We start from the raw sequence: 115,343 nt of genomic DNA on the forward strand, positions 1-115,343 counted from the left end.
ACGTCTTCCTGAAACCAAAATTAAATTTTTTATGGCCTTTGATGTTTGAGCTGTGTTTGACACTCATTTGGTCATATTTGATGCTTATTATGGCTGTGATCTGGTTATTGCATTTTATTCTGGCAATACCGGCATTGGCGATCGTCAGCTCACCATTTTTACCGTATGGTAGTGGAATTTTATTGGGGGCAACCTGTTTAATTCAGTTTGCTTTAAGCAAATGGATGGATAGTCGTTATGAACCAAACCTAGGGAAAAATTATTATTGGATGATTTGGTACCCATTTGTGTTTTGGTTAATCACGATTACTGCTACAATCGTCGCCTTTCCAAAGGTCCTGTTGCGTAATGATGAAAAGCGTGCCCGTTGGATTAGCCCAGATCGTGGAATTCGTTGAATCGCAAAGATTCATTTTTGCTGAGAAAAAGCAATGAAAGCAGACAGTTTGATTATTGATGTACGTCGCCAGCTCCCATGGCACAAACGTTATTTTTCGACAACAACAACCGCAATGATGTGGGCAGCCTGGTTATTATTATGGCGTCCATTTATTTTGGTGTGGGTGTTGGTTGAATTACAAAAGACCCATATTGCCCAGCGTTTGATGTCGGCATTTAGTGATGGTCTTGAGCATGGTGTAACTGCCTTATTTATGTGTGCAGTTGCGTTATTGCTTTGGGGATTGTTGCCTGCCAAGCGTGTGCATCAAAAACATGTGGTGGAAAAGACACTGCCTGACTATGCACGTTATTTTGAGCTCCCTGAGCAAGAAATTCAGGCTGGACGTCAGCAGAAGGTGAGTGTTGTTCATCATGATGAGAATGGTAAAATTATTCGGGTGGAATAATCTTTATTGTTTTATATCGAATGCCTGAGTCTTTTGCTCGGGCATTTTTATTTTGTAGTGTTAAATTTCAGGCATAAAAAAACCAGCTTACGCTGGATTTTTATTTGCACCATATTTCATTAGTTGAAAAATGGTGCCCGAGGCCAGACTCGAACTGGCACGCTTTGTGGGCGGGGGATTTTAAATCCCCTGTGTCTACCGATTTCACCACTCGGGCATGTGCGCAATAATAGAGGACACTTTAAAACTTGGCAAGAGTAAAACTCACTATTTGCTTTCTTTTCAAGCGATTCATGCAGTTATCTGATAAAAAATAAACGGCAAAGGCTTCTTTTCATGATTATTTCATTAAACTGAGATCAAAGCTTCATGTTGGCAAATTAACTTTACTCATTTATTTAAACAAATAAAAGTAAAGGTAGCTATCACATGACAGCAAAAATTTCTCGGCGGGAACTCATTCAAAAAAGTTTATTCGGTTTCGGCGCGTTATCTTTATCGGTTGGCTTCACAGGGTGTAATGATAGCTCCGATCAGGAATCTTCAACTTTAAAAGTCAATTTTGAACATGGGGTTGCCAGTGGTGATCCGTTGAAAGATCGTGTGATCTTATGGACGCGTTTGACACCCAATGACAGCAGTGCACGTTTGCAAGTCACTTGGCAAATTGCACTGGATGACCAATTTAAGCAGATCGTAAAAACGGATAAAGTGACAACGGCTGCATCGCAAGATTTTACCGTGAAGGTCGATGCGACAGGGTTAATTCCAGATCAAAGTTATTTCTACCGTTTTATCTTTGGAGATAAAATTTCTCCAGTCGGACGAACCAAAACTTTGCCCACCAGCACCTCTAAAGTCAGTTTCGCAGTGTGTTCATGCTCGAATTATCCAGCAGGCTATTTTTATGTCTATCGTGAAATGGCCAAGCAAAATGTCGATGTGATCATCCATCTGGGGGACTATATTTATGAATATGGTGCCACTGGCTATGCCACGGAAGAAGCGAAGGAGCTGGGGCGGACATTACCCGCAGATAATGATAAGGAAATTATCAAGCTGGATGATTATCGCAAGCGTTATGCACTCTATCGTGAAGATCTGGATTTGCAGGCAGCACATCAACGTCATCCCTTTATTGTGATTTGGGATGACCATGAGTTAGCCAATGATACATGGCGAGAGGGTGCGGAAAATCATCAGCCAGATGAAGGGCCTTTCTTAGAGCGTAAACTTGCCGCATTACAGGCTTATTTCGAATGGATGCCGATTCGTCCAGTTGATGATCAACATACCAAGATTTACCGCCAGTTTGATTTTGGTAATCTGGTTCAATTAACGATGTTGGATACGCGAATTATCGCGCGTGATGAACAACTTGATTATGACGACTATCTGACAGCTACAGGACTGGATATTGCTAGGTTTCAGGCTGATTTAACCAATCCCGCACGTACTTTGATGGGTTATACCCAACTAGACTGGTTGCTTGGAAAATTGCAGCAATCAACAGCGACATGGAATGTCTTGGGGCAGCAAATTCTCATGACCAAAATGCTGGTACCTGCTGAGTTACTGTTTGCGTTGGCAGAAATTACTTCGGGAAATCCGAGTGATGAAACTTTGGAAAAAATGAATGCACAGATTGCTGAGCTGATTACCCTGAAAATCCGTTTGCAGAAAGGTGATCCGACGCTAACTGCACAAGAACAAGCACGTGTGTTAACTGTCGCGCCTTATAACCTTGATGCGTGGGATGGTTATTTTGCAGAACGTGAAATTTTGTATGGCACTTTGGCGCAATTAAAGAAAAAAGTCGTGGTGCTGGCAGGGGATACACACAATGCATGGTCTTCTAATCTATATAGTAAAGATGGTGCATTTGTCGGTGTAGAGCTTGCCACCAGTTCGGTGTCTTCACCGGGTTTGGAAAAGTACCTGAATATTCCTTTGGCGCAGTTACAGCAATTCGAATTTGCTTTTAATACATTGATTGATGAATTGAATTATTGCAATTTGAATCAGAGGGGGTATTTGATTGTTCAGTTTGATGAGACACAAGTCCAATCCCAATGGATTTATCTGGATTCAATCAAAAAACCTGTATATGCGATTGATCAAAGCCGTGGCTATCAGTTAAGTCTGGATAAAAATTTATTGCCAATGAAAACTGCTCAACAGGTGGCATAAATTTAAAAGTAGCAAAGGCCAAGTCATCATGCTTGGCTTTTTTTGTGACTCAAATTTCAGGCATAAAAAAACCAGCTTACGCTGGATTTTTTATTTGCACCAGATTTCATTAGCTGAAAAATGGTGCCCGAGGCCAGACTCGAACTGGCACGCTTTGTGGGCGGGGGATTTTAAATCCCCTGTGTCTACCGATTTCACCACTCGGGCTTTACCAATGGAGGCGGAGGTCGGAATCGAACCGGCGTACACGGAGTTGCAGTCCGCTGCATGACCACTCTGCCACCCCGCCATCTCTTGGTGATGCACATATTAGCAATCTTTAAAAAAAAAACAATAGTGTTTATCGCGAATATGCACATAAAAACAACATCTAAAAGAATATTGGTCAAATTATCATGTATTATTTACCCAATTCATTCATACCCACTTTGGAGATGCGCTGTGGCATTGGTTTTAGACGGTCGTGCATTAGCAAAACAAATTGAAACGGATTTGTTGGTACGTGTAGAAGCATTAAAAGCAAAATCGGGACGTACCCCAATCTTGGCCACCATTCTGGTTGGCGATGATGGTGCATCTGCAACTTATGTGCGTATGAAGGGAAATGCTTGCCGCCGTGTCGGTATGGATTCTCTTAAAGTTGAACTTCCAAAAGAAACCACAACTGAACAGCTTTTGGCTGAAATTGAAAAATTAAATGCCAATCCAGATGTTCACGGGATCTTGTTGCAACATCCAGTGCCTGAACAAATTGATGAAAGAGCGTGTTTTGATGCGATTTCATTAGAAAAAGATGTAGATGGTGTGACTTGTCTTGGTTTTGGTCGTATGGCAATGGGCGAAGCAGCATATGGTTCTGCAACACCAGCGGGCATCATGACGATTCTAAAAGAAAACAATATTGAAATCGCAGGTAAACATGCCGTAGTGGTGGGCCGTTCAGCGATTTTGGGTAAACCAATGGCAATGATGCTATTACAAGCCAATGCAACTGTGACCATTTGCCATTCACGTACACAAAATCTTTCTGATCATGTAAAACAGGCAGATATTATTGTGGGTGCAGTGGGTAAAGCTGAATTAATTCAAAAAGACTGGATCAAGCAAGGTGCAGTTGTTGTTGATGCTGGTTTCCACCCGCGTGATGGTGGCGGTGTAGGTGATATCCAGTTGATCGGCATCGAAGAAGTTGCGTCTGCTTATACACCAGTACCAGGCGGGGTCGGTCCAATGACCATTACCACATTAATTCGTCAAACCGTAGAAGCTGCTGAAAAAGCATTAGGATAAGCATCAACAACCCCTCGCTAAGAGGGGTTTTTTTAGAATTAAACAAATATGAGCTGTACTTTTCAATTTGCCAAAGCCCCTGAGCAATTGCTTAAAGCATTGCATGAAGTGATTCCAAACACGGATTTGCTGGCGCAGCAACTGCCTGAAACACCGATTTCACTCTGGTTAATTCCCCCGGTATTTCCAACAGATCGTTTAGATGATGAAGTGATCCGAAGAATCTGGAATGAAACACCGTACTGGATTTTTTGTTGGGCATCTGGTCTGGCAATGGCGCAATGGTTATTGGCAGAGCCGCACCATGTCAAAGATAAAGTGGTGCTGGACTTTGGCGCTGGATCTGGTGTGGTCGCCATTGCAGCAAAAATGGCGGGCGCAAAACGGGTGATTTGCTGTGATATTGATCCTGTCAGTTTGGCATCATGTCGTGAAAATGCATTATTGAATGATGTTGAACTGGAATATCTGGAGGATTTATATCAAGCAGAGCAAGTCGATGTGCTGCTAGCAGCCGATGTACTCTATGATCAATGTAATCGTTTCTTTTTAGATGAATTCTTGAAATTTGCACCTGAAGTGTGGGTGGCAGATAGTCGGGTGAAGAATTTTAGTCATCCTCAATATCTAAAAATTGACGAACGTAGTGCCACAACGTGGCCTGATCTGGATGAATCCAAAGAGTTTCGAAATGTGAGTTTTTATCGTACTAAATAAATGTGATTGTGGTTAAGGATGACCACGATTGCCTCATAAATAAATATAAAATTTTAACAAAGCAGGGTTAACGCCCATGTTAAAACATTGAAGTTAAAAAATGAAATTTTGCGACTGGATTGAATAACAAGATGAGGAGCGTACATGGGAATTGAACAAACTGATGATGGTAAACATGGCTCATTCAAGCTGTTGGAAGATGGCGTGCTAGCGGGAGAAATGGCGTATACATGGGCAGGAGATAGCATGTTAATTATTGACCACACGGATGTCAGCGATAAATTTCGTGGTCAAGGTGTTGGACACAAGCTTCTACATGAATTAATCGCATTCGTCAGGCAGCATCAGGTAAAAGTCATTCCTTTATGTCCTTTTGCAAAATCTGTATTTGATAAAGATCTCTCTATTCACGATGTTCTAAAATGATAAAAAAAGGACGTATTCTGAGCTGGATACGTCCTTTTTTTCACAATCAGCCTGATCAAGAACAGGTGTAACGTACAACTTTTAATGTAGTTGGACGTGTTTCAAGTGCCTGACGGGTCGCATAACCTTCGCTATTATTTAAGTCTGGTGAGTTCGATAGACCAAAAGTTGCGCGACTGTTACCAAGTTTGACGCCGTATTGTTCTTGCTGTGTCGGATTCATAATTTCATTAACGCTAAGCACTGAAATTTTGTAGTTTTTTTCTGCACCTAACACTTGCTTACAAGCGTGTTGTAACTTTTTCTCGTCAATATCACGATTGCTGTGAGCGGCAAGTGTATAAGCAATCGTCGCCGAAGTTGTTGTTTTATTTTCAATTTGATAGCCAGTCACACCATTATATTGATGTGGACTGCTTTGACAGGCTGCAATAAGAAGAGTACCGCTTACAAGAAAGAATAAATTCGTTTTTTTCATATCAATGGTCCTGTTATTTCTGCTTTTAGTATCGCATAAAAACAGTTTTTTATTGTGAGTTATCTTTAAAACACGGGCTATTCATCGTTTTTATGTTCAAAGTTAAAGAAAGAATTTTCGTTTTCGAACAATTTTGCATATAATCTGCCAAGTTTTTTATTTAATACAGAAGTCATTGCTTTTTTGCAGTATTTAGAGCCCGTTTTTTAACGGGCATTTAATTTATTGCACTATACACAAGCAAGTCTGGATAGGTATGTCATGATCTCTACAGATAGTCAAAAAAAATACGTGGTTGCATTTGACCAAGGTACAACGAGTTCACGTGCAATCGTATTGGATCACGATGCGAATGTCATCAGTATTGCTCAGCGTGAATTTACGCAAATTTACCCACAACCAGGTTGGGTTGAGCATGATCCTATGGAAATCTGGGCGACGCAAAGCGCAGTATGGGTAGAAGCTTTAGCGCAGGCAAGCATCTCAAGTGATCAGATTGCGGCGATTGGGATCACTAACCAACGCGAAACAACGGTCATCTGGGATAAGCAGACAGGTAAACCTATCTACAATGCAATTGTATGGCAAAGCCGTCAAAGCAATGAGATTTGTAATCAGCTTCGTCAGGATGGTTGGCAAGACTACGTACGTAAAGTGACGGGCTTGGTGATTGATCCATATTTCTCGGCAACAAAAATTAAGTGGATTCTTGATCGTGTTGAGGGAAGTCGTGAGCGCGCAGAACGTGGCGAACTGTTATTTGGTACCGTTGATACATGGTTGTTGTGGAAACTGACCAATGGTCAAGTCCATGTGACTGATTACACCAATGCATCACGCACCATGTTATTCAACATTGAAACATTGGAGTGGGATGACAAGCTACTTGAAGCATTAAATATTCCGAAAGCAATGTTGCCAGAAGTGCGTAGTTCTTCTGAAGTCTATGGCTATACTCACACCATTAGTGGTCAGGAAATTGGAATTCCAATTGCCGGGATCGCGGGGGATCAACAGGCAGCCTTGTTTGGTCAAATGTGTGTTGAAGTCGGTCAGGCAAAAAATACCTACGGTACGGGCTGTTTCTTGCTCATGAATACAGGTAAACGTATTGTTCAGTCAGATCACGGTTTGTTGACCACGATTGCATGTGGTGCGCGTGGTGAAGTGAACTATGCATTGGAAGGTGCGGTGTTCAATGGTGGCTCATGTGTACAGTGGTTACGTGACGAGCTGAAAGCCATTAATGACTCACATGATTCTGAATACTATGCAACCAAAGTAAAAGATAGCAATGGGGTCTATGTTGTGCCTGCCTTTACTGGTTTAGGTGCACCGTATTGGGATCCGACTGCACGTGGTGCGATTTTGGGTATTACCCGTGGTGTGAGTATTGAACACATTATCCGTGCAACCTTGGAATCGATTGCGTATCAGACACGTGATGTACTGGATGCCATGCAACAGGATTCGGGTGAAAAGTTACGTACCTTACGTGTGGATGGTGGTGTAACGGCAAATAACTTCTTGATGCAGTTCCAAGCAGACATTATGGGCACTTCGGTAGAACGTCCAGCGATGAAAGAGACAACGGGTATGGGCGCAGCCTTCCTTGCGGGTCTGGCAGTTGGTTTCTGGTCTGACTTGAACGAGTTAAAGAGCAGAATGACCATCGAAAATACCTTTACGCCAGAATGCGGTCAGGAAGTGACTGAAAAACTGTATAAAGGTTGGTTAAAAGCAGTCGGACGTACTCGTGATTGGGCGGAAGATTAAGCTAAAATAACCAGATTGAGTAAGACGTAAAAAATAATACAGGATGGATGAGCATGAGCTTGATATTGCGCCAACAGAAAACCCTCGAGTTAGTGAGAGAACGTGGCTATATCAGTATTGAGGAGCTTGCTCAACATTTTGATGTTACCCCGCAAACCATCCGTCGTGATATTAATCAATTGGCGGATGAAGGGTTATTACGTCGTTACCATGGTGGCGCAGCGCATGATTCAAGTGTAGAGAACACTGAATATACGATGCGTGTCGGCCATATGCTGGAAGAAAAAAGAACGATTGCAGCCGCTGTCGCTGCAGCCGTTCCAGATCATGCTTCATTATTCATTAATATTGGTACCACAACCGAAGCAATTGCGCATGCATTGTTAAATCATACTGGTTTGCGGATTATTACCAATAACCTTAATGTTGCGAAAATCCTCAGTACTAAAGAAGACTTTGAAGTCTTGATTGCTAGTGGTCGTGTTCGCCCAGATGGTGGGGTAATTGGACAAGCGACAGCGGACTTTTTTAAACAGTTCAAAGCCGATTATGCACTGGTCGGAATCAGTGGAATCGAAGAGGATGGGACTTTACTGGATTTCGATTTTCAGGAAGTTTGCGTTTCTCAAGAAATCGTTTCCAGTGCACGTCAGGTTTTTCTTGCTGCCGATAGCAGTAAATTTGGTCGTAATGCCATGATTCGCTTAGGTTCACTCAAGCAGGTGGATTGTATTTTTACGGATCAGCAACCGAATGATGCCTTTATGAAAACCATTCAGGAACTGGATGTTGGTTTGATTATTGCAACATAAATCTTCATTTTCGAAAAATTGTTACTTTTCTTGAGCTAAAGGCTTTTGGCTCAAGAGCACTTTATTAAAATAATCCTGATTCTCTTATAAACATTAGCTTTCCATCGTTTTCATCTTTGCATTGTCTTACTTTTCATTTTTGACCATTTATCTAAAAATGTTTATAAATTGGGTTTTTTGCGCTCATTTTTTATTGTTTATTTTCATTTAACATGTTTAAATGTTCGTAATTGAACAATAATGAACATTTGCGGTGATTTATGCAAACTTCTCCTCAGTTAAATGACAAAATTTATGATCTTGCTGTGATTGGTGGTGGTATCAACGGTGTTGGTATCGCAGCTGATGCATCAGGACGTGGTTTGTCTGTCTTCTTGTGCGAAAAAGATGATTTGGCGAGCCATACATCTTCAGCAAGTAGTAAGCTCATTCATGGTGGTCTACGCTATCTTGAACATAAAGAGTTTCGCTTGGTACGTGAAGCATTGGCTGAACGTGAGGTATTGCTAGCAAAAGCACCACATATTATTCGTCCTATGCGCTTTATCATGCCGCATCGTCCGCATTTGCGTCCAGCTTGGTTAATTCGTACAGGTTTATTCTTCTACGATCATCTTGGTAAGCGTGAAAAATTATTGGGTTCAAACAATGTCTATTTTAAAGAAGACAGCCCTTTAAATGCGGCGATTACCCGTGGTTTTGAGTATTCAGATTGTGCGGTTGATGACGCTCGTCTGGTTGTGCTCAATGCAATGCATGCCCGTGAAAAAGGTGCAGATATTGTGACACGTACCCGTTGTTTATCAGCACAACGTGAAGGGCAATATTGGGTCGTTGTTCTGGAAAATGAAAAAGGTCAATTCCAGATTAAAGCAAAAGCTTTGGTGAATGCTGCTGGTCCTTGGGTGGCGCAGTTTATCAAGCAGGATTTACAGCTTAAATCACCATACGGTATCCGTTTGATTCAGGGTAGTCACATCATTGTGCCGAAACTGTATGAAGGCGACAAAGCATTCATTATGCAAAATGATGACCGTCGTATCGTCTTTGCTATTCCATATCTGGATCAGTACACCATGATTGGAACGACAGACCGTGAGTATCAAGGTGATCCTGCACAAGTGAAAATTACACAGGAAGAGACCGACTATTTGATTAAAGTGAGCAATGCACACTTTAAAAATCAGTTAACGCAAGCTGACATTGTGTCGACTTTTGCGGGTGTTCGTCCATTGTGTGATGATGAGTCTGATAATCCATCTGCAATTACCCGTGACTATACCTTAGCACTGTCTAAAGAGTCGGCTGATCAAGCACCATTACTTTCAGTATTTGGTGGTAAATTAACAACTTACCGTAAGTTGGCTGAGTCTGCTATGCAGCAGTTGAAACCATTCTTCCCTGAAATGAAGGGTAGCTGGACTGCAACAGAAGCTTTACCGGGTGGTGAAAATATGGAGTCGGCTGAACAGTTAGCAAAAGAAATTCGCGCACAAATTACAGATGCTTCTGAAGCATTAGCAAAACGTTGGGCATCTGCATACGGTTCGCGCATCTGGAATATTTTGGGTGATGCAACTTCGGTTGAGCAGCTTGGACAGCATTTTGGTCAAGGCTTGTATGCAAAAGAAGTTGACTACTTGTATGCTTTTGAGTGGGTAAGCAACAGTCAGGATGTTTTATGGAGACGTTCTAAACTTGGTCTGAACTTTGCGCAAAGCGAGATTGAAAGTTTAGATGCGTATTTGGCAAATAAACCACATACAATTGTTGCCGCTTAAGTCTTTTCATAAAAAAGCCCTCTGATTTAGAGGGCTTTTTTTATTAGTATTTAAATTTCAGGGCGACGGTGTAATTTGCTGGTTCTCCGTAGAATGCCTGCCCATCAGTGAAGCTGTTCAGGTATTTTTTATCGGTGACGTTATCGGCATTGGCCTGAATGCTAAAGTTTGGACTGACTTCATAACTCGCCATTAAGTTAAGCAAGGCGTAATCACTTTGTTTGAGATAAGTGTTGTAGCTTGGATCAAAGCGTGTGATTTTGCTTTGCCATTTTAGACCTGCACCAACTTTCAGTTTTGGTAGCTGAGTAGGCGAGTAAGTTGTTAACAGATTAAAGCTTTGGGTTGGATTGTAGGTTCGTGCTGCGCCACCATTTTTCAGATCTTGCAGGCTAAATTGGGTATAGCCGAGAGAAACATTGACTTGATCTGTTAATTGTCCAGCTAAGCCAACCTCTACACCTTGTGAACGTAAGTCGCTGATTGCTGACGTACGGTTGAGCGGATGGCTGTCTGTCGGTCTGAGAGGATAATTATTTTCTTCAGTTCTAAACACCGCAAGTGTGCCTGTTAGCTTATTGTCTAACCATGCACTTTTTACCCCGATTTCGTAGCTTTTACCTTCGATTGGATCGGCTACTTTTCCAGTTGTTTCATCCACTGAAGTTTGTGGGCGGAAAATTGAGGTATAACTCATATAACCTGTATATTCAGGGGTAAAGTTATAAGTAATACCCGCATATGGTGATACCTTGCTTTCATCATAATTCATTGGTGAGCTATAACTTGAGCCTTCACTCTTGGCTTGAACATAGTTCGCACCTAATGTGAGTTTGAGGTCATTGGTCAAATGTAGGCGTGTTGCAGCATAAACGGATTGGTTGCGTTGGGTGTAATCCGCAGCATCCGTTAAAGCACTCCATGTTACATTGTTTGGTGTCCAGCTTGCCCAGCCAGTTGTACATTGTGTTGGATAGCTATTTGGCGCTGTACCACGAGTACAAGTTCCGATATTACTGTCGAGGATTGTTCCAGATTTTTGCTTATCCTTTTGTTCGCTTTGAGAAAAAGTGTATCCCATAATTGCTTCGTGTTCGCGCCCTAAAAGATCGAATTTACCCTGTAGGTTAAAATCGGCAGTTTGCAATTTATTATGTTCTGTTCCGCCCCAAGCTGTCAGATCTACATCCGAGCCATCCGCTTTAGGATAGCCATAATAGTAGAGTAATTGGCTTTGACGCTCTTTTTCATTGTAGTTGTAGCTAAGATTAGCCGACCATGTTTCCAGAAACTTTTGTTTTAATTCAATGAAAGCATTTCTAGAGGTGTTGTCCCAATATGTCCAGTCTGGATTTGGGTTGTAAGAACGATCATAGCTGATCTGTTTCCCTGAAGAATCCATCAGGGGTAAAGCCCCCCAGTTGTTGGCATTTGGTTTATTTTTTTCTTGGCTGGCGCCCACTGTAAGTAGGGTGCTATCTGTAAGATCAGCCTCTAAAACGCCTGCAATTCCGTTTTTTTCGGAAGAATAGCGATCTAAATGTGAGTCACCTGTTTGTTCAAAGCCAGCAAGACGACCACGAATATTGCCACTTGGTGTAAGGCTACCAGAAGCATCTGCTTCGTAGCGTTGGGTGTCCCAAGAGCCATAGCTTAGTCCTGCATTGGCTTGAAACTCTTTAGTTGGGCGTTTGCGAATATAGTTAATGGTTGCGCTCGGGTCACCAAAGGCATTGGTTAATGCATCTGCACCTTTAATGACTTCAATGCGATCATAAAAGAAACTATCTGGATTGGTGTCATTATAATTCCATGCGCTTGCAGGAAAGCCGACGCCATCGACCAGAATGTTCGAAATCTCAAAACCACGTGCCATATACACAGAGCGTTCAGTTTCAGATGAATTGACGATAACGCCCGGCGTATTATTTAAAATGTCACGGGAACTGGTAAGGCCAAAATCATCCATTTGTTGGCGTGTGACAACATTAATGGTTTGAGGAACTTCTTTGGCTTCAATGTTGAGCTTGGTTGCACTTGAGCTATTTTTAATGGTGTAAGCTTTGGTTTTTTCGCTGGTACCATCATCCTGAGTAGCTTGAACTTTAATTGTTGGGAGTTGTTGCGATCCTTCATCAAGTGCATGGCTATATGAGCTGATACTGACTAATGTAGAGATTGCTAAAAAGAGAGGGGTGCGTTTGAACAGCGGAGAAGAACTCATGCCTACAACCATGTAAATGAGAAATATTATTATTACAATTATTGTTAATATTCGTTAACTTTGCAATTTATTTTGTCTAAAGCTTAATGGGAATAGTTAGAGCTAAGCAGGGGATTGATAGAAAATTTCGAAAAGCCATTAAAAAAGGCCGCCTAAGCGACCTTTTTATTCTCTTTGAATCCCCTTTTAAAGAGGGAAACGAAAGAAATTAAGCAGATTTAACAGCTGCTAATAATTCATTTTGACGATCTTTAAGTGCTTGAGGTAAGCGATCACCAAGTTTAGTAAATAGCTCGGTGTGGCTTTCAAGTTCTTTGATCCACTGGTCTTTATCTTGCGCTGTTACTGTGTTGAATTGTTCTTTAGAGAACTCAATACCAGTCCAGTTCAATTGTTCGTAAGTTGGAACATAACCGATTGGTGTCTCAGTCGCTTCAGCACGGCCTTCACAACGATCGATGATCCACTCAAGAACACGCATGTTTTGACCAAAACCAGGCCATACGAAGTTGCCTTCTGCGTCACGACGGAACCAGTTTACGTTGAAGATTTTTGGTAATTTGTTACCAGCAGCTTCAGCTTTCGCGCCAACTTCTTTACCTAGTTGTAACCAGTGACCGAAGTAATCAGCCATGTTATAACCCGCAAATGGAAGCATTGCGAATGGATCGCGACGAACGATACCTTGTTGACCAACAGCCGCAGCAGTTGTTTCAGAACCCATAGTTGCAGCTTTATAAACGCCATCAACCCAGTCAAATGCTTCAGATACTAAAGGCACTGTGTCTGCACGACGACCGCCGAAGATAAACGCAGAGATTGGTACACCCGCTGGATTTTCCCAGTCAGCATCAATCGAAGGGCATTGACCCGCAGAAACGGTAAAGCGTGAGTTTGGATGCGCAGCTTTTTCGCCTTCAACGTATGGCTGGCCTTTCCAAGTGATAAGATCAGCTGGAACTTCTTTAGTTAGACCTTCCCACCATACTTCGCCGTCTTTAGTCACTGCAACGTTGGTATAGATAACATCTTTATGCATCGTTGCGATACAGTTCGGGTTGGTTTTGGTATTTGTACCCGGCGCAACACCGAAGAAACCAGCTTCAGGGTTGATTGCATATAAGCGACCATCTTCACCTGGTTTGATCCAAGCAATATCGTCACCTACAGTCTCAATCTTCCAGCCTTCATAGCCAGCTGGTGGAATCAACATTGCAAAGTTGGTTTTACCACAAGCAGAAGGGAATGCAGCTGCGATGTAGTGTTTTTCACCTTGCGGATTGGTCACGCCTAAAATAAGCATGTGTTCAGCTAACCAGCCTTGCTCACGACCCATTGCAGAAGCAATACGTAATGCTAAGCACTTTTTACCAAGTAAAGCATTACCGCCGTAACCAGAACCGTAAGACCAGATTTCACGAGTTTCTGGATAGTGAACGATATATTTTTCGTTGTTACATGGCCAAGCAACATCTTTTTGACCATCTTTAAGCGGTGCAGCAACCGTGTGTACACATGGGATGAATTCGCCATCTGTGCCTAACACGTCATAAACTGCTTTGCCCATACGTGCCATTTTTGTCATGCTGACAGCAACGTAAGGAGAATCTGTTAATTCGATACCGATGTGAGCAATGTGGCTTCCTAAAGGACCCATCGAGAAGGGAACCACATACATGGTACGGCCTTCCATTGCGCCGTCAAATAATCCATTTAATTTTGCGCGCATTTCCGCAGGTGCAACCCAGTTATTTGTTGCGCCAGCATCTTCTTCATTTTGTGAACAGATATAAGTGCGGTCTTCAACACGAGCAACGTCAGAAGGATCAGAATTTGCAAGATAAGAACCAGGATGTTTTTCTTGGTTGAGCTTTTGCATGGTGCCGTTAGCGATCATCAAGTCCATTAGACGTTGATATTCCTCTTCGCTTCCGTCACACCATTCGATATTTGCTGGTTTGGTTAATTTTGCAATTTCTTCCACCCATGCAATTAGCTTAGGGTGACGAACGAATTCTGGTGCGTTCACTTGGGTCATGGTGATGCCTTTTTAAAGTGTGTACAACGTACAAGTTCTATCTACTGGATGACAGTAAGACAGATGAAGTAAAAAAAGTGGCTGTATTAAAGCATAAAATCATAAAAAATATAAGACTAAAGAATAGGGTAGGGTCTAAAGCATGGAATCCACTTTTGTTTTTAAGGTATTGTTTTTATTTAATTTAATCATTTTATATTTTGCTATTTTGTTTTTTTATATATGTTATTTTTGTTATAAATTTTTAATAAAAACAAATATTTAGTATATTTTAAAATTTCTTGAGAATTGTTATTGATTATATGAATGAAGCTCATTCAAAATTTACATAAACAAGCTATTATTTGTTGATTTTGTAAACAAAAATAAGCCTGTAATCTTCTTTAAGGTTGAAAATTATGGCCCCCGATGTAAAGCCTTTGTCTATTATTTATAATCAAAAATCAGGTTTTCATGCAGCACAACAAGATGAAGAATATGAGCGTCTGATGACCTTCTGGACGCAATATGGATTCGAAATTCAGGTTTTTGAGCTGAGTTCTCAAACTGATTTTGATGCCATGATGAGAACGGTGCTGGCTCGACATCAACAGACTGAGTCGCGTGGCGTTGTGGTGGCAGCGGGAGGAGATGGTACTTTAAATGCGGTGGCAAAAAAGTTGATGCATACCGATATTCCGATGGGCATTATTCCGTTGGGGACTTTTAATTATGTCGCACGTGTCTTGAATATCCCGCTAGATGTTTTTGAGGCGGCAGAAGTGATTGCAACTGGCGCGATTCAAAAAGTCCATATTGCCACGATTAATGATCAAATTTACTTAAATAATGCCAGTCTTGGGCTATATCCTTTATTTATTAAAAAACGGGAACGTTTTAATCAGCATTTTGGACGGCTTCCGTTAAATGCCTATACTTCTGCACTGGATGTATTACTGCGTGAGCATAAATCCCTAAAACTGTCCGTGAGTGTGGACGGGGAAAAATATCCAGTCGCAACGCCATTGATTTTCTTTGGCAATAATCAGTTGCAACTCAGCGACATGAAATTAAGAATTGCGGAATGTGCTGCCAATGGCAAACTGGCTGGCGTGGTGGTGGCTAAAAGTGACCGTTTCAGTTTATTAAAAATGTTATGGAAACTGATTCAGGGAAAAATCGATCAAGCTTCAGGGGTTTATTCATTCTGTGCTGAACATATACTGGTTGAGTGTAAAAAACCACAGTTAACAGTTGCGTTAGATGGAGAGTTAAAAGAGATGCAAACTCCATTAAAATTTGCAGTCGAAAAATCTGCGTTAAAAGTGATGGTTCCGAATGTTACTGCATCTGTCTGATCTGCATTTTGGAACAGAGCGTGAAGCTTGTATTGATGCGATCAAGGCGTTTTGTCAGCAGCATCGTCCAGAAGCTGTGGTGGTGAGTGGTGATCTGACGCAACGTGCGCGTATTAAGCAGTTTTATGCTTGCCGTCAATTTCTGGATGCACTGTCGATCCCTTATCTGGTGGTGCCTGGTAATCATGACATTCCGCTTTATCATGTCTGGAACCGTTTTTTTTCTCCTTTTGTGCGTTATCAGGCCTTTTTCGGTCGTATGGAAACCACTTTGGAAACTGAACATTTCTATCTGGTTGGTGTAAACAGTATTCGGCGGCGATATCACACCCGAGGACATGTTTCACTGGAGCAGATTCATGAAACTTATCAGCGGTTGAACAGTGCGCCAGCCAATAAAATAAAAATCGTGGTATTCCATCAACCTTTTTATACCTTTCCAAATGACCATGGCGATAAGGACTGTCCAGTATTAGGAAAAATTGCTTTAGAACAATGGGGCAAAACAGGTTTGTTCGGTCTTTTGCATGGTCATTTACATAAAGTGGCAGTACACGATCTCAATCAGATTTTTCATTTAGGATTTGACCATCCTATTCTGGATATTCATGCAGGAACAGCCACATCCAAGCGTTTACGTTTTGGATTATCAAATAGTTTTAATGTGATTTCGGATGACGGTCTGATAGAGCATTACTGGTTTGATGAATCCGTTAAAACATTTGTGAAATCACAAAATGTTGTTTAATTCGGCATAACTTCATTATTGTGCTCAAAAAAACATCTATAAGTAGAATTTTTTTTCATTTTCCCCTTGAAGCCATTTTTTTCATCCCCAAAAAAGTGGCATACCAAAATTTTATATGTGTTGCCACGAACTGGTGACACACATTAATCAATAAGACTAAGTCTGATGGAGTTAACTATGAGCAACATTCGTCCATTACATGATCGTGTTGTGATTCGTCGCGTAGAAGAAGAAACTAAAACGGCTGGTGGTATTTTACTTCCAGGTTCTGCTGCTGAAAAACCATCTCAAGGTGAAGTAATTGCAGTGGGTAATGGTCAGATCACTGACAACGGCGTTCGTGCTTTAGACGTTAAAGTTGGCGACAAAGTATTGTTCGGTACTTATGCAGGTACAACAGTAAAAGTAAGTGGTGAAGAACTCTTGATTATGAAAGAGTCAGATATCTTAGCTGTGCTTGAAGGCTAATCGACACATAACTCAAATTTATTATCAGATTCAGTATTTAAAAAGATTCGGAGTTTAACATGTCAGCTAAAGACGTAAAATTTGGTGATTCAGCTCGCTCAAAAATGATTGCAGGCGTTAACGTACTTGCAGATGCTGTAAAAGTAACTTTAGGTCCTAAAGGCCGTAACGTTGTAATCGACCGTTCTTTCGGTGCACCACACATCACTAAAGACGGTGTGACTGTTGCAAAAGAAATTTCTTTGAAAGACAAGTTTGAAAACATGGGTGCTCAACTTGTTCGTGAAGTTTCTTCTAAAACGAATGACATCGCGGGTGACGGTACAACAACTGCAACTGTACTTGCTCAAGCAATTTTAAATGAAGGGATCAAATCAGTGACTGCTGGTATGAACCCAATGGATTTAAAACGTGGTATCGACATCGCTGTAAAAACAGTTGTTGAAAATATCCGTACCAACGCAAAACCTGCTGATGATTTCAAAGCAATTGAACAAGTAGGTTCAATCTCTGCAAACTCTGATACAACTGTGGGTAAACTTATCGCTCAAGCGATGGAAAAAGTAGGCAAAGAAGGTGTTATCACTGTAGAAGAAGGTTCTGGCTTCGAAGACGCTTTAGACGTTGTAGAAGGTATGCAGTTCGACCGTGGTTATATCTCTCCATACTTCGCGAACAAGCAAGATACGCTTACTGCTGAACTTGAAAATCCATTCATCCTTCTTGTTGATAAAAAAATCAGCAATATCCGTGAATTGATTACGGTATTAGAAGCTGTTGCTAAAACAGGTAAACCACTTCTTATCATCGCTGAAGATGTGGAAGGCGAAGCGCTTGCTACACTTGTTGTGAACAACATGCGCGGTATTATCAAAGTATGTGCGGTTAAAGCACCTGGTTTTGGTGACCGTCGTAAAGCAATGCTTCAAGACATCGCGATCTTGACTGGCGCGACTGTTATTTCTGAAGAAGTAGGTATGTCTTTAGAGCAAGCTTCTCTTCAAGATTTGGGTACTGCACACAAAATCACGGTATCTAAAGAAAACACTGTGATCGTTGATGGCGCGGGTAATGCTGCACAAATCGCTGAACGTGTTCAACAGATCCGTGCGCAAATCGAAGAATCTACTTCTGAATATGACAAAGAAAAACTTCAAGAACGCGTTGCTAAATTAGCAGGCGGTGTTGCAGTCATCAAAATTGGTGCAGCAACTGAAGTTGAAATGAAAGAGAAGAAAGACCGTGTAGATGATGCACTTCACGCAACTCGCGCAGCGGTTGAAGAAGGTGTTGTTGCTGGTGGTGGTGTTGCATTAGTACGCGCTGTAAATGTGTTAGATGGCTTAAAAGGCGCTAACGAAGATCAAACAGCAGGTATCAACATTTTACGTCGTGCGATCGAAGCGCCACTTCGTCAAATCGTTTCAAACGCTGGTGATGAGCCTTCTGTTGTGATTAATGCAGTTAAAGCGGGTGAAGGTAACTTCGGTTATAACGCTGCAACTGGCGAATATGGCGACATGTTAGAAATGGGTATTCTTGATCCTGCTAAAGTAACGCGTTCTGCACTTGAACACGCAGCTTCTGTTGCTGGTTTGATGTTGACTACTGAATGCATGATCACTGACATCCCAGAAGATAAACCAGCTGCACCAGATATGGGCGGTATGGGTGGTATGGGCGGCATGATGTAAGCTGCTCATATGAGGTTTAAGTTATTGTAAATTAATATTATTTAAGCCATAAATTTTTAACTTACTCACGATGTTACTCACATATGAGTTTGTTACAAAAAAGGTCGCAAATTTTATTTGCGACCTTTTTTAATTTTATAGTTTGTAGTTAAGCATTCTTGAATTTTGTTGTATGAATCTATCACTATAACTAATAACAAAATTAATCTTATCCTTAAGTAATACATAGCTTAATTAAAAATCTATTTTTATGTTATATAGTGCTAGTTAAGAAATTCTGTGAGATACAGTATGGCTAAACGTCTTAATGATTCCAGTGGTGAAAATCGGAAAGTTCGTCCAGCCTTGGTGAGTCAAGTTCTCCCCATACAATTCAATAATGATGAGGCCACAAAGCGCATTGTGAGGCACACGGTCAAACGTGTAATTCTGCGGCATAAAGATGAACTTTATGCACTTGCTTATAAATGAGTCGAATTATAAAAAGCTTTGAAATTGTAGCCGATGATGAAATCGTAAAGGGGGACTGAAGTCGACGTATTGATAACTATGATAAACTTGAAGAAATACTAAGCCGATAGCTAGTTATACTATAACAATTAGAATAATTTACTTGAAATAGCTACTGAGCTCGATATTAACATAGATGGTTGGTCAGATACTTTAGTAATCCGTGCTTTCTTAAAAAAGTCTGGTTAAAAATAAAATTTTGATTATGTTATGAATGAATATATGGGAAAAATACGCCTGAGAAAAATCAGGCGCTTTTGACTTAGAACAATATCTATTTCATTCTGACGTAAGAATGTAGTTTTCCTCATTCAGAATACAGGTAAGGACATAACTATTCAGCCAGTAATTTTTACGACCATCTTTTATTGGTCTTTTCACACGACCATTTTTGATTCGATCATATAGCTCTTTTTCAGAGATATTCATTCTTAATGCGAATTCAGAAGTAGATACACGTCGTTCTGTATTTGTTAAGTCTATCGAAACAACCATTAAAGATCTCCATTAATATTTAGTTTCAAGAGAAAACCTCTTAAAATAAAGACTATCAAAATACTCAAAAAAAAGATGAGATATGTTTAAAAAATCAAAAAAAAGACATAATTTTTTGATTATGTCAGTAAATAATCTTTTGTTGATTGTTAGTATAACAATGTTGGCTACTTAGCTCATTTAAAATAAATGAGCTAAACGTATACTGCTTTATCTTTTAATTTTAGGTTGCTATTTAAAAGGATTTTTAGGATCAGATAAAATCGCGTTTTTCTTGTCGTTAAAGTTTCTACCTTGATCTGAAAATTTAAATTCGTCAATTTCTGATTTTATAAATAAATCTTTGCTAAAATAAGTTTTAGTTTGATAAAGCTCTATCATCTTAAGCGTAATATCAAGATAATTAGTTTCAATATCTTGTAATTTAAAGAGTGAGATAAGAACACTTCCAAGAAAAAATTTCTCATGATTTTCTTTCTTCTTGTCTTTAATCTTCTGATTTCTTTTTTTATAAGAATTATTTAAAGAGCTTTTAATTTCATCATGGGCCTGTTGTTTAATTTTATCAGGAATTTTTTTATTGTAATTTTTTAGCATCTTTAATGCTATTTTTAATCTTTCATCAGTTTGAGAGGAAGGGCGTTCATGTCCGCTAAAATCAACGATATCGTTTTCAATATCAGAGCGATCATTTTCTGCGATTGTGCAAATAGCGTCCATTAATTTTTCAAGTTTTTGTAATTCTAAAATTTTGTGATATTTATTGTTTAATCTTTTTGTATCTTCTTCGGTAAATTGATTTTCTGTTTTAGATTGAATTAATTGGAGTACCAACTCATCTGAATGGGTACGTCTTGCTATCTGTCTTAAGTGTTTTTCAACTCTTAAAGAAATTTCATTCACTGTTAATTTAACTCTAGCCATTTTGAAACCATCTGTATTTAAGAAAATGTTGGTATATCATAGAGTCCAAAAAAAAATCCTCATAAGTTGCGTTTTTCAAAAAATACTACTCTTCTGTTAATTTATGGCTGTTAATAGGGGGACAGATAAAAAATCTTTTTTGCGAATGCAAAAAAGATTTTTTATATCTCGTATCCGTGTCTTTTAAATTATCGCTTCGCTCTCATTTAAAAGGCACTTCTCCTCGTGCTGCGCAGCCCTGTTAATTATAAGTTACTGTTTATTAATGAGTAGGGAGTGTTACTCATGTATTTTATCGGCGTTACTCATGTGCTTTAAAGCCGTTACTTATGTGCTTCATAGCTGTTACTCATGTTTTATGTAACTGTTACACGATTTTTGGAATAATTTTATATGATTGTTTTTATTGAGAAAAATAAATATCTGTATTTTTTGTAGTCTGTTACTCATGTGATTTTATTTCAAGTATGTTTTTTGATCAATATTGCGATTTTTTTAATTTTTCTCCATAAAACTCATCATAAATTTTTAAAATTTTGTAGGATCTGATATTCCAATTTAATCAATATCGGAGATAAAAATGTATTATTTTCATTTAAGTCATAACGTAAAAGGTAATATTCAAATAAAATTAAGTGACGGTCATTCAAAGTATAGACTGTCAAAAAGTGCATATCACTATATTACTCGTACATTATATTTTTCTAAGCATAAAAGTGAGATTGAAGAACTGGAATATTGTAATTCATATAGTATGCCTGAATGGGCTCATAATCACCCTGATCTGTTTTGGGAGGCAGCAGATAAATATACAACTAAAACCAGACGAACCTCATCACATATTACAATTGCTTTACCAAAAGAATTAGATAAAAAGCATCGTATTGAACTATCTGAAAGATTAATGCATGAATTTTGCGGTCAATATAAAATGCCATCTACAATCGCAATTCATAATCATGTTGCTGCGCTTGATGGACAGTCAGAACAACCGCATTTACACTTATTATTTTCTGAAAAAAGTATGATGGATAATATTCAACGTTCTCCAGAAAAGTTCTTTAAACAACATCGGCCAAAAAATCCTAGTAAAGGAGGCGCATTAAAAATTACTGCTGACGTACTTGGGTGGGGTCGAAATATATTATTTCACTATCGAACAAAAACTGAAGAAATAATAAATGAATTTTTAGAAAAATATGCACCAAGAAAAATAGTAGTAATACATAATACTCAATTAGAAGTGAGTAGTGCAGTGTCGTGTTTATCAAATAAAGATTATAATAAAAAATATGGAACCAAATTAGAGGATGTTCCTCAAATTCCTAGGCACTTACTGTATAGCACCGATCCTGAAGATCAAGACAAGGTAGCAGAATGTAGAAAGGAGATTCGGGAAATTCGTCAAAATAACCTGTATGAACTCTATAAAAAAGAGTATGAGTTAGCGCTGGCTAAAAAAAGTGAACAGGAAAATTCGAAAACTCATCATCGTAATCAATCGAAAGATCTAGATTATGACTTTTAATATCCATAGATTAAAAAACCAAGGTCGGTTATCTCTGATGAGCCAATTCAATGGATTTAATCAGTCTTTATTCAACCTTTGATTTAATTAAATGATCCGTCTATGCACTTTCTGTAGACAGATCATTTGAAATTGATCTTCGTACGATTTGACCTACTTCTTTAAATAATTTTCCATTTGCAATTGCTCAAGTTGATGCCATTGGTAACGCTCATTTCCTGCAAGACTCTGTTTAATATAGGCAATATGCTGAAGAATCCGCTTTTGATATTTCAAGAGTTGTTGAATGCGTTGATCATCATAATCAATATCTACACGTTGCTGTCTGAGTGCTTGATAAAAGCAGCGGTAATTCATATCCATATTTTTTAACGTTTTCTTTGATGCAGCAGGATGGAGTGGTTGGTTTAATCCTTTTACTGAATAAGATTCATGTGTGACAAAGTCGGGGCGTAGACGGGATTCTTTTGCCACTTTTAATGTTGGTTCAAATGTATTTGATTTAACCTTGATATTTTGAAATGGCTGTTGAATTGAATTTATTAACATGGATGACTGGACGCCTTGAGCAGAATTCTCCAGAGAGGATGTGATTAGGACTGGATCAGGAGTTGGAACGATCTCGTTAGGCAGATTGTTTTGCCCATTATTCACTGTGATGAGTTGTTTTAACTTCTTATAGTTAATCGTATAGAAATTAGTTTGTAGCCATTTATTTTGTGCCAACTTTTCAATCAAAAGAACTCCAGCTTGTTTTAACTTTGCCACAATTCGTTTAATCGTTGATACGCTATAAACGCCAAGTGTCGTCTGCCATTGCTCATAGCTGTGAAACCAGTATTTTTTACCATTGTAGATTTTCCCCTCGTTATTTTCTAAGCAATAATGCAGTTTCTGGAGAAAATTAGCGGCGGCCACGCCATACGCTTTAGCAAGCGCAGGCGAAGCAATTAAAGGATAGTCTCCCGAAATTAGGAGATTGTTATTCTTCTTAGCCTTCGACATGACCAGCTCCAAACAGCACACGCTGTGCGCGCTCAATCAACTTGTGACGTTGATGCGTACGGAATGCCCATAGAGAGGAGAGGTTATTATTTTGGTTAAGTTTTGCGACTTTAAGAAGTTGTTTATCATTCATTTCATGCATACATTCACGAATGATTTGATGTGCTTGTTCAAGCTCTTTGAGCAAGGAATTTGCGGTGTCCACAGCAATATAAAGATTTGCCAACGTTTGACGCTGAGGATTTGAAATAGATTTACCGAGTTCAACAATCAGTTGAGAGGCTTGTTTTTTAGATGTGCAAGTGTTTGCACAATGAAGAATCGAGTTCATAGCAGTAGTCCTAGATAAGTTTTAACACCTACCATCATTACTTCTCACGGTAATGGTGGCAGCAAGACAGGGGTGAGAATACTGAATCTAGGATCAGCCAACCTTACGGTTGCCCTGCAAGCTGCCATAACGACTGCTAAACAGTAGACAAAAAAATAGCCGCTAGTGCGACATTAATTTGCACCTAGATTGTATCAGGTTCTCACGCCTGAACACAGATTTTGCTGTGTAATACTAGGTTAGCTGGGTATACCTTAACCTGTCAACGATCCAATTCAATATTTTTACATATCTTAACATTAAATAATTTATTGATTAACCTGAAGATATTTTAGGTTTCTGACGGCTAAGAAACTGATTGCCTACGTATTGAGGGACGGCTATCTTTGCTTGATATTTATGCGTTTGGGATTTTGATTAATCTACTCAATAGAGAGTAGAAGAGAGGAAATTATAAAATCGAGGGTGATTATTCAAAATAATGAGATGAATTGACTATCGATTCTTGATAGCTTCAACAATATTTAAGACTTTGACCAAGCCTTCTCTAGTTTGAATTTGTTGAACCGGGATATCACCTGAAGCTGTATTGAATGTATTCATAAAATTAGAAATCCATTCTGGATCATCGCTCATTTGTGCAGATAAACCTTGATAAAGACGTATCAACAATAACGCTGATTCACCTTGTGGAGAGGAAGGATCTAATTTAGCCGAGTTTTCCATTTGCTGGATTGTGTTGAGTTCCCAGCCGATTAAAGAGGTAAGCTGAGTTTTGCTTAGACCGAGTTGATCAGCAGCCTTGAATACAGCTTGAGCTAAAAAAGTTTTGGGATCGGGTTGTATAGCGATAGAACTCATTACATCTTCCCACAAAATTTTGAAGATATTTGATTCTATCCCATTTAGTTAGATTTAGTGAACGTTAAGATTCTTCAACTCAATCAATTTAAAAGCAGTTTAAACACAATATTGATCATCTGACTATTTGTACAGATTATCCTGACTAAATCAAACTAAAAGGGATGAATACGGAAAGGAGAGTTCTGAAGATTTATTATTTAATTTTATTGTTTCATTTTAATAAAGAAGAACAGTCCATTTTAGTCTCATCCATTAAACCAAAATGAGCTAATCGATTGGCTTAATTTGACCCTATGAGAAAAATCAACCACTTAATTCCAATACTTAATAGCAACCTGATTGTCTAGATTTTAGTGTAGTTAAAATTGACTAAAAACCTAGATGAAATTAATATGGGCTCGCTGGCCTACATTGCCAGTCGGTTTTGACAGACCGATTCATCTAGCACATGAGATTTATATTTTTGGATATAAATTGAGTGTGGGAATCTTCTCGTCCCCCTTTTTTTCTATGGTAGGACGGAAGGGGGACACCTTCGGGTGTGCTGATTCCTAGATGATCAGTCTGTCAACCCTCTTTCGTTCTGCCACCATTATTTGACAGTGATATGGCAGAACTTCTATAAACATCTAGGAGTTTCATATGCTGTACCCATCTTTTCTGATTTTTGTCTTACCCCATGTTCAATCTGGTTGTAGTTTTCAACGAGGTCTATACGGCTAATTCTTATTATTCGCCTGTATTAAAAAACTTTTTAACGAGAACAATCCAACAGTGGATGGCTAAATCACGCCTATAAAAAATAGACCTTTTTATATTTATATCTGCTGGTGATTGTGAATTACATTGAATATGCGGGAAACAACCATGTCTGAACTTACTAAACCTAAAATTATTCCAATCGAAAACCGTCCACACAAATCTAAGCTATTTTTAAAATGTGTGGTTTTGCCAATTGTGATCTTTCTGATTGTCGCCAAAATCTTTTCCTTTGGTGCTTTCGCCTATATCTTCTTTGGCTTTGACCTGTTCTGGTTTGTGATCATTTACTACCTCTATCAATATGGAAATACATATTTTGATGGAATGACTGAGCAACTGAAACGCCAAGGAGAAACTTTTAATTATCAAAACCGTGGTGTCTGGATTAATAGTCAGGATAAAACCATCATCCTGTTTGATCAGCCTGATCAACGCCTAGTGAAATATCCTTTTGACTACATTACTTCTGTGGGCCATTACAATCTAGTTGAAGACCGCTTCAGAACGACAACCACGGTGATCAGTAACCCAATGATGGGAACCCATGTTAATCAACAAGTCCATCGGACACCGATGAAACGTGAGTTCCAGGTCAATATTGGAACACGGGATCAATTTAAACCGAATTATAGTCTTAAAGTGCTGTTTCCTTGGCGTAGTCCCCAGATGGCCAGTGAAATCCGTCAACTCCTTTCCACTGATCATTATCAATAACAAAGAGTTAAATCCGTAAAATTTAATAACGGTTCTAAATAAGTGTTCTATACAGGATTAACGTGAATAACCCGTAGGAACACAAGGATAAGCAAAATGAAGTATCAACTTAAACAACTATTCATCACCAGTATTACGCTACTAGTGATGAGTAACTCAACGGCTCAACCTGTTTCTACATCACAATCATTCACTCTAGAGCAGGGCTTATCCTGTCTGGATTGGGCCAAGAAAGAACAATCGTTTATAAATCAGCTTGCTTTAGGTGATAGCGATATTAAATCATCAACTGCAATAAAAGCTTTACAGCAACAATTTCAACAACAGTACCGCAAACAAAAGCCTACCGTTATCACTGATTCGGATGATGAAAACTTTTGTGAGGATTGTCCTGAAACAGCCATCTATTTACCGAGCAATAAAAGTAACCCGATCCAACGGATTGAGACTTTAAAGCATGTGAGTGTTGCAGGAGCAAATACATCTGTTTATCGAAACGATGAAATCCTCCAAACCAAACAAAAGATTGAGGAGGGATTAAAGATTAAATTTAGTCACTACAGCGGACAACAATTCAAAAGCTTTAAACAGTAGTGGGATAAAGCTTCTCTACACGATGATCAAAATAGAAGCAAAACCCAAAAAATCTTTCAGCAATATCTACATTTAAAGGTCTTTGATGGTGAGGTCATCCAGAATGAGAAGGCCTATACACCTAAACAAATTTACATTTACAGCCAGCCTTATAAACGTAATTCTGCTAATACAAATAGCATGATTGCCTTTATCAGTCTTTATGACAATCCAGTCAAACCCTCACAGCACATCTTAAAGTGTGGCTTTATCGACAATGTGTTTTAACAACTGAATAAAAAGAGTCTTATCAAATGAAAAAATTAATATTCGCAGGATTATGTCTAAGTCTTTCAACGTTAGCCTGTGCAGGTGCAAAAGAAAGTCTTGTTGGGAAGCGTTTAGTCTTGGATTTACCTGATACTGAATGCGCTGGATTGTCTTTTGCTAAAAATGGTAAAGATGCTGCCACGTATGCTGAAATGGGACAATGCCAAGATCCTTTGCCCCTGAGAGTAAGATGGCTAGATGAGAAGACTTTTATTTTAATTGAAAAAGTACGAACGAATAATATCTCCCCACCACGTAGCTATCTATATAAAGTCCAAAGCGTTAATCCGCATTACGTAAAGATGACTGAAATCTGGACAGGATGGGGTGATTCAAAAGACGATACATTAGGTTATTTTATTAAATAGCTTGAGCTTAGATAGATTGAATAGATAAAGCTAAAAAAATAGCTGATCATAGGGTTAAAATATATGAATTACTACGCAGAGGACCCCTTCTAGGTAACTTAATCTAGGAGGCAATATGCGAAAGTTGAAATTTCAGTACCAACAATCTTTAAAAATCGATCCTAATGATGACATCCGAAGACGATATCCTCATCTGAGAAGTAGATATTTTAAAAAGTTCAGTACATATCAAGAGCGTAGTTTTTATTTTCTTCATTTGATTGAATATAAGGATTATCCATTAAAACTTCGTGTTGCACGAGGTTCTGGCTTGCCGGAAGAATGGGATGATCTTCCATCTTCAGTCTACAAGGTAGCTAAAAGCTGGAAGCATAATTCCAAAAGAAGATATCAGTATTATAAAGAGCGTGAGAAATACTGGATAGAAGAGTAGTAAACGGGGATAAGAGAATTTTGCGCTTTTATCTTTGTTTAAAATTGAAAAGTTAGGAATAAAAAATTATTCCTAACTTTGAATTTCTTAATTTTTAAGATGTTTTATTATATTTTGCTATGAATAAAATAAAGTTTCTATGCTTAGAGCTCTATTGTACAAAAACCTAAAATTTATTATAAACCTTCTAATTTCAAACGATTAGCATGCTGGCGATAAAGTGAGACAGGATCAGGCCCAAATAGCGCTCTTAGACCCAATATCTGATTGATTTCATCTAAGTGGGTTTGTTTGTAGTTATCTCTGATTACGTATCCAAAGTGTGTATTACAGCGGCTGACTAGACCATCATTATCCTTATTCTTGTAAGCCCTAGGCGCCATAGTTGAAATAGCAAGGTCAATAATATCTAATGGGTTTGTAGCCTGTGCAACGCCGGTCCAAGAATAATGATAAATACCATTTGATGTTATTTTTTGTCCATTCCCACAATCGTGAGGTATAGCTGCCGTTGGATATTTTGCATTGAACTCAGCTGATGCTTTTTCACTTAATGCTATTAATGATCGTTCGAAACTAACAGATAGATTAGTATTGCCCTGTAATAGGTTTGTTAAGGGGGCAACAATATATTCAGCGAAAGCAGTAAAAATGAATTTTTCAATGGGAAGTTCCATCATGTCATCGGCAACTTTTGATCCTTTAAATACTCCTCCGACAGCAGTTAATGAAGCTACTTTTTCTGGTGCAACAATTTCTATATAACGAATAGTGGGACCACCATGACTATGACCGATTAGATTAACCTTTGATTTACCTGTAAGTGCTAATACTTGATCTACTTGCTGTAAAAGTTCTTCACCGCGAACCTCTGTTGATTCTAAAGGGGAGACCTGTGTAGCGTATACTGTAGCGCCATTTCGAGCTAAATCTGGCAAAATTTGATAAAAATAATCCATACCAAAAGCGGAAGGACCTAAATGAGTGAATCCAAACATGCCATGATTAAATACAATTGGGTATTTAGTTTCTGCATAATTACTTATAACATATTTGCTCGTGACATGTTGCAAGCCAGAAGCAAAACTGTAGGTGCCAACCATACAGCTTAGAGCAATAAGACAGCTTGTAAATATTCTATATTTCATATATTTTCCTTTAGGACTTCTCAAAAAGAAGTTTAATTAATATCTAATAAGTACCTTTTATAGCCATGCGATATTTAATTTTTGCATGGATCATTCTATAAAGGGAAGTAATCTCAACTCATTAATTGCTGAATGGTAAATCTCCTCCTTGATCATGTACTTGTTCAAAAGTTTGTAAACGTATCTGTTCTCTGGGATTAGCAAACTGTTGATCACGTAATAGATTTATTGAATTTTTTTTTGCCAAATCACTCATTGAGCTTTTAAGAATGGTTTCGCGCTCATTTAGATAGTGGTTTACGCGCTTTTTCCAATTATTGTTTTGTATATCTAAATTTTCTAAGCGCTGAGTTGCTTCTGGGCCTACTAAATTGATCCGCATTTGATAAAGTTCTTCAGCTGAGTTACCGCGTGCTTTGATTTCGGCTGTTAAATTTTGAAGATCTTCTAGTTGTGAAAGCTGTTGTAAGTTTTCTTTCCAATCTTCAGGCAATTCATTAAATAATTCTTTTAGCTTTTGGGCTTTTTGGTTTGTTGGAATTTCTTTATTGTTCAATATTTTAATCCGTTTAATCGTATATTCATTATAAATATCTTCCTGCCCAAACAGCCCTTCAATTTCATAATTAGAAAAAAACTGTTTCTGCAAGTTTTTCATATTTGAAAAAATATGCTGATAGTAATCTGGACTATCGTGGTTGATATTGGGAGCTTGTAGATTTTCTAACTGTTGACTGTATTCTAGATAACGACTCCATAGATCATTTAATTGCGAGAGTAAAGGATTTTTATATGAAGTCTGAGTATAACTAAGGAAATCTTCTCTAATCTGTGCAATCGTTTTTTCGCCATATTGTGTAAGAAAATATTCGAAACAATTCTTTGTTTGTTCATTAACGATTATTTCATTTGAGCTATTAGCAGTAATCTGACAATTGATCTGTGTATCTTGCTGACTTATGCTACCAAAATTAGTTTGTAAACTGGGTTTATTATGATTTGTCACTATACTATTCTGTTTTTCTGTTTTTCTGTTTTTCTGTTTTTCTGTTTTTAAATTAGCTGAAATACTACTTTTTATTTTAGTGTTAGGTTTTAACCAGAAAATAGTTAAAATAATAATAAGACATACCAAAAATATAACCCAAATAATTTTATTGGATGTTAAATTTATAGCCATTTATATAAGAGCCTCCAAATTGATAATATGGGTTTTAATAGTTTGCCCTGCATTAGTTGCCAAACCAACTGGATCTTTTAAAAGATATGAGAGAAATTGTAATTGTGGAGATTACTGAACCAATGATAGAAATTGAGATATTCAATACTCTAAATGCATTCAGATAATCCCCTAAATCATTGTTTGGCGATTTAAATTTTAAGGATGTATCATGATATAAATTATATTCAGGATGAGTAAGTTTCTTAACATATTTAATTCTCTTTTCATGGTTACTCATCTAGGATTTTTCAAGCATCATTCTTATATTTGGCAGAGCCTATGAATTGCGAGAAACGTTCACACCATATTTGAACAGTCGTAAAATCATTAACATTGACGCTTTCAGGAATATTTTTTTTGAAATTTCCAAAATTTTTAAGTTCTCCTATCAAAACAGCTTCTTTTTTCATTTCTAAAAAAGAATTTTTGTCTACTGCCTGCTTTTTAGTAAGATAAATTTTATAGTCCGGCCCAGGGGCTACTTTGCCCTTGAAAGCAATTTCATTATCAGTAACAAAAAGTTCCCCTTCCACCCAGTGTAAAGGATCACTTCCTTGCTGATTAGGGACAAACTTACCCTCATATTTTGCCTGCTTCTGTACATTAGTAATCTCTGATAACGTCGCATTTTCCTGTGCAGTTAATATAGGTAGTAGATAGACTCCTAGGCCTACTCCTATAACAAAGATAACAAGATGTGAAGTTATTAAAAGCATCTTAACTTTAGTTCTCATTCATTTCTCCATGAATTAAAAGAATTTACTTTTACCCATCAATAGGCCTAAGTTTTTTTACGATTTTCCAAATCATAAGATTGCTTGGTAAAGAGTATTTTATTAACTATATATAAATATAGTTTTTTTAGTTAACTGGATAAAAATATAAAACAAGTTATATTTGTTTGGAAATTAAATTAATTATGCATATCAAGATGCTAGAAGGCAAATTTTGATATCATTTAATAATGGTGTTTGTGTCTTATGTTTAATACATATGATTATTAAAAAGACTATTTTAGATGGTGTTTTTTTTTGGCAGGTATAAAAGTTACACATCAATATGAATTAATTTAATTTTTTTTAAATAAAATTTATCAAAATTGATCGATTTAAGTCTATTTTATTAAGTGTTAATTTTTTGAATGTGTTTTAAATATAATGTTGTTTAATACTAAAAATATAATTTAAATTCTTTTAAAATTAGTATCTTATTGGTTGGTTTGATGTTTTTATTTATTTTCTTGTAAGGAGTTGTTATTGTTTTAAGCAGGAATTACCTTTAAATTTTTGGAACTATGAAGGTGTTAGAGTTTTTTTTTACATGTGAAAAAAATTATTTTTCAATAGGAGAGGTAAATTGTAAACTGCTCTTACTTTTAAGTAAGTATATTATAATATCTTTGTTATTCCTATTCTTTTTAATAAGCTTTGTTGGAGTTGGACATGCGAATACAGTGCAAAAAGTAAATGAAAGATTTATGCATTTAATTAAACCTTCTTCTGTTGATGAATTTAATAAAATAAATTTTAAAAAAATTAGTAGTTTTCAATTAAATAGTTCTTTATTTGAACAAAACTTTAATGATTATAACGATAGTTTGCTGGGTTCTAAAATTGAGATAAATGAAGCTATAAAATACGCACTCAATAGAAATCCTGATATCTCACAAGCCATTTCAGGTTTGGCTGGTCAAAATGCGAGTATTGACATTGCAAAAGCAGGTTATTATCCCCAAATTTCAGGTGGTATTATCACTGGTGATTTGAGTAGTGGTAATCGTGGGCAGCAGGTTATAACTTTAAGCGCCACCCAGATGCTTTTCGACTTTGGTAAAGTTAAATCAGCTGTGGAGATTGAACAAGCTAAAGTTCAGGTTGAACAGGCTAATGTTTTGGTCAAATTTGATGCTGTAGCTTCGGATGTTGCACAGACTATTGTAAAAATTCAACGTTATCGTCAACTCAATAAAATTGCTGAGCAGCAAATTGCAGGTATTCAGCGAATACAGGAAATTGCTAATTTACGTGCAAGAGCTGGTGTGACAAGTCAGGCAGATCCAATTCAAGCACAGTCCTATTTGCAAGCTGCGCAGTCTACTTTGATAGCTCAGCAATTATTATTAAATCAATACCAACTACATCTTCAAAATCTTTTGGGTTTTGATGTGTCTAAAAAGAATTGGATTATTTCTAGTGATTTGGCGAAATTGTCAGAATTATATAGAGATCCTGAGTTTAATACTATTCCAAAAATGATTGTTGCACAGCTCAGTGCTGAAGTAGCTAAAGCTTATAAAGAACAAGCTCGCTTAGCGCGTTATCCTACCTTGGCTTTGAAAGGTTCTATAAGTCAGGCCATCAACAATAGAAACCCAAATAATATGAAAGATGATGGTTTATATAGTTCAGTCATGCTTGAAGCAACTAGTCAATTTTATCAAGGAGGAGTCAATGCTTCACAAGTGAAAAGAGCTAGTTATGCCGAGGAAGCTGCAAAAGCACAGGTTAATTCAGTATATATGGATATTCTTGATCAAATTAGAACAAGTCGTGAACAGATTGAAAATAAAAAACATCAAATGCACTTGCTTACAAGTCGTCAACTAACAACTATTGCTACGCGTGAATTGTATCAAGAGCAATATAAGCTCGGTACTCGTTCATTGGTAGATTTATTAAACGCTGAACAGGCTATTCATAGCGCCAACTCAGAACTTGAATCGGCACGTTATGATATTTATAGCGGTATTGTTCAGTACATTGAAGCATCAGGGCGTTCTCGCCAAGTCTATGGCTTGAATAATATTTCAATTCAGGGGGTGGAAGTACAACCATGATAACAAAAAAAATTAATTATCAACCTTGGCTCCAAGCAGTTTTAATTATTGCCAAACACTACCGTATAGAATCTTCAGAAGAAAGAATTCGTTTACAATTAGATTGGAACCAAAATCAAAACTTAGATCACATCTTACAGCTAATTACACGTCAGGTTGGTTTAAATCTACGTAAAGTACCATTTTCAGTAGATTTGTTAAATTCATGGCGTTTACCAGTCATGATAGAGTTTAATGATGGTTTAGTTGGGGTAGTTGATAAGGCGGATACGCTAGGAAATGTAAGTATTCAGTTTAGTGGAGATCTGGGGCTTTCACAAAATTTATCATTAGATGATTTAAAAAACTCTCTTAAGAATGTTTATATCTTACGGCCTGAAAGATCTATTTCAGATGCTCGTATTGATGAATATATTAAACCCTATGAAGCCAACTGGTTTTGGTCAATTGTTTTAAGAGACTGGAAACGCTACTTTGACATTATGTTTGCTTCACTTGTTGCAAACGTATTAGCTTTGGCAACTATTATTTTCTCTATGCAGGTATATGATCGTGTGGTTCCATCCCAGTCAATTCCAACTTTATGGGTTTTGGCTGGTGGAGTATTAATCGCTGCCTTTTTTGAATTTATTTTACGTGTTTCGAGAGTTTATTTATCCGATATTATCGGTAAACGTGCTGACTTACGTGTTTCAGATCGTGTATTTGGTCATGCTTTAAGAATTAAAAATAAAGATCGTTCGAAATCTACTGGTAGTTTTATTTCCCAGATTCGTGAGCTTGAAGGTGTCCGTGAACTAGTTACTTCAACCACAATTAATGCGATTGCTGATTTTCCATTCTTTTTTCTTTTCTTGATTATTTTGGCCTTTATTGGAGGAAAGTTATTCTGGGTAATGCTATTTATCGTGCCTCTTATGATATTGCCAGGCATTCTAGTGCAGAGAAAGCTAGCTCAACTTGCACAAGAGGGTATGAGAGAGTCTTCAATTAGAAATGCCATATTGGTTGAAGCAGTACAGGGGATTGAAGATATAAAGCTCTTGCGTGCTGAATCACGTTTTCAAAATCAGTGGAACCATATGAATGAAGTATCAGCTGATATTGGTATGAGACAGCGTAAAATTGTTGGTACTTTAACTGCATGGACTCAGAAGATTCAAGGGCTAACTTATGCCATTGTTGTATTGGTTGGATGTTTTGCAGTAATGGAAGGTGAAATGACCACAGGGGCATTGGTTGCGTGTTCAATTTTATCTTCACGTATGTTAGGGCCAATTGCACAGATTACTGGAGTATTAGGGCGTTTACAGCAGGCTAAAGTTGCAAAACAAAGTTTAGATGAGCTTATGAAGCGCCCAATTGATCAGGCAGATCGCTCACATCTGATGCATAAAGTTGTTTTGAATGGGGATTATGAATTAAAAAACATTTTGTTTCATTATGGGGAAGAAGAACAGAAACCAAGTCTTGCAATTCGTGATTTGAAAATTTGTGCTGGAGAGAAAGTTGCAATTTTAGGACGTAATGGAGCAGGTAAGTCGACATTACTTCAAATTATGGCTGGCATGCAAATTCCAACTCAGGGGTCTATATATTTAGATGATCTCGATCTCTCTTTAATTGATCCATCAGATGTACGTCGAGATATGGGATTACTTAACCAAAATGCCTATTTATTCTATGGGACAATTCGTGAAAACCTAACATTAGGAGCACCGCTAGCAACCGATGATGATATCCTTCGAGTGTTAGATGTAACAGGTGCGCTATCTTTTATTCAAGAGAAAAAAGAAGGACTAGAATACTTGATTTTAGAAGGGGGGAAAGGTCTATCTGGCGGTCAAAGGCAAGCTATATTGCTTGCTCGTTTATTAATTCGTGAACCAAACATCTTATTACTTGATGAGCCAACGTCAGCTATTGATGATGTTGCCGAGAAACAATTAATTGAACATCTTAAAGGGTGGTTAGCACACCGGACCTTAATTGTAGCTACCCACCGCCGAGCTGTGCTTGAATTAGTTGACCGTATTATTGTTGTTAAAGAAGGCAAAATTGTAATGGATGGTCCAAAAGAGGAGATACTTAATAAAACTACTGCCCAACAAAAACAATTAAGTGAAGAGGGGGTTTAATGAGCGAACAACTACAAGAATCTACTCGTTCTATGAATACTTCACATAATGAGCCGCCTTTACCGCATGCCAGTTTAGTAATCGGTATAGTGGGGGCTAGTTTATTAATTTTCTTAATCTGGGCATGGCTGTTTAAGCTTGAGGAGGTTTCGACCGGTATTGGCAAAGTTATTCCATCATCTAAAGAACAAGTGATCCAATCTTTAGAAGGCGGTATTTTAACAAAGTTAAATGTACAGGAAGGTGATATTGTTCAAAAAGGACAAATACTAGCGCTGCTTGACTCTACTCGTTTTGCTTCAAGTGTGGGTGAGGCAAAATCAGTATTGATTGCAGCTCAGACCACAGCTGCACGGTTACGTGCTGAAGTAAATGATATGCCATTAGTTTTTTCCAAAAATGTTGCACAAGATACAAAACTTATTGCTGACGAAACTGCTTTATATAACTCACGTAGAGCTAATCTTCAACAAACTCTTTCAGGACTAAAACAAGCCTTAGAATTGGTTTCTCAGGAATTAGCAATGACAGAGCCTTTAGTTGCTAAAGGTGCTGCTAGTGAGGTTGAGGTTCTACGCTTACGACGTGAATCAAATGATTTGCAAAATAAGATTAATGATGCACGAAATCAATATTATGTAAAAGCACGGGAAGAGTTATCTAAAGCGAATACTAATATACAAACACAAGAACAAATAATAATGGGGCGTAATGATAGCTTAGAACGTGCTGTCTTGAAAGCACCTGTACGTGGTGTGGTAAAGGAAATTACAGTAACGACGCTTGGTGGTGTTATTCCACAAAATGGTAAGTTAATGACAATTGTCCCGATTGATGAACAACTATTAATAGAGGCACGTATTTTGCCACGGGATATTGCTTTTATTCATCCAAGACAAGAAGCATTGGTTAAGCTTACAGCTTATGACTACTCAATTTATGGTGGTTTAAAAGGTAAAGTCACAGTTATTTCTCCAGATACAATTAGAGATGAGGTTAAGCAAGATCAATTTTATTATCGTGTCTATATACGAACGGAATCTGATAAAATTTATAATAAAGAAGGTAAGATTTTTAGTATTACACCAGGTATGGTAGCAACAGTAGATATCAGAACTGGTGAGAAAAGTATAATAGATTACTTACTTAAGCCATTTAATAAGGCTAAAGAAGCCTTAAGAGAAAGATAAGGGAGCAGCCCAATAGTTTATTAATATGTATTTAATTTTTGTTATGTTTTAAATAGTAGTGATGTTTAAAATGTATAATTCTTAAGGTGGTTTTATAAAGTGTATGAGTTTTCATGGAGAGAAATAAAATTCTTGTATAGTTTGTTGATTTTTAAATGAAATTAATGGTTCTTTTGATTTGTTTTTTTTTGGAATTTAATAAACTAATATTTTTTATGTCTTAAATTGGCTTTAGTGTTGTGAGTAAGAAACGTATCTTTTAATTTTAAATTAATTTGGTTTTTTATTGTTTAAATAAAAGTGCCAAATTAATTATTTAATTTCATGATTTTCTAAATGTAGTGGAGTAGATATGTCTGAAAAAAAATTTTTGACTAAAGCTAAAGCTAAAGCCAGTCAGCAAACTTTAACAATTGAAAACCCAAATAGTAATATATTAGGTGCAGTACATACTAATGAAAATAGTAAATATACAGTAGATATTAAGAGTCCTTCAACCAACACTGAAGTACTTAATGTCACTGCAAAAGAAGCTATAGGTAATAAGACTGAACCTACACAGACAATAACACGAGATACAAAGGCGCCAGATGCCCCAACCGCTAATGTTGCTAAGGATGGAACGCAAGTCACGGGTATAGCAGAACCGGGTTCTAATGTTGAAATTAAGGATACAGTAGGAAAAGTGATTGGCTCAGGGGTTGCAGATGCTGCAGGTAATTACAAAGTTATATTAACCCCAGCTCAAAACGAAGGACAACCTTTGAGTGTAACGGCAACTGATAAAGCAGGAAATACTTCTACATCGACAAATATACTTGCTCCAAATCTAGACCGCGTTGAAGCATTTGATGTTTCAGGGCAGGCGAATATTTCTACTATAGAGCCAATTTCAAAACATACTGTCGATTCAAAAGGAGATGAAATTTCTTTTAATTCATTTGTAAATGCTTTGGACTTAGAAAAAATAGTAAACCTTCTTACAGGAACCATAGGCTCAGTTGTGCAGTTCGTTACTGGTGGAACTGATAATAGTAGTGGATATCCAGTTTTACCAACTAGTCAATCATATGATTTTGAAGTAAGAGAAAATCAAACTGCAGATGTTAAGATTGATTTTGGTACAAAATTAATAGGTGGTTTAACAAATGGAGTTTCATTATTAAGAAATATTGGTGGAGATAACTGGGAAGTCGTATCGAATAAAACTGCATTTGGTGTAGGAGTCAAAGTACCATTTACAAAATTTGGACTTGGTGGCCCATCTGGAAGCTTGCTGGTAAATGATCTCCCACCTGGTCAATATAAGGTTGTAATGTCTACAAAGGTAGGTATTGGTGTCACTAGTGAAAGTAAAGCAAATGTTTCTATAGACTACTCTAATTATTTGGTCAATGATAATGGCAACATTACACAAGTTGAATCAGATTACGGTAATATTTATAGAGATGGTCAAAAACCAAACATTTTTACGGATGATACTCAGCTTATGGTAAAAACTTCAGATGGAAGTTTTACGTTAGTATCTGACAAAACAGTAATAAATAGTAAATATGGAACATTCACAATTTATGAGAATGGCGATTATATTTATAAACCAAATTTAAATTTTAATAATGTTAATAAAACAGACTCAATTGAATATAAATTGCTAGATAAGTCCTCTGGTAATTCTTCATCAGCTAAAATCAAAGTAAAAATTGATCAAGGTGATTTTAATATCTCAAAAGAAGTATCAGAAGAATACAATGCTCTTGTCTCAGCAGTAGATCCTATATCATCAGAAGTTACTAATGGTTCAATAAACTTTTTAGCCCCAATTAATTTAATTGGTGCTGAAAGATTAGTGAATACACTTAGTGCATCTATTGGTAAAATTTTTGATTTTGCTGCAGGAACTGAAGGAAATGGACAATTACAATTACTGCCTGCTCAACAAACTTATCAGTTTGAAGTAGGTCATGGTAAAACGACTGATCTCTTGATGAAATACAATGCAAGTTCAGCTGTTTCTGTTCAAAGTAATCTTTCAACTGTTCTTTTGAAGCAAGTTGGTGATAAATGGGAGCTTGTTGCAAAGTCATCTGCTGGAGCGGGACCATCATTATTAATTTTAGGAGAAAAGCCTAGTGGGGAACTTAATGTAACTGGCCTGACGGAGGGGAAATATTTAATTCTTACATCTTTTGATAGTGGAGCAGGTATAGCGACGAGTGTTTCGGCAAGCATTACTACTACAGAACATTCATACTCTGTAGATAGTAATGGAGATTTTTTAAATACTTCAGCTGCTGTTGGGAATGTCTTTAAGAATATTTCTGACGCTAATCTATTGGATTCTGATTTAACAATTAAGATTAACGGTCAAAGTACTAAAGTAGAGCAGAAGACTACAATACACGGTGTTTCAGGAGATTTGATTATCAGTTCAGATGGATCATATGTGTATAAACCATATCCAAATAAGAACAATATTGGCACTTCAGAAGTTTTTGAGTTTACTTATAAAACAAGTGAAGGTGTGATTAATACAGAGTCATTAGGTATTAATATATTAAGTGGTAAGGATTATACGCAAGTTGCCGCAACTCCAAAAGAAGTTAGTGATAGCACTTACTCAATTGAAAATCTTCTAAATGATAGTACAGATACATTATTTAATACTGATCAGGAGCAAAAAAATTCTGATGACCTAAGTGCAGATGCATCAATCTTCCAAGTATTAAGTGTAAATGCAAAAAATGAAAATGACGATTTAGGAACTTATCTAGATACAAATACGGTTTACTCAGTTAACGATATCGATAAAGTGGATGTCTCAGATTTAATAGCTGATAAAAATGTTGATGAAACTATTGTTAGTGAGTTTGAAAATGTGGGAGATATCACTACTTCTACATCAACAGCGAACATACTTGAACATAATGAAAGAGGAGAGATATTTAATCCTAGTTCTTTATTAGTATTGAATAATCTAACAACAGAGATCGCTTCTGATAAGATGTTAGAAAGTAATCAAGTACTGTTTTAAGTTAAAATAATATTTAAAGGGAGTATGTAGTAAATATGAGGGCTAGGGCTGTATATTTTATATCTTAAATTAATATAAGCTCTAGCCCTTTATAATTAAAGATTATCTCTTAATAAAAGTTGAAGTTAAATATTAATTTGACGAGGAAAATTAATGATTAATAAGTTTTGTGCAGTGATAGGGTTAGGCCTGCTTTTGACCGCATGTAATCAACCAGAGAAATTATCTAATCTAAAAGATAATAGGGAAACAACTACTGTGATGCATGCGATTTTATTAGATCAACCGAAAATAGTAAATGAAGAAAGCAACCTGAAAATAGAACAAAAATTTAATAGTATAGAAAGACCAAGTGAAGCAAAAGTTTTAGTTGAACAGTCCCAATTAGATGATTCAGTAATTGGTGTTCGTACAGAATATAAATTAAAACGTAAACATAATGTATGGGTAATTACTAATAAGCAGCAAAGTTATAAATGCTCAAGAGGAAAAAATACAGAAAAATTTCAGTTTGATTTATGTCCTTAATCAAAAGTTAAGTAGTTAACTTAAAAATATATAATGTGAATAAATTTATTCACATTATTCTAGTATGTTCTTTATTTAAGTATCTTTCATATTTCAAAAGAAGTCTTGTCTTGCATTTTTTTCTAATAATCTTTGAATAACTGTTCTTGTGACAGAAAACTTTTTGGCTATTGAATAAACGCTATATCCTTTTTTGTATAGATCTATAACATGTTTTTTTTGTTCATTGTTTAAAATTTCTGGACGTCCAACCTTTCGTTTAACTTTTCGCTCTATATTTGAGTTTCTCTGTAAATTAATTTCAAATTCAGTAAATATTTTTAAAACATGTAGAAAAAAAACCTTTAAATCACCATTAATCTCATGATTAGAATAATCAAAACATATGATTTTTATTTTCATATGGTCGATTTTTTGTAGTAAATGTAGGATTTCTTGAAAATTACACCCAAGGCAGTCAATGCTTTTAATTAAAAGTAAATCATTTTCCTCTAAAGAGTAATTAATTAAATTTAAAATTTTATCTCTATAAATTATGGATTTATCAATAGAAACTTCCTCAATTATTAAACGGTTTTTTTGTATATTATAGCCTTTATCTGAAAAAAAAGAAGAAAACTTTGAAGTCTCAATATCGGTATTTGGATTAACTCTAATATAAGCATATGTACGCATCTTGAAACTCCAGTAGTAGTGCTTGTATTGTTAAATTTAACCAATCAAATATAATGAAAAACAACACTAAACAAAAAGTGTGTATCAAAGTTATTGGGGATATATGTGAGGCAGTTTTTGATTAAAAAATATAACATAATGTCTAAGTGATATTTTGAACTTCATAATTTCTAATAAAATGAAATTCTGTATATTATAAGACCGTTTTTTTGTCTGGTAATGGCGAAGTTAGAGATTTTAAAGGAAGGAAACTTTCTTTATGACTGCAGGCTTTTGAGTCAGTTGACCAGATTAAACCAGATCCATCTAAATAAAAACAATATGTATTTTTGGCTAAAGTGTATTCAATATTCTCACGATGTGAAAAGCTAACAACTTTATGTGGTTTACCTAATGTTTTTATAATTTCATTATAGTCAGTTTTTTGATCTTCAAATCCTAATATAGTAATATTTTCGCTCATTTTAGGCAGATCAAAATCATTGGCTTTATGGTTACATCCCATAAGGGAAAAGCATAAAAATGTCGAATAAATTAATTTCTTCATAAGATAGTTCCAGAAAAAAATTAAGATGCAATTAAGCACCTTTTGATGGGTTTGTGAATGGATTTAAAATAGTCTAAACAAAATAATTTAATATTTGACTATTATTTTAGGTCATTTTTGTTATAAAAAAGGACAGAAGTGCTTTGGTAGATAAATAATTTACAAGTGTATTTTAAGTGTGGGGTGTAGTTAAATTTTTTTAGTGAGAATGCATGGAATTAGTATAACTATATAGATTTTAAGTATAAATGTTAAGTTGTAAATTAATAATAGGGAAAAAGTTCAAAACTACTGTCGTGCTTGTCCTAAAATAAAAATATAGTGGCTCGAATAAGAAATTTAAAAATAAAATTGATGTGATAAGTTTGTAACTCCGATAACTGTTTAACATTTATGGTGTTTAAGATGAAAAGTATCACAAAAAATACATTAGCTATTTTATTGGTTTCTGGCTTTGCTGTACAAGCTCAAGCAGCTGTTACAGGTCAAGTCGACGTGAAATTAAATGTTTCAACCGGATGTACTGTGGGTGGTTCATCAATTGAAGGAAACATGAATAAATTTGGCACATTAGATTTTGGTAAAACTTCTGGTACCTGGAGTAACGTACTAACAGCTGACTTAGCTTCTAGTAAAACTGGTGGTGATTTACAAGTAGTTTGTGATGGTTCAGATCCTGTTGACTTTACTGTTTCTGTTGATGGTGGAGAACGTGCAGACCGTCAATTAAAAAATACAGTAACAGATGATTTGGTTGCTTACAACGTTTATCGAGATGCAGCTCGTAGTAATCTTTATGAGATCAATAAACCTCAACAATTTACAGCTGTAGGCGGAAAGGCAACTCCAGTACCACTATTCGGTGCCATCGCAGCAAATACTGGTGCAGCAAAAGCACAAGGTGACTATAAAGATACTTTGTTAGTAACTGTGAATTTCTAAGATATTTAAAATAGGCTATAGAGTAGGTTTGCCTGTAAAGCTGGCAAGCCTATTTAGGTATTTTGGAGAGGGGAATGCAAAGTCAAAGTGTCTTAATGGTGGTGGTACTAACTCTATTTATTCCAAAAGTATATGCAAATGATTTAGCTGTTAAGTTAAACACACAAATTGAGTTATTACCTTCTTGTACTATTAATAATAATATCGTTAGCAATAAAGATTCCGGATTAAATTTAGGTGAAATTAACTTTGGAGAAGTAAGAGCATCTTTTAATAAAGTCTTGGAGTCGAGTCTACTAAGTAATGGAGGAGCTGGGTTTAAAATAAAGTGCTCTGGAATTGAGTCAGTAAAAATATCATTTGGATCTGGGCTGAATGATGGAAACGTTCCATTAGAATACTCTGATAATTATTACCATGCTTTAACAAACGGTATTGATTATTTAGCTTACAACTTGCTTTACGGTATAGATAGAAAAGTTGTAAAAACAAATAAATTTTATATTTTGAATAATATTAGTCAAGAACAAACAGTAAATATTTTTGGCCGTGTTGTAAATAATGGTACTCCTAAATCTGTAGGAAGTTATAAAGATACTATTCCTGTTTCTATCGAGTTTTAAGATGAAGAATATATTTTTGATTACTGTAGGTTTTGTTTTTTTTAACCAAGTTTGTTTTTCTGCTATTCCTCAAACCAGAGTTAACTTGAAAATACAAGCAAAAATTGAAAAAGGTTGCAGTTTAACTAATAAAGAGTACCAGCTAGACTTTGGTCGTCATCCATCGGTATCTCAAGAAAAAGTTACAGCAAATGTTATAAATAATTCTTCATCTTGGAATTTGAAATGTACAGAAAATATGCCTGTAAATATTTCTATTAATGGTGGTGAAAATGTTTTAACTAGTATTCGTCGTATGAAACATTTATCATCATCCGATTATATAAATTATAAACTTTATAACTCATTTAAATTAGATGGTGAGTATGAAATTGGTAAGGTATATTCTCTTCAACCTACAACAGTAGATAATTCAATACTAAACTTTTCTATTTATGGCGTTGCTGATCTTAGTAATAATAATTTGCCAAGAGAGGCTGGGATCTATAGAGATACAGTTTCAATTTTGATAGCGTGGTAACTTAAATGAAATACTTTTCTTCAAGAAATAAATCAATCCAAACTACTTTTTTCTTGTTTTTTTATTTGATTTCAAGTTTTGCAATGGCTCAAGCTACCTTTGTAATTTGGCCTATTTATCCAAAAATTGAATCTGATGAAAAAGCGGTAGCTGTTTGGTTGGAAAATACAGGTAAAACCGATGCTATGGTTCAAATACGTGTATTTAAATGGAATCAAAATAATTATAAAAATGATTATAGTGAGCAAAATGAAATTATACCAAGCCCTCCAGTTGCAAAAGTTAAGGCTGGGGAAAAACATATGTTAAGGCTAACAAAGGCATCAATGGTTCCTAGTGGAGAAGAAAGAGCATATCGAGTTATTGTTGATGAGCTACCGGTTAACTTAAATAGTGAAAATAAAGAAAAATCATCGAATGTTAACTTTCAAATGCGTTACTCAATACCTCTTTTTGTATATGGAAAAGGGTTAGGGAGTGGTTTAAATGAGGCTACACAAAAAATTAATGCTAAAAGTAATAACTCTAAACCAATTTTAACTTGGGCTGTGGAAAAAAATAGTGAAGGTAAGTCGGATTTAATCTTAAAAAATCAGGGTAAAAAATTTGCAAGATTAACAGCAATACGAATAACTGAAAATGCTAAAGATATTAGTTTAGGTGAGTCTTCATTCGGGTATATTTTGCCAAATGCAAGTATGAAATTTGAAATTCATAAAAACTTAGAAAAAAACTTAAATAGTTCTTCTGTAATTTATGGTGTTGACACTTCAGGGGTTAAACAAGAGTTAATAAAGATTAACAAAGAGGTGGTTAAGTGATTTTTAAATATAACCACTTACATAAGTGTATCGTACTGTCATTGCTGGCTAGTAGTACTTTAAGTGCTGTAAGTTTTTCTTTTGCAGGGGAGCTGCCGCCTGCGCCAAAAAGTATTAGTGATATAAATCAGCTTTTTAAACTGTATTTGGATTTAAGTATAAATCATTATTCAACAAGACAGGTAGTCCCTGTTATCGTTAAAAATGATATTTATTATATCCAAAAATCAAAGCTTACTGATGATTTTAATATTAGTATACCTGTTGATATTCCAAAGTCTGATTTGCTAACTAATGAGGATATTAATATATTAGGTTTTGCTGGTGAAACTTCAGACTGGTTAAAACTATCGGGAATTCCTGAGATAGATTATGAGTATAGTTCGACTAAGCAAAATTTTAATTTGATAATTCCAGCTGACTGGATGCCAACACAGATGATTGGAAAAGACTCATGGTATAAACCTGAGGTAGCAAAATCAAGTCTAGGATTATTAAATAACTACGATTTTTATGTCTATAAACCTCATATAGGTAATATGACAAGTAGTCTTTTCGCCGAGCAACGTTTCTTTTCTCCATATGGTGTTTTAAAGAACTCCGGAATATATGTTAAAACTCAAGTTGATAATGAAAAGTTTAGCCATCAAACGAAAAATAATGATGGGTATAAACGTTACGATACTAATTGGCAATATGACAATCAAAGTAATGCCACATCATTTATATTGGGAGATATAATTACTAGCAATAAAACAACTTGGGGAAGCTCTGTACGACTAGGTGGACTACAGGTACAGCGCAATTATAGTACACGCCCAGATTTAATTACTTATCCATTACCTCAATTTAAAGGGCAGGCTGCTTTACCAAGTAGCGTTGATTTAATTATTAATGGACAGAAAACTAAATCAACTGATGTACAATCTGGTCCATTTATTTTAAATAATATTCCATTTATTAATGGTAAAGGTGAGGCTGTAATCATAACAACAGATGCTGTTGGAAGACAAGTAGCTACAGCTGTACCTTTTTATATAGCAAATTCTTTATTAAAACCTGGTCTTTTAGATTATTCATTTTCTATAGGTAATATCCGTGAAGATTATGGCATTAAGAATTTTTCATATGGAAAATTTGCAAGTGCTCTCGATGCTAGATATGGTGTGAATGATTGGTTTACAGCTGAGGGGAGGACTGAACTTACAAATGATTTACAATTATTTGGATTTGGTTCTGTTTTAAAACTAGGGAACTGGGGTGTTTTAAATAGTTCATTTTCTAAAAGCTGGGTAGATAATAGTTTATTAGAAGGTGACTTAAAGAATAAAAGTGGAGAACAGTATACTTTAGGATATAGCTATAATAGAAGTAGATTTGGTTTTAGTGTAAATCATTCAAATCGTGATAGCGAATATTATGATTTGTCACGTATGCAATATAATAATTTATTTTCTGTAAATAGTAATAAAACTATGGCAGTGAATACTTATTTTGCTTCTAGAAATTCTGGAACATTTGGTTTGGGATATATAGAAACTCAAGCCAATAGTTTTGAAAATAAGCTAATGAATCTATCATGGGCACCAGTACTTCCCTCTTATATGAAGGGGATGTCTGTCTCATTAAGCGCTAATCATGATTTTATCGAAAATCAATGGAATGGTATGTTTCAACTTTCAATTCCATTATTTCGTTCAAACTCTACAGTTAATACAGGATTCACTTTGGATTCTAAAGGAGACTCTGGTTATATCAATTATAATCAAAGTATACCATCTGAAGGAGGATTTGGTTTTGATGTTACTAGAAAATTTAATGAAAATCATAGCGATGTAAATCAGGCAAGATTCAGTTATAGAAACAAATATCTTAATTCTGATTTTGGTGTTTCTGGTAATAATGATTATAACTACTGGCTTGGTTTCTCAGGCTCCTTAGTATATATGCAAAATAGTCTTTATGCAGCTAATCGCTTAGGTGAGTCTTTTGCATTAATTGATACAAATAATGTACCTGATGTACAAGTGAGGTATGAAAATAATTTGATTGGTCGAAGTAATAATAAAGGTCATATCTTTATTCCTTCTGTAACTCCTTATTATGCAGGTAAATATAGCATAGATCCTATTGATTTACCTTCAAATTATACTATTACTAATGTTGAAAATAGAGTATCAGCTAAACGTGGTTCGGGAGTTATTATTCAATTTCCTGTAAAAAAATCGCTTTCTGCCAATATTCACTTAGTTTTAGAAAACAATGAGCCTGTACCAACTGGAGCAGTAGTACATAGAAGCGACTCTGAATCTAGTTATGTTGGAATGGATGGTATTGTATATTTAGAAGATCTTACAAAAGATAATTCAATTACAGTACAGCTTCCAAATCAATCAATTTGTCGCGGTAAATTTTCTATAGATTTAGAAAAAGCTAAAGATCAAATTTTAGATATTAAATCAGTATTATGCGTGGAGGAAAGTAAGTATGAAACTCTATATAAATAAATATAATAAATCTTTGTTTTTTGCATCTTTATTCTTATTGCCATCTGGTTATGCTACTGCTGGCTGTAGTGTTACTCAAGCAGGTGATAAAAAATTACTAAGTGCACCTTCTATGTCATTATATGAAAGTGGTTACAGATCAGGCAAGATTAGTTCTGGATTGTCTTGTACAGGTGTCAAATTTGGTCTTCTAAATAAAACTTTCCTTTATTATAGAGTAGATCATTTAGCTAATAATTTAATAAATAAATTGACTGGAGAAACTCTAAATGTAAACTTTTCTAGTGCTGATAATAATAATAAACCTCTTAAAGAAGGAGAACTAGTCGATCTTAGTAGTTTTAGTTTCGTTAATGTTTTTTCCGGTACTGATGGAGCTGTGCAATTCGATTATACAATACCGGCTGGACAAAATGTTTCACCTGGGATTTATACTACTCCAGCGCCTCTTCAAGTTACTTGGTTTTATTCTGTTCCTCTATTAGCTGGGATCGGAATTGGAATATTTGATTCGAGTCCTGGATTTAATAGGGGGTTACCTGGACCAAAAGAATCAGACAAGGGAGCAGGGGTATTAACAAAACAGACATTAAATATCGAGGTTCTTCCTGATTGCCGAATATTAACGAATGATATTAATTTTGGTACTGAGGCCTTCGTTAGTAACTTTGAACCAGTACAAACTTCTATGGGCATCCGGTGTTCTTCAAAAACACCTTATAAGGTTAGTTTGAATAATGGTTTAAATGCAAAAAATGGTAATCAACGTGCTATGAAGTCTACGACAAGTAATGATTTTATAAATTACGAAATTTATAAAAATAATTCAAACGAACGTTGGGGTCTAAATAACGAAAGCTGGTCAAGTTCTGATGCTACTAGTAACCCTGGAGTTCATGACGGGATTACGCAACAAAACTATATGTTTACTACTAAGATTCTCGGAAATAACCCAGATAATCTTCCTGCTGGACTATATGAAGATATTGTCAGGGTTGAGGTAAAGTTTTGATATTTATATTAAAATATCTTTAGGTTTAGTTTTTGTGTCAAGTTGCTAGTGGTAGGCTTCAATATGGTAAATAAGCAACCGACAATTCGTTTCCAATTATTGAAACATCTTGTAGATCATTGCGCTTTAGCAAATATAGAACGTGATGAACTATTAAGAATTGGAGGAATAGATGAAAAATATTTAGAGCAAGATATTTTGTTTTCTCCGCTCGAGCCATTCGAAAGAATGTTTATGTTCATATATAAAAAAACAAGTGATCCATTATTATTGTTAAAATTTTATTTACAGAGTGATATTTCTTCAGTTGGTCCATTAGGTTTGCTTATTTCTTTAAGTGAGAACTTAACAGAAGCAATAAAGAGCTTTTTAAAATATAGAGAATTACATGGTGTATTGGGACAAATGATGTTCATTGAAGAGAATGAGTATCATATTTTATTTAAATGGAAGCATGTAATTGATAATTATACTTTAAGTAGCTTTATCGTTGAGTATAAGTGTGCATGGTGGGCAGACTTAATAAAGTTATGCGGGGAGGGTGGGGAGCGTCATTTAGCTTATATTAAATTTGAGCATTCAGCAGCCAGTGAAAATATTCAAGAATATTATAGAAATTTTTTTGAATGCCCTGTTTTATTTAAGCAAGATGAATCAGTTTTAGCTGTTTCCAAAAAAACACTTGATTTACCCATTAGATCACATAATAAAGAATTATTTGCCAGTGTTGAAAATTATATAATATCTATTTTAGATAGAGATATTAATATCAATAATTTTTCTGAAAAAGTTAGAAATATTATATATCTCCAAGTTCAAACAGGTGTGATATCTCGCGAAATTGTTGCTGAACAGTTAGGAGTTTCTGTAAGAACTTTGAATAGAAGATTGAGTTATGAGGGTTATACATATAGTTCTATTTTAGAGGAAGTAAGAATAGATATAGCAAAAAAATATTTAACAATGACTAATAATAGTATCTTATCTATTTCGAAATCTTTAGGTTTTTTTACAAGTAATACTTTTATTACATGGTTTAAATCTATATTCAAAGAAACACCTAGTAAATTTCGGGAAAAAAATCAGGAGGTTGTTCCTAAAGAGTAATTTTATAAAGCTTTATATATGAAATTTTTTTGTTTTAATTTTTTATTTATTTAAAGGAAATGTTTATGCGTAAATATTTATATAGTTTTTTTTCTATGATGATTGTTGTTGGTTTGGTGGCTTGTGACAGAAAAACACCTTTTGATTATAATGAAGTTGCAGCAATTGAAAAGAAGAACCCTGTTGGAAGCGAAATGTTAGTACACAGCTCTTTAATAACTAAAGGAGTGGACATAGAAGCGAAAGTAAATCAGTATGATCTTATTGGTAATAAATATTATTTCGATTTAAAAATCACAAATAAAACAAATAAACCAATTGTATTAAAAACGAAAAAAATATTATTAGTAGATACAGATGCTAAAACTCATACTGCTGGTCTTGTAGATAGTGATATTATAAAACCAATTTCACCAGGTATCACTATTGGAGGGGTCGTGGGTTTTGATTATAAGAATGGCAAACATCTTCCTTCTTTTATCAAAATTGAAGAGTAAAATAAAAAGACCTTTATATTAATAAAGGTCTTTTTTTAAGATGGAATAGTTTTGTATAAATTTAATAAATTTTACTAAATTTTGAGATAAATTTTTCTTATTCCAGATTATGTATATATTGCTTTCAATACTTGAACTAATATGAATTAAATGTTCGGGTACATTTAAATCTTTTATAATTGATTGTGGCATAAATGTCATTCCAATATTATTTTCAATTAATTTTAGCATTAATGGATAAGATTCAATCTCTCTAATTGTGTAATTTTTAAGATTTTTTTGTGACCATTGTTCAATATATTCTCTGTAGGTACATTGGTTGCTAAAGGTATAAATTATTGGAGTTTTATGAGCTGCTGAGCCTTTAACTAAAATTAACTTTTCAAAGAAAACTAGTTTGCTCTCAAGACGTGGAGAGGTCAGAGGACCATCAGAAAATATAACATCGTACTCTAAGTTAGAAAGTTTATTTTCTAAATTAATCGAATAATCACGGAAAATATGTAAGTGCGTATTATCATTTTTATTCTCAGAAATATATTTGTAAATGAGATCTGGTAAAAAATAATCAAGAGCTATATCTAAGCCACCAATGACTAATTTACTTATTGGCGAAAGCATGGTATTGGCTTTAAACATATCAATTTCATATAAAATTATTTTTGTCTCTTCATAAAAATTTCGTCCATAAGGAGTTAAGATTAACTCTCTATTTTCCCTATTAAATAATGGTTCACAGCATTTTTCTTCTAACTCATTAATAAGTTTAGAAATATTTGATGGAACACAATGTAGTTTTGTCGCAGCATTAACTATTCCACCTTCATCTATTAATGCAAGAAAGGCTTCTAATTCTTTAATTTTCATATATAAGCTCCTTTTTTTTATTTTACTAAAATTGAAATGTTGTTTTCATTATATTTCACTTTTTTTGTAAAAAAAGGTAACTATAATTGTAAATTATCAAAAATGTTTTAGGTGGTAAATTGTTTCGTTTTATTAACTTTTAATCAGAAAATATAGTGCAAAGAAAGATAGTTTACTTTGAGGTTTTCCTTTAAGAAATTAATTTCTCCATTTATTATTTGAATGTTTTGAGATAACTGGTGGATTTTAAATGAAAAATAAACAAACTAAGATTCGTTTTCAACTTTTTAAGCATTTTTTGGATAATTGTGAAGAAATTAATTTAGATCGTCGGGATCTGCTGGAAATTGGTAATATTGATGAAAGTTTTTTCGTAAGTAATTCGTATTATGCCTCTTTAGATTCTTTTAAAGAGATAATAAAATATAGTAGTCAAAAAGTGGAAAATCCATTTATTATTTTAAAGCATCTTTTGCGTGAAAATATTTCCACTCTAAGTCCATTGGGCTTGCTCATGACATTTAGTGAAAATTTGAGGGAGGCACTCTTATCATATTATACTTATAGAGATATTTGTGGTGATTTAGATGATAACTTTTCGTTGTGTTTTAATGACGATTATATAGTATTGAAATGGTCTTCACATAATAATGATATTTTTAATAGGCTATCTACAGAATATCAATGTGCGTGGTGGTTAGATTTTATTCATAATATTGCAAGCGAAATAGATGAGTATGAGGTAAAACTTTCTTTTGAACATAGTATACCTGATATTAATCTTCAAAAACAGTATCAGGAATTTTATAGATGTAATGTAAGTTTTAACGCAGAAACTACAATGCTATCTATATCTAACAACTTATTGAATGTTCCACTTAAAACTACTAGTCGTGAACTCTATTTAAGTATTGAGAATCATATTTTAGATATTTTGTTACAGTATAAAAAGACTAGAAAAACAGTGGATACTGTTCGATCTATTATTCACTCTCAACTTAAAGAGGGAGGGGTTACTAGGGAGTTGGTCGCTGAAAAAATGGGTATAAGTGCAAGAACATTGACTAGAAGATTGAATGCTGATGGTAGTAATTATAGTTCAATACTAGATGATGTAAGGCTAGATGTAGCCAAAAACTACTTATTAACCACTCAATACAAAATAGTGTATATATCAAAAAATTTAGGATTTTTTACATGCAATGCTTTTATTACTTGGTTTAAAGAAGCGGTTGGTGTTTCTCCGGGGGTTTATAGGGATAAAGCAAAAAATAAAATTTTAAGTAAAGAATATAAAGTTACATTATCTAGTGCTTTTATTTGATGTGTTTAAATAGGTCATTATATTTATAAATTGTGCCAACCTCTTGAATGGTTGGTAGTTTTTTACTAATATTTAATTGTTGATATATTTTCTCAGATATAACAACTGGTTTAAGTAATCGTCGATGCCAAAAGACTTATACTTTTCCATTAAGAGACCTGTTTTCAGGTCTCTTTTATTTTAATTTTAAATTCTATTTTTTTATTTGGTTTCTATGATGAGAAATTGGAAATGTAGAGAGTGTAAGAGATATATTCCAGTAAGTATAAATACTATTGAGATTAATGATATTGTTGTTTTTCAAATTAGTCATCCAGCTAAGAAGATTAAGCATAAAATAACTATTAAGGCACGTGTATTAAATAAAGATAATATTTTTTTGTTTTTAGTTTCTGGTCGTGATTTTTATCTTGTTGATTATAGAGATGTTTATCCTCCAAATGCTCCTGTCTTCTTTGTATATAATATGTTTGGTATTTGCGATTGTTAATATAACTTAAACTATATTTGGCCTATGGGATTGAATTTAAGATATTTTTATATTTCGCTATGTAATTATGGCTTACCTATAAACTCTGTTCGCTATGCTTTACGTTAGTTTATATTTTTTTGGGAAGAAATTGCTCAAAAATTTGAACAACTTCTTCTTTTCTATTTTATTTTGTAATCTAGATTTCTCTCTAATTTTATCCTTAAAGATCTAGTTTTTTAAACTTATATTATTTAATAGGGATTGATTATTAAATAATGTTTTTTTAAAATCAAAAATTATATTAAATGGTTATTTCTTATATTCCTGAGTGTAGAAATGCTCATTGATCTCATCTATTATCGTTTTATTTGTTTTTTTTATCAATTTATTTTTCTTTCTCAATACTTCTGAGTTTAATAAGTCTTTAGGATCACTATTAATTGTAAAATTAGGAGGAATTGATTTTACAAGAGGTGGAAAATGCTCTCGTCCTCCAATAGTAACCTTCTCAATGAAACTGGCAAGCCATAACAAGAACTCATCCTTATTACTATAAGATGGAACTAAGCTAACATCTATAATCTTTTTCTCTTTATTACATACTTTTTGAAAACCCTCATGATGGTCAAAAAAATTATATTTTAATTTTAATTTTAATTTTGTACCTTTGATTTCTTTTCTAATCTCTTTTATTAAAATATTAATTAAGCTTAGAGTCTCATTTGATAGTTTTTCTTTTATAATAACTTCATTGTGTATTTTTTCGGCAATTTTTAAATGTATTGGTATTATATCTACCTATGTGTTTTTTATACTTTATTTATGTTATAAAAAAATACTTTTTACGGGAAATTAAATTTAATAATATTTATGTGAAAAGTGTTACAAAAGATAATTGTTAATAAGATTTTATAAAATAAAGTTATAATATACGCAGAAAATATTTTATAAGGTTTAAAAGTAGTAAAACTATCTGGGGTGAACTTTATTCTAAATGTTAATATATTGCGCTATTAAAAAAAAGCCTCATCTATAATAGAGAGACTTGCTGACTAAATGCTTACATTATCCCACCTAACATCGATAAATATCAACGATATCTTATAGGGGGGAGTTTTATTTTTTTTATCAGTTAATATTTTAAAAACTCCTATTGATTATATATTTCTTTATTTGTCATTCGTCCAAGATAATTAACTGAATTAACAATTATATTATCAATATGAATTTCTTTATGCATCTTAACAACTGAGATTTTTCCAAGATTAGTAAATCCATTAATATCTCTCATTGAAATTGATTCTAGTTTGTTTTCTAATGGATAGAAGAAGGTATAAGGTAAAGGAAAACCACCTCTAGAATAATCTAGTACAGAAAGGCTAACCATATACCAGTGCATTTTTTTATCTGACATAATTTTATCTCCTAAGCCTTAATAGTCGGGTACATTACTTAAAAGAACTTTAGATAAATTTAACAAAAACTAAAAGTATTGATATGGTTTGAAAGTTAAAATGGCTTAAAATAAAATATTATTGGCTCAAAATGTTGAATAAATTTAGCCAATTTTGAGTGACTCTAATTTTTTAAGCAAATTTAGCATTTGTTTTTATAAGTGTATTCATCTAAATTATTGTTAATTTAGAAAATTATCTTAAAAATAAGTGTTGAAGTTTTTGGGGTGAGCGAAAGTTTTCTAAAAAATGTATTACAGTTCCCCAATAATTTCATGTTCTTACTAGTCGTTATTGTCTCAAATAAAATTGACGGTTTTAATTTAGGAAATAGTTAAATTCATGTACTGATGATTTTTGCTTTAAGTCTTATATTTTAAGTTGCTTGCACTATCAAAAAAAATGATAGATTCTATCTGTACTTCTGTTGAAAAGAGTTTAGAATAATAATTAACTTTTAACCTGTTTTGAATATAAAGTTTATTCGAAATTTTATTTTTTCAAGTGTGATTTATGAGTGTTGGATTTACATTAAATTATGAGATTGTAAGCGAGTTTAGTGAAAGTGATTTGTATAAAATCAATCAGATGATTATTTCTGTTTGGGACTATAATTCATGGGTTCAAGAAGAAAATGTAGAGCCAATGGCGGAGTTTTTTCTAAGTGAAGTAATCATAAACTCCTCTCGAATATTTGTTGCTCGTGATGGAGAGCAGATTGTTGGTGTTATTGCTGCATCACTAGTTAGCAATATACGACAAAAAGCTAAGGCAAAAATAAAAAAGTATAAATCTTTAAAAAAATTGTTTTCAGAAAAAGGAAATGAAGTTTTTGATTGCTATTTGGATACTTTGATATTATGTGAAAATTTACTTCTTAGAAGCGGTAGAAGTTTTAATGCTTCATTAAATTTATTTATTTTAGATGAAAGATATCAGGGGTTAGGAATAGGAAATAAGTTGTATTCTCGTTTTTTGGAATATCTTGCTGATATGAATGCCGATAATTTTTTCCTTTATACAGATGATAGTTCTAACTTTCAGTTTTATGAAAGAAAAGGCTTGAATCGGATAGAAGAAGAGGAATTTTATTGGCGTTGTAGTAATCAAAATAATGAAAGGTATTATTTATATGAGGGTAAAGTGTAATAATAAGAGTTGGAGTTTTTCATTTAATGTGTTTTATCCCATTAAGATCTTTATGCTCTAAGTAAGCATTGTATTAGATGTTGCAAGGGTAAGATCTAATACAATGCTTAAGAGAAAGTACTAATATTTATGAAAGTGTTAGTAATTTCTAATCATCTATATTTGTTAGAATTATTCTTAGTTTGTACAAATATTTTTTAGAACTATTTCATTAACGAAAATTAAGTCTTATCTTGAGACTTAAATCTTACCGAACTGCCCAAGAAATTTAGTTAAACACTACCCCAATGATCTAAATGATCAGCCCACCACTGCATCATTGCTTTACGGTCATTTAGCCATTGAGCATGATTGTACGATGCGCGTGTTTTATTATCAGAAACGTGGGCAAGTTGTATTTCAACCCAATCCTTATTAAAACCATTCTCATTGGCCACAGTCGATGCAGTTGCTCTTAGAGTATGCATCCTGAACTCTAATTTCATATTACTTAGGGCAGTATTCAATGTGGTTTTACCCATCATCTTTCCGTCTTCACCTGTAAATATATATTCACTCTCAGGATAAAGTGCAAATTGCTCTTTTATGATTTCAATGGCTTGGTCAGATAACGGTACAACATGCATTCTGTTTTTTTTCATATTGCGCTTGCCAGCCAAAATATCAGCTCTTGATACTGCTGGAATCGTCCATGTCTTATCTTCAAAGTTAATATATTCCTTTTTGCCTCGGCGTATCTCAATACTTCTAAGCCATGTGTATGCTGCGGTTTTAATAGCATTTCGGGTGCTAATTGAGCCGCCATATGCATTGAGCTTAGACATAAGTACTTTTTTTTCAGACTCAGTTAATGGTCTGGCATGGGTTACATCTGGCTGTTTAATGTAACCCCTAAGAACATAAGTAGGATCTATAGAAATACGTTTTGTGATAATTGCATATTCCATTACTTCACCAATAATTTGTCTTACAAAAATTCCTTTAACTTCTCCTGTACCTCTACCTGACTTTTTGATTCTTGCCATAGTGTTATCAAGCACAGTTTTAATATCAATAGAGTCAATCTCATGAATAGGTTTATTACCAATAAGAGGATAAACATCTTTCTCAAAATAACTGGAGCGGCGTTGTTCCCACTCTTTGGACTGTTGAGCTTTTCGTGAACTCATAAACTCACTAGCGACTAATCGGAATGTACCATTATTTGCTTTGATTGCTTCAAGTCGTTCTTTTTTCTGGTGACTTATTGGATCTACTCCTTTGGCAAGTTGCTCTCGATATTCCATAGTTTTTAAGCGAGCATATGCTAAAGTAATTTCAGGATATTGACCGATTGTGAGCATTTTTGCTTTAGTAAGAAATCGATAGCGATAACGCCAGAATTTACTGCCCGAAGGTCGGACTTCTATACATAGTCCTAAATGGTCAGCCACGCGGTATAGTTCTTCACGTGGTTTTAATCTTTTGATTTTAAGGTCGTTTAACATAAGGTGTGAGTAACACTATTTCTAAAAGCTCTTACTCACAATCTTACTCACAAAAATTGGTAATTGCATGTATCACGTTGTTATGCAAGGTTGTAATAAAAATTTTTTTAAATCAACTAGATAATTTTTAATGTAATTAAAGTTTATAAAAGGTTAGATTATTAATTGGCATGATGTAATTACATCTACGTCTAGATCAAAAAAAATCCCTGCATATGCAGGGATTTTTTTACGTGCAAAATATTGAATGTTTATTTAAATAAAATAATTGTCCAAGTGAAAAAGATAATGGCTAAAGAAACGAATTGCGCAGCGCTACCCATATCTTTGGCATTTTTAGATAACTCATGTTTTTCCAGTGAAATGCGGTCAACAACGGCTTCAATGGCTGAATTGAATAATTCCACAATAATCGCCAACAGACATACCGCGACCATTAAGGCTTGTTCCAAAGCCGAGACATGCACAAAAAAGCTCAGCGGAATGAGGATGACATTGAGCAAAATGACTTGTCGAAATGCCGCTTCATGACTAAACGCCGCTTTAAAGCCTGCGAGTGAATAGCCCGTTGCATTTAAAATCCGTTTGAGGCCATTTTTGCCTTTATAAGGAGAGTAGGGTGTCATTGCGATTTGGAGTGACTGGAGAAAGCTTAAGTATAAATCCAAATATGTTGCAGTAAATTGGCAATATGTCGCATGCGTGTACCAATCAAGACTGTTTTCTGCCAGCGAATCTCATCAGAGTTGCATTTATGAATTGTCAATTCAGATCAGGCTAAGGATAATAAGCACAGGTCTATTGAGGGAAAATTCTGCATGAAAATTATCGCAGATGAAAATTTGGCATTTACCGATTATTTCTTTGCGGAATTTGCAGAAATACAGCATCGGGCAGGACGTACCTTGACGTATGACGATGTACAGGATGCAGACGCACTCTTGGTACGTTCGGTAACCAAAGTGAACCATGCCCTGATTGATCAGACTAAAATTAAATTTGTTGGCAGTGCCACGATTGGAACTGATCATTTAGATATTCAGGCTTTAGAACAACAAAACATTGCTTGGAGCAATGCGCCAGGCTGTAATGCACAAGCGGTGGCTGAATATGTGATTACTGCCTTACTACATTTAAATGCTGATGTATTAGAGAAAAATAAGGACTTCACTTTAGCAATTGTGGGTCTGGGAAATGTGGGTAGCCGACTGGCGGTGATGGCGCAGCTATTGGGCTGGAATGTGATTGGTTATGATCCTTATGTGCAACTTGCGGGGATTGAAAATGTTTGCTTTGATGCGTTGCTAAAACGCGCCGATGCCATCTCAATTCATGTGCCACTCACTGTCTCTGGTGATTATCCAACACAGCATTTATTTGATGCGACTGCATTTGCTGCAATGAAACCATCCACTATTTTAATCAATAGTGCGCGTGGGCCTGTGGTTGAGCAAGCGGCCTTGATGGCGGATATTGCAACAACCAAACGTCAAGTGGTGCTGGATGTATTTGAGTTCGAGCCAGAAATTTCTGAACAATTACTGGATCTACTGGCATTAGCAACGCCGCATATCGCGGGTTATAGTCTGGAAGGTAAGGCCAGAGGTACGCAGATGATCTATGAGGCTTTTTGCCAGACATTTGCTTATGACGTGACAAAACGTTTTGAGAGCCAGTTGCCACTGGTACCCCAATACTTTGAGCAGGATTTAAAAGTTGCGCTTAAACAGCATCTCACGCAGATTTATGATATTGCTGCGGACGATCAGCAATTGCGTGCTTGTGTTCAGGATGGCAAGGTTGAGCAAACCGCATTTGATTTACTCCGAAAAAATTATCCTTTGCGCCGTGAATGGGCTGCACATGGTGGGCCAAAAGCATGAACCAGACGATGAAAAACTATCAACCAACGTGCTCCATTGAAGCCTTAAAAGCACGGGCAGCGATGTATCAGAAAATCCGCCAGTTTTTTGCTGAGCGTGAAGTACTTGAAGTGGAAACCCCAGTCCTGTCTCAGGCGGGTGTGACCGATGTGCATTTGGCTTCGGTGCAGGTACAGCGTCATATTCATGGCAAATTAAATACGCAATATTTACAAACCTCACCCGAATTTCCAATGAAACGCTTATTGGCCAGTGGTAGTGGGCCAATCTATCAAATCTGTAAAGTATTCCGTGATGATGAGCATGGGCGTAAGCACAACAGTGAATTTACCATGCTGGAATGGTATCGTCCGGGTCTGGATTTAAAGGCACTTATGCATGAAACTGCGGAATTGTTAGAAACATGCTTGGCACATCGTTTCGGTGAAATTCGTCCAGTAATTCTCAGTTATAAGCATGCCTTTCAGGATCGTCTGGATATTAATCCGTTGCAGGCAACCTTAAAACAACTCAAAGATACGGCTAATCGTGTCGGTCTGAATCTTGATTTAGGTGATGATCGTCTGGGGTATATGGACCTGTTATTTTCGCACTTTGTTGAACCAAGTCTGGGCTTCGATGCACCCGTATTTTTAACCGATTTTCCACCTGAAATGGCTTCATTGGCAAAAGTGAAACAGGATGAAGAGGGTGAACTGGTCGCAGCGCGTTTTGAGGTCTATATCGAAGGTCTGGAACTGGCAAATGCCTATGATGAATTGCTGGATGCAGATGTGTTGGCCTCCCGCTTTGAAGCTGATAATGCAGAGCGCGCACAGCAGGGTTTAGCCATCATTCCAACTGATCAATATTTACTAGCAGCTTTGCCGAATATGCCTGAATGTTCTGGGATTGCGTTAGGTATCGACCGTTTGTTGATGGTTGCGATGAATCAGGTCAAGATTGATCAGGTGATTGCGTTCCCTGCCGAGATTGCATAACGCAACATATCTTAAAACTTAGAGTAATTGCATCAGCAGCTGGATCAGTTCACTTTGTCGATGTGTTTTGGTCTTTTTGAAAATAGCTTGCAGGTGCTTTTTTACGGTATCGGCCTGAATTTCATATAAAAGAGCAATTTCTTTGGTGGTTTTACCCTTAAGCAGTTGCTCGCATATTTTATGTTCTACGGGTGTGAACATAAAAAGCTGTCTACATCGGTCTTTCTGATATTTAGGTTGATGTTGAAGCCCTGAAAATGTTGCCAGTAATACTGGGCGTAAACCAAAAATCTTATGGGTTTTTTCGGGACAAAGTAGATCCAGCGTTAAAAAGAGCTGATGATCTAAGCGCATCACCTGACTTCGTTCAGCATACGCTACGTCAGAATAGGTGTTATGCAGACGTTCTAATTCAAGCAGGTGCTGTTCGAATTTTTGCTGTTGATGGGGTTTGAAAAAGAAGCGACGCTGTTCAATCTGGATGTGCGCATTATTTTCGATAAATTTTTCTGCTTCTCTATTCATTTCCAGAATATCGCCGTTGAGATTAATAATCGCAATTGGCTGATTCATTTTCTGGATCAATTGTGACCCAAGTAAGGTCATGGTGGAATATTCAAAATGATGGCGATAGTGCTGAAGCTTTTGCTGGATCTGAGGCAATATTTGATAAATCGGTTGAAGTTCAGAGCAACTTAATGCACCACGATCAGGACTGGTCAGAAAGGCCAGAATCACACAGACTTTATGATCATAAATAACCTGAAGTGCTGAGCAAAAACGTAAATTGAGTGGTTGTAAAATTTGTTGATAAACTTGCGTCTGAACAATGTCCTGTTCCGTAAAATGTTGGCTGCAATGCATCCAGCCTGTGATTGGTGCTGCCAATAATTTTTTTAATTGTGGGTCATCATCAAAGGCTAAACGGAGTTGTTGTAGAGCCGCTTGTTCAAGTTGATGAGGATCCAGATTAACCCCATGATGCACACTGAATGAGAGTGCCTGCACCTCGAGATCAACTGCCAGAAGTTGTGCTGCCTGAAAGTCAAAATGATGGTTAAGCTCTTCGAGGAAAATCATCCAGTCATCAGCATGCTGAACCTTGTTCAGGATGTCCAGTACAGCATGAGATTGGGTTTGATTCATTTAAAGCGTCCAGCAAAGAACAAGAACTATTTCCATATAGTCTATATGGGTTTTATCAAAATAAAATTATCAATCAGAAAAAATGTGACTTTTTATGCAATCAAAAGATGAGTTAAGCCATTCAGGTACGACAGAACAAAATGAATTGCCTAAACCCATCACAGATTTAGGCAAGATTAAATTTAGCAACGGCCTTTTTTGGCCTGTCCTGGTGGGCAAAAATCACCATGACCATTGTGATAATCTTCTGGATCAACCACAACACTGCCATGTGGCGTATGTACCGCACAAGCGGATAGACTGAATGTGAATAAAAGACAAAGGTAGAGTGATATTTTTTTCATGGTTCCGTCCCGTATTTTTATTGCTTTAGATATCACTTTAAAACGATCGGTTCATTTTTACCAGAACGGGACTAAAATTTTTTAAATGAGATGAATATCACTCTTGAGGTCTTAACACGGTTCTAAACCCGACATGCGTTGCCGCCAGATCAAATTCCTGAGGATAACGACTGCTATTGCGATAACGTGCACAGAAATTAGAAGCACATAAAAAAGAGCCGCCCTTAAGCACATATTGTGTGGTCGCACTATTTTGCTGGCGCAGATCCGTATAATTTCCCATATGTTGATCATGCGCACCATGATAGACAGAAGACGTCCATTCCCAGACATTCCCGATCATATCGTATAACTGAAATGCATTGGCTGCATAACAGCCGACAGGGGCAACGCCTTCGAAATGGTCTTCAACTGTATTTTTAAGTGGAAATTCCCCTTGCCAATAATTGGCTTGCGGATGTTGATGGGCATCCTGTGGTGCCTGATGAAGAGGGGTATCATTTTTTGAACCCGCCTTGGCTGCATACTCCCATTCCTGTTCAGAGGGTAAATCGTGCCCCAACCAGACTGCATAATGTTCTGCATCATTTTTGGTGACATAACGGACTGGTTCAGAGGGCAGAGCCGCTTGACCCGACGGGCCATTTGGCGTTTTCCATGTGTAATCAGCCTTTAACTGCCACCATTGATTAGGCAGGTTAGCATCTGGAGAAAATACGGCTGCCTGCTTTTGTTTTTCTGCATCTGTGATATAGCCCGTAGCTTTGACAAAACTGGAAAACTGGGCAACCGTAACCTCAGTTTGATCGATCCAGAAGCCATCCACTTGGCGTTCTTTCGCACCAAAATTAAGTTCATCTGGATAGGCCTGATTGGAACCCAGTGGAAATGAGCCTTTAGGAATCCAGACCATCCCCGCTGTTTTATGTTTTTGCCATGCATCGGGCAAGCCAGAATAGCTCTGGCATTGTGATAAAGAGCCCAACAATGCAGGTTGAGTTGTTGGGTGTTGTTGAGATGGCTTTACTTCTGGCCCAACTCTACTGCAACCTGCCACAAGGGACAGGCTACAGAGGGAAACGAGAAGGGGACTTAGTTTCATTGAAGATTGTATTCCTTGACCCCATTTTGCTGGGTGTATTTGTTATACACATCTACCAGTTCTTGCAGTTTTGCAGGATTAGTTTGAGCCAGATTTTGGGTTTCACCACGATCATTTTTCAGATTGTAGAGTTCCCAAGTGCCTGTACCCAGCTCGGCTTTACCTTGTAAGGCAATTTTCCAGTCACCCTGACGTGCATATTTACTGCCATGTAATTCATCGGCAAAACTAAAGTTAACGGGACGAATGGCCTGAGCTTTATTTTCGAGTACCGATTTCCATGAATAGCCACTTGGGGTATTAATCTGGCGACCTTTATATTGGCCTTGTGGCACGGCAATATTGGCGTAATCTAAAACTGTCGGGAAAACATCTAGTACGGAAGCAAAACCATGATGCGTGCTTTGTGCTTTGGTTTGATAAGGGAGTTTCACAATTGCTGGAGCAGTGGTTGCACCTTCACCCGCCGTATCCTTCCATAAGTGGAATGGCGCAGCACTCACTTCTGCCCAACGTGGCCCCACATAATGATAAGAACTCGATGTACCCACGTTATTGACACTGTTATCAAAGCCAGACTCAGTGCCATAGTTGCCGCGGATAAAACCTTCTGCGCCATTATCTGAAACAAAGAAAATGAGCGTATTGTCATATAAATTATTGCGTTTGAGATATTGGATGACCCGCCCAATATTGGCATCCAGATTTTCCACCATGCCTGCATAGATTTCCATTCTGCGTGCTTCCAGCGCTTTTTGTTCAGTTGAAAGCTCATTCCATTTGCCATATTTTTGAGGTGCATTTTGCGTAGCAATCGGTTCAGCAGCAGTGAAGTTGGCTGGGATCAGACCCAACTGTTTCTGGCGAGCAATACGCGCATCACGAATCACATCATAACCCGCATCGTAGACACCACGATAACGGTCCCGATATTCGGCAGGCGCTTGTAAAGGCCAATGCGGCGCGGTGTAAGCCGCATAAGCAAAGAATGGTTTGCCTGAATTTTTGCCAGATTCTAAATAACTGATCAGCTTGTCGGTGAAATAGTTGGTCGAGAAGAAATCATCAGGTAAAGATGAAATTGGCACTTCTTTGCCATCTTCTGTATAGGTTGCATTACGTTTATAGGCATTCGGCGCTTGTTTAAAATGCAAGTCCAAGCCTTGTAATAGGGTAAATGAATGGTCGAATCCTTTGGCATGTGCGTTGGTTTCAGGTGTCAAACCTAAGTGCCATTTGCCACTGATATAAGTACGATAGCCATTGTCTTTTAAGACTTCAGCAATCGAAAGTGAACGTTCATTCAAATAACCTTCATAGCCGGGCTGGCCTTTTAAATGTGCAGGCGTCAGCTCAGCCATTGCCCCAATTCCTGCCAAATGATGGTCAGTACCTGAAATCAATTGCGAACGGGTTGGAGAGCAAGTTGGCGCTGTGTGGTAGTCGGTTAAAATGCGGCCCTCTTGCGTCAGTGCATCAATATTCGGGGTGTGAATTTCACCGCCAAAAGCACCTAAGTCTGAATAGCCTAAGTCATCGGCCATGATGAATAAAATATTGGGCTGTTTCTTGGTTTCAACCACAGTATTGGATTCGTTTGAATCATCATTACTGCACGCTGAAATCGAAAGACTAAAGAGGGCAATCGACAAGGTCGTGAGAAGGCTGTTACGAGGCATGAGATTCGACTTAATCCATTAAAATAATGCAGTCGAGTTTAGAGAGATGATTTTTATGATAAAAATAATTAAAATTTGATTGTTAATCTTAAAAAAAGAAAAGCCCCAAAACTGGGGCAAATCGTGAATGGATTTAAAAAGGAAGTTTGGTCAACTGGTTCAGGAAATGTGGGACAACGCGAGGTTCCAGAATGATGGTCACCACCACACCGTAGGCGGCTCCCCAAAGATGCGCACTGTGGTTGATATTGGTATTGCCACGTTTGCCCGACCAGATGCTATATGCGACATATAAAATTGCAAAAATAATCGCAGGCACAGGAATGAAAAAGACAAAAATCAGATTCCAAGGCTGGAACAGGATATAGGCGAATAGTACCGCAGACACTGCGCCTGAGGCTCCTAGACTGGCCCACTGGGCATCATGACGATGTTTTAGGTAGCTGGGTAAGATCGCAACGATTAAACCACCCAGATAAAATAAGACAAAGCCCATGTCATAGAAAAACTGACGATAGAAACTTTCAATGATATTGCCAAAGAAAAACAGCGTGATCATATTGAATAGGAGATGTGTACCATCAGCATGAATAAAACCATGCGTGATAAAACGGTCATATTGCCCACGTTGCATGGCAGGAGGCCAGAAAATCAGACGATTCATCACTGCCTGATTGGAGAAGGCCAATAAGGAAATTACAACTGTAATAATGATCAGGGTCACAGTGTGCCCAAAGGGTAGATGTAACATAAATATTTTAAATTGATCAGAGTCTAAGCAATAATGCCATTAAAAACTTAATAAACAATGATCTTGCATAGAATTCCTACAAAAATGGTTGAATTTTTTTAATTACCCTCCATCTTCGGTTAATATAACGACATCAGCTTGAGGATTATTGTTATGTCGACTGAGAACACCAACACTGCTGTCGCAGAAGAAATTCCAAACCTTTTAATTACTCCCTCTGCACAAGAGTACTTAGGTGATTTATTAGCAAAGCAAAATACACCAGGGATTGGCGTTCGTGTTTTTGTAGAGAATCCAGGTACTCCACGTGCTGAATGTTGTATGGCATATAGTGCACCTGATGAAGTGGTGCCAACAGACTATAAACAGGATTATCCAGATTTTCCTGCCTATGTGGATGCGCCATCAATTCCGTATCTGGTTGATGCGGTAATTGACTACAACAAAGATCGTTTTGGTGGTCAATTAACGTTCCGTGCACCGAACTCGAAAGTGCCGCGTGTTGGCCCAGATGCGTCGATTGAAGAACGCATTACTTATGTATTGCAATCAGAAATTAACCCAGGTCTAGCGGGTCATGGCGGTAACTGTAGTCTGGTTGAAGTACAGGATAGCCCAGAGCATGGTTTGACTGCTGTATTGAAATTCGGTGGTGGATGCCAAGGTTGTTCTGCGATTGATGTAACTTTAAAGCAAGGCGTAGAAACCACATTAAGACAGCATGTACCAGAGTTACAGCGTGTTGTGGATCAAACGGATCATACACAGGCTGAAGGCGCTTATTTTAAATAATCGCTCGACATCTACTGTAGTTTAAAAAAGTCCTTTCGAGGGCTTTTTTTATTGTTTATCGTTTCTAAATTATCTGAAGATAGCTTAATTATTTATGGTAGAAAAATAATGGTTTTTGGTTCTATATATTTAAATTAATTAAATTTTTTATTTATCTGTCATAACAAGAGCGAGTAAGTTCAATTTATTGAGTAATTGAATGGAAATGGTTCCTGCATTTTTAGCTAAATTGGTTCTAGGTTTTATAAAGAAAGCAAAGAGAATAAAAATGAACAAAAAATAAGTTTGGATAAGGACGTAAGGGATTTATGAATAAGAAATTAGTGTTAGGCATCAGTATCGGTGTCATGAGCTTGGCAAGCTATGCACAAACGCCACAAGTGGATGTGATTGTGTTAAATGCCGATGTTCGGACCTCGAATCCAGCCAAACCAAAAGCACAGGCATTTGCAGTGAAAGATGGAAAGTTTGTGGCTGTCGGCAATAATACCTATATCCAGAATATGGCGACCAAGCATACACAAGTTATCGATGTAAAAGGTAAAACAGTTCTCCCCGGATTAACCGATGCGCATACCCATTTGTTGGGCGGTCTGGAATTATGGGACGGTGTTGATCTATTCGGAATCACGGATCGTCAGGAATGGCTTAAATTAATTGCCAAAAGAGATAAAGAATTACCGAAAGGTGCTTGGTTAATGGGAGGGCGTTGGGACATCACGGGCTTGAAAGATGATCATATGCCAACTCGTCAGGAGCTGGATGCGATTGCTCCAGATCGTCCTGTGGTGTTACAGGACATTGATTATCACACGGTTTGGGTCAATACTAAGGCGATGCAAGTGCTGGGGATTGATAAAAATACCAAATCACCAGAGGGTGGTGAGATTGTCAAAGATCCGCAGACAGGTGAGCCGACCGGGATTTTTAAAGAAACTGCGGGTACTCAACTGATTCTAGGAAATCCTAAATACACTAGTGCCTTATTGTCAGGAAAAGCGGCACTGCCAGTCGTTGAAAAGATCATTGCACATTTTAATAGCTTAGGCATTACCTCTGTACATGATATGTGGACTGAGTTAGATACGGTTTATCCTGCTTTGCTGGAGTCGAAACAGGAATTACCGATGCGTATCCGTTTTGGATTAATGGCGGGTGATGATCAGGTAACGCCTGCCGATTTCCAGCGTTATGCGAAGCAACGCGATGAACTGAATCAGCAATTTATACAAAAAGAACAGCAGTGGAAAAAAGGGCCGCAGTTCCGCTTTGCGTATATGAAATATTTTGTCGATGGCACATTGATGAATTATACCGCTGCATTAAATGAACCGTATGCAGATCGTCATCATTTTAATATTGCCCCAATTACCTCACAGGCAGATCTAAATAATTCAGTGAAAAATGCCAATGAAGTCGGGTTCCCCGTCGCGATTCATGCGATTGGCGATAAGAGTGTGGATATGGCCCTGAATGCGATTGAAAATAGCCCTAAACATCGCCAATTAGCCAATCGAATTGAACATATTGAGGTTCTATCTAAAGATGCTATTCCACGTTTTGCGGAGCTAGGTGTTGTGGCTTCGATGCAGCCTGATCATGCTATTACAGGGAATTATCAGGAATCCCGTTTGGGTAAGGCGCGTATGCCATATAGTTATGCTTGGCAATCTTTGCTCAGTAGCGGCGCTACCATGGTATTGGGAAGTGACTGGCCTACGGCATCTGAAAATCCAATGTTGCAGCTCAGCGATGTGGTATTTCGTGAGTATCAGGGTAAAACCCGTTATAGCGATAATGCTTTAAGTCTGGATGAGGCTTTATATGCCTATACCCAAGCACCTGCAAATATCGCAGGGTGGGGCGATGAGATTGGCAGTATCAGTGTCGGGAAATGGGCTGATTTTGTGGTCTTGCAGGATACTTTAAAAACACCACTCAACAAAGACATTAAGGACTGGAAAGTTGCCGAAACCTGGTTTGCTGGAAAACAGGTTTATAATGGAAAATTAAGTAAAAATAAATAAGTGTATTTAAAAAAGAAAGTCTGATGGCTTTCTTTTTTTTACTTTTATTTGAATAGTTGTATTTTAAAAAAATAATAAATGGCTCTTTTGGTTTTTTGAAAATTGGTTCTCGATTTATAACCTGTGCACAACATAATTGAGATTCAAAAATAACCTTATACTAATGGGATAAATGGATGGTCAATAAAAAATGGATTTTAGCGGTAATTGCATCTATGTTAATATCACCAGTAAATGCAAAATCAACTGATCATGATCAGGGTAATAATGGGGATAGTTTTTTAATCAGTGGTTCACTTGCATTTTTAACAGAGTATTATTGGCGAGGGACGACGCAAACCAAAGGAAAACCTGCTGTTCAGGGAATATTAAGACTCGATCATGACTCTGGGTTTTATACGCAACTATTTGCATCGAATATTCAGCTAGATATAGGAAGTAGTCTAGAGCTGGATTATTATATTGGCTATAATTATCAAATAAATAATGATCTAAAGTTGAATCTGCAATATCTGGATGTGAACTATCCTGATGAAGATAAGACGCTACCTCGTGTCGATTTTGAGGAATATTCAATTGGATTGATGACTTCAAATTTACTCAATGCTCAGGATGAGCTCAACCTGTCTTTTTATTACACGCCTGATTATACCTTTGAAACAGGTAAAATGCTGCGTTATGAGGCTGGCTATCGTTATCCAGTCGCGGATCAATGGAATATATATACTCAAGTGGCCTATAACCAGTTCGCAAATAAAAATGCCTATGCCGTGCTTTGGGGAACTGATGAGAAAAGTCATTTTTATGATTATAAAATAGGGCTGGATTTTAACTATCAGGATTTTATCTTTGATCTTTATTATGCCAATGCAAATGTTAATAAAGATTTACCAAGTGCGGATAAGACGGTGGTTTTTAGTTTAACTAAAATTTTTTAATTTAAAAATAAATCTTTAGATAATTAAATAAGATGCTATTGGTTGGTATGCAATTGTTTATGTTTTAAATGTGGTTAAGGTGAGTCCGCAGCCAAAATGTTTTGTATATAAAACATTTTGGCTGTTTTGTGTTCGGGTTTGGATGGTGCGAGAAAAGACTCAAAAAATTAATAAAAATAAATTGATTTTTCTAAAAATAAGATTAGTTTAATGCTCTGTTTATTTGTTTGAAAAACAAAAGGAATTGTTTTTTATTCATTCATACTTAAATTGGTACCTGTTTTTTTGGAAGAATTGGTACTCGTTTTTAATTGAAGAATTAATCAAAGTAGCGTGAATAAAGTGATATTTAAAATATATCGATAAAAGGGATGTTAAAACAATGAGAGTGAATGCAGAGCGCTTATGGCAGATGCTCATGGATATGGCGAAGATCGGTGCGACCACGAAAGGCGGAAATACACGATTGGCGCTCACGGATGAAGATATTTCAGGTCGGGCTTTACTGCTTGAGTGGGCCAAGCAGATTAATCTTTCTATTCATTATGATGAAGTTGGTAACCTGATTTTACGCCGTTCAGGGCAAAACCAAACCGCATTACCTATCGCTATGGGCAGCCATTTAGATACCCAGCCAAAGGGTGGTCGCTTTGACGGAATTTATGGTGTGCTGGCTGGCATGGAAGTGTTACAGCGCTTAGAAGAACAGAATATTGTTACTGACCATCCACTTGAATTGGTGGTGTGGATGAATGAAGAGGGTGCACGTTTCACTCCTGCAATGATGGGTTCAGCAGCATTCGCTGGCGTATTACCTAAACAGCAAGTCTATGACACCACGGATAAAAACGGTATTTCTGTTTATTCGGAGCTGGTTCGTACAGGGCAATTGGGCGATTACCCGCTGGCTCGTCCATTTCAGGCTTATTACGAAGCGCATATCGAACAAGGGCCAGTACTGGAAAGAAACCAGATCTCGATTGGTGTGGTGACAGGTGGTCAAGCTATTCTCTGGTTAGATGTCGAAACCCAAGGTAAAGCTGCGCATGCTGGTACGACTCCAATGAATATGCGTAAAGATACTATGGTCGGCACGGCAGAAATGATTGTCGCGATTGAAAAATGCATTCTTGAGAAATTCCCACAAGGCTTGGTGACATTTGGTGAAATGCAAGTCGCCAACTCATCACGAAATACGATTCCAGGACAGATTCAGTGGACCATTGATCTACGTCATCCAGATGATGCAGCACTGAAAGCAATGGAAATCGAAACAACTACAATCTTGTCTCGTCTAGCGATGGAACGAGATCTGGAAGTTCGCGTATCTCAACATTGGCTGAGTCCAGCGACTTATTTTGATCCGACTTGCGTTGCAACAGTTCAAGACGCGGTAAACAGTTTGGGATATAGCAACCAGACAATCGTGAGTGGTGCAGGACATGATGCAATCAATATCGCAAAACATTGTCCAACGACCATGATCTTTATCCCTTGTATAGATGGTTTAAGCCATAACGAGGCAGAAGATATTTATATGCAAGATGCCGCTCAAGGTGCCGATGTGCTGCTGAATGCCATTTTAAATTATGACGCGCAGTCAGCCGCACAAGTCGCTCAAAAAAATACAGCAACAGTTTAATTATTAGCAAATTAACAATGTGTAAGACATGCATGCTGCTGGAATGGAGCATTGCAATAAAGATGGATAGATAGAAGATGAACTCAAAATTACCAGTAGAAGTAGATATTCAGGATATCTGGCAAAAAGATAAGGATCATGTGATTCACCCGTGGACAGATTTTTCGACATTTAAAGACGAAGGTTCTTTAATTATGTCTAAAGGTGAAAATGTCTATGTGTATGATGCACAAGGCAATAAATATCTAGATGGTATTGGTGGCCTATGGTGTGTCAATGTCGGTTATGGTCGTAAAGAAATTGCTGATGCTGTTGCTGAACAGATCATGGAATTACCTTACTTTTCGCCTTTTGGTCATCAAACCACAGCGCCAGCAGCCAAGTTGGCTGCTAAACTGGCTGAGTTGGCACCAGGGAATCTGAATCATGTGTTCTATGGTTGTGGCGGTTCAGTGGCGAATGATACGGCGGTACGTTTAATTCACCACTATTTCTATCAAATCGGTAAGCCATCCAAGAAAAAATTGATTGCCCGTAAAGATGCTTATCACGGTAGTACCTACATCAGTATGACCTTGACGGGAATTGAAGCCGATCATGTTGGTTTCGAAATTCACAACGAACTGGTTCATCATGTGTCATGCCCAAATCCATACCGCAAGCCTGCATCGCAGTCGATGGAAGATTTCTGTAATGAAAAGGTTCAGGAACTGGAAGATACGATTCTGAAACTTGGCCCAGATAATGTGGCTGCTTTCTTTGCCGAGCCAATCATGGGTGCGGGCGGGGTGATTGTTCCACCAGAAGGCTACCATGCCAAAACTTTGGCAGTATGTAAGAAATACAATGTTCTGTATGTGTCTGATGAGGTAGTCACTGCATTTGGTCGCTTAGGTCATATGTTTGCTTCAGAAGCCGTGTTTGGCATTGTTCCTGACATTATTACCTGTGCAAAAGGGCTTTCTTCAGGCTACTTACCTTTAGGTGCAACCATTATTTCTGATGAGATTTATGACGCCATCAGCAAGCCGCATCATGAAGGTGGTTTGCTGACGCATGGCTTTACCTATTCAGGCCATCCAGTGAGTTGTGTTGCTGCACTGAAGAATATTGAAATTCTGGAAAAAGAAAAGATTTGTGAACATGTTCAAGACATGGGCGTTTACTTTGAAGAGCAATTAAAGACGCTTGCGGATCTGGAAATTGTCGGTGAAGTACGCGGCAAAAAATTCATGATGTGTATCGAAAACTTACGTAATAAAGAAACCAAAGAACTGTTTGACCGTTCTGTTGGCGTCGGTAAACGTATTGCGAACCATTGCCAAAAACTCGGTTTGATTGTTCGTCCAGTGGGTCACATGAATGTCTTGTCTCCACCATTAATCCTGACACGTGATCAAATTGACTTTGCTGTGAAAACCTTACGTCATGCGATTCAGAATACGATTCAGGAATTAAAAGCTGAAGGTCATTTATAAGCCGAATCTCTTTGTTTCCCAATGAAAAATCAACTTGCCTTGCGGGGTGAGTTGAGTCTCGCTGATCGATAGAAATAGCGGGAGAACAACAGATGATGTCGATGGAATGAATGAGGAATAAAGCGGACATAGTTGCATGAAGCAGGCTGAAATCCTGTGGGCAGTCACGATGAATCCGCTTTAGTACCCGTATGAGAGCAAGCAGATGAAGAATTATATCAATGGAAAATGGGAAAACACGACAGGAACATCCCAGATTACGGTGGTCAATCCTGGCAGTGAAGAGGAATTAATCCGATTTACTACGGCTTCCCCACAAGATGTAGATGCTGCCGTGGCTGCTGCACAACAGGCACTGGAAAGCTGGAGTTTGACAAGCCCTGAAGAACGCGCGAATTGGTTAAATAAAATTGCCGATGCGATTGACGCAGCAAAAAACACCTTGATTGAACTTTCCCACCGTAACAATGGTAAATCTTCGGAACAAGCACAAGTCGATGTCGACAACAGCATTAAGTGTTACCGCTATTATGCCAATCTAGTTAAAAGCTTTGCATTTAGTCAGGTGACTGAATGTGACGGTGGTATTGAACTGACGCATCAGCAAAATCCCGTCGGTGTGGTTGCTTTAATTACGCCGTGGAATTTCCCATTAATCACCAGCGCATGGAAAATCGCACCGGCCCTTGCCGCAGGGTGCACGCTCATCTTTAAACCTTCCGAGTTGGTGCCTTTGCCTGAATATGCATTTACTCAGCTGTTGGATCAGATCCAGTTTCCTCAGGGTGTATTTAACCTGATTTTGGGAGATGCAGTTGCTGCGCAGCATTTGGTGACACATCCAGAGGTGAATAAAGTCTCTTTCACTGGTAGCACAGAGGTAGGCATTCATGTGATGCAGGCCGCAGCCCGTTCAGTCAAGCGTGTCACATTAGAGCTAGGCGGAAAATCGCCGATCCTTATTCTTGAAGATGCCGATCTGGATGAAGCAGTCGATAAAGCACTCGGCGGCATGTTCTATAACAGTGGTCAAATGTGTTCTGCGACCTCACGTTTACTGGTGCATCAATCGATTGCCGAACGCTTTTACCAGAAGTTTAAAGCTGCGGTGGAATCGATCATTTTGGGTTCTGATCTGACTGGTCCATTTGCAATGGGGCCGATGACCACACAAAAGCAATTCCAGAAAGTTCATGAATACTTAAGTATTGCGAAAGACGAAAAACTTCAAACTTTAATTGATTTCGAGCAAATTGCTGTGCCTGAAAAAGGCTTTTTCATTCAGCCGCATGTTTTTGTCAATGTTCCGACTGACAGTCGATTGTGGAAAGAGGAAATCTTTGGCCCCGTGATTTGCTGTCGAAGCTTTGAAACTGAAGAAGAAGCCATTCGCCTTGCCAATGACTCTGAGTTTGGTCTGGCTGCAACCATTATCACAGGGTCTTTGGAGCATGGTAAAAAAATTGCCAAGCGACTTCGCTCTGGTCATATCTGGATTAATTCCCATCAAATGATTCAACCTAGTTCGTTATGGGGCGGATTCAAAAAGAGTGGAATTGGGCGAGAACTAGGGCAGTCGGGGATGCAAAGTTATCTCGAAGAAAACGTGATTACGCTCTAATTTTTCCAACTGCTGATTGAATCGGGAAAGGGACTTCTCTGTTCAATATCACTATCCAAGATGAATAAAAAAGCACTGCGAAAATATTTGCATTGATGCAGGAGAAACGTGCATGGAAAGCGAAAACAAACGAAAAGGGCTCTCACTATGGCAAGTCGTTGTCATTGGTGTGGCTTATATGGCTCCAGCAACCGTATTTGATACCTTTGGTATTATTTCAAGAGTCACTGAGGGGCGGGTTCCTCTGGCTTATATCTTGGCCTTGTTTGCAATGCTATTGACGGCATTTAGCTATGCACGCTTTAGTAAACTGACGCCAAAATCAGGGTCAGCGTATACCTACACCACGGAAACATGCGGCAAGACAGCGGGATTTTTTGTGGGCTGGTGTTCGCTTATTGATTATCTACTTATTCCATTGGTTAATGTTTTACTCGCGTCCTTTTATCTCCATGCATTGATGCCTGACATTGCCTATACCACTTGGGTGGTGATCATGGTTGGGATCATCACGCTAATCAACAGCTTTCGTATCAATATTCTGGCGAATTTTAGCTTTATCTTTATTGCTGCCACGATTTCAATGATGCTAGTGTTTATTTTTCTGGTGGTTACTGGAATGGGGCATTCACAGGGATATCAAAGTCTAGCGACAATGACCCCCTTATTTAATGGCAATCCTGAATATCTAACCTTGCTGACAGGCGTGTCATTGGTGTGTTTCTCTTATTTAGGCTTTGATGCGGTATCAACCTTAGCCCATGAAAGCCGCAATCCGACCAAGACCATTCCTCGGGCAATTATGCTTACAACATTATTAGGCGGCCTTATTTTTATTACGGTTTCCTGGTTTGTTCAATTGTCCTTTCCGACATTGGAACAGTTTAAAAATCCAGATGAAGCCTTACCTGAAATTGCACTCTTTGTCGGGGGCGTATTTTTCCAGTCAGCTTTACTTACCGTACAGATCATGAATGCATTTGCCTCTGGTTTGGCTTCTCATGCCAGCGCTTCGCGTTTGCTTTATATCATGGGACGTGATGGTGTGTTTAACCAAAAAATATTCGGTTATGTGAATCACAGATTAGGTACGCCGTTATATTCGATTTTCTTCGTCGGCTTGATTTCTCTGTTAGCGATTACCGTTGATCTGGCAACCGTTGTGAGTCTGGTGAGTTTTGGTGCCTTGATTGCCTTTACTATGGTGAACTTCTCTGTATTCATGAAATTCTTTGTGATACGTAAAGAGCGCGTAGGTTTAAAAAATATATTCTTCAATCTATTGCTACCACTAGCTTCGGTGCTGTGCTTATTAGGTTTGTGGGTACATCTGGAAAAATCAGCGCTGGAATTTGGTGGCGTGTGGTTATTGGCTGGCGTTTTACTGTTGCTTTATAAGCGTATCCGTAAACAGCCACTTTCGTTCGGGGCCACGACTTAAACCGTTTTAATCAATTGATTTGATTTCTAAAAATTTGAAAATATGGAGACAAAATATATGGAACAGAATGCGACAACCCCAAATCAGCAAGGTTTTAGCATGCCCGGCGAGTGGTCTACACAAGAAGCTGTATGGATGATCTGGCCTTATCGTACAGATAACTGGCGTGGAAATGGTGCGCCTGCACAACAGGCTTTTGCACAGGTTGCGGCTGCAATTGCTCAGCAAACGCCAGTATTTATGGCGGTTCCTCAAGCTGAAATGGAAAAAGCACGTCAGGTTATGCCTGCACAGGTGACTCTGGTTGAAATGCAAAGTGATGATGCATGGACACGCGATACGGGGCCAACCATTGTCAAGAATGCACAAGGTCAGAAAAAAGCCATTAATTGGGTGTTTAATGCTTGGGGCGGGGAAAATGGTGGATTGTATTTCCCATGGGATCAAGATCAACTGATTGCAGGCAAAATTGCTGCTCAACATGGCATTGAGACGTACTCGACACCGCTGATCTTAGAGGGCGGGGCAATTCATGTCGATGGAGAAGGGACGTTATTGACCACAGCAGAATGCTTGCTCAATCCAAATCGAAATCCACATCTGTCTCAGACTCAGATTGAAAACATTCTGCAAGAATGTCTCGGGGTAACGACTTTTATCTGGCTGCCTCAAGGGGTATTTAATGATGAAACCGATGGGCATGTTGACAATATGTGCTGTTTCGTTCGTCCGGGTGAAGTTGCATTGCACTGGACAGATGATATCAATGATCCGCAATACGCGCGTTCACAAGCCGCATTGAAAGTGCTTGAAAATACGAAAGATGCGAAAGGCCGCCAATTGAAAGTATGGAAGTTACCATCTCCAGGCCCACTTTATGCCAGTGGAAATGAGACGGTTGATGTTGATAAGGGCAATGCGATTGAACGTTTTGAAGGAAATCGTTTGGCGGGTTCTTATGTGAACTATCTGATCAGCAATCAGCAGATTATTTTCCCATTACTGGATGAACGTACCGATGAACAGGCAAAAGCATTGTTCCAGCAGATGTATCCAGACTATCTCATCACAGGGGTACCAGCGCGAGAAATCTTACTGGGTGGTGGAAATATTCACTGCATTACCCAGCAAATTCCAGCTTAAGTCACGATACTGCAAGCAAGTTGAAAAGTAACTATAGATCGGTAGCGCTTTTCAACTTGCTCAGTCAATGAATGGATGAAATAATAATAAAAAATACTGGAAAAGTATCATAATTTTAAAGAGATCATCTAAAGCATAAAATGCCCAAAAATTTGAAAATGTTTATTCATTTGATGATTGCAATAAGAATGACAAAATCATGCAAGCTTCATCTTCATATTTTTTATATAAGAATTTCATATTATTGTTAAATAAAATGAGTTGGTTATGATTTATTTTCTTTACCACATATTAAAAAGTTAAACTTTCTTCCCAATCTAATCACTATTTAATTATGAATAAAAAATGAAGATATAAATAATAATAATTATCATTTGTATTTGTTTTTTGTTAGAATTCCCACAAATTTTAAATAATCTTTTAAGATCTCTCTGAATCGGGTGGGAATATGTCCAACAAAATAGCACGTCAATCACTCCTTACTATTTCCGTATTGGGCGGTATGATGGCGCTTGCACATGCAGCAGAAACTCAAGCGAATAAAGATGCTGTACAACTGGAAAAGATTGTTGTGACTGCGAGCAGCCAAGCTGTAGATGTAAAAGATGCGCCAGCGAGTATTAGTGTCATTACGCGTGAAGATATTGAAAAACAGCCAGTGGCAAGTATTGGTGATTTGCTGAGTAAGGTTCCTGGTGTTACAGGCGGTATTAGCCCAAATGGTGATGGATCAAAAATTAAATTACGTGGTTTGCCAGATAATTACACACTTATCTTGATTGATGGTAAACGTATTGGATCCTCTCGTGATACGAATTATCGTCCAGACTCAGGTCGTCAGGATTTAAACTGGATTACACCTGAAATGATTGAACGAATTGAAGTCGTTCGAGGTCCAATGTCATCACTTTATGGTTCAGATGCAATGGGTGGAGTAATCAATATTATTACCCGAAAAATTCCAAATAAATGGGGAGGAAGCCTAACCCGTAATTATACTGTTCCAACAACGTCGAGAGATCTTGGTCATACGGATCAAATGGGAGTCATGGTGACAGGCCCATTAACAGAAAATCTAGGGTTACGTTTGACCGCAGGCCGTACTGAACGTGAAGCAGACCAGAATATTAAAGCTGGACAAGGTACCTCTGGATACATCGATGAAAATTATAATGCATTATTGAATTATAAAATTAATGATAAACATCAAGTTGCTGTTGAGGCAGGAATTTCAACACAAAAAAATAAAGCAGGATTTGGTGAGGTCGTTGGACGTGGTGGTGCGATTAGTGAGGGAGAGGTTGCTTGGGGGCCAGATGATTTAGAACATCATACGTATAGTATTTCACATGATGGTGATTGGGGTTTTGGTAAATCAAAACTGTCTGCCTATTACAATGATTATGATAGTAGTAATGCGAGTGGCATTGCTAAATCAAATGAAACGATCATTGAAGGAAATTTAAATATTCCATTTAATGCCTTATTTGAGCAGTCCTTGACTGTTGGTGGGCAGTGGAAGAAAAATGAACTCACAAATACACAAACAATCGGCACATTACCAGATGGAAGCTGGGACGGGCAGAAATATTCTGATCCAACAGTTGAGAATAAAACTTGGGCACTTTTCCTAGAAGATAATATAAGTTTATTAGATAACTTAAATTTGACGGTTGGCAATCGACTTGATCACGATGATAAATATGGCTCGCATCATAGTCCTAGAGCTTATCTGGTTTATCATCCTTTAAATGATTTCACTATTAAAGGGGGAGTGGCAAAAGGATTTAGAGCGCCGTCATTAAAAGAAACAACACCAGGTGCAGCAACATTCTCGCGTGGGAATGGCTGTAGTTCTTTAATTCCGTTGGGTTATGTATCGGGTGGTTGCTATATGGCTGGCAACCCGAATTTAAAACCTGAAGAAAGTACAAACTATGAAATCAGTTTAAATTACAACGGTTTCAATTCTGATTTGGGTGTGACTTATTTCCATACAGATTTCAAAGATAAAATTGATTATGCACCATTGGCAGAGATCAATGGTCGTTGGTATACCCGTTATGAAAATATTGGTAAAGCACGTACTCGTGGCTTAGAGGTTGTCGCAAACTTTCCAATTACAGATACTGTGAACTGGAATAATAATATGACGTACTTCTTTGAAGCGAAGAACTTAGATACTGGTAAAGAGTTAATTACCACACCTAAAATTACAGTAAATTCGGCGTTAAATTGGAAACCTACGGATGCTTTGGCATTAGAGTTCAATGCTAGACATCTTGGTAAGCAATATTTTGGTGACAATGTAACAACTAGCAGTTTGCAAAAACCTCATACCATTTTCGGAGTTTCTGCAAACTATGATTACAATGATAATTTGACCTTTAGAACAGGTATCAATAACTTGTTTGATAAGAATTTATCAAATGGTAGTGATTCATACTTAGTTGAACGCCAACGGGCATTTGTTGGTGTTACTGTTAAATATTAATCTTTTGAAACAAGCCAGAAAGATCTCTAGTGATCTTTCTGGTTTAAAATTTCTTGTATTCTTTCAGAATAATAAAACCTCTCTAAATACGTGCGAGCACGCTCACGCAAATAACCCGTTTCGATCACCTGTTGAAGAACAGGCGCAAGCAAATGGCTGAGTTCATTTTCAATCAGGGCTTCATCAATATTCAGATCACGTAATAAAAGATCAAAAGTCCGTTCCTGATTACGTGCGTACCATGCATACACACCATCATGTACTTGTTGTTTTAGATACGGTGTTTGACGAATATGATCCCAAATCTCATGCCCCATCTCGACGGTTTTTGGTAAGTCCTGTACTTCTACATAATTACGCAATACCGATAAGGGCATGACTTTAATCTTATGCCAGAGATTGGCCTGAAAATGATAGAGCTTGTCATCATTAAAATGCTGATTCAGCACTCTCTCACTCATTTGACTGATTTTTAAAATATTCTTTTGTAAATAATGCGCAATGGTTTCGTTCAGATTGGAATCTGTTACCGTTTCTAAAACAGATTTGCCCATTTTCATAAAATGTCCGACACCTGGAACGCGTTTCGACATGACTGAATTATCCAGATAATCCTGAATCGAGTGCTGGATTAACTGGGTAATCAATGCAGAGAACGCGGGATTGTTCACCACGGTTTTAATTAAACGCTGGCGGTGTCCACTTTTACTGGCAACATACTGGGCAATCGAATCTACGGTAAGAACAGGAATAACATCTTCAATGGTGGTCTGGTCATTAATCGGGTGAATCAGGGCAAAACGAATATGTTCTGCAATCTGCTCAACCAGAAATGCACTTGCGGGTGTCGCAAGAATTTGTTTTTCAATCAGGTTGAAAATCTGTTCAAAAGACCAGATCTGCTGTAACGGCTGTAAACGCAACCAATGATAGAACTGTTTAAATTCCGATTGAATGGTGTCTGGCTGTACAAACTCATGCTCAAGAAAGTCGAGCTGTGCATCAATCAGTTGTTCTATCATTGGATGTTTAAACATATATTCTCAAATCGCTAAATTAAGTTTATTGCGCTGGAGCCGCAGCAGGTTTTTGTGCCTGAATTTTGCTGAGGAAAGGTAGATATTGCTGAACCACCAGTTGATCTGCTTCCAGAATCGGCATATGACCGACATTGTCCAGAATGACAGGTGTCTGGGCATTTTTCAGTAATGCTTTTAATTCAGGGACGACTTCGACATTGACGATTTTATCTTGCTTACCCCATAAAATCAGGGTCGGTGCATCAATTGATCTTGCCAGCAAAGCAAATGAATCAGGCGTATAGAGCTTATTTAAGGCAATCACCTGATCGACCATTTTCTGGGTTTGCTCAACCTGACCAATCATCATTTTTTCTTGCGCCTGAGCAATTTCCTTTGGAATGAATGGCGGAGTAAACATGGCTTGTTGCATCAGGAAATTGAAATCTCCTTTCTTGCTCACAATCATGTTTTTCACCTGATTTGGATCTTTTAAATAAGGCGTGGTCGCTGCCTTATAGACACCCGCCGCATCAATAAGGAACAGGCTTTTGGTTTCAAAAGGATATTGACCCGCATAGAGCATGGCAATAGAACCACCCAGTGAATGACCCGCAACATGCGCTGGGCCTGTCAGATTGGCAGCTTCTACAAAACGGCGTAATTTCTCTGTGACATTCGGAACAGAATAGTCAAAATCTTTAGGTACTAATGTTTCACCGCTGGCTGGTAAATCAGGAATGATGACGTGGTAGTTTGCCGTGAGGGCGCGTGCAACACGGTTCCAGTTGTCACGACTGCCTGCAAGACCATGAATTAAAATGACGATTGGCTTACCCGCTTGACCGCCTTCACTATACGACCAAGTGATATCGCCTACTTTTAAGGTCTTGGTTTGTAAGCCAGCCCATGCACGCTCTTGTTGCAACAGGTTTTGAAAATTCATTTCTATTTCGGCAGCTTGAGTTGTACTCACTGCTAGTGTGCTTAAGCTACATGCCAGTAAAGCAGCGCCCAAAGCCTGACGAAAAGGTTGGGTAAGTCGGGTATTTATCATCGTTGTTCAATCCTTGATCTATTTTTAAACCAATTGATTATTGAGGAAGAGACGACGCGAGTCATTTGCATAATCTACAGATGTATGGAAATTCTTGCCAATGAAATCAGCAATTTTCCGCTATTTTACGGTTTAAAAGATTAGCAAGTATGCTGATCGTTTCTATTTTTGTCAGTGACTTTCAAACGGGCGCACATTAAACTGTTGCCTTAGGTCAATCACACATGGATACATACATGCTCACCGCACAAGAAGCATTAGAACGTTTAAAAGCTGGTAATGCCCGTTTTGTAAAAGGAGAGGCAGTTCAACAAAGATTGTTATCTCACCAAGAACGTGCCGAGATGGCAAGTGATCAAAATCCTTTTGCAATTGTTTTAGGCTGTTCTGATTCACGTGTACCTGCTGAAATGGTTTTTGACCAAGGTTTGGGTGACTTGTTCGTGATTCGTGTGGCAGGCAATATTGTGGCGCCTTCACAGGTCGGCAGTGTTGAATTTGCAGCAGAGCGTTATGATTGTGCTGTTGTGGTGGTACTGGGTCATAGTCATTGTGGTGCGATTCAAGCCACGATTGATACCTTGATGAACCCTGATCAGCCGCCTTCATCGAATTTAATGTCGATCGTAAACCGTGTTCGTCCGTCGGTTGAAATCTTGATGCAAACCGAACTCAAAAATGATTTGAAAAAATTGTCTGCGCATGCGGTACGTTCAAATGTATTTGCTTCTGTGAATCAGCTTCGTCATGGCTCTGCTGTGCTGGAAAGCCTGATTGAAAAGGGCAAAATGATTGTCGTTGGTGCAGAATATTCGCTAGAAACAGGTGAAGTTTCTTTTTTTGATTTCTAAGAATCAGGGCGAGTTTTAACTCGCCTTAATTTCGCTGTTGGAAGCATAAATTTTAATTTTTTATTGAATTAGAAAAATAAGTGAAGCAAAAGGGCAGAATCGATATGAAAATCATGCCTGTAACCGAGCCGTTATTGGCCGACTGGCTGCAATTAAGAATATTACTCTGGCCTGATCATGAAGACGCGCATTTACTGGAAATGCGGCAGCTACTCGAACAACCACATACTTTGCAATTATTAAGCTATAACGATCAGCAGCAAGCAATTGCCATGCTGGAAGCGTCTATTCGATATGAATATGTAAATGGTACACAAACCTCACCTGTGGCTTTTCTGGAAGGCATTTATGTCTTGCCTGAATATCGACGTTCAGGTGTTGCTACCACTTTGGTGCAGCAAGTAGAAGACTGGGCAAAGCAATTTTCCTGTACCGAATTTGCTTCAGATGCAGCAATTGATAATACAATCAGTCATGCCATGCATCGCGCGCTGGGTTTTCAGGAAACCGAACGTGTGGTTTATTTTAAGAAAAAGATCAGTTGAAATCGTCTATTGAGTGGAAGGCGCAGTTTATAACGCACCTTTAATATAAGGATACGCCAGATTCAGCATCATCGGCTGTGCTTTTGCATTTGGATGAATCTGATCGTTCTGAATCAAGTGTTTTTGTCCTGCGACACCTTCAAGAAAGAAAGGCAGTAATTTCACTTTATATTGCTGGCTGATCACCTTGTAATTATTTTCAAAGGCTTTGCTATAGGCTGTGCCGTAGTTAGGCGGTATTTTCATCCCAAACAGTAAAACATGGGCTTTCTGCTTCTGACTCAGCTGCACCAATTGGGCAAGATTTTTTTGAATCATTTGTGGGGGCTGACCGCGTAAGCCATCATTGCCACCCAGTTCAATCACCACCACTTCTGGTCGATAGGTTTGCAATAATTTTGGCAGTCTTGCCAGCGCACCACTGGTGGTTTCTCCACTGACACTTGCATTGACCACCTTGTGCTGTTTCGGATACTGTTGGTCTAAACGTTGTTGTAATAAGTGAACCCAACCTTGTTTTGCATCTATGCCATAACCTGCGCTCAGGCTATCACCCAAAATTAAAATAGTCTTTGCTGAAACCAGTGTCGGGATCAAACAGACACTGATCATTGCAAGCGTTTTAGATACTGACAAGATAACTTTAGATATTTGCATTGCACTTCAAATTTGTCCTAAAGGATACGTGACATCATGCCACAACCGATTATTTCTGCCCAAAAAGTTACACAAAATATTCAAATTAATCAGCAAAGTTTAACGATTTTAAAAGATATCGATTTGGAAATTTATCAAGGCGAACAGATTGCCATTACAGGTCGGTCAGGTTCAGGAAAATCGACCTTGTTGGGGATTTTGGCAACACTTGATCGTCCCAGTGCTGGGGAGTTATGGGTATGTGGACAGGCGGTGCATAGTTTGTCGGAAGAACAGCGCGCGCAGGTTCGTCTGGAAAATATCGGCTTTGTATTTCAGTCTTTTCAGCTATTGCCGCAGCTCAGTGCACTGGAAAATGTCATGTTGCCATTGCGCTTACAGCCTGATTTTAATTTCAAGCAGGCAGAACAAAAAGCATTGGCATGGTTAGAGCGAGTTGGGCTGGTACGTCAGGCCCAGCAAACACCGAAAGTGCTTTCTGGTGGGGAGCAGCAGCGTGTTGCGATTGCCAGAGCATTGATTGCAGAGCCGAAAATTATTTTTGCAGATGAGCCCACGGGTAATCTGGATGGACAAACGGCTGAAGAAATTGAACAGCTATTATTTGAGCTTAATAAAGAATTAGGAACAACCTTGGTTCTGGTGACGCATGATCAGAATCTGGCTGCTTTATGTCAACGTCATGTCAAACTGGCTGATGGTCAGATTCAGGAAATTGTAAAGCTTGAGGTGGGCTTATGAGTTCAGTTCTCAAGCCGCTGTTGCTGCAAAGTTTTCGTACGGGTGGGTTATATTTATTAATCATTGCACTTTCTTTAGCAATTAGTGCGACCACAGCACTCAAGTTCAGTAATACCCAAGTACAAAATGCCGTGACCCTACAGGCCGCTGAAATGTTGGCTGCGGATCTGGTGCTCTACGATCAAGATCCAATTCAGACCGAATGGTTACAGCAAGCACAAAAACTGGATTTGCAACAGGCTACTGTGACCGTGTTTAGTTCGATGGCGCATACCTCGGATCAGTTTGTGATGGTCAATGTGAAAGCCGTTGATGCGCATTTTCCATTACGGGGTGAACTGGAAATCCAGCCCAAGTCACAAGGTATTCAAACTGGACAGGTTTGGCTGAGTCCTCGTGCAGCTGATCTTCTACAGGCGAAAGTGGGGGATCAGGTTGCGATTGCGGATGGGCAGTTTAAAGTGACGGGGATCATCGAACATGATTCTAATCAGGAGCTTGGCTTTTCAGGATTTTCACCGACAGTGATTATCTATCAGGCAGATATTGCCAAAACTAATGCCGTTCAAGTGGGTAGCCGGATTGAGTATCGGTTATTGATGGCAGGGCAGTCTGAGCAGATCAAGGCATTTAAAAATATCTTCAGGCAGCAAACACAGCATGAACAGACGCTCGATCAACCGAGTGATCAGCAGTTGGGCGAGGGCGAACAAGGTTCGTTGAAGTTACGCGATGCCAGTCAATCCAATACGCGCTTAATGAAACCGATTGAAAATCTGGATACTTTTTTACAGCTTGCCAATTTATTAACCATTCTGCTGTGTGGTATTGCGATTGCATTGACCAGTCAACGTTATGTGCAACAGAATCAGGATCATATTGCCCTGATGCGCTGTCTAGGGGCAAGTAAGAGACAGATTTTGCTGGCTTATCTGGCCTTGCTTGGAATTGTCAGTGCTTTATCGATTGTGTTGGGCAGTCTGATCGGGATTGCTTTAGGTTATGGTTTATTGCAGTTGATGTTGCAGCTGATTCCACAATTACAATTAAGCTTTGCGCTGGCTGATTTGCTGTTTGCCTTGCCTGTCGCCATTTTTACCAGTGTGATGGTGCTGATTGGTTTTATCTTGCCAAGTATCTGGGAGTTATTAAATACACCGCCGATTCGGGTGATCCGCCAGCAGGAGCGTTCACGTAAGTCGTATTTCGCCATGTTTGCAGTCGGTATTGCCAGTCTGGTGATTTTTAGTTTGGTGCTCAGTGATAATTTACAGTTAAGCCTATGGGTCTTAGCCGCGATCTTGATTTTGTGTGCGACGCTTTTTGCCGTGATCTGGTTGCTTTTAAAAGCGATCAAACAGCTCAAACATCCTGTATCAGCCTATGTACGGATTCCACATCAAACTGCTTTACAGATTACAGCCCTCGCTTTGGGCCTGAGCTTAATTACGGTATTGAGTGTATTAAGAACAGATTTATTGGAGCGTTGGCAGCAACAATTGCCCGAAGGGACACCGAATCAGTTTGTTTATGGCCTACCGCCGTTTGATATGCCTCAGTTGAAACAGCAGCTTGAGCAAAATAAATGGCAGACCACTCCGCTTTATCCGAATATTCGAGGCCGACTGGTTGCCAAAAATGGTCAGCCTTTTGCAGCAGAACAGGTAAAACAAAATAATTCATTGCGCCGTGAACTGAATCTGACTCAAGCCGCAGTGTATCCGAAAGATAATGTGATTACGCAGGGCAGTTCCCATTTTACCCAGATTGGTCAGGTGTCTGTGGAAGCAAAACTGGCGACTGAGCTTGGGATCAAGATTGGGGATCAACTCAGTTTTAGCTTACCCGAAGGGCCAATGAATGCGACTGTCATCAATCTACGGAGCGTGGAATGGGAAAGTTTTAGTCCTAATTTCTTCTTTATTTTTTCACCACAAACCATGGATGAGAATGCGGGCAGTTATTTAGGAAGCTTCTATGTTCCGCCAGCGGATCAGCCGAAAATGGTGCAATTGATTCAGCAATTTTCTAACACGGTATTTATTGATGTCGGGCGTATTCTGGAAGAGGTGAAACGTCTGGTCAATGTACTGGTGCAGATTGTCACGGTTCTAGCCATGCTGGTCGGTTTATCCGGTGTACTGGTACTGATTGCCTGTTTAAATGTACTGATGGATGAACGCCGTAAAGAGGTGGCTCTATTACGCTCTTTTGGCGTTGCCAAGAATAAATTAAAACGTATGCTCAGTCTTGAGATTGGCTTTATCGGCTTGTTGGCGGGTGTCGTGGCCTGTCTGTTTGCAGAGGTGATCAGCGCGATTGCCAGTTACAAGATGCAAATGGCCATTCAGTGGCATGCTGAGATCTGGTTGATTTTGCCGTTAAGCATGATGCTGATTTGTACCTTGATCGGGCGCTATCGCTTGAGTTACTTATGCGATATTCCGCCCTTACAAAGTTTAAGAGAAATGAACCAGTCTTAAAAAGAGAGCTGGTTCTGACGCAGGATTTCATTCCAGAGAGGATTGAGTCCTGTGCTTAATTCTGTGCAATAAAAATAGAATGCGCTGAGCAATAGGGCACCAATCATTAAGGCAATGACTTGAGCCAGTGTATTTCTCGGCGTTTTCTGGCTGAAATACCATGTCACGGCTAGCAATGCACCCATGATCATGCCACCAATATGTGCGGCATTATTAATCCCTGAAACGGTAAAACCGAAGACAAGGTTAATCGCCATAATCATTAATAATGATTTTTTATCCAGCAAGAAGCGTTGCTGTGGCAAAGGTGGAAACAGGGAAATGACGGTGAGTGCCGCACCTAGCCCCATCACGGCACCTGAGGCGCCAGCACTGATATGCGGGAGTAATTTCGGATCAAAATGTTGTAAAAGTTCGTAGCCATCACGGATGCTTAGATAACTGGACAAGACACTGCCCATGAGACCAGCCAGAAAATACAAACCGATATAATAGCTTCGACCAAATAATTGTTCTGCCACACTGCCAAAGATATACAGCGCCCACATATTTAACATTAAATGGATCATGCCAAAGTGAAAAAACATGCTGGTGAACAAGCGTTCTGCCTGCCCAGTAAAGGTGAGCGGTGTAAAATCTGCTCCCCAAGCGATTGCATCAACAGGGGCAGGGTCGGTAATATTCACCCCTGAAAGAATTTGCCAGCCAAATAATCCGACATTGACTGCGATTAACAATGCAGTAAACCACCATGTTTGTATTTGCAATTTTTGATTGATTTGTGGTGGAGTCGTTTCAGTCATATGTTTACGCTAGTTATTGATATAAAAAATAGCTTAGCATGAATTCATTGCATGATGGAGTGATGCACTTTAATGAAAGCCTTTTTAGCACGAGCAGTAATGTTGATTATTGGCGTCATTCTACTGATCCAGCTCTGGATTTTTAGTAGTCTGGTCTGGTGGCGAACCCATCCAGTGAATACGACCATGTTTATGCGTTGGGATTACTTTACCGACTTTAAACCGATCAAACAGGAATGGCGTGACTATGACAATATTAGTGATAACTTCAAACGCGCAATTTTAGCGGGCGAAGATGCCAAGTTTATTCATCATCATGGCTTTGACTGGGCGGGGATCCAGTTTGCACTGGAGCGCAATAGCAAAAAAGGTGAACTGGTCGCGGGTGGTTCAACGGTTTCACAACAGCTGGCAAAAAACCTGTTTCTTTATAATAAACGTTCTTTCATCCGCAAGGGGCAGGAAGCTGTAGCGACATGGATGATGGAGCGGATGTGGTCAAAACGACGCATTCTGGAAGTCTATATGAACTCGGTTGAGTTTGGGCAAAACATTTATGGTGTTGAGGCAGCAGCTCAATTTTATTATGGCAAAAGTTCTAAAAGCCTCACCCGAGAGCAGGCTGCATTTTTAGCCGCATTGTTGCCAAATCCAAAGTATTATCAAGACAACCGCAATGACCGTAAGTTGCAATATCGCAAGCGGGTGATCTTAAAATATATGAATGGGATACAACTTCCGCAATAATTCGCCAAATTTTAAAAAAAAGCCCAATATTTTGGGCTTTTTTACCAAATTGACATAATTTTGCAGCATACTTAAATCATCACTTGATGAATGATAAAGCAACAAGGTTGGGTATGAATACTGCAGTGACGACAACAACGCCAATAGAATACAGTTACAACGATCGTTATATAAATCGTGAGCTTTCGATTCTCGATTTTCATCTACGCGTACTGGAACAGGCTGTCGATCCACTTCATCCATTATTAGAGCGGATGAACTTCCTTCTGATCTTTTCACGTAATCTGGACGAATTCTTTGAGATCCGTGTTGCGGGAATGATGGAACAACTGACGTTGGGCAATGAAAGCCGCACTCCAGATGGTTTGACGCCAAAGCAGGTTTTAGAACAAATTTCAAAAACAACACATGCGGCAATTGAACGTCAGTACCGAATTTTAAATGAAGAAATTTTGCCGAAATTACGTGAAGAAGATATTTGCTTCTTACGTCGTGGTGAATTGACGCCTGCACAATCAGCATGGATCAAGAAATATTTCCATGAACAGGTGGCACCTGTGCTTACGCCAATCAGTCTGGATCCTGCGCATCCATTTCCACGACTGGTGAATAAAAGCCTGAACTTTATTGTGACCTTAGAAGGGAAAGATGCCTTTGGTCGTCAAATTGATTTGGCGGTTGTACCTGCACCGCGTTCATTACCGCGTGTGGTACGTTTGCCAGATGAGTTGACCGATGGGAAAGAACACCATGTCATGCTCTCGGCAATTATTCATGAACATATCTCTGATCTGTTCCCTGGCATGACCGCAACAGGCTGCTATCAATTTCGTGTCACCCGTAATGCCGACTTAGCGCTAAACGAAGATGTTGAAGATTTGGCAAAAGCGTTAAAAGGTGAGTTGAGTTCTCGTCGATTTGGCCGTGCAGTACGTCTAGAAGTAACTCATAACTGTCCAAAACATATTTATGAATATCTGCTCAATGAGTTTGATCTAAATGAAGAACAACTCTATCGCGTAGATGGCCCTGTAAATTTGGCGCGTTTATTATCAAATTTCAAACGTCCGCATTTACGTTATGACTCACACACACCTGTGATTCCAAAAGCTTTTAAAAAGTCTGAAAGTATTTTTGCAGCAATGCAGAAACAGGACATTTTATTGCATCATCCATTTGAATCTTTTGCGCCTGTGATTCAGTTGTTGCGTGAGGCTGCACGTGATCCGCAAGTGCTGGCTATCAAGCAAACGCTTTATCGTAGTGGAGCTGACTCAGAAATCGTGCAAGTACTTGCCGAAGCTGCACGTAATGGTAAGGAAGTTACGGCAGTAATTGAGTTACGTGCCCGCTTTGATGAAGAATCCAATATTGAAGTGGCGAACGTATTGCAAGAAGCAGGCGCCGTAGTGGTATATGGCATCGTGGGTTATAAAACGCATGCCAAAATGATTCTGGTGGTACGCCGTGAAAATAATAAACTGGTGCGTTATGTACATTTAGGTACGGGGAATTACCACGCCACCAACGCACGTATTTATACCGATTATGGCCTCATGACCACCGATAAAGACCTGTGTGAAGATGTGCATCGTATCTTTCAGGAATTGACGGGGATGGGCAAAATGGCGAAGCCGAAGAAGTTGCTTCATGCGCCATTCACCTTGCATGCCCAGTTGATCAATTATATTGATGACGAAATTGCCAATGCCAAAGCAGGCAGACCTGCACAAATTATTATTAAAGTGAATGCTTTAACGGAAGTTCAATTGATTAATAAGCTGTATGAAGCTTCGCAAGCAGGTGTGCAGGTTGACCTGATTATTCGTTCAATTTGTTGTTTACGTCCGGGCTTACCAAACTTGTCAGAAAATATTCGTGTGCGTTCGATCGTTGGACGTTTCCTTGAACATACACGGGTTTATTATTTCAGCAATAATGGTAACCCACGTATATACGGTTCAAGCGCTGACTGGATGGATCGTAATCTGTTTAACCGTGTTGAAGCGTGTTTCCCAATTGAAGATCCAGCCTTGAAAAAGCGTATTTACCAACTGGGTTTATTGAATTACCTCAAAGATAATCAGCAAGCTTGGTTGCTACAAGGGGATGGTGTATGGGAACGTGCGCGACCGATGGAAGGTGAAGCACCGCATAATGCCCAACACACTTTACTTGAGGCGATCAAATAAAGTGATCTACCAAAAAGCCGACCGATTATGGTCGGCTTTTTTACGCGCAAAATTTAATTGGTTTTTATTTCCAGTACTAGTTGATTGACTAAATCGGCTGCTTCCAGCTCTCGAATTTGACTGACATTGCTGCCTGCCCAGAAAGCACCATAACTAAAGTCATTTTGCGCACTAGCGATACCCATCAACTGCTTCGCAAGATCATAGGTATATGGATAGGCAGGCACTTGAGGGCGATTTGGAGCGTCGATCTGTGTATGCCACGTGCCAATTAAACCACGTGCGGGTCGGCCTGAAAGACTAGCACTAATCTGAGTGATCGTTTGATTAAATAATGCCTTGCGGTAGGCAGCATTGGCACTGGAACTTTTACATTGTACAAAAGCTGTCCCTAATTGTACTGCTGCAGCGCCGTGTTTCAGCATGTCTTTGGCATGTTCACCATTCATGATGCCGCCTGCTGCAATTACGGGCAGGTTGCAGTGTTTTGTAATGAGTTGCACCAGATCAATGGTTTTAATCGCAGCATCAAAATGCTGATTGAAAATCCCGCGATGCCCACCCGCCTCAATGCCTTGCGCGATAATAATATCAATACCTGCCGCTTCAATCGCTTGAGCTTCAAGTAAATTGGTTGCAGACACCATGGTCATGATGCCAGCTTGTTTTAAAGCCTGAATCTGATGCGGGTGTGGGATACCAAAATGAAAACTGACTGCTTTGGGACGTGTTTCAAGTACCACATTGAGAAAGTCATCATTGTCTAAAAAGCTGGGATAAATACAGTTGAGCTGGGTCGGGGCTTCTGCAGCAAATTTCTCAAATTGGGGACGAAGATACTCAATCCATTGTTGGGCAGTTTCAGGGTTGAGCTGTTCTGATTGATGACAAAAGAAGTTCACCTGAAAGGGGTGATCAGTCAGTTCTTGTGTCTTTAAGATTTGTGCTTTGGCTGCTTCAGGCGTATTGGCACCGAGACCTAAAGAACCGAATGCACCTTGATTTGATACTTGAGCAGCAAGTTCAGGTGTAGAAACCCCAGCCATCGGCGCAAGTAAAATCGGATGTTTTATTTCTAATAATTCTAAAATTGACATGGTGGATGACTCACTGCATTTTTAATCACCTTAACGTAAAAACAAAAAGGCTTGCAAATAATAATCGCTATTTAATTATTGAATATAGACGCTATTTTCAGAATGACAGCATATTGGCCTAAATCGGAGTCACATTAAATAAGGAACCCACCCAGCTGGAAAATACCATTGCCAAGATGCCCCATATGGTAATGCGCAGGCTGCCTTTGAGCATTGAGGTATGCGCAAAGTAACTCGACAATGCACCCAATAAAGCCAGTGAAATAATTCCTGTAATTAACACAGCCCGTGCGATCCATGTATCTGGACTAAGCAAGATTGCCAACATAGGTAAGGCTGCACCACAAGAGAAAGAGGCGGCAGAAGAAAGCGCTGCCTGAACAGGATTGGCGGCAGTATTTTCATGAATGCCGATCTCATCTCGTGCATGCGCACCAAGTGCATCATGTGCAGTGAGTTGTTTGGCAACTTCATGAGCAAGTTCAGGATTTAAACCACGTGAGATATAGATTTGGGTCAGTTCTGCTAATTCGGCATGCGGATTTTTTTCCAGTTCTCGTGCTTCAAATCTCAGGTCCGATTTTTCAATATCTTCTTGAGACTTGACCGAGATATATTCACCTGCTGCCATAGACGTTGCGCCCGAGATTAGCCCAGCGATGCAGGTAATCAATAAGGTGTGAGAACTTGCACCACTGGCTGCCATCCCCATAAGCAGGCTGGTAACAGAAATAATGCCATCATTGGCACCTAATACTGCCGCACGGAGCCAGCCTGAACGTTGTATCACATGTGATTCTGCATGTTGTGAAAAAGACATAATTTTGCTCTTTTAAATCAATTTAATTTGTTCGCGTCTAGTTCTATAACAGTTCAATTGCTTGTAAAATTCTATTGTTGATTCATAAACTTAATCTATTATAAATTAACTTATTTTAACGATAGCATAACGATGATTTAGTTATAATATGTGAACAATTTAACATTTTAAATGCTAATTAAGCCTTCTTGTCATAGACCGTATTGTGAATATTTTTAGTTGAGATTTGCGATGAACAATTCCAAAAATAAGCTGCTGAGTCATACACTATTACTTTTAGGTCTAATCGTACCTGTACAACAGGCGGTGAGTGCTGAGCCTGATTTTGTGAAAGAAGGGGATGCGGCATATAAACCTGGTCATCCGATTTATGACCGTTGGGATAAATTTTATAAAATTGAACAAAGCCAGCCAGAAGAAGCCGAAAAAATCCTGATTGAATTGGGACAACTCACACCACAAGATATTAAAGTCTGGAAGAGTCTGACCTATTTACAAATCCGTTTGAACAAGCAAAATGAAGCGATCCAGAGTGTGCGTAAAGCAGAACAGCTTGCACCGCAGGATGAACAACTAAAATTGCAGGAAGCGTATTTACTCAACCAGCAAAAAAGAAATAAAGAAGCTTTGGTGATCTTTAAAGATTTATCGGCTTCATCTGACCCGGAAATGGCGAGCAAGGCACAACAAGCTGTTCAGAATCTCAGTGCTTCAGCTGTACCATCAACTTTTAAAGATGTCTACTTTGCGCCTTCTTATGAATCACGATATGACGATTTCATTTTCCCATTGAAAATGCGATATGGCAAAAATCTGGATAATGGTCGGGCGCAGGTGTATGGCTTTGTGAACCTGAACCGTGATACCAAATCGAAAGGTGGGGTACGTCCTGAGATTATCGACGAAAATGCAGTAACCGTCGGTGTTGGTGCAAATTATCAGCCGTGGCAGTCGATTCCTGTTCGTGCTTATTTAGAAGTGGGCGGCAGCTATGATCTGATTGATCGTAATCGGGATAAGTTCCGTGAAAGTGTGGTCGGTGGTGTAACCGGATATCAGGAATGGTATGCCAATCCCGCGGTGGAACAACGTACCATCTGGAATGATTATTTCACTGATTTATACGGTAATGTCGCGAGTTACTCACGAGAAGACTATAACGTTATTGCGGATCTTAGATTGCGCTCTGGTTTTAATGTCTATCGTGGTGAAGCGGGAACCGTACAAGCTTATGGCAAGCTACATACTTTGGCCGATTCGGAAGGTGAAAATTACAATAACTTATTTGAATATGGTGCGGGTGTTGCATGGCAACCTTTTAACTATGTTCCAGTGAAGCTACGTGTTGAGCGTTTATATGGACGTTATTTCAAAGATGCTTTAGCTGATGGAACAGATACCTATAACAACACGCGCACTGAATTGGTATTTTATAAGAACTTCTAATCGCACTTATAAATAGGGTCAGGTAGTTGAGCCGTATTTCAGTTTATACCATAAAGCCACGGCATAAACGGTGATACGGTTCATATAATGCGGGCCATCAAAAATATAAACTTTCTGTCCCTCATAGGCTTTAAGCTGCTCAATCACTTCCCACGGATAAGCTGAACGGAACTGGCCTGCTTTTACTGGACGGAAAGCTTCTAAAACAATCACGACCTTATCTTTACCGAACTCTTTTTGAAGATCTTCCAGAATAATTTTTGCCTGCTGGGGAGAGCGGGTTCCTACACCGACGCCATCTTGAAAAAACACATGGGTATTGTGCGGTAACCAGCTTTTCAGCCAAGAATCCAGATGTTCAGGAGACTGCTCAGCACTGTAAATACTGACCCAGACGGGTTGAGGTAAGGTCGCTAAAGCTTGTGCCAATACACCTACACCTAACCATGTGGGATCTGCTTCAACAGGAAAGTAATAACCTTTTAATGGAATTGATTTGGTTTTCTCAATGATCTGTTTCGAGTTTTCTGCCAGTTGCAGAACATTTGAACGGGCAAGCTTTTCATCATATTCACCCGCCAGCCCCAAAATGATTTGTTGAGACCACGGTTGCTGATTGAGCTGTTTTAAGTTGAGGGTTTTATCCCATTTTTCAAAACCCATGTCATGATCGAACCAAGCTTTGGATTGTACAGTGGACCACTGCGGGACAAAGGTTGAAACACCAAGTAAATTCCAGTTACCTGAAGGCGGGGTGGTGGCTAAATCGGGTTGCCAAAAAATTCCTTCAATCTGGGGAGGTTGCACGTCTGCCTGAAAGAAGTGCATGCAACCCCCTAAACTGAATAAGGCGGATAATGTAATAATTTTTAAAAGTATAAATTTAATCTGCCTTATTTTTAGCATTCGGTCGTTTACGCCAGTACCAGAGCAAAATTGCAAGAATCATGATAGCAGAGATTATAACAACCAAGATAAAGAATGATGACTGCTGGACTAAAGGTGCTTTCTGGTTACCTACAATAATTTTTTGTAAAATAAACACTTGTCCATTTTCTGCCACCAAGATTTTGCTGGCATTATTTGGAATATTTGTCTGGATTTTATCCCAAAGCTTGGTAAAGTTCTGCGCGCCGGCAATTGAGTCTGTGATGACATTGAAACGTTGGTCGTGGAAACTTACCAGAAAACCACGTGCAGTTGCTGGAGCATAAAGAATATCTTTATGCATCAATACCTGTTGACGATATATATTCGGGTTGACTTGTACATTTAAAAGTTCAGGTTTAGCTGGATCAAACTTGACCAGATTCAAAGGAATCGGATCATTGGTCATCAGCATTTTTTTAGCCACCTGACTCATGGTTATGGCAATTTCCAGACTGCCCGGATTTTCATCAATCGCAATGGTTGGATGTGTGGCAAAACTCATGGAAAGTGAAGCAACCCCATTTTTGAGTTTGTGCGGCAGTTTCACGGTTGATTTTTGCGTATCAATCCAGAGAGAACCTTTGGCGGTCGGCAGACATTGTGAGTTTACAATGACCGAGTTTTCCAGCTTGAGGCTAAAGTTGGTGTTATTGGAAATGGTTTTTGCGAAATAGTTAAATTGTCGGTTCACAGGATCAGAATCTAGCTCTGCCGTTTTTAAACTGCCTGCCAAGCCACCATCAATCCATGTGGTAATGTTTGAGCCTTCGAGTAATCCACTTTGGACACGTAAGGCAATTTGTCCTTGTAGAATATCGGTCGGTTGCCACACCGCAGGGAAGTTTAAGAATAGATTTTTTTCAGCCTGATTTAAACGGAAATCGCTGATCCCTAAGTCTGCAAGGGTTTTAATTTGCTTGATCTGTGCCCAAGCAGGCGCTGCCAGTTTATTCGGCAGATAGGTGGATGAAGTATCGAGCTGCTGTAAATAATTTGGATTTAATAAACCGTTAATAGCGGAAACCAGCTTTTCCGGATTGTCATATTGAATACGTAACGTCGGAACCTCATTTTCAGCACTGATTTGAACTAAAGTACCGTTGGGTAAAGGCGTTGCAGATTTTGCAATTTCAATAAAAAAGTTGGCTGGCTGATTCTCTGGTGCATTTTGTTCATACCACTGGATCGGGGTGACTGAGCCCCATGCACTGATTAAACGCCCCAGCATAGAGGCTTCATTGATATTGGCTCGATTGTATTTTAAGACCCCAACGAATGGCGTAGGGCGTACCACTTGTGGGTTAAACAAGGCATCAGGTAAATCTTTTAAACGATAAATTGGCCGATGGCGCTGGTAATCAATTTTTGAATTACTAAGATAAGTTACCTGATCCACATCTTCACTACAGAAGGTGGTGCGATCAGCCGCAGGTGATGTGGTTGGCGAGTATTGTTGCAAGATGAAATCTAAGCGGTGAAAACCACTCGTGGTCGCTGGTATATTAAAGTTCAGCGTTCCATCACCATTCAAAGTGGTGTTATAAATCAGTTTGTCATCAAATTTCACCAGTAAAGTGGTGAAATGTTCAGTCGAATATTCACTGGTAAATTGGATATTTTGCCATTCTGAGCCTTTACCCACATAAAAGAAATGAGGTTCAATCGTGTATTTATTGGAGGTATTGATATTATCAAATGTCCAGGTATTCAGTGTGTCAGCAGAACTCAACACGGGCAAGGAAAGCGCTGCACTTGCGACCAGTATTTTAAAAATCTGATGATGTAATGGATTCTTTTTCATTTATTTTTTCTCCTTGCTGCGCTCAGTTTTGTACCACTGCAATGAATTTCCCTGTATCTTATTTTTCAGCATGTCGTAGGCAGCTTTAAACACGATAAATAGAAAGACCTGTGAATAGGTGACATAAGATAAAACCGAGAAGAAATATAGTTGAGGTTTGGCTCTTTCTAGGGATAAGGTAAACCACATTTGTGCGACGTATAGACAGAACGATAAGCCCCAAAGTAAGGTAAATGGGCCAGGAACAGTGATCCCGGCAATACCCAGTAAACCAAGGGTTAAAGTAATGTGACTCCAGATCAGTGCGGGCACAAACAGGACATAACACATAATATTGTTAAAAATTTCGATCCCGATCGGGAACGGTTTTCTTAGCGCAATCGGTAAATATTTACTGGTGACATAAAAGTTTCCTTGCGTCCAACGGGAACGTTGCTTAACAAAGACACTTAAGGATGGTGGATCTTGTTGCCAGCCGACGGCATAAGGCACCCATTTAATGCGGCGTTGACCTAGAAAAATTCGGAAACTCATCTCGGTATCATCGACCAGAGATTTTTCGTCAAAACCACCCAGTGTTTCCAGCGCATCACGCCAGATCACATAATTGGTTCCCATCAGGGTAGAAAGCTCGAAACGCTGCCAGCGTCCACCTTGGAAAATCCATTGAAAGAAAATAAATTCAATCGCGATGAAACGGGTCAGAATACTGTCACGCCAGTTACGCGTGCGTACTTTACCGTTGACGGCAACCAGTTTTTTATCTGCCAGTAAGGTTTGTGCCAATAAACGCACACAGTCGGGTTCGGGTGTACTGTCTGCATCATAGACCACAATTAATTCACCCTTGGCATGCGGCAAACCATTATTCAGTGTGCGCGATTTTCCTTTTCCGCCCATTCCTTTGGGTACATTGACGATTTTAATGCAAGGATAAATCTCTGCCATGCGTTCCGCAATTTCTAAAGTATTGTCTTTGGAACCGTCATTAATCAGTAAAACTTCATAAGCATGGGCTGGATAATCCTGTTGCGCAATGGCATGTAAGGTATCTTCAATGACCACACCTTCGTTATAGGCTGGAATTAAGACACTTAATACAGGCCAGTGTTCTGGAACTGGCATATTTTCCAGTTCTTTGGCTGCATTTTTCGAATATTTCCAAGCTTGATAACTGAGCCATGCCCAAAAAGCTTGAGGAATCCAAATGCCTAGAAAACCGAACAGGAAAAGAATATCAATTGCGGGCATTTATTCTTCTCCTGCGAATGATAGAAATGATCAAAATCAGGAGCAATCCGCCACCAAGTAATAATGAGATCCAGGAAATAGAGCTACCAAAGGTACTGAGTAAACTTGGATACTGTGCTGAGTAGACATAGTCTAGTGGAATCACGACTGTACTCAATGCAATCAGTAAATAACCAAAAATATTGGTTTCTACACCGTCTGCTGTACTGGTGTATTGAATATTATTGATGTCCCATGAGATGCCCAGATGTGGATATTCAATATTATTGACAGGCATATCTGCTGGAGGGTTAATTACCACCTGATAACCCGATGCTTGTGAGGGATCTTTAATGGCCTGATAAAAATAATGTTGATGATGTTGAATTTTACGCGCAGGGATACGTAGCTCATTCGGGCTATCGGACTGGATGATATAGCTGCCCGCAGGTTGTGAAATCAGGTTTTCATCCCAGCCAGTTTCAATCAGGGCGGCGAGGGGTCTTAATCCCAATGCGGTTGAAAAGGTGGCTTTGGCAGCAAAATATTTCGAATGTTGCATTTGGTAAAAGGCAACAGGAATTGCACCTTCATCCACCGCTTTTTTGATTTTATAATATTTGATGGCACTAAAATATTCATTGGGCAGGATAACGCCAGGTTTTATTCCCTTATCAATGAGCCGTTTAAAACTTTCAGATTCAAGCTGATCTGAGGTGAACACGGGCCACCATGTGGCTGGTTGGGGGAACAGGGCTGCTATATTTCTGGGTGTTTCAGTTTGAGGGTTGACCTGATTTTGCGCGGGCTGGATCGAACAGTGGTAATACTGCTGATAAAACTGTTGTAAGGTGGTATCTGGAAAATTTGCAGTGCTCACCAGCAAACCACAAATATTAAGCAATACTGACATTAAGGCACCTCTTGATCTTGAGGGCTCAAATATTCAGTATGTTGTTCAATTTTGAGCTTTAATACAATGAGTTCCTGAAGCTGCTGAATAAATACAGGATAGATCTGATTTTCTTCAACAACAGGTTCATGAATGACGATACTCTTAATCTGGCTCAGCTCTTCATTAATAAAATGGTAAATGACGCTATCTCTTTCGATCGAGAGAATTGCCATAATCTTATTCTGAGTTTCTTTCCAGATATCTTCACCGAGCATTTCCCGAATCAGTACGGTATTGTCGATCTGGGTGGTAATAATCTTGTAGTGATCTTTGTGCGTGAGTTTAAGCAGCTTCTTTAACTCGCCCTGAAAGTGTTTTAATGCCGTCAGTGGCAAAATATCATGTTGATAATTACGATCATAACTTTGAATTGCACGGAAGGTTTTCAGTGCATTCTGAATATTGTGACGAATGGCGCTTAAAAAAATCGGAGTGATGGGCAGTACAAACAATAACAACAGCTGACGCTCGACATAAGTTTGATTGGCTAAGTCGAGCAGGAAGTAAACTGCAACCCCAATGAAGGTGATTAACCCGAGGATGATGGCCAGACCGACATTTAAAAATGCGCCCGCGATCAAAAGGATGAGGAGGAAAACCCAACTGCCACGATAACTTGCTGGTAACCACTCATACGCGACGATGCCCATAAAAACATGGGCTGAGATAATCCACAAGACGAGTGCTGAAGCCGGATTTTTCTGCATAATTTTTTAGTTTTAATAAATGTCTTTTGTGATGAAGGTAACATTATTTTACGGTTTTGACGATAAACTTTCTGTTATGGATTGTGTAAAATAATTTTATAAACAGTAACATACAGTATAGTCTGTCTAACTGGTTGTTGAAAAGCTTTGTATTTTAAATAAATTTTATTTTATGTAACTAAGATAAATGGGCTTTAAACGCTTCAATTGCACGGGTACGGCTGAGCTTTAAATCGACCATTGGATGCGGATAATCTAGTGTTAAAGAATGGTTTTTTGCATAAGGTTCATGAATTACTTTTTTATCAATTTGGGCCAGCTCAGGAACCCATTTTCGAATATATTCACCCTCAGGATCGAACTTTTGTGATTGGCTAATCGGATTAAATATCCGGAAATAAGGTACGGAATCTGTGCCTGTCGAAGCACACCATTGCCATCCGCCATTGTTGGCTGCAAGATCGCCATCAATCAGATGCTGCATAAACCATTGCTCACCTTTACGCCAATCAATCAGCAGGTTTTTGCTCAGGAACATGGCGCAGATCATTCTTACCCGATTATGCATCCAGCCTGTTGCCAACATTTGTCGCATGCCTGCATCAATGATGGGAATGCCGGTCTGACCCTGCTGCCATTTTTCTAAAGCGGCTGGGTCATCACGCCAAGGGATATTCTGAGTCGATTGCTTAAAGGGTAAATGCCGTGAGACACGAGGAAAATCAAACAGAATATGTTGGTAAAATTCTCGCCACAACAATTCGTCTAACCAGCTTTGTTGTCCATCGGATTGAATTTCAAAATGGCCCTGCTGTTGTCTGAATAGCGCTTGAAGACACTGACGAATCGAAATGATCCCGATATTTAAGTAGGCTGAAAGCTGACTGGTGCCAGAGCGTGCAGGGAAGTCCCGTCCAGTGATGTAGTCATTGAGCTGTTCCTCAACAAACTGGTCAAGTTGCTTCAAGGCATAGGCTTCGCCGATCTGCCATTCGAGATCCTGTGTATGTTTGATCTGTTGTTTATATTTAAGTTGCAGTGTCTCGAGATCGGTTTGTGAGCTCGACTTTAAATCCGTTATCGCTTGTTGGGGAGCAGGTGTTGGATAACATTGCGGTAGTGCAGGTTGTAAACGCTGATAGCAGGTTTTTTTAAACGCGCCAAAAACCTGATAGGGCAAATTGGACTGGTTACGGATCGAGCCGACAGGAAATAAGGTGCGATCATGAAAAAGCACCAGTTCCTTAGCATGCTGATTTAAAAGTTTTTGTACAGCTTGATCGCGTTTTAATTCATTTAGCCCCAGTTCAATATTGGCATAGACATCTTGAATCGGCAGTTGTTGCATTAAATTTACGAAATACTCAGGTACATCTTTCCAGAGCGGAATCGTCTGTATCAGCAAGGGAATATTCAGATTCGCAAGTTCGTCTTTTAAGCTTTGCAGTTGTCTGAGATAGAATTCAGTTTTAATCGCTGCATCATCGTGTAATTGCCATTGTTCAGGAGATAAAATGACGACGGCAATCGTGGGGCCAGCCTGAGTCGCATGCCAGAGCGCAGCATGATCCTGAATTCTCAAATCTTGGCGAAACCAAATCAGTTGATAAGCAGTCGACATAATTCTGTTTATTTTAAAGAAATTGACATGACCATAAGCGATTTTTTTATTTTATAAAAGTAGCGGCAATAAAAAAGCAAAGCCGAAGCTTTGCTTTTTCCATCTAATTCAAAAATGAATTAGTGGTGGTGACCACCTGCACCGTGAACGTGACCGTGATCTAATTCTTCTTGAGAAGCATCACGGATTTCAACGATTTCTACTTCGAAAGTAAGGTCTTGACCAGCAAGCGGGAAGTTCGCATCAACGATGATGTTGTCGCCTTCTATCGCTTTAACAGTTACGATTTGTACGCCGTCATCAGTTTGAGCTTGGAATTGCATACCAGGCTGGATGTTGTCCACGCCTTGGAACATTTGAGCTGGAACTTCTTGAACAAGTTCAGGATTGTATTCGCCATAACCTTCAGCAGCTGGAACGTTTACAGTGAATTTTTCGCCAACAGTTTTACCTGTAAGTGCATTTTCTAAACCAGGAATGATGTTGCCCGCGCCGTGCAAATATGCAAGTGGTTCACCTTGAGATTGATCAAGTGTTTCACCCTCAGCGTTTGTTAAAGTGTAGTGGAATGAAACCACGTGGTTATTTGCAATAGCAGTCATGTTTTGAATCCATGTCATCAATAGTTTTAGCTGTATATCATAAAGTGAAAAACAGTTTTTGTTGACTATTTTCCACTTTTTGAAACGATTTAGTTAAATATTGAGACGAAATATCAAATTTCAACTCAATAAAGTTTAATTTTTGGACGGACACGACGCGTCAGGAAATCTTTCATGGTGAGCATGCCTGCTTGTGTGTAACCATGAATATTGGCCTGATGCATTCGATAAAGTGAAACATACATGGTTTTGGCAATGAAGCCTTGTACGCTAACATCGCCTAACAATTCTCCTACGGCCTGATTACGACTCAGTGAAACCAGTGAACCTTTGTCATTAAATGTGAACATCGGTTGTGGAGAACCTGATAAACGTGCTGCCATCGCATCGACAAGGAAGGTTGCTTGCTGACTCGCCACTTGTGCACGAGGGCCTAACGGTGGCTGGCGTGCATCTAACTGACAATTTGCACAATCACCAAAAGCAAAAACATTCGGATCAGAATAGGTTTGCAGGGTTGCGTACACCATCAGGCGATTGATTTTATCCCGTTTAAAATCAGTAAATGACTCTAAAACTTTCGGCGCTTTAACACCTGCCGCCCACACCGTAATATCTGAGTGAATGACATTTCCATTACTGAAATAGACATTGGTTTCATCGACTTTCTGGACTTTATGCTGAGTCAGAATCTCAATCCCCATTTTCTTGAGCTGCTTGGCGCTATGCGCTGCTGTTTTTTCATTTAGGGCAGGCAAGATGCGGTCAGATGCTTCAATGAGGGTGATTTTGACTTGCTTCGGATTAATTTTCTTTAATCCATAGCGATAGAAGTTCTTGGTGGTTTCTATCAACTCTGCTGCCAGTTCAACACCTGTTGCGCCAGCCCCGACGATGCCAATATTCAAAGCTCGCTCATTTGACTGATTTTGTGCCTCGATATAGAGGTGAAATAAATCCTGCTGGAAAATATCGGCTTGTTGACGGCTATCCAGAAAATGACAGTGTTCACGCACGCCTTCTGTACCAAAGTCATTTGAAACAGAACCCACGGCCAGCACTAGAGTGTCGTAGCTGAGTGTTTGAGTTTGTGGGGTGTGTTCTTTAGAAAGCTGCGGGGGAGAAAGGTTAATTTGTTTTTGATCTTTATTCACATCAACAAGTGTGCCGAGCACGAACTCAAAATGATGTTTTTCTGCATGGGCAAAATAATTGGTTTGTTCTTCGTGAGGATTCAGCGAGCCAGCTGCAATTTCGTGGAGGAGAGGTTTCCATATGTGTGTGAGATTTTGATCGACTAGGGTTATTCGGGCTTTCTCTCGTCTGCCAAAACGTTCACCTAGCTGTGTCGCAAGTTCCAAACCACCTGCGCCACCGCCCACAATCACGATATGATGTAAGGTTTTGCTCATGATTAACCTAATTATTTTTGTGAAAGGATGGCTGGATTATGCCATCCTTTTTTCAATAATGTATGTTTAATCTTGATAAAAATAGTAGGTTTTTTATCCTTGATTTAAAGGATAAAGTTTGGCAGTTTTGCTATCGCTGGTCGAAAAGAATGAAAATAGATTTGAGAACCAGATCATAATTTTCTGGAAAATATTGGCTTCTTCAATCTGTACATCATTTTCAATCTGTAAGCTGCGAATCAACTGGTTATTTTGATAAATCGAAACAGTTGCCAGATTCATTGCCTGAGTCAAAGGCGCAGTCAAATGCTGTTCATTCAGTTCAATATTGATGCGAGTATTGGTGGTTTGTAATGGTTCAACAGTCGTGACTTGTTGGTTTGCATCAATCAGATGAATACGTTGGGTGAGTAGATCAAAGCTATTCAAATCAATCGGAACAGACTGACCATATAACGATGTGGTCACGATTGTCGGTTGCTGAGTTTCGACCTTGAACATTTTCAAGGTTGATTTAATCACAGGCAATTCTGCAATCAGTCTCTGCTTTGGAATCACTTCTTCATCGCGGGTATAGGTATAGGCCAGATTCATCAGTTTATGTGCAACTTCTGCACGTTTTACTGCACTTGGTGTTCCCAATACCACCACAATCAGACGACGTTTCTCGACATGTGGATTGAATGTTGGACGTTCAGCTGTCAGGGCAAGGTTATAGCCCGCCGCCTTGGTATAACCTGTTTTCAGACCATCGGATGTCGGATCCATTTTCAAGGCAAGGTTAGTGGCATGGTGAAAACGCTGGTTGTAGCTAAAGCTTGGCATTTTTGAATAATACAAATATTCAGGCGTTTCTTTCACAATGGCTTTGGCTAACAGGCTCAGGTCGGCAGCTGTAGAGTAATGGTCGGTCATGGTGATTCCAGCTGGATTGCTGAAATGCGTATCCTTCATTCCCAATGCCTGTGCTTCCTGATTCATCCGCGCGACGAATTGTGGCACGCTGCCAGAAATTTTTTCAGCAAGCGTCACAGCAGCATCATTGGCAGACATTACGATCAGTCCTGCTAAAAGCTGATCAACAGAAATCTGTTCACCTGCTTTTAAGTACATTTGTGATTCATCCCACATCACTGTGCTGACTACAGGCGTTGCAGTCAGGACTTCTTCTTTACGTAATTTACCTGCTTCAATATCTTTTAAAGCGATATAAGCCACCATCATTTTTGTGAGTGAAGCTGGGGCGCGCTGAACATGGCTGTTATGTTCAGCAATGATTTGTCCAGACTGGGCATCGATGATTGACCATGCTTCAGCTTCAACTGTTTCAGGGGCAATGTTAAGTAAGTTTGCATGTGCGAGATTTGCACAAACGAGACTAAACAACGTAAAGAGAGAGAGGAGAAATTTCACGTGCATACCTTGTATTGCCGATCCAGTGGCCTTAAATGTGAGAGGAGAATGCTATGACTTTTTTGTTGAAGAATCCAGCAACTTTTGCTGACAATTACGACATCTGCGCATGACTTTGTAAAAAAATGCTAAGCTAGGGGCTGTTGAACATTCAAATATGCGTTGCGTTGTCGGCTAAAATTGAGCAGGCAAGGCATGAAACGTAGAGAATGGCGATCTCATTTTCAAGTTTCATAACGAAGTCTGTGATAGTTTTAGCCACAACCCTGCGGGACAAAAACGTTTTTTGTTGTTACGTCGTTGTGAATTACTCATTTAGAATGCTAAATTTCTTAATCCACGCCTAGTACCACCTAAAAAACGTTTGCTGTCGCAATCATTGGTGAATATTCAGCAGCCCCCTAAACCGTTCCTATTTTCATGATTAGAAATTATGTTGCACTATCAAATTGAGTTCGACGATTATCGCCAGCACCTGATTCATGTCACCCTACGTTTTCTAGCCAATCCCAATCAAGAGTTGTGGTTACCAACTTGGATCCCTGGAAGCTATCTGATTCGGGAATTTTCCAAGCATATTGAGTCGGTGAAAGCCTCTGATGAAGCAGGGCGTTTACTGAATATTAAAAAAACCGAGAAGAATCGCTGGCGTTTATTCAATACCGATCATGAACTGATTACTGTTGAATATGACGTTTATGCCTATGATTTATCGGTGCGTGGTGCCTACGTTGATCAGACACGTTTCTATGTTAATCCCGCATGTATCTGTTTGGGCTTGCAAGATCAGGAACATGCACCTTGTGAAATTGAAATTTTCCTGCCAGATGAATTAAAACATTTCCAGATCGCAACAGGTCTGGCTACTAAAAGTCTGGTTAAAGGACGCTTTACTCTAAAAGCAGACAACTATGATCAATTGATTGATAGTCCGTTTGAACTGGCAGAGCAGAGTCGTTTCAGCTTTGATGCGAACGGGATTCCTCATGAGTTTGTGATTTCGGGCAAACACACGACCAATATGAGCCGTTTAGAAGCGGATATTAAAAAGATCTGTCAGACTGAAATTGATATGTTCGGTTCAGCGCCATTCCAGAACTATACCTTTATGACCATGGCGACTGGAAATAGTTATGGTGGTCTGGAACATTGTAATAGCACCAGCCTGATTACACCGCGCGACGATTTGCCAAAAGCAGATGAAGCCGAAGAACCTTCTAAAGATTATCAACGTTTCTTGGGTTTATGTAGCCATGAGTATTTCCATTCATGGTTAGTTAAATTTATTCGCCCTGAAAACTTTGCCAATTATGATTTACATAAAGAGGGATATACCAGCTTATTGTGGATCTTTGAGGGTTTTACCTCTTATTATGATGACCTGATTTTATTGCGTAGCGGTGTGATTTCGCAGAAGTCTTATCTGGATCTCTTAAAAGCACAGCTTGACCGTTATTTGCAAAATCCGGGCCGTTTGATTCAATCGGTTTCAGAGTCGAGTTTTGATGCGTGGATCAAGTTCTACCGTCAGGATGAAAACTCAAATAATGCAGGCACTAGTTACTATAACAAAGGCAGTTTAGTGGCACTTTGTTTAGATTTGGGCTTACGTTTACGTGGTTCAAATCTGGATGCTTTAATGCGTCGTTTATATGAAAATACCCAACAAGGTATTCAGGTCAATGAACGAACCATTTTTGAATTATGTAATGAGCTGACAGGTGATAACTGGATTGAGCAAATCAACCACTTGATCAACACCACCGATGAATTACCACTCGATCAGTTGTTCCCAGAGTTTGGATTGAGTTACACGCTTAAAAATGACAAGGCTCTGGCTTTTGGCTTGAAAGTGGTAGATAAAGCAGAAGGCGTGGTGGTACAGCAAGTGCGTCGTGATAGCGCAGCCGCTCAAGCAGGTTTATCTGCAAATGATGTGATCCTTGCGATTAATGGTGTGAAGGCTTCCGAGAAGCTTTTAGCCAAGTATGCAAAACAACAAGGCACATTTACGGTTTATGCATTCCGTCGTGATGAGCTTTTACAATTTGAACTTCAAGCGGGTGAAAGTGAATTGACCACGGTTGAATTAAAAGTTGAAGACCAGCAAAAAGTTGATCGCTGGTTAAAAGGTTAAGACCTGATAAAAAGGACGCGGCAAGCGTCCTTTTTATTAGCTGCCACGATAAGTCGAATAACCATAAGGGCTGAGCAGTAATGGAATATGATAGTGTGGTAAAGTGCCGTCGACTTCAAAAATAACCGGAATTTCAGGGAAAAAGCTGCTTTGCTTTTGTGCTTTATACCAGTCACCTGTTTTAAACGTCACTTTATAAACACCTGACTTTAGTTGTTGTTGTGTCGGATAAAGTGCAGTAATTCGACCATTCTGATCAGTTTTGGCCTGATTGATTTTTACCCACTGATTTTTTTGTTGAGCTTCGAGCATAACGGTGACATCAGTAGCAGGTAGACCATTTTGCTGATTGAGAACATGCACACTCAATGGATTGGGTGCTGCTGCAAACAAGCTGCTTGAAGCCGATAGTGCGGCGATGGCGAATAGATTTTTATACATCGCAATATTCCACCTTTCTTGATTAATGTTTTTGTATGTATTGCCATCAGTTGTTGTGAGGGCAATACATGGGATACGAGCGCAAAAAAAGGCACTGCTGATCAGTGCCTTTCAAATTTAGAATGAGTATCTTGCACCGAGATAGAACTCACTTGAATAAAGATGTGCTTTCATCTGCTCATCTTGCAAGTTACGTGCATTGGTGAAGTTATTTAAACCGCTATCGGCTTTACCCAAGTCGACATAACGGTAGCCCAAATCAAGCTTAAGGTTGTCAATTGCTTTATAACTCGCACCAGCACCTACGCTATACACCAGTTGGGTTTCGGTATTGGAAAGATATTGGCGAGAGGCATTACCTTGCCAGCCTGAAGATTCTGTACGTGCAACACCTAATCCGAGATTGCCGTATACAGCGACATTTTGCATGACTTCAAAATCACGATAAGCATTCAGCATCAGGCGCTGCGTCTCGACTTTATGATGGTTGAGACTGGTTGGAAAGTTGGTTGAACCGCTGGTAAATTCTGCATCATTTTTAAAGGTATATTCTCCTTCGGTACGCCAGCCATTGTCAAAGTCATAACCGAACCCCAGTGATGCATTGGTTAAATCTTTTTGATCGTCACCTGCGACAAATTTGCCAATCCCCGGGCGTAAGCTGGTTTCCATATTGTCAGCCTTGAGTTGGGCTGCCGCGACTTTTGCTGAGAGATAATAGCCAGAAAGAGCAGTATCTTGAGCATAGCTTAATGAGCCAGTCACAAGTAAAACAGAGCCAATAGCGAAGCGGGTAAATCCTTTGTCCATATGCAATTTTCCAAAATTCGTGAAGGAGTGTTTGGTGATAAAAATCTTTATTTCCTCAGCACATGGTAGGAAGAAATGCATCTGGTCATGATGACAATTGAATTACCGATTTGTAATCTTTGCGCTGAATAAAAAAGGTTAAGATGTGGGATGCATATTTTAATTGTCGAAGATGAATCCAAAATTGCGCAGTTTTTGGCAAAAGGATTAAATGAATCAGGCTATACCAGTGCGATCGCAAAAGATGGCATGGAGGCTTTGTCGCGGTTACAAGATGAAGCTTTTGATCTATTAATTTTGGATGTGATGTTGCCGAAACTGGATGGCTGGCAAGTGTTGCAGACGCTCCGTACATTTTCAAAAATCCCTGTGCTCATGCTCACGGCTAAAGATCAGGTCATGGATCGGGTGAAAGGTCTGGAATTGGGAGCAGATGACTATCTGGTTAAGCCATTTTCATATATCGAATTATTGGCACGCATCAAAAGTTTATTACGCCGTGTGCCCAAGATTGAACAAGAAATTTATAGCATTGCCAATCTCAGCTTGAATCGTTTAAGTCGGGAAGTCCACCGCGCAGAGATCAAGATCGATTTAACCGCCAAAGAGTTTGTGCTGTTGCAATTGTTGATACAGCATCGTGGTGAGGTGTTAACCCGCACACAAATTGCCTCTATGGTCTGGAATATTAATTTTGATACTGACACCAATGTAGTCGATGTCGCCATACGTCGTCTACGCGCTAAAATTGATGACCATTTTTCTCCCAAGCTGATTTATACGATTCGGGGGATGGGCTATAAAGTTGATTTAAAAGAAGACCATGCTGATGAATAGATTGTCTTTGGCTTCGCGTCTGAGAATCGCGTTCAGCCTGATTTCATGTGTGGTTTTTATCAGTATTGGGACATTGTCTTATCAAAGTTTTCGTGAAATGGTTTATATCCAGCAAGACAAAGCACTTGCCGCACGAATTAAGCGCATGGAAGTGTTTTTGACAGATGCTTATACCGTTCAGATCTTGGGCAAATATCCTAAACTTTATGAAAATATGGTTGGGCATGAGGACAGTATTTTTATTGTCAAAGAAGCTGGTAAAGACCTGATTCGAATCAATCCATTAAACATCAAAATCCCGAGTTTAAATTATTCCAGTAAAATCCAGTTTACGAATAATAGACCTGAACAGCCAACGACACGGCTTGCATTTCAATTGGTACAACATGGCGATCAGCATTATCAATTGATTGCAGGTCAACAATGGTATGCCGCGAATCAAACCCTGAAGCAATATTTTTGGAAAATCGCCTTTTATACTGGCCTGGGCATTCTATTATCGAGTTTATTAGGTTTTATGGTCGGGCATTATATGTTCCGTTCGATGCGGGCATTGATTGCAGAAACCAGTAAAATCAACGTGCAAAAACTTAATCACCGCATTCAGGTTGAGACCACAAATACTGAGGTACAACAACTCAGCCATGCCATGAATGAAATGTTGGATAAAATTCAGCAGGATTATCAAAAACTGGCACAGTTTTCGGAAGATATTGCGCATGAATTGAGAACGCCGCTCAATAATTTGATGGGTCAAACACAGATTTTGCTGTCTCAACCCCGTCAAACTGAGGAGCTGGAAAATCTCCTGTATTCGCACTTGGAAGAGTACGAAAGACTGACCAAAATGATTGAGAGCATGCTATTTATTGCACGTTCTGAATATACGGAAGCAGGGCTTGCGAAAAGCAGCGTAGATATCCTGCAATTGATTCGGGATGTGACGGATTATTTTGATTATCTGATCGAAGAACGGCAGATGAGCTTGATGCTTCAACTTCCTGATGAAATGAAATTGAGAGTGAATGAAGCCCTTATCCAGCGTGCGATTGCGAATTTAATCAGTAACGCGGTTGTCTATGGTGTAGAAAAGGGGCGGATTACTTTAGAGGTAAAACGGGAACAGACTGATTGTGTGATTCGTATTGTGACGCATGACATCTGGATTGAAGAAAAACATTTGCCTTATCTCTTTGACCGTTTTTATCAAATTGATGAGAGTCGACATAAGAGAGCACAAACAGGTGGGCTGGGACTGGCGATTGTTCAATCCATCATGCAGTTACATGGTGGTTGTGCTGAAGTTGAAAATCAGACAGCAGGTGTGGCATTTACGTTAAGACTACCACTAAAGAATTAACCTAAGGTTCATAAAATTCTGACAAAATAAGGCACATTTGTAGGTAAACACCTATTTGTTTGCTAAATGATCAGTTTGCTGGGCATTTTCAGGTCGCTAACGCTTTGGTAGTTGAAAAGGCAACATTTGGCCCAAATTATATGAACTAACAGTATCTATTATATAAAATTGTAGTATTTTTTAGCGAAATGTCGTTATCACGGGATAGGGCGTTGACTAGTATGCTATGAAGACTGATACTCTCAAGTTTGTTTTAAGCAAATCGGTTCTAGGAACTGGGCCACAAGCGCAGTTTTCCATAACTCAATCCAACACAAGGGGCTATATATGGCTGGTGGAAAGTCAAAAATCATTTATACACTGACTGATGAGGCGCCGTTATTGGCGACCTATTCATTGCTACCGATCATTGAGACCTTTACCAAGCCTGCTGGCATCGAGATTGTGAAAAGTGATATCTCAGTTGCAGCACGTGTACTTGCAGAATTTTCAGATTACCTTAAAGATGAACAAAAGGTAAACAACAACCTTGCGGAGTTAGGTCGTCTTACGCAAGACCCAGATACAAACATCATTAAACTTCCAAACATCAGTGCTTCTGTTGCTCAGTTAACCGCATGTATCAAAGAGCTCCAGTCGAAGGGCTATGCGATTCCTGATTATCCAGAAAATCCAGCAACTGAAGAAGAGAAAGAACTTAAGGCGCGTTATGGTAAATGCCTTGGTTCAGCAGTAAACCCAGTATTGCGTGAAGGTAACTCTGACCGCCGTGCACCAGCTGCTGTGAAAAACTATGCGAAAAAACACCCGCACTCAATGAGCGAGTGGAAACAATGGTCACAAACTCACGTTTCTCACATGGATGAAGGCGACTTCTACCACGGTGAAAAATCAATGACTTTAGACCGTGCGCGTAATGTGAAAATGGAGCTCATCACTAAGTCTGGTGAAACGATTGTGCTTAAGCCAAAAGTTGCACTTCAGGATGGTGAAATCATCGATTCAATGTTCATGAGCAAGAAAGCGCTTTGCGATTTCTATGAGAAAGAACTTGAAGATTGTCGTGAAGCGGGCATCCTGTTCTCGTTACACGTAAAAGCAACCATGATGAAAGTATCACACCCGATCGTATTCGGTCACTGTGTGAAAATTTACTACAAAGATGCTTTCGAAAAACACGGCAAATTATTTGACGAGTTAGGCATCAACGTAAATAACGGTATGGCTGGTCTTTACGAGAAGATCGAAACTTTACCGACTTCACTTCGTGAAGAAATTATCGAAGATTTACATGCTTGCCAAGAACACCGTCCTGCACTTGCAATGGTTGATTCTGCGAAAGGCATCACGAACTTCCACTCACCAAATGACGTGATTGTAGATGCTTCAATGCCTGCAATGATCCGTGGTGGCGGTAAAATGTGGGGTGCTGACGGCAAACCTTACGACTGTAAAGCAGTTATGCCTGAATCAACTTTCGCGCGTATCTATCAGGAAATGATCAATTTCTGTAAGTGGAATGGTAATTTCGACCCACGTACCATGGGTACTGTACCTAACGTTGGTCTGATGGCGCAGAAAGCAGAAGAATACGGTTCACACGACAAGACTTTCGAAATTTCAGAAGCAGGCGTTGCCAACATTACAGATCTAGACACTGGCGAAGTGTTGATGAGCCAAAATGTGGAAGAAGGCGACATCTGGCGTATGTGTCAGGTGAAAGATGCACCAATTCGTGACTGGGTGAAACTTGCAGTAACACGTGCACGTAACTCTGGCATGCCAGCAATCTTCTGGTTAGACCCATACCGTCCACACGAAAATGAATTGATCAAGAAAGTTGAAAAATACTTGAAAGATCATGACACAGCAGGTCTTGATATCCAGATTATGTCACAAGTACGTGCAATGCGTTATACGCTTGAGCGTGTAGCACGTGGTTTAGATACCATTTCTGTGACTGGTAACATCTTACGTGATTACTTAACTGACTTGTTCCCGATCATGGAATTGGGTACTTCAGCGAAAATGTTGTCAATCGTGCCGTTAATGGCAGGTGGCGGCATGTATGAAACAGGTGCGGGTGGTTCAGCGCCGAAACATGTTCAGCAGTTGGTAGAAGAAAACCACTTGCGTTGGGATTCTCTTGGTGAGTTCCTTGCGTTAGCTGTTTCTTTAGAAGAGCTTGGTCTTAAAGAAGACAATAACCGCGCGAAATTGCTTGCGAAGACACTTGATCAGGCAACAGGTAAACTTCTTGATAACGACAAGTCTCCATCACGTCGTACAGGTGAGCTTGATAACCGCGGTAGTCACTACTACTTGGCATTGTACTGGGCTCAAGCATTGGCTGCTCAAGACGAAGATGCTGAGTTAAAAGCGAAGTTTGCGCCTCTTGCAAAAGCACTTGCTGAAAATGAAGAGAAGATCGTTGCTGAGCTTGCTCAAGTACAAGGTCAATCTGCTGATATCGGTGGTTACTATGCAATTGATCCTGCAAAAGTAAACGCAGTGATGCGTCCAAGTGCTACGCTTAATGCAACACTTGAAACAGCTTAAGTTTAAATATTACTGATAGTTTTGTTGGTAATTTAAAAAAGCCGGTGCGAAAGCATCGGCTTTTTTGTAGATGAGAACTCAGATGATTCCCATGAAAAAGCCCACTTCCGTGGGCTTTAATATAATCTCTAATGATTAACGACCATTACGGCTACGACCGCGTGGTGCCTTGGTATTTGGACGAGTCGTACCATTGGTCTTACGACGTGGCTTTTCGCTTTCATCCATTTGCCAGATACGTTTAGTGCCTGATTTTTTCTTGTCGCCGTCTTTTTTATCACCTTCTTTCTTTTTCTGGTGCATTGGCTTACCGCCCGTACCACCAGGTTTTTTCACATAAGAGCGAGAGCGATAAGGCTTGTCTTCAGGCAGGTCTTTAAAATCAGGATAAAGTAACGGTTCAATTTCAGTTTGCTCGCCGGGTTGTAAGCCCAGACGAATCAGATCGATTGCACCGATTTTAGTACGGATCAAACGTAGCGTTGGGAAACCCACAGCAGCAGTCATACGACGCACCTGACGGTTACGGCCTTCACAAATTTGTAGCTCAATCCAGCTGGTTGGGATATTGGCGCGGTAACGTACTGGAGGATCACGTTCCCATAACCATTCTGGTTGATCGACTTTAAGCGCTTTTGCCGGTAAGGTCATACCATCAGCCAGTTCTACACCTTTACGAAGTTGCTCTAATGCTTCTTCAGTTACATCGCCATCGACTTGCGCAAGATAGGTTTTAAATTTCTTATTGGCTGGATTGGTAATGTATTGATTCAGACCGCCGTGATCCGTCAGGAAGGTTAAGCCTTCTGAATCGAGATCAAGTCGACCCGCAAGACGTAAATCAGGATCATGGATAAAGTGAGAAAAGGTGAGGTGAGCGGAATCCTCACGGAACTGTGACAAAACGTCATAAGGTTTATTAAATACGACTATTTTCATATCTGTATACTGCTTTGGCTATGGGCGGCATCATAACAATAAAGGTTTTTATTTAATGGGAAAATGTTGTTATTTCCCGTATAAATCTCAAAAAAACCAGTTTTGAACTAAACTGTTTCATGTAATAAAAAACGAAAAGCATGCCATAGAAGGCATAGACATAATCATTAAATACATGAGGGAGAACCTGCAAAATGGGTTATCAGAAGATCGTGGTTCCTGCAGACGGAGACAAAATCACAGTAAATGCAGACCTGTCACTGAATGTTCCAAATCGTCCGATCATTCCTTTTATTGAAGGTGATGGTATTGGTGTGGATATTACACCAGCAATGAAAGCAGTAGTAGATGCCGCCGTGCTAAAAGCTTATGGTGGCAAACGTTCGATCGAATGGATGGAAGTCTACTGCGGTGAGAAAGCAGACAAAATTTACGGCAGCTATATGCCTGAAGAAACTTTTGATGCTTTACGCGAGTTTATTATATCAATAAAAGGCCCTTTAACCACACCTGTAGGTGGTGGAATTCGTTCTTTAAATGTCGCATTGCGTCAGGAACTTGATTTATATGTCTGTGTGCGGCCAGTTCGCTGGTTTAAAGGTGTGCCTTCTCCAGTACAACATCCAGAACTGACTGATATGGTAATCTTCCGTGAAAACTCGGAAGATATCTATGCGGGGATTGAATGGAAAGCGGACTCTCCTGAAGCGAGAAAAGTGATTAAATTCCTACAGGAAGAAATGGGCGTAACCAATATTCGTTTCCCCAAAGAGTGTGGAATCGGGATTAAGCCCGTGTCTAAAGAAGGTTCTCAGCGCCTAGTTCGTAAAGCGATTCAGTTCGCGATTGATAACGATAAACCTTCGGTGACCTTGGTTCACAAAGGCAACATCATGAAATACACCGAAGGTGCGTTTAAAGAGTGGGGCTATGAACTTGCGATGGAACGTTTTGGTGGACAGCTGCTGGATGGCGGGCCTTGGGTAAAAATTAAAAATCCAAAAACGGGAAAAGATATCATTATTAAAGATGTGATTGCTGATGCATTTTTACAGCAAATTTTAATGCGTCCAGCAGATTATTCTGTCATTGCCACACTGAACCTAAATGGCGACTATATTTCCGATGCACTTGCAGCCGAAGTGGGAGGGATTGGGATTGCACCAGGTGCCAATATTGGTGGCGCAATTGCCGTATATGAAGCAACGCATGGCACAGCGCCCAAATATGCAGGACAGGATAAAGTGAATCCTGGTTCGATTATTTTGTCTGCGGAAATGATGCTGCGTGATATGGGCTGGACTGAAGCTGCGGATTTAATTATTACGGGGATTTCAGGTGCGATCTCTGCTAAAACCGTGACCTATGATTTTGAACGTCTCATGTCAAATGCAACTTTGCTCCGTTGTTCAGAGTTCGCACAAGCTATTATTGAGCATATGGAAGATTGATAGTTTGTTTTCACCAGAAGAGCGGTTTTTTCCGCTCTTTTTATTTAATCAAGAATTAAAGATGTGATGAAAAAAGCATGTACAAAACTGAATACATGTCATATTTTTAAATCTTCTAAAATAAAAAATTGAGCATCATGGCTGAAAGAAAATATGGTGAAGCTGCACCTAAAACGACAGACAGTATTGCCAGTTTAGATTGGTATGAGCAAGTACTCAGTAACCAAAAATATGAGCGTACTTTATTTGTCGATTTAGACATGTCTGAGGCTCACAGCACTGGCGCAGTATTTAATGAATGTACTTTTCGCCGTGCACGCTTCAATGGTTCAACTCATCAAAGTAGTGCTTTTATCAATTGTACCTTTGCCTTCTGTAATTTTTTTGATAGTAAATTTACTGACTGTAAGTTTGTGGGCAGCATGTTTAGTGATTGCCAGTTTCATCATATGCGGGTCGAAGACAGTGACTGGGCCTTTGTTGGATTGCCGGGTGCTGATTTAGAAAAAGCTTGTTTTCTTCGAACGCGTTTAAGAGAGGCCGATTTGACAGGGGCACGGTGTCATGGAAGTTCAGTTCGAGAGAGTGACTTGTCGGGTGCATGGCTCCACAGCGCAGATTTTACCGAGTGTGATTTAAGAGGCAGTGATTTGAGTGCATTAGATCCGAAAGAAACTCAAATTAAAGAGGCGATTATCAATCTTGATCAAACTTTAATGATTGCAGAAAATTTAGGTTTTGATGTCCGAATTGACTGAGGATCGTTGAATGATTTTTTGCTCATAATGAGTGGTTTTGGGCCACTCATGTTTTGGGAGATTGAGTAAAAATTGCTGCTTTAAGAGAAATAAAGTCGAATAAAAGGGATAAATTGCTCACCAATTACGATGCCCAATAAACCCAGTAAAGCAACAATTGGCGGTGCAGGCGCTTTGACATCTAAAACGTAATACAACACACCCACCAATATACCTACTGCAAGTGATAACAGGTAAATCTTCATAAACTATGCTTGATCAGTCCGCTTTAACTTTACAGAAGTGATCAATTTCAGGATTACAATTCCAGATATATTCAGCTTCTTCGGCACAAAGTTGCGCCTTTTTTTCGCCTTGTGTATCACGAATAAAAGCAAGCGTCATATCCATACCCGCACTTACACCCGATGAGGTGTAAAATTTTCCATCAATCACCCAGCGTGCCTGAGCTTGCCAGCGCACCTTATCATTGAGTTTTTGCACAAACTCAAAGGCCATTTTATTAGAAGTCGCCTGAACGCCATCTAGTACACCAGTTGCAGCCAGCAAAGAACTTCCTGTGCAAATGGTCAGTACATGTCCGCTGTGCAGCGCAAGTGTTTTTAATTGATCGAGAAGTGGCTGATTCTGAATTAAATCAAAAGTGACAATTCCGCCTGGAACCAACAAAATACTATGTTCATTGACCGTCATATCTTTAAATGGCTGTGTTTGCAGTATAACGCCATGTTTGTTGGAGATCAGACCACCATTCAGGCTATAAAACTGCACTTGATAATGTTCTTGCAGCAAACCGAATAGTTCGACAGGCCCCATAATATCAAGGGTTTCAAAGTCTTCAAATACAATGGCATTAACAGGAATACGCATTTCTTTTCTCGCTAGTTTCATCTGCGTACTACCATAGAGAGCTGTGAATTTTTGTTTGTGAATATTGTGTATGGCTTATTTTGAATTATGCTAAATCATTGGACTTTTTGCCTGATCTGTTAGCAAGCGGATGCTGATTTTGGTTTGTTTTTTAGGCATTTAGTAGCCTATTAAGACAAAATAATGGGTGTATCGTAAATTTAGAAAAATCTGTATCTATCATTTATCAAGCAGATGTTCAAAATGATGGAAAAATAGAGCGAGCGTTATGCCATGAAGATGTATCAAGTTGATGCTTTTACCCAAGAATTATTTAAAGGAAATCCAGCAGCAGTTATCGTAGTAGATGAATGGTTGGATCAGCAGTTGATGCAGAATATTGCAATGGAAAATAATCTTTCTGAAACTGCTTTTGTAAAGACAATCGATGAGAGTAATTACGAGATTCGCTGGTTTTCACCCTTAGAGGAAGTTGCTTTTTGTGGGCATGCCACCTTAGCCAGTGCTTTTGTACTTTTTAAGGATTTTACTCAAGCAACAACGATTCAATTTCATGTACGTGATCTGGGTATTTTTATCGTTAGCCAAGATGCTGATGGAAAAATCAAAATGAACTTCCCGATTCGTAGAGCAGAGCAAGTGTCTGACTACCCGTCAGAACTACGTGAAGGGTTGTCAAAACCATTTAAAGCCGTCTATCGCAATCCTCAAGCTTATATTATTGAATATGAAACGGTACAGGATGTATTGGATGAACAACCTAATCTGGAAGTATTAAAACGCTTAGGTAGAGTTCGGACTGCGATTACCGCTTCTCAACCTGATGTAGC

General features: G+C 38.6%; 100 protein-coding genes, 3 tRNA genes and 2 pseudogenes (2 of these 105 cut by a window edge). 59 read left to right on the forward strand and 46 right to left on the reverse strand.

The features are described 5' to 3' along the window. Positions 1-398 carry the 3' portion of a poly-beta-1,6-N-acetyl-D-glucosamine synthase gene (gene pgaC, locus PJ15_RS00260; RefSeq protein ID WP_047426587.1) on the forward strand. It extends 859 nt beyond the left edge of the window, so only the last 398 of its 1,257 coding nucleotides appear in the window; the start codon falls outside the window, past its left edge; its stop codon occupies positions 396-398. A 33-nt stretch (positions 399-431) separates the two neighbouring features. Then, positions 432-848 (forward strand): poly-beta-1,6-N-acetyl-D-glucosamine biosynthesis protein PgaD, encoded by a 417-nt coding sequence (pgaD, locus tag PJ15_RS00265; RefSeq protein ID WP_005259094.1) that lies wholly within the window; start codon positions 432-434, stop codon positions 846-848. Positions 849-979: 131 nt separating this feature from the next. On the opposite strand, the gene PJ15_RS00270 is transcribed toward pgaD, so the two are convergent. After that, positions 980-1,065 (reverse strand) — tRNA-Leu (locus PJ15_RS00270). Positions 1,066-1,277: 212 nt separating this feature from the next. Between PJ15_RS00270 and PJ15_RS00275 the strand changes: the two genes are divergently transcribed. Further along, entirely contained in the window at positions 1,278-3,038 is a 1,761-nt protein-coding gene (locus PJ15_RS00275; RefSeq protein ID WP_047426590.1) for an alkaline phosphatase D family protein, read from the forward strand. Positions 3,039-3,159: 121 nt separating this feature from the next. Here the strand turns inward: PJ15_RS00275 and PJ15_RS00280 are convergent. Next, positions 3,160-3,245 (reverse strand) — tRNA-Leu (locus PJ15_RS00280). Positions 3,246-3,253: 8 nt separating this feature from the next. Next, a tRNA-Cys gene (locus PJ15_RS00285) sits at positions 3,254-3,327 on the reverse strand. A 152-nt stretch (positions 3,328-3,479) separates the two neighbouring features. Here PJ15_RS00285 and folD point away from each other — a divergent pair. From folD to PJ15_RS00300, 3 genes are all read left to right on the forward strand, one after another. Further along, positions 3,480-4,328 carry a bifunctional methylenetetrahydrofolate dehydrogenase/methenyltetrahydrofolate cyclohydrolase FolD gene (folD, locus tag PJ15_RS00290; protein WP_047426592.1) on the forward strand — a complete coding sequence of 283 codons (849 nt, stop codon included), beginning with the start codon at positions 3,480-3,482 and terminating at the stop codon, positions 4,326-4,328. A gap of 48 nt (positions 4,329-4,376) precedes the next feature. Beyond that, the gene (locus tag PJ15_RS00295; RefSeq protein ID WP_047426595.1) at positions 4,377-5,045 is read left to right on the forward strand and encodes a class I SAM-dependent methyltransferase; all 669 of its coding nucleotides are present in this window, start codon (positions 4,377-4,379) and stop codon (positions 5,043-5,045) included. Positions 5,046-5,189: 144 nt separating this feature from the next. Further along, complete coding sequence (locus tag PJ15_RS00300) at positions 5,190-5,471, forward strand: GNAT family N-acetyltransferase (RefSeq protein ID WP_047426598.1); 282 nt, start codon at positions 5,190-5,192, stop codon at positions 5,469-5,471. A 55-nt stretch (positions 5,472-5,526) separates the two neighbouring features. On the opposite strand, the gene PJ15_RS00305 is transcribed toward PJ15_RS00300, so the two are convergent. Beyond that, positions 5,527-5,949 carry a hypothetical protein gene (locus PJ15_RS00305; RefSeq protein ID WP_004770368.1) on the reverse strand — a complete coding sequence of 141 codons (423 nt, stop codon included), beginning with the start codon at positions 5,947-5,949 and terminating at the stop codon, positions 5,527-5,529. A 261-nt stretch (positions 5,950-6,210) separates the two neighbouring features. Between PJ15_RS00305 and glpK the strand changes: the two genes are divergently transcribed. From glpK to glpD, 3 genes are all read left to right on the forward strand, one after another. Further along, positions 6,211-7,725, forward strand: a complete 1,515-nt coding sequence (gene glpK, locus PJ15_RS00310; protein WP_047426602.1) for a glycerol kinase GlpK — start codon at positions 6,211-6,213, stop codon at positions 7,723-7,725. A 53-nt stretch (positions 7,726-7,778) separates the two neighbouring features. Beyond that, complete coding sequence (locus PJ15_RS00315; protein WP_047426606.1) at positions 7,779-8,537, forward strand: DeoR family transcriptional regulator; 759 nt, start codon at positions 7,779-7,781, stop codon at positions 8,535-8,537. A 260-nt stretch (positions 8,538-8,797) separates the two neighbouring features. Further along, positions 8,798-10,318: a glycerol-3-phosphate dehydrogenase gene (gene glpD / locus PJ15_RS00320; protein WP_047426609.1), complete on the forward strand. Its 1,521-nt coding sequence runs from the start codon at positions 8,798-8,800 to the stop codon at positions 10,316-10,318. A gap of 43 nt (positions 10,319-10,361) precedes the next feature. Here the strand turns inward: glpD and PJ15_RS00325 are convergent, their stop codons facing one another. Together PJ15_RS00325 and PJ15_RS00330 are read right to left on the reverse strand one after the other, a co-directional pair. Then, positions 10,362-12,554, reverse strand: a complete 2,193-nt coding sequence (locus tag PJ15_RS00325) for a TonB-dependent siderophore receptor (protein ID WP_047426612.1) — start codon at positions 12,552-12,554, stop codon at positions 10,362-10,364. A gap of 196 nt (positions 12,555-12,750) precedes the next feature. After that, complete coding sequence (locus PJ15_RS00330; protein WP_005259074.1) at positions 12,751-14,580, reverse strand: phosphoenolpyruvate carboxykinase (GTP); 1,830 nt, start codon at positions 14,578-14,580, stop codon at positions 12,751-12,753. Positions 14,581-14,978: 398 nt separating this feature from the next. Here PJ15_RS00330 and PJ15_RS00335 point away from each other — a divergent pair, with 398 nt between their 5' ends. From PJ15_RS00335 to groL, 4 genes are all read left to right on the forward strand, one after another. After that, entirely contained in the window at positions 14,979-15,917 is a 939-nt protein-coding gene (locus PJ15_RS00335) for a diacylglycerol/lipid kinase family protein (protein WP_047426615.1), read from the forward strand. Then, positions 15,898-16,665 carry a metallophosphoesterase family protein gene (locus PJ15_RS00340; RefSeq protein WP_047426618.1) on the forward strand — a complete coding sequence of 256 codons (768 nt, stop codon included), beginning with the start codon at positions 15,898-15,900 and terminating at the stop codon, positions 16,663-16,665. Before PJ15_RS00335 ends, PJ15_RS00340 begins: the two co-directional genes overlap by 20 nt. A 177-nt stretch (positions 16,666-16,842) precedes the next feature. Beyond that, positions 16,843-17,133 carry a co-chaperone GroES gene (gene groES / locus PJ15_RS00345; RefSeq protein WP_004652030.1) on the forward strand — a complete coding sequence of 97 codons (291 nt, stop codon included), beginning with the start codon at positions 16,843-16,845 and terminating at the stop codon, positions 17,131-17,133. A 59-nt stretch (positions 17,134-17,192) separates the two neighbouring features. Further along, positions 17,193-18,827: a chaperonin GroEL gene (gene groL / locus PJ15_RS00350; protein WP_004770360.1), complete on the forward strand. Its 1,635-nt coding sequence runs from the start codon at positions 17,193-17,195 to the stop codon at positions 18,825-18,827. A gap of 789 nt (positions 18,828-19,616) precedes the next feature. On the opposite strand, the gene PJ15_RS18755 is transcribed toward groL, so the two are convergent. Then, a complete protein-coding gene (locus PJ15_RS18755; protein WP_047426628.1) occupies positions 19,617-19,832 on the reverse strand; it encodes a hypothetical protein in 216 nt (71 codons plus the stop codon). A 231-nt stretch (positions 19,833-20,063) separates the two neighbouring features. Then, a complete protein-coding gene (locus tag PJ15_RS00365; RefSeq protein ID WP_047426629.1) occupies positions 20,064-20,756 on the reverse strand; it encodes a hypothetical protein in 693 nt (230 codons plus the stop codon). Positions 20,757-21,336: 580 nt separating this feature from the next. Between PJ15_RS00365 and PJ15_RS00370 the strand changes: the two genes are divergently transcribed. After that, a complete protein-coding gene (locus PJ15_RS00370) occupies positions 21,337-22,284 on the forward strand; it encodes a MobA/MobL family protein (RefSeq protein WP_047426630.1) in 948 nt (315 codons plus the stop codon). Between the two features lie 153 nt (positions 22,285-22,437). On the opposite strand, the gene PJ15_RS00375 is transcribed toward PJ15_RS00370, so the two are convergent. From PJ15_RS00375 to PJ15_RS00385, 3 genes are all read right to left on the reverse strand, one after another. Continuing rightward, complete coding sequence (locus tag PJ15_RS00375) at positions 22,438-23,289, reverse strand: hypothetical protein (RefSeq protein ID WP_047426631.1); 852 nt, start codon at positions 23,287-23,289, stop codon at positions 22,438-22,440. After that, entirely contained in the window at positions 23,276-23,620 is a 345-nt protein-coding gene (locus tag PJ15_RS00380) for a hypothetical protein (RefSeq protein WP_047426632.1), read from the reverse strand. Before PJ15_RS00380 ends, PJ15_RS00375 begins: the two co-directional genes overlap by 14 nt. A 495-nt stretch (positions 23,621-24,115) precedes the next feature. After that, positions 24,116-24,481: a toxin-antitoxin system, antitoxin component, Xre family protein gene (locus tag PJ15_RS00385; RefSeq protein ID WP_047426633.1), complete on the reverse strand. Its 366-nt coding sequence runs from the start codon at positions 24,479-24,481 to the stop codon at positions 24,116-24,118. Positions 24,482-25,351: 870 nt separating this feature from the next. Between PJ15_RS00385 and PJ15_RS00390 the strand changes: the two genes are divergently transcribed. The 4 genes and pseudogenes from PJ15_RS00390 (at position 25,352) to PJ15_RS00405 (ending at position 27,664) form a co-directional block, all read left to right on the forward strand. Beyond that, positions 25,352-25,960 carry a hypothetical protein gene (locus PJ15_RS00390; protein ID WP_047426634.1) on the forward strand — a complete coding sequence of 203 codons (609 nt, stop codon included), beginning with the start codon at positions 25,352-25,354 and terminating at the stop codon, positions 25,958-25,960. Between the two features lie 96 nt (positions 25,961-26,056). Beyond that, a pseudogene (locus PJ15_RS00395) lies at positions 26,057-26,821 on the forward strand (hypothetical protein). Between the two features lie 26 nt (positions 26,822-26,847). Beyond that, positions 26,848-27,231, forward strand: coding sequence for a hypothetical protein (locus PJ15_RS00400; RefSeq protein WP_047426635.1), 384 nt, complete (start codon positions 26,848-26,850; stop codon positions 27,229-27,231). Between the two features lie 115 nt (positions 27,232-27,346). Further along, on the forward strand, positions 27,347-27,664 hold the full coding sequence (locus tag PJ15_RS00405) for a hypothetical protein (protein WP_047426637.1): 318 nt from the start codon (positions 27,347-27,349) through the stop codon (positions 27,662-27,664). Between the two features lie 176 nt (positions 27,665-27,840). Here PJ15_RS00405 and PJ15_RS00410 read toward each other — a convergent pair whose 3' ends face one another. From PJ15_RS00410 to PJ15_RS00420, 3 genes are all read right to left on the reverse strand, one after another. Further along, the gene (locus PJ15_RS00410) at positions 27,841-28,812 is read right to left on the reverse strand and encodes a lipase family alpha/beta hydrolase (protein WP_047426638.1); all 972 of its coding nucleotides are present in this window, start codon (positions 28,810-28,812) and stop codon (positions 27,841-27,843) included. Positions 28,813-28,933: 121 nt separating this feature from the next. Beyond that, positions 28,934-29,992: a lipase secretion chaperone gene (locus tag PJ15_RS00415; protein WP_047426639.1), complete on the reverse strand. Its 1,059-nt coding sequence runs from the start codon at positions 29,990-29,992 to the stop codon at positions 28,934-28,936. Between the two features lie 290 nt (positions 29,993-30,282). Then, positions 30,283-30,768, reverse strand: a complete 486-nt coding sequence (locus PJ15_RS00420) for a DM13 domain-containing protein (protein ID WP_047426640.1) — start codon at positions 30,766-30,768, stop codon at positions 30,283-30,285. 893 nt (positions 30,769-31,661) lie between these two features. Here PJ15_RS00420 and PJ15_RS00425 point away from each other — a divergent pair. From PJ15_RS00425 to PJ15_RS00445, 5 genes and pseudogenes are all read left to right on the forward strand, one after another. Then, a pseudogene (locus PJ15_RS00425) lies at positions 31,662-32,870 on the forward strand (TolC family protein); the annotation flags it as partial. Continuing rightward, positions 32,870-35,008 (forward strand): type I secretion system permease/ATPase, encoded by a 2,139-nt coding sequence (locus tag PJ15_RS00430; protein ID WP_413772459.1) that lies wholly within the window; start codon positions 32,870-32,872, stop codon positions 35,006-35,008. The pseudogene PJ15_RS00425 and the gene PJ15_RS00430, both read left to right, overlap by 1 nt. Further along, on the forward strand, positions 35,008-36,198 hold the full coding sequence (locus tag PJ15_RS00435) for an HlyD family efflux transporter periplasmic adaptor subunit (protein ID WP_047426647.1): 1,191 nt from the start codon (positions 35,008-35,010) through the stop codon (positions 36,196-36,198). Before PJ15_RS00430 ends, PJ15_RS00435 begins: the two co-directional genes overlap by 1 nt. A 352-nt stretch (positions 36,199-36,550) precedes the next feature. Next, positions 36,551-39,229, forward strand: a complete 2,679-nt coding sequence (locus tag PJ15_RS00440; protein WP_047426650.1) for an Ig-like domain-containing protein — start codon at positions 36,551-36,553, stop codon at positions 39,227-39,229. A 156-nt stretch (positions 39,230-39,385) separates the two neighbouring features. After that, the gene (locus tag PJ15_RS00445) at positions 39,386-39,757 is read left to right on the forward strand and encodes a hypothetical protein (RefSeq protein WP_047426931.1); all 372 of its coding nucleotides are present in this window, start codon (positions 39,386-39,388) and stop codon (positions 39,755-39,757) included. Positions 39,758-39,850: 93 nt separating this feature from the next. On the opposite strand, the gene PJ15_RS00450 is transcribed toward PJ15_RS00445, so the two are convergent. Then, complete coding sequence (locus PJ15_RS00450; RefSeq protein ID WP_047426652.1) at positions 39,851-40,432, reverse strand: recombinase family protein; 582 nt, start codon at positions 40,430-40,432, stop codon at positions 39,851-39,853. Between the two features lie 193 nt (positions 40,433-40,625). After that, complete coding sequence (locus PJ15_RS00455; protein ID WP_155766434.1) at positions 40,626-40,979, reverse strand: hypothetical protein; 354 nt, start codon at positions 40,977-40,979, stop codon at positions 40,626-40,628. Between the two features lie 405 nt (positions 40,980-41,384). Here PJ15_RS00455 and PJ15_RS00460 point away from each other — a divergent pair, with 405 nt between their 5' ends. The 8 genes from PJ15_RS00460 to PJ15_RS00495 all read left to right on the forward strand — a co-directional run bounded on the left by PJ15_RS00460 (position 41,385) and on the right by PJ15_RS00495 (position 49,008). Continuing rightward, positions 41,385-41,921, forward strand: coding sequence for a spore coat U domain-containing protein (locus PJ15_RS00460; RefSeq protein ID WP_047426657.1), 537 nt, complete (start codon positions 41,385-41,387; stop codon positions 41,919-41,921). Between the two features lie 74 nt (positions 41,922-41,995). Further along, positions 41,996-42,544 carry a spore coat protein U domain-containing protein gene (locus tag PJ15_RS00465; protein ID WP_047426660.1) on the forward strand — a complete coding sequence of 183 codons (549 nt, stop codon included), beginning with the start codon at positions 41,996-41,998 and terminating at the stop codon, positions 42,542-42,544. 1 nt (position 42,545) lies between these two features. After that, complete coding sequence (locus tag PJ15_RS00470) at positions 42,546-43,064, forward strand: spore coat U domain-containing protein (RefSeq protein WP_047426663.1); 519 nt, start codon at positions 42,546-42,548, stop codon at positions 43,062-43,064. 5 nt (positions 43,065-43,069) lie between these two features. Continuing rightward, a complete protein-coding gene (locus PJ15_RS00475; RefSeq protein ID WP_047426666.1) occupies positions 43,070-43,885 on the forward strand; it encodes a molecular chaperone in 816 nt (271 codons plus the stop codon). Next, entirely contained in the window at positions 43,882-46,392 is a 2,511-nt protein-coding gene (locus tag PJ15_RS00480) for a fimbria/pilus outer membrane usher protein (RefSeq protein WP_047426669.1), read from the forward strand. The genes PJ15_RS00475 and PJ15_RS00480 overlap by 4 nt, the downstream gene beginning before the upstream one ends. Further along, positions 46,373-47,404 carry a spore coat U domain-containing protein gene (locus PJ15_RS00485; protein ID WP_047426672.1) on the forward strand — a complete coding sequence of 344 codons (1,032 nt, stop codon included), beginning with the start codon at positions 46,373-46,375 and terminating at the stop codon, positions 47,402-47,404. Before PJ15_RS00480 ends, PJ15_RS00485 begins: the two co-directional genes overlap by 20 nt. 63 nt (positions 47,405-47,467) lie before the next feature. Beyond that, positions 47,468-48,511: an AraC family transcriptional regulator gene (locus PJ15_RS00490; protein WP_047426675.1), complete on the forward strand. Its 1,044-nt coding sequence runs from the start codon at positions 47,468-47,470 to the stop codon at positions 48,509-48,511. 65 nt (positions 48,512-48,576) lie between these two features. Then, a complete protein-coding gene (locus PJ15_RS00495; RefSeq protein WP_047426678.1) occupies positions 48,577-49,008 on the forward strand; it encodes a hypothetical protein in 432 nt (143 codons plus the stop codon). 18 nt (positions 49,009-49,026) lie between these two features. On the opposite strand, the gene PJ15_RS00500 is transcribed toward PJ15_RS00495, so the two are convergent. Continuing rightward, the gene (locus PJ15_RS00500) at positions 49,027-49,875 is read right to left on the reverse strand and encodes a LysR family transcriptional regulator (protein ID WP_047426680.1); all 849 of its coding nucleotides are present in this window, start codon (positions 49,873-49,875) and stop codon (positions 49,027-49,029) included. Between the two features lie 250 nt (positions 49,876-50,125). Here PJ15_RS00500 and PJ15_RS00505 point away from each other — a divergent pair, with 250 nt between their 5' ends. Continuing rightward, positions 50,126-51,199, forward strand: coding sequence for an AraC family transcriptional regulator (locus PJ15_RS00505; protein WP_047426683.1), 1,074 nt, complete (start codon positions 50,126-50,128; stop codon positions 51,197-51,199). A gap of 217 nt (positions 51,200-51,416) precedes the next feature. Beyond that, a complete protein-coding gene (locus PJ15_RS00510; RefSeq protein WP_047426686.1) occupies positions 51,417-51,689 on the forward strand; it encodes a hypothetical protein in 273 nt (90 codons plus the stop codon). A 291-nt stretch (positions 51,690-51,980) separates the two neighbouring features. Here PJ15_RS00510 and PJ15_RS18185 read toward each other — a convergent pair whose 3' ends face one another. Further along, on the reverse strand, positions 51,981-52,205 hold the full coding sequence (locus PJ15_RS18185) for a hypothetical protein (RefSeq protein ID WP_052138533.1): 225 nt from the start codon (positions 52,203-52,205) through the stop codon (positions 51,981-51,983). Positions 52,206-52,821: 616 nt separating this feature from the next. Beyond that, the gene (locus PJ15_RS00520; RefSeq protein ID WP_047426693.1) at positions 52,822-53,085 is read right to left on the reverse strand and encodes a hypothetical protein; all 264 of its coding nucleotides are present in this window, start codon (positions 53,083-53,085) and stop codon (positions 52,822-52,824) included. Positions 53,086-53,638: 553 nt separating this feature from the next. On the opposite strand from PJ15_RS00520, the gene PJ15_RS00525 reads away from it, so the two are divergent. Beyond that, positions 53,639-54,274 (forward strand): GNAT family N-acetyltransferase, encoded by a 636-nt coding sequence (locus PJ15_RS00525; RefSeq protein ID WP_047426697.1) that lies wholly within the window; start codon positions 53,639-53,641, stop codon positions 54,272-54,274. A gap of 272 nt (positions 54,275-54,546) precedes the next feature. Here the strand turns inward: PJ15_RS00525 and PJ15_RS00530 are convergent, their stop codons facing one another. Together PJ15_RS00530 and PJ15_RS00535 are read right to left on the reverse strand one after the other, a co-directional pair. Then, the gene (locus PJ15_RS00530) at positions 54,547-55,761 is read right to left on the reverse strand and encodes a tyrosine-type recombinase/integrase (protein WP_047426698.1); all 1,215 of its coding nucleotides are present in this window, start codon (positions 55,759-55,761) and stop codon (positions 54,547-54,549) included. A 251-nt stretch (positions 55,762-56,012) separates the two neighbouring features. Then, the gene (locus PJ15_RS00535; protein WP_004770353.1) at positions 56,013-56,387 is read right to left on the reverse strand and encodes a diacylglycerol kinase; all 375 of its coding nucleotides are present in this window, start codon (positions 56,385-56,387) and stop codon (positions 56,013-56,015) included. A 192-nt stretch (positions 56,388-56,579) separates the two neighbouring features. Here PJ15_RS00535 and PJ15_RS00540 point away from each other — a divergent pair, with 192 nt between their 5' ends. Together PJ15_RS00540 and epmA are read left to right on the forward strand one after the other, a co-directional pair. Continuing rightward, positions 56,580-57,644: a 4-phosphoerythronate dehydrogenase gene (locus tag PJ15_RS00540; protein ID WP_047426701.1), complete on the forward strand. Its 1,065-nt coding sequence runs from the start codon at positions 56,580-56,582 to the stop codon at positions 57,642-57,644. Further along, positions 57,641-58,624 carry an EF-P lysine aminoacylase EpmA gene (epmA, locus tag PJ15_RS00545; protein ID WP_047426704.1) on the forward strand — a complete coding sequence of 328 codons (984 nt, stop codon included), beginning with the start codon at positions 57,641-57,643 and terminating at the stop codon, positions 58,622-58,624. Before PJ15_RS00540 ends, epmA begins: the two co-directional genes overlap by 4 nt. A gap of 18 nt (positions 58,625-58,642) precedes the next feature. On the opposite strand, the gene PJ15_RS00550 is transcribed toward epmA, so the two are convergent. The 5 genes from PJ15_RS00550 to PJ15_RS00570 all read right to left on the reverse strand — a co-directional run bounded on the left by PJ15_RS00550 (position 58,643) and on the right by PJ15_RS00570 (position 63,646). Then, complete coding sequence (locus PJ15_RS00550) at positions 58,643-59,770, reverse strand: helix-turn-helix transcriptional regulator (RefSeq protein ID WP_047426708.1); 1,128 nt, start codon at positions 59,768-59,770, stop codon at positions 58,643-58,645. 182 nt (positions 59,771-59,952) lie between these two features. Further along, positions 59,953-60,114 carry a hypothetical protein gene (locus PJ15_RS18560; protein WP_171248550.1) on the reverse strand — a complete coding sequence of 54 codons (162 nt, stop codon included), beginning with the start codon at positions 60,112-60,114 and terminating at the stop codon, positions 59,953-59,955. 97 nt (positions 60,115-60,211) lie between these two features. Further along, on the reverse strand, positions 60,212-61,216 hold the full coding sequence (locus tag PJ15_RS00560) for an SUMF1/EgtB/PvdO family nonheme iron enzyme (protein WP_047426714.1): 1,005 nt from the start codon (positions 61,214-61,216) through the stop codon (positions 60,212-60,214). Continuing rightward, on the reverse strand, positions 61,213-62,895 hold the full coding sequence (locus tag PJ15_RS00565; RefSeq protein WP_047426717.1) for an arylsulfatase: 1,683 nt from the start codon (positions 62,893-62,895) through the stop codon (positions 61,213-61,215). Before PJ15_RS00565 ends, PJ15_RS00560 begins: the two co-directional genes overlap by 4 nt. A gap of 133 nt (positions 62,896-63,028) precedes the next feature. Further along, positions 63,029-63,646 carry a rhomboid family intramembrane serine protease gene (locus PJ15_RS00570; protein WP_047426721.1) on the reverse strand — a complete coding sequence of 206 codons (618 nt, stop codon included), beginning with the start codon at positions 63,644-63,646 and terminating at the stop codon, positions 63,029-63,031. 153 nt (positions 63,647-63,799) lie between these two features. Here PJ15_RS00570 and nfuA point away from each other — a divergent pair, with 153 nt between their 5' ends. From nfuA to PJ15_RS00615, 9 genes are all read left to right on the forward strand, one after another. Beyond that, complete coding sequence (gene nfuA, locus PJ15_RS00575) at positions 63,800-64,438, forward strand: Fe-S biogenesis protein NfuA (RefSeq protein WP_004770341.1); 639 nt, start codon at positions 63,800-63,802, stop codon at positions 64,436-64,438. A gap of 308 nt (positions 64,439-64,746) precedes the next feature. Further along, positions 64,747-66,465 carry an amidohydrolase gene (locus PJ15_RS00580; RefSeq protein WP_047426724.1) on the forward strand — a complete coding sequence of 573 codons (1,719 nt, stop codon included), beginning with the start codon at positions 64,747-64,749 and terminating at the stop codon, positions 66,463-66,465. Positions 66,466-66,641: 176 nt separating this feature from the next. Beyond that, complete coding sequence (locus PJ15_RS00585) at positions 66,642-67,403, forward strand: TorF family putative porin (RefSeq protein ID WP_047426726.1); 762 nt, start codon at positions 66,642-66,644, stop codon at positions 67,401-67,403. Positions 67,404-67,785: 382 nt separating this feature from the next. Next, the gene (locus PJ15_RS00590; RefSeq protein ID WP_047426729.1) at positions 67,786-69,045 is read left to right on the forward strand and encodes a Zn-dependent hydrolase; all 1,260 of its coding nucleotides are present in this window, start codon (positions 67,786-67,788) and stop codon (positions 69,043-69,045) included. 77 nt (positions 69,046-69,122) lie between these two features. Then, on the forward strand, positions 69,123-70,523 hold the full coding sequence (locus tag PJ15_RS00595) for an aminotransferase (protein ID WP_004770335.1): 1,401 nt from the start codon (positions 69,123-69,125) through the stop codon (positions 70,521-70,523). A gap of 205 nt (positions 70,524-70,728) precedes the next feature. Next, a complete protein-coding gene (locus tag PJ15_RS00600; RefSeq protein WP_047426732.1) occupies positions 70,729-72,144 on the forward strand; it encodes an aldehyde dehydrogenase family protein in 1,416 nt (471 codons plus the stop codon). 112 nt (positions 72,145-72,256) lie between these two features. Then, positions 72,257-73,585: an APC family permease gene (locus tag PJ15_RS00605; protein ID WP_047426735.1), complete on the forward strand. Its 1,329-nt coding sequence runs from the start codon at positions 72,257-72,259 to the stop codon at positions 73,583-73,585. Positions 73,586-73,642: 57 nt separating this feature from the next. After that, positions 73,643-74,728, forward strand: coding sequence for an agmatine deiminase (aguA, locus tag PJ15_RS00610; RefSeq protein ID WP_047426737.1), 1,086 nt, complete (start codon positions 73,643-73,645; stop codon positions 74,726-74,728). Between the two features lie 448 nt (positions 74,729-75,176). Further along, positions 75,177-77,222, forward strand: coding sequence for a TonB-dependent receptor domain-containing protein (locus PJ15_RS00615; RefSeq protein ID WP_047426740.1), 2,046 nt, complete (start codon positions 75,177-75,179; stop codon positions 77,220-77,222). A gap of 26 nt (positions 77,223-77,248) precedes the next feature. Here PJ15_RS00615 and PJ15_RS00620 read toward each other — a convergent pair whose 3' ends face one another. After that, complete coding sequence (locus PJ15_RS00620; RefSeq protein ID WP_047426744.1) at positions 77,249-78,259, reverse strand: hypothetical protein; 1,011 nt, start codon at positions 78,257-78,259, stop codon at positions 77,249-77,251. Between the two features lie 25 nt (positions 78,260-78,284). Continuing rightward, complete coding sequence (locus PJ15_RS00625) at positions 78,285-79,298, reverse strand: alpha/beta fold hydrolase (protein WP_047426747.1); 1,014 nt, start codon at positions 79,296-79,298, stop codon at positions 78,285-78,287. Positions 79,299-79,534: 236 nt separating this feature from the next. Here PJ15_RS00625 and PJ15_RS00630 point away from each other — a divergent pair, with 236 nt between their 5' ends. Both PJ15_RS00630 and aac(6')-I read left to right on the forward strand, forming a co-directional pair. Further along, positions 79,535-80,149 carry a carbonic anhydrase gene (locus tag PJ15_RS00630; RefSeq protein ID WP_032810306.1) on the forward strand — a complete coding sequence of 205 codons (615 nt, stop codon included), beginning with the start codon at positions 79,535-79,537 and terminating at the stop codon, positions 80,147-80,149. 104 nt (positions 80,150-80,253) lie between these two features. Next, positions 80,254-80,694 (forward strand): AAC(6')-Ighjkrstuvwx family aminoglycoside N-acetyltransferase, encoded by a 441-nt coding sequence (aac(6')-I, locus tag PJ15_RS00635; RefSeq protein ID WP_047426753.1) that lies wholly within the window; start codon positions 80,254-80,256, stop codon positions 80,692-80,694. Positions 80,695-80,721: 27 nt separating this feature from the next. On the opposite strand, the gene PJ15_RS00640 is transcribed toward aac(6')-I, so the two are convergent. Further along, positions 80,722-81,345, reverse strand: coding sequence for an arylesterase (locus PJ15_RS00640; protein ID WP_171066973.1), 624 nt, complete (start codon positions 81,343-81,345; stop codon positions 80,722-80,724). Positions 81,346-81,387: 42 nt separating this feature from the next. Between PJ15_RS00640 and PJ15_RS00645 the strand changes: the two genes are divergently transcribed. Next, positions 81,388-82,092, forward strand: a complete 705-nt coding sequence (locus tag PJ15_RS00645; RefSeq protein WP_047426761.1) for an ABC transporter ATP-binding protein — start codon at positions 81,388-81,390, stop codon at positions 82,090-82,092. Continuing rightward, on the forward strand, positions 82,089-84,575 hold the full coding sequence (locus PJ15_RS00650; RefSeq protein WP_047426763.1) for an ABC transporter permease: 2,487 nt from the start codon (positions 82,089-82,091) through the stop codon (positions 84,573-84,575). Before PJ15_RS00645 ends, PJ15_RS00650 begins: the two co-directional genes overlap by 4 nt. Here the strand turns inward: PJ15_RS00650 and PJ15_RS00655 are convergent. Further along, positions 84,572-85,378 (reverse strand): rhomboid family intramembrane serine protease, encoded by an 807-nt coding sequence (locus tag PJ15_RS00655; protein ID WP_047426765.1) that lies wholly within the window; start codon positions 85,376-85,378, stop codon positions 84,572-84,574. The genes PJ15_RS00650 and PJ15_RS00655 overlap by 4 nt on opposite strands. Before the next feature lie 72 nt (positions 85,379-85,450). Between PJ15_RS00655 and mtgA the strand changes: the two genes are divergently transcribed. Further along, the gene (gene mtgA / locus PJ15_RS00660; RefSeq protein ID WP_004770313.1) at positions 85,451-86,125 is read left to right on the forward strand and encodes a monofunctional biosynthetic peptidoglycan transglycosylase; all 675 of its coding nucleotides are present in this window, start codon (positions 85,451-85,453) and stop codon (positions 86,123-86,125) included. Positions 86,126-86,238: 113 nt separating this feature from the next. Beyond that, positions 86,239-88,317 carry a polyphosphate kinase 1 gene (gene ppk1 / locus PJ15_RS00665; protein ID WP_047426768.1) on the forward strand — a complete coding sequence of 693 codons (2,079 nt, stop codon included), beginning with the start codon at positions 86,239-86,241 and terminating at the stop codon, positions 88,315-88,317. A gap of 53 nt (positions 88,318-88,370) precedes the next feature. Here ppk1 and PJ15_RS00670 read toward each other — a convergent pair whose 3' ends face one another. Together PJ15_RS00670 and PJ15_RS00675 are read right to left on the reverse strand one after the other, a co-directional pair. After that, positions 88,371-89,414, reverse strand: coding sequence for an NAD(P)H-dependent flavin oxidoreductase (locus PJ15_RS00670; protein WP_047426771.1), 1,044 nt, complete (start codon positions 89,412-89,414; stop codon positions 88,371-88,373). 118 nt (positions 89,415-89,532) lie between these two features. Further along, the gene (locus PJ15_RS00675) at positions 89,533-90,234 is read right to left on the reverse strand and encodes a VIT family protein (protein WP_047426774.1); all 702 of its coding nucleotides are present in this window, start codon (positions 90,232-90,234) and stop codon (positions 89,533-89,535) included. Between the two features lie 231 nt (positions 90,235-90,465). Here PJ15_RS00675 and PJ15_RS00680 point away from each other — a divergent pair, with 231 nt between their 5' ends. Continuing rightward, on the forward strand, positions 90,466-91,680 hold the full coding sequence (locus PJ15_RS00680) for a tetratricopeptide repeat protein (RefSeq protein ID WP_047426775.1): 1,215 nt from the start codon (positions 90,466-90,468) through the stop codon (positions 91,678-91,680). 18 nt (positions 91,681-91,698) lie between these two features. Here PJ15_RS00680 and PJ15_RS00685 read toward each other — a convergent pair whose 3' ends face one another. From PJ15_RS00685 to PJ15_RS00725, 9 genes are all read right to left on the reverse strand, one after another. Continuing rightward, positions 91,699-92,586, reverse strand: a complete 888-nt coding sequence (locus tag PJ15_RS00685) for a hypothetical protein (RefSeq protein WP_171248551.1) — start codon at positions 92,584-92,586, stop codon at positions 91,699-91,701. Continuing rightward, positions 92,564-94,411 carry a hypothetical protein gene (locus tag PJ15_RS00690; protein WP_047426777.1) on the reverse strand — a complete coding sequence of 616 codons (1,848 nt, stop codon included), beginning with the start codon at positions 94,409-94,411 and terminating at the stop codon, positions 92,564-92,566. Before PJ15_RS00690 ends, PJ15_RS00685 begins: the two co-directional genes overlap by 23 nt. Beyond that, positions 94,412-95,662, reverse strand: coding sequence for a glycosyltransferase family 2 protein (locus tag PJ15_RS00695; RefSeq protein WP_004770306.1), 1,251 nt, complete (start codon positions 95,660-95,662; stop codon positions 94,412-94,414). Then, positions 95,649-96,554 carry a hypothetical protein gene (locus PJ15_RS00700; RefSeq protein ID WP_047426778.1) on the reverse strand — a complete coding sequence of 302 codons (906 nt, stop codon included), beginning with the start codon at positions 96,552-96,554 and terminating at the stop codon, positions 95,649-95,651. The genes PJ15_RS00695 and PJ15_RS00700 overlap by 14 nt, the downstream gene beginning before the upstream one ends. Then, positions 96,554-97,303, reverse strand: a complete 750-nt coding sequence (locus PJ15_RS00705) for a hypothetical protein (protein WP_047426781.1) — start codon at positions 97,301-97,303, stop codon at positions 96,554-96,556. Before PJ15_RS00705 ends, PJ15_RS00700 begins: the two co-directional genes overlap by 1 nt. Positions 97,304-97,481: 178 nt before the next feature. Continuing rightward, a complete protein-coding gene (locus PJ15_RS00710; RefSeq protein ID WP_047426784.1) occupies positions 97,482-98,924 on the reverse strand; it encodes a cryptochrome/photolyase family protein in 1,443 nt (480 codons plus the stop codon). 119 nt (positions 98,925-99,043) lie between these two features. Continuing rightward, a complete protein-coding gene (locus PJ15_RS00715) occupies positions 99,044-99,526 on the reverse strand; it encodes an FKBP-type peptidyl-prolyl cis-trans isomerase (protein WP_004770302.1) in 483 nt (160 codons plus the stop codon). Between the two features lie 125 nt (positions 99,527-99,651). Further along, on the reverse strand, positions 99,652-100,938 hold the full coding sequence (locus tag PJ15_RS00720; RefSeq protein ID WP_005259002.1) for an NAD(P)/FAD-dependent oxidoreductase: 1,287 nt from the start codon (positions 100,936-100,938) through the stop codon (positions 99,652-99,654). A gap of 93 nt (positions 100,939-101,031) precedes the next feature. Further along, positions 101,032-102,351: a D-alanyl-D-alanine carboxypeptidase PBP6B gene (locus tag PJ15_RS00725; RefSeq protein ID WP_047426934.1), complete on the reverse strand. Its 1,320-nt coding sequence runs from the start codon at positions 102,349-102,351 to the stop codon at positions 101,032-101,034. 433 nt (positions 102,352-102,784) lie between these two features. Between PJ15_RS00725 and PJ15_RS00730 the strand changes: the two genes are divergently transcribed. After that, positions 102,785-104,488, forward strand: coding sequence for a M61 family metallopeptidase (locus tag PJ15_RS00730; RefSeq protein WP_047426810.1), 1,704 nt, complete (start codon positions 102,785-102,787; stop codon positions 104,486-104,488). A gap of 36 nt (positions 104,489-104,524) precedes the next feature. Here PJ15_RS00730 and uraH read toward each other — a convergent pair whose 3' ends face one another. Beyond that, positions 104,525-104,929: a hydroxyisourate hydrolase gene (gene uraH / locus PJ15_RS00735; protein WP_047426811.1), complete on the reverse strand. Its 405-nt coding sequence runs from the start codon at positions 104,927-104,929 to the stop codon at positions 104,525-104,527. A gap of 117 nt (positions 104,930-105,046) precedes the next feature. Beyond that, positions 105,047-105,739: an outer membrane protein gene (locus tag PJ15_RS00740; protein ID WP_047426812.1), complete on the reverse strand. Its 693-nt coding sequence runs from the start codon at positions 105,737-105,739 to the stop codon at positions 105,047-105,049. A gap of 150 nt (positions 105,740-105,889) precedes the next feature. Here PJ15_RS00740 and PJ15_RS00745 point away from each other — a divergent pair, with 150 nt between their 5' ends. From PJ15_RS00745 to PJ15_RS00755, 3 genes are all read left to right on the forward strand, one after another. Continuing rightward, positions 105,890-106,576 (forward strand): heavy metal response regulator transcription factor, encoded by a 687-nt coding sequence (locus tag PJ15_RS00745; protein ID WP_004770296.1) that lies wholly within the window; start codon positions 105,890-105,892, stop codon positions 106,574-106,576. Further along, positions 106,569-107,936, forward strand: coding sequence for a heavy metal sensor histidine kinase (locus tag PJ15_RS00750; RefSeq protein ID WP_047426935.1), 1,368 nt, complete (start codon positions 106,569-106,571; stop codon positions 107,934-107,936). Before PJ15_RS00745 ends, PJ15_RS00750 begins: the two co-directional genes overlap by 8 nt. Before the next feature lie 327 nt (positions 107,937-108,263). Further along, entirely contained in the window at positions 108,264-110,495 is a 2,232-nt protein-coding gene (locus PJ15_RS00755) for an NADP-dependent isocitrate dehydrogenase (protein ID WP_047426813.1), read from the forward strand. Between the two features lie 135 nt (positions 110,496-110,630). On the opposite strand, the gene PJ15_RS00760 is transcribed toward PJ15_RS00755, so the two are convergent. Further along, positions 110,631-111,434, reverse strand: a complete 804-nt coding sequence (locus PJ15_RS00760; RefSeq protein ID WP_004770289.1) for a pseudouridine synthase — start codon at positions 111,432-111,434, stop codon at positions 110,631-110,633. A gap of 194 nt (positions 111,435-111,628) precedes the next feature. Between PJ15_RS00760 and icd the strand changes: the two genes are divergently transcribed. Next, positions 111,629-112,885, forward strand: coding sequence for an NADP-dependent isocitrate dehydrogenase (gene icd, locus PJ15_RS00765; protein ID WP_004770287.1), 1,257 nt, complete (start codon positions 111,629-111,631; stop codon positions 112,883-112,885). Between the two features lie 137 nt (positions 112,886-113,022). Continuing rightward, positions 113,023-113,643, forward strand: a complete 621-nt coding sequence (locus PJ15_RS00770) for a pentapeptide repeat-containing protein (protein ID WP_047426814.1) — start codon at positions 113,023-113,025, stop codon at positions 113,641-113,643. Between the two features lie 80 nt (positions 113,644-113,723). On the opposite strand, the gene PJ15_RS18245 is transcribed toward PJ15_RS00770, so the two are convergent. Further along, positions 113,724-113,888 carry a DUF1427 family protein gene (locus PJ15_RS18245; protein ID WP_081402415.1) on the reverse strand — a complete coding sequence of 55 codons (165 nt, stop codon included), beginning with the start codon at positions 113,886-113,888 and terminating at the stop codon, positions 113,724-113,726. A 13-nt stretch (positions 113,889-113,901) separates the two neighbouring features. After that, positions 113,902-114,513, reverse strand: a complete 612-nt coding sequence (locus PJ15_RS00775; RefSeq protein ID WP_047426938.1) for a DJ-1/PfpI family protein — start codon at positions 114,511-114,513, stop codon at positions 113,902-113,904. 273 nt (positions 114,514-114,786) lie between these two features. On the opposite strand from PJ15_RS00775, the gene PJ15_RS00780 reads away from it, so the two are divergent. Then, positions 114,787-115,343, forward strand: the 5' portion of a protein-coding gene (locus PJ15_RS00780) for a PhzF family phenazine biosynthesis protein (RefSeq protein WP_047426817.1). The gene runs 262 nt beyond the window's last position; 557 of the gene's 819 nt are visible here — the first part of the coding sequence; the start codon lies at positions 114,787-114,789; its stop codon lies off the right edge, out of view.

Source organism: Acinetobacter sp. neg1 (assembly GCF_000788125.1).
Lineage (GTDB): Bacteria > Pseudomonadota > Gammaproteobacteria > Pseudomonadales > Moraxellaceae > Acinetobacter > Acinetobacter vivianii.

Bases quoted from the DNA above. Each gene is read 5' to 3' on its own strand.
- PJ15_RS00755 (WP_047426813.1), top strand. From the start codon at position 108,264: ATGGCTGGTGGAAAGTCAAAAATCATTTATACACTGACTGATGAGGCG.
- PJ15_RS00775 (WP_047426938.1), bottom strand. From the start codon at position 114,513: ATGCGTATTCCTGTTAATGCCATTGTATTTGAAGACTTTGAAACCCTT.
- PJ15_RS00340 (WP_047426618.1), top strand. From the start codon at position 15,898: ATGTTACTGCATCTGTCTGATCTGCATTTTGGAACAGAGCGTGAAGCT.
- PJ15_RS00500 (WP_047426680.1), bottom strand. From the start codon at position 49,875: ATGAAAATTAAAGAATTAGAAGCCTTTCTTGCATTAATAGATGAAGGT.
- PJ15_RS00390 (WP_047426634.1), top strand. From the start codon at position 25,352: ATGTCTGAACTTACTAAACCTAAAATTATTCCAATCGAAAACCGTCCA.
- PJ15_RS00370 (WP_047426630.1), top strand. From the start codon at position 21,337: ATGTATTATTTTCATTTAAGTCATAACGTAAAAGGTAATATTCAAATA.
- PJ15_RS00410 (WP_047426638.1), bottom strand. From the start codon at position 28,812: ATGAAATATAGAATATTTACAAGCTGTCTTATTGCTCTAAGCTGTATG.
- PJ15_RS00475 (WP_047426666.1), top strand. From the start codon at position 43,070: ATGAAATACTTTTCTTCAAGAAATAAATCAATCCAAACTACTTTTTTC.
- PJ15_RS00460 (WP_047426657.1), top strand. From the start codon at position 41,385: ATGAAAAGTATCACAAAAAATACATTAGCTATTTTATTGGTTTCTGGC.
- PJ15_RS00675 (WP_047426774.1), bottom strand. From the start codon at position 90,234: ATGTCTTTTTCACAACATGCAGAATCACATGTGATACAACGTTCAGGC.
- PJ15_RS00420 (WP_047426640.1), bottom strand. From the start codon at position 30,768: ATGAGAACTAAAGTTAAGATGCTTTTAATAACTTCACATCTTGTTATC.
- PJ15_RS00690 (WP_047426777.1), bottom strand. From the start codon at position 94,411: ATGAAAAAGAATCCATTACATCATCAGATTTTTAAAATACTGGTCGCA.
- PJ15_RS00525 (WP_047426697.1), top strand. From the start codon at position 53,639: ATGAGTGTTGGATTTACATTAAATTATGAGATTGTAAGCGAGTTTAGT.
- PJ15_RS00535 (WP_004770353.1), bottom strand. From the start codon at position 56,387: ATGACACCCTACTCTCCTTATAAAGGCAAAAATGGCCTCAAACGGATT.
- PJ15_RS00365 (WP_047426629.1), bottom strand. From the start codon at position 20,756: ATGGCTAGAGTTAAATTAACAGTGAATGAAATTTCTTTAAGAGTTGAA.
- PJ15_RS00705 (WP_047426781.1), bottom strand. From the start codon at position 97,303: ATGCAGAAAAATCCGGCTTCAGCACTCGTCTTGTGGATTATCTCAGCC.
- PJ15_RS00630 (WP_032810306.1), top strand. From the start codon at position 79,535: ATGCTCACCGCACAAGAAGCATTAGAACGTTTAAAAGCTGGTAATGCC.
- PJ15_RS00670 (WP_047426771.1), bottom strand. From the start codon at position 89,414: ATGTCAATTTTAGAATTATTAGAAATAAAACATCCGATTTTACTTGCG.
- PJ15_RS00540 (WP_047426701.1), top strand. From the start codon at position 56,580: ATGAAAATTATCGCAGATGAAAATTTGGCATTTACCGATTATTTCTTT.
- PJ15_RS00715 (WP_004770302.1), bottom strand. From the start codon at position 99,526: ATGACTGCTATTGCAAATAACCACGTGGTTTCATTCCACTACACTTTA.
- PJ15_RS00495 (WP_047426678.1), top strand. From the start codon at position 48,577: ATGCGTAAATATTTATATAGTTTTTTTTCTATGATGATTGTTGTTGGT.
- PJ15_RS00315 (WP_047426606.1), top strand. From the start codon at position 7,779: ATGAGCTTGATATTGCGCCAACAGAAAACCCTCGAGTTAGTGAGAGAA.
- pgaD (WP_005259094.1), top strand. From the start codon at position 432: ATGAAAGCAGACAGTTTGATTATTGATGTACGTCGCCAGCTCCCATGG.
- PJ15_RS00485 (WP_047426672.1), top strand. From the start codon at position 46,373: ATGAAACTCTATATAAATAAATATAATAAATCTTTGTTTTTTGCATCT.
- PJ15_RS00625 (WP_047426747.1), bottom strand. From the start codon at position 79,298: ATGATAAATACCCGACTTACCCAACCTTTTCGTCAGGCTTTGGGCGCT.
- PJ15_RS00605 (WP_047426735.1), top strand. From the start codon at position 72,257: ATGGAAAGCGAAAACAAACGAAAAGGGCTCTCACTATGGCAAGTCGTT.
- PJ15_RS00740 (WP_047426812.1), bottom strand. From the start codon at position 105,739: ATGGACAAAGGATTTACCCGCTTCGCTATTGGCTCTGTTTTACTTGTG.
- PJ15_RS00470 (WP_047426663.1), top strand. From the start codon at position 42,546: ATGAAGAATATATTTTTGATTACTGTAGGTTTTGTTTTTTTTAACCAA.
- PJ15_RS00380 (WP_047426632.1), bottom strand. From the start codon at position 23,620: ATGAACTCGATTCTTCATTGTGCAAACACTTGCACATCTAAAAAACAA.
- PJ15_RS00590 (WP_047426729.1), top strand. From the start codon at position 67,786: ATGAGAGTGAATGCAGAGCGCTTATGGCAGATGCTCATGGATATGGCG.
- groES (WP_004652030.1), top strand. From the start codon at position 16,843: ATGAGCAACATTCGTCCATTACATGATCGTGTTGTGATTCGTCGCGTA.
- PJ15_RS00745 (WP_004770296.1), top strand. From the start codon at position 105,890: ATGCATATTTTAATTGTCGAAGATGAATCCAAAATTGCGCAGTTTTTG.
- PJ15_RS18245 (WP_081402415.1), bottom strand. From the start codon at position 113,888: ATGAAGATTTACCTGTTATCACTTGCAGTAGGTATATTGGTGGGTGTG.
- PJ15_RS00680 (WP_047426775.1), top strand. From the start codon at position 90,466: ATGAACAATTCCAAAAATAAGCTGCTGAGTCATACACTATTACTTTTA.
- icd (WP_004770287.1), top strand. From the start codon at position 111,629: ATGGGTTATCAGAAGATCGTGGTTCCTGCAGACGGAGACAAAATCACA.
- PJ15_RS00655 (WP_047426765.1), bottom strand. From the start codon at position 85,378: ATGACTGAAACGACTCCACCACAAATCAATCAAAAATTGCAAATACAA.
- PJ15_RS00435 (WP_047426647.1), top strand. From the start codon at position 35,008: ATGAGCGAACAACTACAAGAATCTACTCGTTCTATGAATACTTCACAT.
- PJ15_RS18560 (WP_171248550.1), bottom strand. From the start codon at position 60,114: ATGAAAAAAATATCACTCTACCTTTGTCTTTTATTCACATTCAGTCTA.
- PJ15_RS00465 (WP_047426660.1), top strand. From the start codon at position 41,996: ATGCAAAGTCAAAGTGTCTTAATGGTGGTGGTACTAACTCTATTTATT.
- PJ15_RS00455 (WP_155766434.1), bottom strand. From the start codon at position 40,979: ATGAAGAAATTAATTTATTCGACATTTTTATGCTTTTCCCTTATGGGA.
- PJ15_RS00770 (WP_047426814.1), top strand. From the start codon at position 113,023: ATGGCTGAAAGAAAATATGGTGAAGCTGCACCTAAAACGACAGACAGT.
- PJ15_RS00450 (WP_047426652.1), bottom strand. From the start codon at position 40,432: ATGCGTACATATGCTTATATTAGAGTTAATCCAAATACCGATATTGAG.
- PJ15_RS00570 (WP_047426721.1), bottom strand. From the start codon at position 63,646: ATGTTACATCTACCCTTTGGGCACACTGTGACCCTGATCATTATTACA.
- PJ15_RS00550 (WP_047426708.1), bottom strand. From the start codon at position 59,770: ATGAATCAAACCCAATCTCATGCTGTACTGGACATCCTGAACAAGGTT.
- epmA (WP_047426704.1), top strand. From the start codon at position 57,641: ATGAACCAGACGATGAAAAACTATCAACCAACGTGCTCCATTGAAGCC.
- ppk1 (WP_047426768.1), top strand. From the start codon at position 86,239: ATGAATACTGCAGTGACGACAACAACGCCAATAGAATACAGTTACAAC.
- PJ15_RS00325 (WP_047426612.1), bottom strand. From the start codon at position 12,554: ATGGTTGTAGGCATGAGTTCTTCTCCGCTGTTCAAACGCACCCCTCTC.
- mtgA (WP_004770313.1), top strand. From the start codon at position 85,451: ATGAAAGCCTTTTTAGCACGAGCAGTAATGTTGATTATTGGCGTCATT.
- PJ15_RS00275 (WP_047426590.1), top strand. From the start codon at position 1,278: ATGACAGCAAAAATTTCTCGGCGGGAACTCATTCAAAAAAGTTTATTC.
- PJ15_RS00700 (WP_047426778.1), bottom strand. From the start codon at position 96,554: ATGTCAGTATTGCTTAATATTTGTGGTTTGCTGGTGAGCACTGCAAAT.
- PJ15_RS00645 (WP_047426761.1), top strand. From the start codon at position 81,388: ATGCCACAACCGATTATTTCTGCCCAAAAAGTTACACAAAATATTCAA.
- uraH (WP_047426811.1), bottom strand. From the start codon at position 104,929: ATGTATAAAAATCTATTCGCCATCGCCGCACTATCGGCTTCAAGCAGC.
- PJ15_RS00375 (WP_047426631.1), bottom strand. From the start codon at position 23,289: ATGTCGAAGGCTAAGAAGAATAACAATCTCCTAATTTCGGGAGACTAT.
- PJ15_RS00505 (WP_047426683.1), top strand. From the start codon at position 50,126: ATGAAAAATAAACAAACTAAGATTCGTTTTCAACTTTTTAAGCATTTT.
- PJ15_RS00520 (WP_047426693.1), bottom strand. From the start codon at position 53,085: ATGTCAGATAAAAAAATGCACTGGTATATGGTTAGCCTTTCTGTACTA.
- PJ15_RS00530 (WP_047426698.1), bottom strand. From the start codon at position 55,761: ATGTTAAACGACCTTAAAATCAAAAGATTAAAACCACGTGAAGAACTA.
- PJ15_RS18755 (WP_047426628.1), bottom strand. From the start codon at position 19,832: ATGGTTGTTTCGATAGACTTAACAAATACAGAACGACGTGTATCTACT.
- PJ15_RS00295 (WP_047426595.1), top strand. From the start codon at position 4,377: ATGAGCTGTACTTTTCAATTTGCCAAAGCCCCTGAGCAATTGCTTAAA.
- PJ15_RS00335 (WP_047426615.1), top strand. From the start codon at position 14,979: ATGGCCCCCGATGTAAAGCCTTTGTCTATTATTTATAATCAAAAATCA.
- PJ15_RS00595 (WP_004770335.1), top strand. From the start codon at position 69,123: ATGAACTCAAAATTACCAGTAGAAGTAGATATTCAGGATATCTGGCAA.
- PJ15_RS00710 (WP_047426784.1), bottom strand. From the start codon at position 98,924: ATGTCGACTGCTTATCAACTGATTTGGTTTCGCCAAGATTTGAGAATT.
- glpD (WP_047426609.1), top strand. From the start codon at position 8,798: ATGCAAACTTCTCCTCAGTTAAATGACAAAATTTATGATCTTGCTGTG.
- PJ15_RS00440 (WP_047426650.1), top strand. From the start codon at position 36,551: ATGTCTGAAAAAAAATTTTTGACTAAAGCTAAAGCTAAAGCCAGTCAG.
- PJ15_RS00565 (WP_047426717.1), bottom strand. From the start codon at position 62,895: ATGCCTCGTAACAGCCTTCTCACGACCTTGTCGATTGCCCTCTTTAGT.
- PJ15_RS00730 (WP_047426810.1), top strand. From the start codon at position 102,785: ATGTTGCACTATCAAATTGAGTTCGACGATTATCGCCAGCACCTGATT.
- PJ15_RS00760 (WP_004770289.1), bottom strand. From the start codon at position 111,434: ATGAAAATAGTCGTATTTAATAAACCTTATGACGTTTTGTCACAGTTC.
- PJ15_RS00400 (WP_047426635.1), top strand. From the start codon at position 26,848: ATGAAAAAATTAATATTCGCAGGATTATGTCTAAGTCTTTCAACGTTA.
- PJ15_RS00720 (WP_005259002.1), bottom strand. From the start codon at position 100,938: ATGAGCAAAACCTTACATCATATCGTGATTGTGGGCGGTGGCGCAGGT.
- PJ15_RS00300 (WP_047426598.1), top strand. From the start codon at position 5,190: ATGGGAATTGAACAAACTGATGATGGTAAACATGGCTCATTCAAGCTG.
- PJ15_RS00600 (WP_047426732.1), top strand. From the start codon at position 70,729: ATGAAGAATTATATCAATGGAAAATGGGAAAACACGACAGGAACATCC.
- PJ15_RS00685 (WP_171248551.1), bottom strand. From the start codon at position 92,586: ATGCTAAAAATAAGGCAGATTAAATTTATACTTTTAAAAATTATTACA.
- PJ15_RS00415 (WP_047426639.1), bottom strand. From the start codon at position 29,992: ATGGCTATAAATTTAACATCCAATAAAATTATTTGGGTTATATTTTTG.
- PJ15_RS00330 (WP_005259074.1), bottom strand. From the start codon at position 14,580: ATGACCCAAGTGAACGCACCAGAATTCGTTCGTCACCCTAAGCTAATT.
- PJ15_RS00305 (WP_004770368.1), bottom strand. From the start codon at position 5,949: ATGAAAAAAACGAATTTATTCTTTCTTGTAAGCGGTACTCTTCTTATT.
- PJ15_RS00490 (WP_047426675.1), top strand. From the start codon at position 47,468: ATGGTAAATAAGCAACCGACAATTCGTTTCCAATTATTGAAACATCTT.
- groL (WP_004770360.1), top strand. From the start codon at position 17,193: ATGTCAGCTAAAGACGTAAAATTTGGTGATTCAGCTCGCTCAAAAATG.
- PJ15_RS00560 (WP_047426714.1), bottom strand. From the start codon at position 61,216: ATGAAACTAAGTCCCCTTCTCGTTTCCCTCTGTAGCCTGTCCCTTGTG.
- PJ15_RS00620 (WP_047426744.1), bottom strand. From the start codon at position 78,259: ATGTTTAAACATCCAATGATAGAACAACTGATTGATGCACAGCTCGAC.
- PJ15_RS00385 (WP_047426633.1), bottom strand. From the start codon at position 24,481: ATGAGTTCTATCGCTATACAACCCGATCCCAAAACTTTTTTAGCTCAA.
- PJ15_RS00580 (WP_047426724.1), top strand. From the start codon at position 64,747: ATGAATAAGAAATTAGTGTTAGGCATCAGTATCGGTGTCATGAGCTTG.
- nfuA (WP_004770341.1), top strand. From the start codon at position 63,800: ATGTCGACTGAGAACACCAACACTGCTGTCGCAGAAGAAATTCCAAAC.
- PJ15_RS00615 (WP_047426740.1), top strand. From the start codon at position 75,177: ATGTCCAACAAAATAGCACGTCAATCACTCCTTACTATTTCCGTATTG.
- PJ15_RS00585 (WP_047426726.1), top strand. From the start codon at position 66,642: ATGGTCAATAAAAAATGGATTTTAGCGGTAATTGCATCTATGTTAATA.
- PJ15_RS00405 (WP_047426637.1), top strand. From the start codon at position 27,347: ATGCGAAAGTTGAAATTTCAGTACCAACAATCTTTAAAAATCGATCCT.
- PJ15_RS00650 (WP_047426763.1), top strand. From the start codon at position 82,089: ATGAGTTCAGTTCTCAAGCCGCTGTTGCTGCAAAGTTTTCGTACGGGT.
- aguA (WP_047426737.1), top strand. From the start codon at position 73,643: ATGGAACAGAATGCGACAACCCCAAATCAGCAAGGTTTTAGCATGCCC.
- PJ15_RS00695 (WP_004770306.1), bottom strand. From the start codon at position 95,662: ATGCCCGCAATTGATATTCTTTTCCTGTTCGGTTTTCTAGGCATTTGG.
- PJ15_RS00750 (WP_047426935.1), top strand. From the start codon at position 106,569: ATGAATAGATTGTCTTTGGCTTCGCGTCTGAGAATCGCGTTCAGCCTG.
- glpK (WP_047426602.1), top strand. From the start codon at position 6,211: ATGATCTCTACAGATAGTCAAAAAAAATACGTGGTTGCATTTGACCAA.
- PJ15_RS00510 (WP_047426686.1), top strand. From the start codon at position 51,417: ATGAGAAATTGGAAATGTAGAGAGTGTAAGAGATATATTCCAGTAAGT.